Source organism: Phaeobacter sp. JH204B (genome assembly GCF_048055755.1).
GTDB lineage: Bacteria > Pseudomonadota > Alphaproteobacteria > Rhodobacterales > Rhodobacteraceae > Phaeobacter > Phaeobacter bryozoorum.
The window spans coordinates 1-112,958 of sequence record NZ_JAYMXF010000012.1 but is presented as its reverse complement, the minus strand read 5'-3'; the positions used below and the strand labels follow the sequence as shown (position 1 = coordinate 112,958).

The 112,958-nt window shown below is 61.8% G+C and carries 110 protein-coding genes, 1 tRNA gene and 2 pseudogenes; 40 read left to right on the top strand and 73 right to left on the bottom strand.

All coding sequences use genetic code 11. From position 1 onward, the window contains the following. Window positions 1-89: 89 nt before the first annotated feature. From VXL81_RS07825 to VXL81_RS07815, 3 genes are all read left to right on the top strand, one after another. Window positions 90-1,589: a CoA-acylating methylmalonate-semialdehyde dehydrogenase gene (locus tag VXL81_RS07825; protein WP_416545958.1), complete on the top strand. Its 1,500-nt coding sequence runs from the start codon at window positions 90-92 to the stop codon at window positions 1,587-1,589. A gap of 201 nt (window positions 1,590-1,790) precedes the next feature. After that, window positions 1,791-2,825 carry a fatty acid desaturase gene (locus tag VXL81_RS07820; RefSeq protein WP_416538825.1) on the top strand — a complete coding sequence of 345 codons (1,035 nt, stop codon included), beginning with the start codon at window positions 1,791-1,793 and terminating at the stop codon, window positions 2,823-2,825. Between the two features lie 169 nt (window positions 2,826-2,994). After that, window positions 2,995-3,597 (top strand): L,D-transpeptidase, encoded by a 603-nt coding sequence (locus VXL81_RS07815; protein ID WP_340545730.1) that lies wholly within the window; start codon window positions 2,995-2,997, stop codon window positions 3,595-3,597. Between the two features lie 231 nt (window positions 3,598-3,828). On the opposite strand, the gene VXL81_RS07810 is transcribed toward VXL81_RS07815, so the two are convergent. Further along, entirely contained in the window at window positions 3,829-5,586 is a 1,758-nt protein-coding gene (locus VXL81_RS07810) for a UDP-N-acetylglucosamine-peptide N-acetylglucosaminyltransferase (protein WP_416553662.1), read from the bottom strand. 307 nt (window positions 5,587-5,893) lie between these two features. Between VXL81_RS07810 and VXL81_RS07805 the strand changes: the two genes are divergently transcribed. From VXL81_RS07805 to mmsB, 3 genes are read left to right on the top strand one after another with little or no spacing between them, the layout of a single operon-like run. Further along, complete coding sequence (locus VXL81_RS07805; protein WP_416553660.1) at window positions 5,894-7,039, top strand: acyl-CoA dehydrogenase family protein; 1,146 nt, start codon at window positions 5,894-5,896, stop codon at window positions 7,037-7,039. Between the two features lie 7 nt (window positions 7,040-7,046). Then, window positions 7,047-8,087 (top strand): enoyl-CoA hydratase/isomerase family protein, encoded by a 1,041-nt coding sequence (locus tag VXL81_RS07800; protein ID WP_416538869.1) that lies wholly within the window; start codon window positions 7,047-7,049, stop codon window positions 8,085-8,087. A 3-nt stretch (window positions 8,088-8,090) separates the two neighbouring features. Then, window positions 8,091-8,966 carry a 3-hydroxyisobutyrate dehydrogenase gene (gene mmsB / locus VXL81_RS07795; RefSeq protein WP_416534844.1) on the top strand — a complete coding sequence of 292 codons (876 nt, stop codon included), beginning with the start codon at window positions 8,091-8,093 and terminating at the stop codon, window positions 8,964-8,966. Between the two features lie 855 nt (window positions 8,967-9,821). Here the strand turns inward: mmsB and uvrA are convergent. The 7 genes from uvrA to VXL81_RS07760 all read right to left on the bottom strand — a co-directional run bounded on the left by uvrA (window position 9,822) and on the right by VXL81_RS07760 (window position 22,861). Then, window positions 9,822-12,698 carry an excinuclease ABC subunit UvrA gene (gene uvrA / locus VXL81_RS07790; protein ID WP_416553658.1) on the bottom strand — a complete coding sequence of 959 codons (2,877 nt, stop codon included), beginning with the start codon at window positions 12,696-12,698 and terminating at the stop codon, window positions 9,822-9,824. A 110-nt stretch (window positions 12,699-12,808) separates the two neighbouring features. Further along, complete coding sequence (locus VXL81_RS07785) at window positions 12,809-14,059, bottom strand: MFS transporter (protein ID WP_416545970.1); 1,251 nt, start codon at window positions 14,057-14,059, stop codon at window positions 12,809-12,811. Between the two features lie 129 nt (window positions 14,060-14,188). Then, window positions 14,189-15,583, bottom strand: a complete 1,395-nt coding sequence (lpdA, locus tag VXL81_RS07780; protein WP_340545737.1) for a dihydrolipoyl dehydrogenase — start codon at window positions 15,581-15,583, stop codon at window positions 14,189-14,191. Window positions 15,584-15,774: 191 nt separating this feature from the next. Beyond that, window positions 15,775-16,353 carry a DUF924 family protein gene (locus tag VXL81_RS07775; protein ID WP_416545972.1) on the bottom strand — a complete coding sequence of 193 codons (579 nt, stop codon included), beginning with the start codon at window positions 16,351-16,353 and terminating at the stop codon, window positions 15,775-15,777. A gap of 137 nt (window positions 16,354-16,490) precedes the next feature. Next, a complete protein-coding gene (locus VXL81_RS07770; RefSeq protein WP_340545739.1) occupies window positions 16,491-17,765 on the bottom strand; it encodes an MFS transporter in 1,275 nt (424 codons plus the stop codon). Window positions 17,766-18,014: 249 nt separating this feature from the next. Then, complete coding sequence (gene queA / locus VXL81_RS07765; RefSeq protein WP_416534840.1) at window positions 18,015-19,085, bottom strand: tRNA preQ1(34) S-adenosylmethionine ribosyltransferase-isomerase QueA; 1,071 nt, start codon at window positions 19,083-19,085, stop codon at window positions 18,015-18,017. Between the two features lie 125 nt (window positions 19,086-19,210). Beyond that, entirely contained in the window at window positions 19,211-22,861 is a 3,651-nt protein-coding gene (locus VXL81_RS07760) for a DUF3971 domain-containing protein (RefSeq protein ID WP_416553656.1), read from the bottom strand. Between the two features lie 100 nt (window positions 22,862-22,961). On the opposite strand from VXL81_RS07760, the gene VXL81_RS07755 reads away from it, so the two are divergent. From VXL81_RS07755 to VXL81_RS07730, 6 genes are all read left to right on the top strand, one after another. After that, on the top strand, window positions 22,962-23,423 hold the full coding sequence (locus VXL81_RS07755; RefSeq protein ID WP_340545742.1) for a peroxiredoxin: 462 nt from the start codon (window positions 22,962-22,964) through the stop codon (window positions 23,421-23,423). 156 nt (window positions 23,424-23,579) lie between these two features. Further along, complete coding sequence (locus VXL81_RS07750; protein WP_416553654.1) at window positions 23,580-24,458, top strand: ferritin-like domain-containing protein; 879 nt, start codon at window positions 23,580-23,582, stop codon at window positions 24,456-24,458. Window positions 24,459-24,919: 461 nt separating this feature from the next. Next, window positions 24,920-26,251 (top strand): DUF5930 domain-containing protein, encoded by a 1,332-nt coding sequence (locus tag VXL81_RS07745; protein WP_340545744.1) that lies wholly within the window; start codon window positions 24,920-24,922, stop codon window positions 26,249-26,251. Continuing rightward, window positions 26,241-26,783, top strand: coding sequence for a bactofilin family protein (locus tag VXL81_RS07740; RefSeq protein WP_416534837.1), 543 nt, complete (start codon window positions 26,241-26,243; stop codon window positions 26,781-26,783). Before VXL81_RS07745 ends, VXL81_RS07740 begins: the two co-directional genes overlap by 11 nt. Window positions 26,784-27,030: 247 nt before the next feature. Then, window positions 27,031-28,275: a calcium-binding protein gene (locus VXL81_RS07735; RefSeq protein WP_416542216.1), complete on the top strand. Its 1,245-nt coding sequence runs from the start codon at window positions 27,031-27,033 to the stop codon at window positions 28,273-28,275. A 225-nt stretch (window positions 28,276-28,500) separates the two neighbouring features. Beyond that, the gene (locus VXL81_RS07730; protein ID WP_416553652.1) at window positions 28,501-29,997 is read left to right on the top strand and encodes a calcium-binding protein; all 1,497 of its coding nucleotides are present in this window, start codon (window positions 28,501-28,503) and stop codon (window positions 29,995-29,997) included. A gap of 88 nt (window positions 29,998-30,085) precedes the next feature. On the opposite strand, the gene VXL81_RS07725 is transcribed toward VXL81_RS07730, so the two are convergent. The 3 genes from VXL81_RS07725 to VXL81_RS07715 all read right to left on the bottom strand — a co-directional run bounded on the left by VXL81_RS07725 (window position 30,086) and on the right by VXL81_RS07715 (window position 32,345). Beyond that, window positions 30,086-31,093 carry a DUF3179 domain-containing protein gene (locus tag VXL81_RS07725; RefSeq protein ID WP_416553650.1) on the bottom strand — a complete coding sequence of 336 codons (1,008 nt, stop codon included), beginning with the start codon at window positions 31,091-31,093 and terminating at the stop codon, window positions 30,086-30,088. Between the two features lie 201 nt (window positions 31,094-31,294). Further along, window positions 31,295-31,846: a peptidylprolyl isomerase gene (locus VXL81_RS07720; RefSeq protein WP_340545748.1), complete on the bottom strand. Its 552-nt coding sequence runs from the start codon at window positions 31,844-31,846 to the stop codon at window positions 31,295-31,297. Continuing rightward, window positions 31,839-32,345 carry a peptidylprolyl isomerase gene (locus VXL81_RS07715; protein WP_416553648.1) on the bottom strand — a complete coding sequence of 169 codons (507 nt, stop codon included), beginning with the start codon at window positions 32,343-32,345 and terminating at the stop codon, window positions 31,839-31,841. The genes VXL81_RS07720 and VXL81_RS07715 overlap by 8 nt, the downstream gene beginning before the upstream one ends. A 193-nt stretch (window positions 32,346-32,538) precedes the next feature. Here VXL81_RS07715 and VXL81_RS07710 point away from each other — a divergent pair, with 193 nt between their 5' ends. From VXL81_RS07710 to VXL81_RS07690, 5 genes are all read left to right on the top strand, one after another. Continuing rightward, the gene (locus VXL81_RS07710) at window positions 32,539-33,729 is read left to right on the top strand and encodes a phosphoglycerate kinase (RefSeq protein WP_340545750.1); all 1,191 of its coding nucleotides are present in this window, start codon (window positions 32,539-32,541) and stop codon (window positions 33,727-33,729) included. 256 nt (window positions 33,730-33,985) lie between these two features. Beyond that, window positions 33,986-34,285, top strand: coding sequence for an FtsB family cell division protein (locus VXL81_RS07705; RefSeq protein ID WP_340545751.1), 300 nt, complete (start codon window positions 33,986-33,988; stop codon window positions 34,283-34,285). 303 nt (window positions 34,286-34,588) lie between these two features. Then, window positions 34,589-35,602, top strand: a complete 1,014-nt coding sequence (gene pdhA, locus VXL81_RS07700; RefSeq protein WP_340545752.1) for a pyruvate dehydrogenase (acetyl-transferring) E1 component subunit alpha — start codon at window positions 34,589-34,591, stop codon at window positions 35,600-35,602. 16 nt (window positions 35,603-35,618) lie between these two features. After that, complete coding sequence (locus tag VXL81_RS07695; RefSeq protein WP_416553646.1) at window positions 35,619-37,004, top strand: pyruvate dehydrogenase complex E1 component subunit beta; 1,386 nt, start codon at window positions 35,619-35,621, stop codon at window positions 37,002-37,004. Between the two features lie 12 nt (window positions 37,005-37,016). Further along, a complete protein-coding gene (locus tag VXL81_RS07690; RefSeq protein WP_416553644.1) occupies window positions 37,017-38,354 on the top strand; it encodes a pyruvate dehydrogenase complex dihydrolipoamide acetyltransferase in 1,338 nt (445 codons plus the stop codon). Between the two features lie 436 nt (window positions 38,355-38,790). On the opposite strand, the gene VXL81_RS07685 is transcribed toward VXL81_RS07690, so the two are convergent. Then, entirely contained in the window at window positions 38,791-39,654 is an 864-nt protein-coding gene (locus VXL81_RS07685; protein WP_416553642.1) for a hypothetical protein, read from the bottom strand. A gap of 238 nt (window positions 39,655-39,892) precedes the next feature. On the opposite strand from VXL81_RS07685, the gene VXL81_RS07680 reads away from it, so the two are divergent. Beyond that, complete coding sequence (locus VXL81_RS07680; protein ID WP_416553640.1) at window positions 39,893-40,255, top strand: hypothetical protein; 363 nt, start codon at window positions 39,893-39,895, stop codon at window positions 40,253-40,255. 65 nt (window positions 40,256-40,320) lie between these two features. Further along, on the top strand, window positions 40,321-41,127 hold the full coding sequence (locus VXL81_RS07675) for a hypothetical protein (protein WP_416553638.1): 807 nt from the start codon (window positions 40,321-40,323) through the stop codon (window positions 41,125-41,127). A 372-nt stretch (window positions 41,128-41,499) separates the two neighbouring features. Here the strand turns inward: VXL81_RS07675 and cysE are convergent, their stop codons facing one another. The 21 genes and pseudogenes from cysE to fabF all read right to left on the bottom strand — a co-directional run bounded on the left by cysE (window position 41,500) and on the right by fabF (window position 60,210). Further along, a complete protein-coding gene (gene cysE, locus VXL81_RS07670; RefSeq protein WP_340545780.1) occupies window positions 41,500-42,315 on the bottom strand; it encodes a serine O-acetyltransferase in 816 nt (271 codons plus the stop codon). A gap of 299 nt (window positions 42,316-42,614) precedes the next feature. Next, window positions 42,615-42,911, bottom strand: coding sequence for a hypothetical protein (locus tag VXL81_RS07665; protein WP_340545781.1), 297 nt, complete (start codon window positions 42,909-42,911; stop codon window positions 42,615-42,617). Between the two features lie 12 nt (window positions 42,912-42,923). After that, window positions 42,924-46,901, bottom strand: coding sequence for a baseplate multidomain protein megatron (locus VXL81_RS07660; protein WP_416553636.1), 3,978 nt, complete (start codon window positions 46,899-46,901; stop codon window positions 42,924-42,926). Beyond that, the gene (locus VXL81_RS07655) at window positions 46,901-47,371 is read right to left on the bottom strand and encodes an NlpC/P60 family protein (protein ID WP_416553634.1); all 471 of its coding nucleotides are present in this window, start codon (window positions 47,369-47,371) and stop codon (window positions 46,901-46,903) included. The genes VXL81_RS07660 and VXL81_RS07655 overlap by 1 nt, the downstream gene beginning before the upstream one ends. Continuing rightward, a complete protein-coding gene (locus tag VXL81_RS07650) occupies window positions 47,368-48,318 on the bottom strand; it encodes a DUF2163 domain-containing protein (RefSeq protein WP_260079400.1) in 951 nt (316 codons plus the stop codon). Before VXL81_RS07650 ends, VXL81_RS07655 begins: the two co-directional genes overlap by 4 nt. Beyond that, window positions 48,318-48,950, bottom strand: coding sequence for a DUF2460 domain-containing protein (locus VXL81_RS07645; RefSeq protein ID WP_260079401.1), 633 nt, complete (start codon window positions 48,948-48,950; stop codon window positions 48,318-48,320). The genes VXL81_RS07650 and VXL81_RS07645 overlap by 1 nt, the downstream gene beginning before the upstream one ends. A 15-nt stretch (window positions 48,951-48,965) precedes the next feature. After that, entirely contained in the window at window positions 48,966-49,622 is a 657-nt protein-coding gene (locus VXL81_RS07640; RefSeq protein ID WP_416553632.1) for a phage tail tape measure protein, read from the bottom strand. A gap of 40 nt (window positions 49,623-49,662) precedes the next feature. Continuing rightward, window positions 49,663-49,872: pseudogene (locus VXL81_RS07635) on the bottom strand (rcc01693 family protein); the annotation flags it as partial. After that, the gene (locus tag VXL81_RS07630; protein ID WP_416553630.1) at window positions 49,869-50,261 is read right to left on the bottom strand and encodes a gene transfer agent family protein; all 393 of its coding nucleotides are present in this window, start codon (window positions 50,259-50,261) and stop codon (window positions 49,869-49,871) included. The pseudogene VXL81_RS07635 and the gene VXL81_RS07630, both read right to left, overlap by 4 nt. Window positions 50,262-50,272: 11 nt before the next feature. Further along, complete coding sequence (locus VXL81_RS07625; protein ID WP_061048939.1) at window positions 50,273-50,686, bottom strand: phage major tail protein, TP901-1 family; 414 nt, start codon at window positions 50,684-50,686, stop codon at window positions 50,273-50,275. A gap of 108 nt (window positions 50,687-50,794) precedes the next feature. After that, complete coding sequence (locus tag VXL81_RS07620; RefSeq protein WP_416534155.1) at window positions 50,795-51,202, bottom strand: DUF3168 domain-containing protein; 408 nt, start codon at window positions 51,200-51,202, stop codon at window positions 50,795-50,797. Then, window positions 51,199-51,570: a head-tail adaptor protein gene (locus VXL81_RS07615; RefSeq protein WP_340545788.1), complete on the bottom strand. Its 372-nt coding sequence runs from the start codon at window positions 51,568-51,570 to the stop codon at window positions 51,199-51,201. Before VXL81_RS07615 ends, VXL81_RS07620 begins: the two co-directional genes overlap by 4 nt. Then, window positions 51,567-52,214: a head-tail connector protein gene (locus tag VXL81_RS07610; protein WP_416553628.1), complete on the bottom strand. Its 648-nt coding sequence runs from the start codon at window positions 52,212-52,214 to the stop codon at window positions 51,567-51,569. The genes VXL81_RS07615 and VXL81_RS07610 overlap by 4 nt, the downstream gene beginning before the upstream one ends. Window positions 52,215-52,395: 181 nt before the next feature. Then, a complete protein-coding gene (locus VXL81_RS07605; protein WP_416553626.1) occupies window positions 52,396-53,580 on the bottom strand; it encodes a phage major capsid protein in 1,185 nt (394 codons plus the stop codon). A 71-nt stretch (window positions 53,581-53,651) separates the two neighbouring features. After that, on the bottom strand, window positions 53,652-54,260 hold the full coding sequence (locus tag VXL81_RS07600; protein ID WP_416553624.1) for an HK97 family phage prohead protease: 609 nt from the start codon (window positions 54,258-54,260) through the stop codon (window positions 53,652-53,654). A gap of 35 nt (window positions 54,261-54,295) precedes the next feature. Then, window positions 54,296-54,514, bottom strand: coding sequence for a GTA head formation protein, RCAP_rcc01685 family (locus VXL81_RS07595; protein WP_014874871.1), 219 nt, complete (start codon window positions 54,512-54,514; stop codon window positions 54,296-54,298). After that, window positions 54,507-55,700, bottom strand: a complete 1,194-nt coding sequence (locus tag VXL81_RS07590; protein WP_416553622.1) for a phage portal protein — start codon at window positions 55,698-55,700, stop codon at window positions 54,507-54,509. Before VXL81_RS07590 ends, VXL81_RS07595 begins: the two co-directional genes overlap by 8 nt. Window positions 55,701-55,894: 194 nt before the next feature. Beyond that, window positions 55,895-57,187, bottom strand: a complete 1,293-nt coding sequence (locus tag VXL81_RS07585) for a DNA-packaging protein (protein WP_416553620.1) — start codon at window positions 57,185-57,187, stop codon at window positions 55,895-55,897. After that, window positions 57,159-57,500: a recombinase gene (locus VXL81_RS07580; RefSeq protein ID WP_340545794.1), complete on the bottom strand. Its 342-nt coding sequence runs from the start codon at window positions 57,498-57,500 to the stop codon at window positions 57,159-57,161. Before VXL81_RS07580 ends, VXL81_RS07585 begins: the two co-directional genes overlap by 29 nt. A 290-nt stretch (window positions 57,501-57,790) precedes the next feature. Continuing rightward, window positions 57,791-58,945 carry an endolytic transglycosylase MltG gene (gene mltG, locus VXL81_RS07575; protein ID WP_416540778.1) on the bottom strand — a complete coding sequence of 385 codons (1,155 nt, stop codon included), beginning with the start codon at window positions 58,943-58,945 and terminating at the stop codon, window positions 57,791-57,793. After that, entirely contained in the window at window positions 58,945-60,210 is a 1,266-nt protein-coding gene (gene fabF, locus VXL81_RS07570; protein WP_340545795.1) for a beta-ketoacyl-ACP synthase II, read from the bottom strand. Before fabF ends, mltG begins: the two co-directional genes overlap by 1 nt. Window positions 60,211-60,539: 329 nt before the next feature. Here fabF and VXL81_RS07565 point away from each other — a divergent pair, with 329 nt between their 5' ends. Next, entirely contained in the window at window positions 60,540-61,487 is a 948-nt protein-coding gene (locus VXL81_RS07565; RefSeq protein ID WP_416553618.1) for a PilZ domain-containing protein, read from the top strand. 717 nt (window positions 61,488-62,204) lie between these two features. Here the strand turns inward: VXL81_RS07565 and VXL81_RS07560 are convergent. From VXL81_RS07560 to fabD, 4 genes are all read right to left on the bottom strand, one after another. Next, window positions 62,205-62,948, bottom strand: coding sequence for a 1-(5-phosphoribosyl)-5-[(5-phosphoribosylamino)methylideneamino] imidazole-4-carboxamide isomerase (locus VXL81_RS07560; protein ID WP_340545797.1), 744 nt, complete (start codon window positions 62,946-62,948; stop codon window positions 62,205-62,207). Window positions 62,949-63,112: 164 nt separating this feature from the next. Further along, window positions 63,113-63,346, bottom strand: a complete 234-nt coding sequence (locus tag VXL81_RS07555; protein WP_005982462.1) for an acyl carrier protein — start codon at window positions 63,344-63,346, stop codon at window positions 63,113-63,115. Between the two features lie 647 nt (window positions 63,347-63,993). Beyond that, window positions 63,994-64,731: a 3-oxoacyl-[acyl-carrier-protein] reductase gene (fabG, locus tag VXL81_RS07550; protein WP_416542188.1), complete on the bottom strand. Its 738-nt coding sequence runs from the start codon at window positions 64,729-64,731 to the stop codon at window positions 63,994-63,996. An 86-nt stretch (window positions 64,732-64,817) separates the two neighbouring features. Continuing rightward, on the bottom strand, window positions 64,818-65,750 hold the full coding sequence (fabD, locus tag VXL81_RS07545) for an ACP S-malonyltransferase (RefSeq protein ID WP_416542187.1): 933 nt from the start codon (window positions 65,748-65,750) through the stop codon (window positions 64,818-64,820). Window positions 65,751-65,936: 186 nt separating this feature from the next. On the opposite strand from fabD, the gene VXL81_RS07540 reads away from it, so the two are divergent. Both VXL81_RS07540 and VXL81_RS07535 read left to right on the top strand, forming a co-directional pair. Next, window positions 65,937-67,244 carry a cytochrome b/b6 domain-containing protein gene (locus VXL81_RS07540; protein ID WP_416553616.1) on the top strand — a complete coding sequence of 436 codons (1,308 nt, stop codon included), beginning with the start codon at window positions 65,937-65,939 and terminating at the stop codon, window positions 67,242-67,244. A 123-nt stretch (window positions 67,245-67,367) separates the two neighbouring features. Further along, complete coding sequence (locus VXL81_RS07535) at window positions 67,368-68,657, top strand: MFS transporter (protein WP_416553614.1); 1,290 nt, start codon at window positions 67,368-67,370, stop codon at window positions 68,655-68,657. A 124-nt stretch (window positions 68,658-68,781) separates the two neighbouring features. Here VXL81_RS07535 and VXL81_RS07530 read toward each other — a convergent pair whose 3' ends face one another. Next, a complete protein-coding gene (locus VXL81_RS07530; RefSeq protein ID WP_416553612.1) occupies window positions 68,782-69,357 on the bottom strand; it encodes a YceI family protein in 576 nt (191 codons plus the stop codon). Between the two features lie 204 nt (window positions 69,358-69,561). After that, complete coding sequence (locus VXL81_RS07525) at window positions 69,562-70,143, bottom strand: hypothetical protein (protein ID WP_340545803.1); 582 nt, start codon at window positions 70,141-70,143, stop codon at window positions 69,562-69,564. Between the two features lie 591 nt (window positions 70,144-70,734). On the opposite strand from VXL81_RS07525, the gene rpsF reads away from it, so the two are divergent. The 7 genes from rpsF (at window position 70,735) to VXL81_RS07490 (ending at window position 76,990) form a co-directional block, all read left to right on the top strand. Further along, the gene (gene rpsF / locus VXL81_RS07520; RefSeq protein WP_340545804.1) at window positions 70,735-71,088 is read left to right on the top strand and encodes a 30S ribosomal protein S6; all 354 of its coding nucleotides are present in this window, start codon (window positions 70,735-70,737) and stop codon (window positions 71,086-71,088) included. Between the two features lie 28 nt (window positions 71,089-71,116). Further along, window positions 71,117-71,344, top strand: coding sequence for a 30S ribosomal protein S18 (gene rpsR, locus VXL81_RS07515; RefSeq protein ID WP_005982441.1), 228 nt, complete (start codon window positions 71,117-71,119; stop codon window positions 71,342-71,344). A gap of 12 nt (window positions 71,345-71,356) precedes the next feature. Continuing rightward, complete coding sequence (rplI, locus tag VXL81_RS07510) at window positions 71,357-71,968, top strand: 50S ribosomal protein L9 (RefSeq protein WP_340545805.1); 612 nt, start codon at window positions 71,357-71,359, stop codon at window positions 71,966-71,968. Between the two features lie 269 nt (window positions 71,969-72,237). Further along, on the top strand, window positions 72,238-72,420 hold the full coding sequence (locus VXL81_RS07505) for a peptidyl-tRNA hydrolase (RefSeq protein WP_340545806.1): 183 nt from the start codon (window positions 72,238-72,240) through the stop codon (window positions 72,418-72,420). Window positions 72,421-72,824: 404 nt separating this feature from the next. Further along, window positions 72,825-73,295 carry a lytic transglycosylase domain-containing protein gene (locus tag VXL81_RS07500; RefSeq protein ID WP_340545807.1) on the top strand — a complete coding sequence of 157 codons (471 nt, stop codon included), beginning with the start codon at window positions 72,825-72,827 and terminating at the stop codon, window positions 73,293-73,295. Between the two features lie 151 nt (window positions 73,296-73,446). Further along, window positions 73,447-75,405: a bifunctional 2',3'-cyclic-nucleotide 2'-phosphodiesterase/3'-nucleotidase gene (locus VXL81_RS07495; protein WP_340545808.1), complete on the top strand. Its 1,959-nt coding sequence runs from the start codon at window positions 73,447-73,449 to the stop codon at window positions 75,403-75,405. A gap of 298 nt (window positions 75,406-75,703) precedes the next feature. After that, entirely contained in the window at window positions 75,704-76,990 is a 1,287-nt protein-coding gene (locus VXL81_RS07490; protein ID WP_416553610.1) for a calcium-binding protein, read from the top strand. Between the two features lie 210 nt (window positions 76,991-77,200). Here VXL81_RS07490 and tig read toward each other — a convergent pair whose 3' ends face one another. Together tig and VXL81_RS07480 are read right to left on the bottom strand one after the other, a co-directional pair. After that, window positions 77,201-78,532 carry a trigger factor gene (tig, locus tag VXL81_RS07485; protein ID WP_416534167.1) on the bottom strand — a complete coding sequence of 444 codons (1,332 nt, stop codon included), beginning with the start codon at window positions 78,530-78,532 and terminating at the stop codon, window positions 77,201-77,203. Between the two features lie 242 nt (window positions 78,533-78,774). After that, window positions 78,775-79,905, bottom strand: coding sequence for a porin (locus VXL81_RS07480; protein ID WP_416538907.1), 1,131 nt, complete (start codon window positions 79,903-79,905; stop codon window positions 78,775-78,777). Between the two features lie 373 nt (window positions 79,906-80,278). Between VXL81_RS07480 and VXL81_RS07475 the strand changes: the two genes are divergently transcribed. From VXL81_RS07475 to VXL81_RS07465, 3 genes are all read left to right on the top strand, one after another. Continuing rightward, on the top strand, window positions 80,279-82,483 hold the full coding sequence (locus tag VXL81_RS07475; RefSeq protein ID WP_416546019.1) for a methyl-accepting chemotaxis protein: 2,205 nt from the start codon (window positions 80,279-80,281) through the stop codon (window positions 82,481-82,483). 86 nt (window positions 82,484-82,569) lie between these two features. Further along, the gene (locus tag VXL81_RS07470; RefSeq protein ID WP_416553608.1) at window positions 82,570-82,878 is read left to right on the top strand and encodes a hypothetical protein; all 309 of its coding nucleotides are present in this window, start codon (window positions 82,570-82,572) and stop codon (window positions 82,876-82,878) included. Between the two features lie 162 nt (window positions 82,879-83,040). Beyond that, window positions 83,041-84,246: a tyrosine-type recombinase/integrase gene (locus VXL81_RS07465; protein ID WP_416553606.1), complete on the top strand. Its 1,206-nt coding sequence runs from the start codon at window positions 83,041-83,043 to the stop codon at window positions 84,244-84,246. Between the two features lie 245 nt (window positions 84,247-84,491). Here the strand turns inward: VXL81_RS07465 and VXL81_RS07460 are convergent, their stop codons facing one another. Then, window positions 84,492-84,668: a hypothetical protein gene (locus tag VXL81_RS07460; RefSeq protein ID WP_416553604.1), complete on the bottom strand. Its 177-nt coding sequence runs from the start codon at window positions 84,666-84,668 to the stop codon at window positions 84,492-84,494. Between the two features lie 311 nt (window positions 84,669-84,979). On the opposite strand from VXL81_RS07460, the gene VXL81_RS07455 reads away from it, so the two are divergent. From VXL81_RS07455 to VXL81_RS07430, 6 genes are all read left to right on the top strand, one after another. Next, a tRNA-Arg gene (locus tag VXL81_RS07455) sits at window positions 84,980-85,056 on the top strand. A gap of 70 nt (window positions 85,057-85,126) precedes the next feature. Further along, window positions 85,127-85,585, top strand: a complete 459-nt coding sequence (locus VXL81_RS07450) for a class I SAM-dependent methyltransferase (protein WP_416553602.1) — start codon at window positions 85,127-85,129, stop codon at window positions 85,583-85,585. A gap of 129 nt (window positions 85,586-85,714) precedes the next feature. Continuing rightward, entirely contained in the window at window positions 85,715-85,984 is a 270-nt protein-coding gene (locus VXL81_RS07445) for a hypothetical protein (protein ID WP_416553600.1), read from the top strand. Between the two features lie 46 nt (window positions 85,985-86,030). After that, on the top strand, window positions 86,031-86,213 hold the full coding sequence (locus VXL81_RS07440) for a hypothetical protein (protein ID WP_416553598.1): 183 nt from the start codon (window positions 86,031-86,033) through the stop codon (window positions 86,211-86,213). Window positions 86,214-86,243: 30 nt separating this feature from the next. After that, window positions 86,244-86,975 (top strand): DNA cytosine methyltransferase, encoded by a 732-nt coding sequence (locus VXL81_RS07435; protein WP_416553596.1) that lies wholly within the window; start codon window positions 86,244-86,246, stop codon window positions 86,973-86,975. A 43-nt stretch (window positions 86,976-87,018) separates the two neighbouring features. After that, complete coding sequence (locus tag VXL81_RS07430) at window positions 87,019-87,342, top strand: hypothetical protein (RefSeq protein ID WP_416553594.1); 324 nt, start codon at window positions 87,019-87,021, stop codon at window positions 87,340-87,342. A gap of 353 nt (window positions 87,343-87,695) precedes the next feature. Here the strand turns inward: VXL81_RS07430 and VXL81_RS07425 are convergent, their stop codons facing one another. From VXL81_RS07425 to VXL81_RS07275, 31 genes and pseudogenes are all read right to left on the bottom strand, one after another. Continuing rightward, window positions 87,696-87,935: a hypothetical protein gene (locus tag VXL81_RS07425; protein ID WP_416553592.1), complete on the bottom strand. Its 240-nt coding sequence runs from the start codon at window positions 87,933-87,935 to the stop codon at window positions 87,696-87,698. Next, window positions 87,932-88,255 carry a DUF3307 domain-containing protein gene (locus VXL81_RS07420; RefSeq protein ID WP_416553590.1) on the bottom strand — a complete coding sequence of 108 codons (324 nt, stop codon included), beginning with the start codon at window positions 88,253-88,255 and terminating at the stop codon, window positions 87,932-87,934. Before VXL81_RS07420 ends, VXL81_RS07425 begins: the two co-directional genes overlap by 4 nt. Further along, window positions 88,255-88,467, bottom strand: a complete 213-nt coding sequence (locus tag VXL81_RS07415) for a hypothetical protein (protein WP_416553588.1) — start codon at window positions 88,465-88,467, stop codon at window positions 88,255-88,257. Before VXL81_RS07415 ends, VXL81_RS07420 begins: the two co-directional genes overlap by 1 nt. 1 nt (window position 88,468) lies before the next feature. Further along, the gene (locus VXL81_RS07410) at window positions 88,469-89,146 is read right to left on the bottom strand and encodes a TIGR02594 family protein (protein WP_416553586.1); all 678 of its coding nucleotides are present in this window, start codon (window positions 89,144-89,146) and stop codon (window positions 88,469-88,471) included. 300 nt (window positions 89,147-89,446) lie between these two features. Continuing rightward, entirely contained in the window at window positions 89,447-89,890 is a 444-nt protein-coding gene (locus VXL81_RS07405; RefSeq protein WP_416553584.1) for a hypothetical protein, read from the bottom strand. Window positions 89,891-89,914: 24 nt separating this feature from the next. Beyond that, the gene (locus tag VXL81_RS07400) at window positions 89,915-90,166 is read right to left on the bottom strand and encodes a hypothetical protein (protein ID WP_416553582.1); all 252 of its coding nucleotides are present in this window, start codon (window positions 90,164-90,166) and stop codon (window positions 89,915-89,917) included. Window positions 90,167-90,205: 39 nt separating this feature from the next. Further along, window positions 90,206-90,601, bottom strand: a complete 396-nt coding sequence (locus VXL81_RS07395) for a hypothetical protein (protein WP_416553580.1) — start codon at window positions 90,599-90,601, stop codon at window positions 90,206-90,208. After that, a complete protein-coding gene (locus tag VXL81_RS07390; protein ID WP_416553578.1) occupies window positions 90,601-93,201 on the bottom strand; it encodes a hypothetical protein in 2,601 nt (866 codons plus the stop codon). The genes VXL81_RS07395 and VXL81_RS07390 overlap by 1 nt, the downstream gene beginning before the upstream one ends. A gap of 10 nt (window positions 93,202-93,211) precedes the next feature. Beyond that, window positions 93,212-94,048, bottom strand: a complete 837-nt coding sequence (locus VXL81_RS07385) for a hypothetical protein (RefSeq protein WP_416553576.1) — start codon at window positions 94,046-94,048, stop codon at window positions 93,212-93,214. Window positions 94,049-94,326: 278 nt separating this feature from the next. After that, window positions 94,327-95,799, bottom strand: coding sequence for a hypothetical protein (locus VXL81_RS07380; protein WP_416553574.1), 1,473 nt, complete (start codon window positions 95,797-95,799; stop codon window positions 94,327-94,329). A gap of 191 nt (window positions 95,800-95,990) precedes the next feature. Further along, complete coding sequence (locus VXL81_RS07375; RefSeq protein WP_416553572.1) at window positions 95,991-97,220, bottom strand: hypothetical protein; 1,230 nt, start codon at window positions 97,218-97,220, stop codon at window positions 95,991-95,993. Between the two features lie 9 nt (window positions 97,221-97,229). After that, window positions 97,230-97,793 carry a YcbK family protein gene (locus VXL81_RS07370; protein ID WP_416553570.1) on the bottom strand — a complete coding sequence of 188 codons (564 nt, stop codon included), beginning with the start codon at window positions 97,791-97,793 and terminating at the stop codon, window positions 97,230-97,232. 3 nt (window positions 97,794-97,796) lie between these two features. Then, a complete protein-coding gene (locus tag VXL81_RS07365; RefSeq protein WP_416553568.1) occupies window positions 97,797-98,687 on the bottom strand; it encodes a hypothetical protein in 891 nt (296 codons plus the stop codon). Continuing rightward, entirely contained in the window at window positions 98,687-99,115 is a 429-nt protein-coding gene (locus VXL81_RS07360; protein ID WP_416553566.1) for a hypothetical protein, read from the bottom strand. The genes VXL81_RS07365 and VXL81_RS07360 overlap by 1 nt, the downstream gene beginning before the upstream one ends. Beyond that, window positions 99,112-99,264 (bottom strand): hypothetical protein, encoded by a 153-nt coding sequence (locus tag VXL81_RS07355; RefSeq protein WP_416551616.1) that lies wholly within the window; start codon window positions 99,262-99,264, stop codon window positions 99,112-99,114. Before VXL81_RS07355 ends, VXL81_RS07360 begins: the two co-directional genes overlap by 4 nt. Then, window positions 99,261-100,697, bottom strand: a complete 1,437-nt coding sequence (locus VXL81_RS07350; protein ID WP_416553564.1) for a hypothetical protein — start codon at window positions 100,695-100,697, stop codon at window positions 99,261-99,263. The genes VXL81_RS07355 and VXL81_RS07350 overlap by 4 nt, the downstream gene beginning before the upstream one ends. Continuing rightward, window positions 100,697-101,083, bottom strand: coding sequence for a hypothetical protein (locus VXL81_RS07345; RefSeq protein WP_416553562.1), 387 nt, complete (start codon window positions 101,081-101,083; stop codon window positions 100,697-100,699). Before VXL81_RS07345 ends, VXL81_RS07350 begins: the two co-directional genes overlap by 1 nt. Beyond that, complete coding sequence (locus VXL81_RS07340; RefSeq protein WP_416553560.1) at window positions 101,064-101,237, bottom strand: hypothetical protein; 174 nt, start codon at window positions 101,235-101,237, stop codon at window positions 101,064-101,066. The genes VXL81_RS07345 and VXL81_RS07340 overlap by 20 nt, the downstream gene beginning before the upstream one ends. Before the next feature lie 59 nt (window positions 101,238-101,296). Beyond that, entirely contained in the window at window positions 101,297-102,382 is a 1,086-nt protein-coding gene (locus VXL81_RS07335; protein WP_416553558.1) for a DUF4043 family protein, read from the bottom strand. Between the two features lie 26 nt (window positions 102,383-102,408). Then, the gene (locus VXL81_RS07330) at window positions 102,409-103,131 is read right to left on the bottom strand and encodes a hypothetical protein (RefSeq protein WP_416553556.1); all 723 of its coding nucleotides are present in this window, start codon (window positions 103,129-103,131) and stop codon (window positions 102,409-102,411) included. 105 nt (window positions 103,132-103,236) lie between these two features. Beyond that, a complete protein-coding gene (locus tag VXL81_RS07325) occupies window positions 103,237-105,012 on the bottom strand; it encodes a hypothetical protein (protein WP_416553554.1) in 1,776 nt (591 codons plus the stop codon). Further along, a complete protein-coding gene (locus VXL81_RS07320; protein ID WP_416553552.1) occupies window positions 104,997-106,301 on the bottom strand; it encodes a terminase large subunit domain-containing protein in 1,305 nt (434 codons plus the stop codon). The genes VXL81_RS07325 and VXL81_RS07320 overlap by 16 nt, the downstream gene beginning before the upstream one ends. Further along, complete coding sequence (locus VXL81_RS07315; protein ID WP_416553550.1) at window positions 106,282-106,857, bottom strand: terminase small subunit; 576 nt, start codon at window positions 106,855-106,857, stop codon at window positions 106,282-106,284. The genes VXL81_RS07320 and VXL81_RS07315 overlap by 20 nt, the downstream gene beginning before the upstream one ends. Window positions 106,858-107,479: 622 nt before the next feature. Further along, window positions 107,480-108,070 carry a transcription termination/antitermination protein NusG gene (gene nusG, locus VXL81_RS07310; protein ID WP_416553548.1) on the bottom strand — a complete coding sequence of 197 codons (591 nt, stop codon included), beginning with the start codon at window positions 108,068-108,070 and terminating at the stop codon, window positions 107,480-107,482. Then, a complete protein-coding gene (locus tag VXL81_RS07305; protein WP_416551634.1) occupies window positions 108,067-108,468 on the bottom strand; it encodes a hypothetical protein in 402 nt (133 codons plus the stop codon). The genes nusG and VXL81_RS07305 overlap by 4 nt, the downstream gene beginning before the upstream one ends. An 11-nt stretch (window positions 108,469-108,479) precedes the next feature. Continuing rightward, on the bottom strand, window positions 108,480-108,971 hold the full coding sequence (ssb, locus tag VXL81_RS07300) for a single-stranded DNA-binding protein (RefSeq protein ID WP_416553546.1): 492 nt from the start codon (window positions 108,969-108,971) through the stop codon (window positions 108,480-108,482). Then, window positions 108,971-109,339, bottom strand: coding sequence for a helix-turn-helix domain-containing protein (locus tag VXL81_RS07295; protein WP_416553544.1), 369 nt, complete (start codon window positions 109,337-109,339; stop codon window positions 108,971-108,973). The genes ssb and VXL81_RS07295 overlap by 1 nt, the downstream gene beginning before the upstream one ends. Next, a complete protein-coding gene (locus VXL81_RS07290; protein WP_416551642.1) occupies window positions 109,336-110,124 on the bottom strand; it encodes a hypothetical protein in 789 nt (262 codons plus the stop codon). Before VXL81_RS07290 ends, VXL81_RS07295 begins: the two co-directional genes overlap by 4 nt. 337 nt (window positions 110,125-110,461) lie before the next feature. Beyond that, window positions 110,462-110,635: pseudogene (locus tag VXL81_RS07285) on the bottom strand (helix-turn-helix domain-containing protein); the annotation flags it as partial. Between the two features lie 11 nt (window positions 110,636-110,646). Further along, window positions 110,647-110,955 (bottom strand): hypothetical protein, encoded by a 309-nt coding sequence (locus tag VXL81_RS07280; RefSeq protein WP_416551644.1) that lies wholly within the window; start codon window positions 110,953-110,955, stop codon window positions 110,647-110,649. A gap of 382 nt (window positions 110,956-111,337) precedes the next feature. Continuing rightward, window positions 111,338-111,592, bottom strand: coding sequence for a ClpX C4-type zinc finger protein (locus VXL81_RS07275; protein ID WP_416537037.1), 255 nt, complete (start codon window positions 111,590-111,592; stop codon window positions 111,338-111,340). Between the two features lie 323 nt (window positions 111,593-111,915). Here VXL81_RS07275 and VXL81_RS07270 point away from each other — a divergent pair, with 323 nt between their 5' ends. Beyond that, entirely contained in the window at window positions 111,916-112,242 is a 327-nt protein-coding gene (locus tag VXL81_RS07270) for a helix-turn-helix domain-containing protein (protein WP_102858277.1), read from the top strand. Between the two features lie 276 nt (window positions 112,243-112,518). Then, a partial coding sequence (locus VXL81_RS07265; protein ID WP_416553542.1) for a hypothetical protein occupies window positions 112,519-112,958 on the top strand: 440 nt, incomplete at its 3' end.

Genomic DNA, 112,958 nt, shown 5'->3' with positions numbered 1-112,958 from the left:
GTTCCTGCAAAGCCTCTTTGAGATCTTTCCTCTTTTCCAGTGTTTTTTGCAAGCCTACGATACCGGCAACTGGAATGTAGGAGGATCCGATGAAAGAACTCGGCCATTTTATCAACGGCAAGCTGGTGTCCGGCACCTCGGGCCGTTTTGACGATGTCTTCAACCCGGCAACTGGCGAAGTGCAGTACAAATGCCCGATGGCCAGCGCGTCGGAGACCACCGATGCAATCGAAAAGGCCGCCGCGGCACAGCCCGCATGGGGCGCCACCAACCCGCAGAAGCGCGCCCGCGTGATGATGGCGATGGTTGGCCTGATGAACCGCGACATGGACAAGCTGGCCGAGGCGCTCTCGCGCGAGCACGGCAAGACCATCCCGGACGCCAAGGGCGACCTGCAGCGCGGTCTGGAAGTGATCGAATACTGCATCGGCGCGCCGCAGATGCTGAAGGGGGAATTCACCGACAGCGCCGGCCCCGGCATCGACATGTACTCCATGCGCCAGCCTCTGGGCGTTGTCGGCTCCATCATGCCGTTCAACTTCCCCGCCATGATGCCGCTGTGGCACGTCGGCCCGGCTCTGGCCTGCGGCAACGCCGTGGTGCTGAAACCGTCCGAGCGCGACCCCTCCGTGCCACTGATGCTGGCTGAGCTGTTCGTCGAGGCAGGCCTGCCCGAAGGCGTGTTCCAGGTGGTGAACGGCGACCGCGAGGCGGTTGACACCATTCTGGACAGCGAAATCATTCAGGGCGTGTCCTTCGTCGGCTCCACCCCGATTGCGCAGTACATCTACTCCCGCGCCACCGCCAACGGCAAGCGCGCCCAGTGCTTCGGCGGCGCCAAGAACCACATGATCGTGATGCCCGATGCCGATCTGGATCAGGCCGCTGACGCGCTGGTTGGCGCAGGCTTCGGCGCGGCCGGCGAACGCTGCATGGCAATCTCGGTTGCGGTTCCGGTTGGTGAGGAAACCGCCGACAAGCTGATCGAAAAGCTGATCCCGCGCATCGAGAAACTGAAAGTCGGCCCCTACACCGCAGGCGACGACGTCGACCTGGGCCCTGTTGTGACCGCGGCCGCCAAGGAACGCATCCTGGGCCTGATCCAGTCCGGCGTTGACCAGGGCGCCACGCTGGTGGTCGATAACCGCGACTTCAAACTGCAAGGTTACGAGGACGGCTTCTTTGTCGGCGCCCACCTGTTCGACCATGTCACCCCCGACATGGACATCTACAAGCAGGAGATCTTCGGTCCGGTGCTTTCCACTGTGCGCGCAAGCACTTACGAGGAAGCATTGAAGCTGGCGATGGATCACGAGTACGGCAATGGCACCGCGATCTTTACCCGTGACGGCGACACCGCGCGCGACTTTGCCTCCCGCGTGAACATCGGCATGGTGGGTATCAATGTGCCGATCCCGGTGCCGCTGGCCTATCACACCTTCGGCGGCTGGAAGAAATCGATGTTCGGTGACCTGAACCAGCACGGGCCCGACAGCTTCAAATTCTACACCCGCACCAAGACCGTGACCTCCCGCTGGCCCTCGGGCATCAAGGAAGGTGGCGAATTCAACTTCAAGGCGATGGACTGAGCTGTCGCCCCAAAACGAGAAAAGGCCCCGGACATTCCGGGGCCTTTTTCCATGGCGCCGCGCGCTCCCGCCCAGATAGAGCGGCAGGCGGGCGTTATTCACGGCACAGGGCCAGAAAAATAAGGGCTTCGACCAATTTATGCTTGTTCCGCCGCGTAACTCGTCTATCCGGTCATGGATGGACAGAAAAACGGCAGGCGCATGAGCACGACAGACGAATCCAACCAGCCGCAGGCGGCTGCGAAATCCGCCCGCGACTGGGTCAAGATCCTGGCCCAATACCGCGACCCCAGCCCCCTGCGCAGCAGCTTTGAGCTGGCAGTGACGGTCGTGCCCTTCCTGCTGCTCTGGGCCCTGGCCTGGTGGTCGCTGTCGATCAGTTACTGGCTGACGCTGGCCATCTCCGTTCTGATCGCCGCCTTCCTGCTGCGGCTGTTCACCATTCAGCACGATTGCGGCCATGGCTCCTTCTTCAGCAACCGTCGGCTCAGCGACTGGACCGGTCGCATCATCGGGGTGCTGACCCTCACGCCATATGATGTCTGGCGGCGCACTCATTCGATCCATCACAGCACCCATGGCAATCTGGGCAAACGCGGCATGGGCGATATCCACACCATGACCGTGGCCGAATACCACGCCGAAAGCCGCTGGGGCCGGCTGATGTATCGGCTCTATCGCCATCCGGTGACGCTTTTTGCCATCGGCCCCGGCTATCTGTTCTTCCTGCAAAACCGTATCCCCTACGGGCTGATGGGCCAAGCCCGCTACTGGATCAGCGCCATGGGCACCAATCTGACCATTATTCTGGCGCTGGCGGTGATCTGGTATTTCGGCGGGCTGATGCCGCTGCTGCTGATTTTTGTGCCCGCCACGCTGCTGGCTGCCACCGCCGGGCTGTGGCTGTTCTACGTCCAGCATCAGTTCGAGACGACACAGTGGGAACAGGAAGAGGACTGGCACCTGCATGACGCCGCCCTGCACGGCAGCTCCCATTATGTTCTGCCGCCGGTGCTGCAATGGATCAGCGCCAATATCGGCATCCACCACGTTCATCACCTTTATAGCCGCATTCCCTTCTACCGGCTTCCCCAGGTGCTGCGCGACCATGCCGAACTGGCCGAGGGCAACCGGATGACCATCCGCGAAAGCCTTGCCAATGCGCGGCTGCACCTCTGGGACGAGAAGACCAAGCGCCTGCTGTCCTTTGCCCAGGCACGCCAGCTCTACGGCTGACCCTCACCGGCGCCCAGGCGCCGAAAGAACGGCAGACTTCCGCCACTCACGGTCTCACCGGGCTACACAACCCTGTGAGACCGGCTGAATTTCGCGACCTGCCCCTAGGAAATTCCGCAGCACTACCTAGTTTGCCAACTAATGCCCGAGCAGACTGTCGAAGGATACCATGAGCAACTTTCGTATGACCCGCCGCGCTGCCCTCACCGGGATTGGCGCCACATTGGCCACCCCGGCGCTGCTGCGCGCCCAGTCGAGCGACGCCTTTCCGGTGGAAGAGCCAAAGATCGAAACCGAAATCCCGGTGAAACGCAATATTTCCTCCTTCCAGCAGCAGGCCTGGCAGGATCACTTCGATGATCTGGGCGTGGGCTGCATGTTGGCCGATATTTCCTCGCGCGCGCTGCATTACTGGGGGCCGGATGGCGAGACCTACCGGCTGTTCCCCTCCTCGGTGCCGATGACCGAGGAGCTGACCCGACGCGGCTATACCGAAATCGTGCGCAAGGCGGAGAACCCCAGCTGGACTCCAACCGCCTCCATGCGCGAGCGTGACCCGACACTGCCGGTCCGCATCGACGGCGGCGACCCGGGCAACCCGCTGGGCACACGTGCGATGTATCTCGACTGGCCGGCCTATCTGGTGCATGGCACCCATGACACCCGCAAGATCGGACGGCAAAGCTCCTCCGGCTGCATCGGCCTTTACAATCAGCACGTCGAATCGCTCTACGAGATGGTGAAGATCGGCACAAAGGTGCGCCTGCTCTGATCCATCCGCCCGCAGGCGGCGGCCGGTCAAGTATCCGTCGGCCTGAGCGCCGGTCGGCCACCATGGCAGATCCCCGCGCCACGCGGATGTCATAACAAAAACGCGCCTCCGGCAGACCGGGGCGCGTTTTTTACTCTTTGGCGGGTCGCTTTTTCGACGGCAGGCTTTGCGCCGGAAGCATCGCCGGCTCAGCAAATGCGGATCCCGGTCAGCGACGCCACGGATGGCGGGTTAGACCTTGCCCTCCGCCAGACTTAAATGATCCGGCTTCAGCCCATCGTCATAGCGCTGGATCGCCTTTGTTAGAAGCGCCTCGAAATCGCGGACATATTGCTCGGTATCATACAGCGGCGTGGTGGCGATATTCGCCTTCAGCTTCTCGCGCAGCGCCTGTCGTTCCTCGGCGTTCCGGGCCAGCCGCAGCGCCAGCGCGCGATACTCCTCCTCCGTCTCGGCAATCAGCTCAGGACAACCCACGGCGGTGACGACGCTCGCCGCGACCCGCGCCGCAAACTGCTGCCCCGGTTTGGTCACCACCGGAACACCCGACCACAGCGTCTCACTCGCCGTGGTGTGGGCATTACAGGCAAAGGTATCAAGAAAGATATCCGCCAGCGGCAGACGCGCAATGTGATGGGGAGTAGGACAACGCCCGGCAAAGACGATCCGGTCCGGCGGCACGCCACGAGCCTCCGCCTCCTTGCGGATGTTATCACGGATCACACCAGGCACCGCAAGGAACCACAGGACACTGCCATCGACCTCCTTAAGCAGGTCCATCCAGATGTCGAACTCCGCCGGGGAAACCTTGTTATGGTTGTTGAACGAACAGAAAACCACCGCATCCTCGGGCAGCCCCATATCCGCGCGGGTCGGTCCGGTCTCGGGATGGGGACGACTGTTGTCATTTACCTGATAGCAATTCGGCATATACAGGATTTTTTCTGAGAAATGGCGCCGCCCCTCTTTTGTTACGGTGACAGCGTCAGCGACGAAATAGTCCATCGCGGGCATTCCCGTGGTGCCTGGGTAGCCGAGATAGGAGATCTGCACCGGTGCCGCGCGAAAGCCGAATATCGTTGGCCTTGCGTCTTTGGTGTAGCCTTTCAGATCGATCGCGATGTCCAGACTGTCCCCCCGGGCCAGCTCCGCGACATCCTCGTCTTTCAGGTTATGGATCGGCCGGTAGCAGTCGGCAGCGTCGAGCACGCGCTGACGCATGACATCGCTTGGTTCGCGGCTGTAGTCATAGATGTAGATTTCGTAGTTATCACGGTCATGCAATTCGAAGTGGCGCGCCATCAGGAACATGGTCGCGTGATTGAAGAAATCGCAGGAGAAATAGCCAATCCGGATCTTGCGACCAGCCACCGGAGTCCTGTTGAACTTACGGGCCACTTTCCGTTCGGAAATCGTCACCTTGTTCTTCGTCTTGCTCACCACGCGTTTCTTCTGCAACGCGGCGTCATCGACATAGAGCAGCGTGGTGAACGGATCGCCGTTGGCCGGGTCGTTATCGAGGATCCTCAGCTTGTTCTTCTGATCCTTGTAGACGGTCCAGTCGCAAAGGTTCATCTGCGACTGCACAAGCCGGGAGACATTCATCGCATTTTCCGGGTCGATCTGATAAACCGCCTCAAAGAAGCCAACGGCATCTGTCAGCTTGTCCATCAGAAACAGAATGGTCCCGATCGCGCTGAGCCATTTCGGATTGGTCGGCTCAAGTTTAAGCGCACCCATAAGATGCTTCAGCGCCAGTTCGTATTTTTTCTCCTGCATGAAGCTGGAAGCAATCTCCGCATGCAGCGTCGCGTTGTCCGGCTCAAAGGCAAGCGCGCGGGTCGCAAAGTCGCGCGCGCGTGGATAGTCAGCCTCGATAAAGGCACGCCCCGCCTCTGCTTTCAGCGCCAGCGCCGGCGATGGCGCCGGAGTTTCCAGCCTGCGACGCGCTGATTTCGGAAGATGTTTGGTGCGCAATGGCTTGTTCATCGAAAGTCTGCCCTCAGCTGATCATCCATGGCGGGCGATGCACCACGGTTTTTGACAAATTTCGGTCAGTTTGGAAGAAAATGCCTAAGAAACGGTTCACTTACAGCCAGATGGCGCCCCTTGCGTCAATGCCACGGTCAACCATCGGCAAACGCCGCCGGACCGACATTTCTGCACAGCAGCTTTGCACCGCTGCGGCTTGCCCTGCTGCCCTTGGGTCGCTAGAAAATAAACAACCGTTCAATTCATGACGACCCCGGCGGGTCAGATCCGGGCCGGGCCGCGTTCACATCAGGGAGGATATGCTGTGGATTTCGCATTGACCGAGGAACAGACCGCCATTTTCGATATGGCTTTCGCCTTTGGACAGGAGCATATCGCCCCCTTCGCCCGCCAGTGGGAGGCCGAAGGCACCATTCCGAAATCGCTCTGGCCGCAGATCGGCGAGCTGGGGTTCGGCGCGCTTTATGTCTCCGAGGAAACCGGCGGCGCGGGGCTGTCCCGGCTGGATGCCACATTGGTCTTTGAGGCGCTGTCGATGGCCTGCCCGTCTGTTGCCGCCTTCCTGTCGATCCACAATATGTGCGCCAAGATGCTCGACAGCTTTGCCAGCGACGAGATGAAGGCCCGGATCATGCCCGACATTCTGTCGATGCAGACCGTGCTCAGCTACTGTCTGACCGAACCCGGCTCCGGCTCCGATGCCGCCGCCCTCAAAACCCGCGCCACCAAGACCAACGAGGGCTACACCCTCAACGGCACCAAGGCGTTCATCTCCGGTGGCGGCTACTCTGACGCCTATGTCTGCATGGTGCGCACCGGCGAAGACGGCCCCAAGGGGATCTCCACCGTCTATGTCGAAGATGGCACGGCGGGCCTCAGCTTTGGCGGGCTTGAGGAAAAAATGGGCTGGAAGAGCCAGCCCACCGCGCAGGTCCAGTTCGACGACTGCACGATCCCGGCCAATAACCTGGTCGGCGAAGAAGGCAGCGGCTTCAAATACGCGATGAAGGGTCTCGACGGCGGGCGCCTGAATATCGCCTCCTGCTCGCTCGGGGCCGCGCAGCAGGCGCTGACCATGACCCTGAAATACATGTCCGAACGCAAGGCCTTTGGCAAAACCATCGACCAGTTCCAAGGCCTGCAATTCCGCCTCGCCGATATGGAAATCGAATTGCAGGCGGCCCGTGTGTTCCTGCGTCAGGCGGCGTGGAAGCTGGATCAGGGCGCGCCGGATGCCTCCAAACACTGCGCGATGGCAAAGAAATTTGTCACCGAAGCAGGCTCCAAAGTGGTGGATCAGTGTTTGCAGCTGCATGGCGGCTATGGCTATCTTGCCGATTACGGCATCGAAAAACTGGTGCGTGATCTGCGCGTCCACCAGATCCTGGAAGGCACCAATGAAATCATGCGGGTGATTACCGCGCGCCATATGCTGGCGGAAAACCACTGAGGCCGACATGAGCGATATTGATATCCGCATCACCGGCCGCGCCGGGCGGATCACCCTGACCCGTGGCAAGGCGCTGAATGCGCTGAGTTATGACATGTGTCTGGCGGTCGATGCCGCCCTCAGGGCCTGGGCAACGGATGACGCGGTCGATCTGGTGGTCATGGACGCCGAGGGCGAAAAAGCCTTCTGCGCCGGCGGTGACATTGCCGAACTCTACCAGACCGGCACCAGTGGCGATTACGACTATGGTCGCCGGTTTTGGCGCGATGAATACCGTATGAACGCCCGGATCTTCGAATATCCCAAACCGGTGGTCAGCTTCCTTCAGGGGTTTGTCATGGGTGGCGGCGTCGGTCTTGGCTGCCACGGCACCCATCGCATTGTCGGCGACAGCACACGTATTGCCATGCCCGAGGTCGGCATCGGCCTCATCCCCGATGTGGGCGGCAGCCTGATGCTGGCTCTGGCGCCCGGTCGGCTTGGTGAATATCTGGGCCTCACCGGTGCGCGCATGACGGCGGCGGACGCGATCTACGCAGGCTTTGCCGACCATTACATTCCCGAGGTCAGCTGGCCTGCGCTGATTTCGGAGCTTGAGCAGACCGGCCGTGCCAAGAGTCTCGAAAGCAGCGCAGAGACCGCCCCCGAAGGGCAGCTGGCCGCGCTGCGTGCCGACATTGACCGCAGCTTTGGCGGCGAGGCGCTTGGCGATATCCTGACGGCGCTCAATCATGACGCCAGCAGCTTTGCCGAGGACACGCTGAAAACCCTCCGCCGCAATTCGCCGCTATCAATGGCCTGCACCGTCGAGCTCCTGCACCGGCTGCGCCTTGGCAGCATGAGTATTCGCAAAGCGCTGGAACTGGAGTATCGCTTTACTCACCGCGCAATGGAAAAGGGCGATTTTCTGGAGGGCATCCGCGCCCAGATCATTGACAAGGACCGCCAGCCCAAATGGCAATATGCAGATCGTGAAGTGCCTGCTACCGCTGTCAGCCAGATGCTGATGCCACTGGCCCGCGACACGCTGCAGTTCGAGGAGGAGTAAGACATGAACATCGGATTTATCGGTCTCGGCAATATGGGGGGCCCAATGGCCGCCAATCTGGCAAAGGCAGGCCACACCGTCACCGGCTTTGACATGGCGGATGTCTCGATCGAGGGCGTCACCATGGCGGCCTCCGCCGCTGAGGCCGCGACCGGCGCAGAGGTGGTGATCACGATGCTGCCCAACGGCGAGATCCTGCGCTCGGTTGCCGATGACGTGATCCCCGCAATGGCGACCGGTGCTACATTGGTTGACTGCTCTACCGTCGACGTCGACAGCGCCCGCGCGGTCGCCGATCGTGCCGGGTCGGCCAATCTGATGTTTGTCGACGCCCCGGTTTCCGGCGGTATTGGTGGCGCATCGGCCGGCACGCTGACCTTCATGGCCGGTGGCAGCCAGGCCGCCTTCGACGCAGCCAAGCCGCTGTTTGACGTGATGGGACAAAAGGCTGTGCACTGCGGCGATGCCGGCGCCGGTCAGGCCGCCAAGATCTGTAACAACATGATCCTCGGCATCACCATGATCGGCACCTGCGAGGCCTTTGCCCTTGCCGACAAACTGGGTCTCGACCGTCAGAAGATGTTCGATGTGGTCTCCACCTCCTCTGGCTACAGCTGGTCGATGAACGCCTATTGCCCGGCGCCGGGGGTTGGCCCGCAGTCGCCTGCCGATAATGACTACAAACCCGGGTTTGCCGCCGAGCTGATGCTGAAAGACCTGCGTCTGGCCCAGCAGGCCGCCCATAGCGCCGATGCCGACACGCCGATGGGGGCGCTGGCGCAGGCGCTTTATTCCATGTTTGTTGAGGAAGAAGGCGGCGCAGGCAAGGATTTCAGCGCCATGCTGCCGCGCTTCGCGGCCCGCAGCCGCCACGATTGATCCGACAGCTGAGCCTTTTGTCTCCGCCAGATCCGGCCCCCCGTGACCTGACGCCTGACTCAGGGTTCGTAAAAAACATCCAGGCGCCGCACCCATTCCGGGCTGCGGCGTTTTTCTCTGATTTGGCGTTATTCACGCATTTTGATGCTGCCCCCCTCAGGCGCTTTACAAGCGGGGGAATTAAATAAAATGATCAACAGTTTGTCGGGAAACCTTCGTTAACAGGCAATTAATTAACAGATCCTCACATTAGGAAATGTAAAATTATTATTTTTACGCAGGGCGACGCGTTAACTTTTTCCTAGACGCATGAATATTCATATGTCAACCTACGAATAGATCAGCCAAATATCTGATCCCCCCTGACGATGCGGCTAAAAACGGCCACTCTCTCTGGAAGCAATCCGGGCCCTATTTCGTTAATTGGCAGTAGGCCGATGGCGTATAGACATTAATACAGCAATTATCAGGAAAGGACCGACCTATATATAAGCGACACTTTGCGAATACGTAAGAAACGACACTGAACCCCCACCGGTATCGTCTATTTCGTCGCATTTACACAGGTTCGCTTGGCTTCTGAGAAGAAGACTTCCACGCCAATTGGATTAAACGATTTTGGTTTGCGGCATCTGCTGCCTGCGCCCCTCGTCCGCAGGCTCTCCCCCACCCCCCCGAAGGGTGCCGCGCCGTCCCAATCCAGCTCTGTGGAAAGCGCCGCTGACAGAATGTCGGCGGCGCTTCGTCTTTTTAGGCTTCGTCGTTTCAGGATACCGTTTCGCAGGACACTGGCAGGATCGGCTCAGCGCGACAGGGACTATGTCCCGCCACAGACTGACGGCCGCGCCTGGCGGATCACTCCGCCGCCAGGCTGCGCGCCTTCAGGATATCCTTCAGGTAGTGGCCGGTATGGCTGCCTTCGGTGGCGGCAACCTCCTCGGGTGTGCCTGCGGCCACGATCTGACCGCCGCCGTCACCACCTTCAGGACCGATATCAATGATCCAGTCGGCGGTTTTGATCACATCGAGGTTATGCTCGATCACCACGACGGAATTGCCCTGATCGACCAGCTCATGCAGCACTTCCAGCAGCTTGCGCACATCCTCGAAATGCAGACCAGTGGTCGGCTCGTCCAGAATATAGAGCGTCCGCCCGGTTGAGCGTTTGGCCAGTTCCTTTGACAGCTTGACCCGCTGCGCCTCGCCGCCGGACAGGGTGGTCGCCTGCTGGCCCACCTTGATATAGCCAAGGCCCACCCGCATCAGCGCATCCATCTTGTCACGGATGGACGGCACCGCCTGGAAGAACTGCTGCGCATCCTCCACCGTCATATCCAGCACATCGGCAATCGACTTGCCCTTGAACTGGATCTCCAGCGTCTCACGGTTATAGCGTGCGCCCTTGCAGGTTTCGCATTCGACATAGACATCCGGCAGGAAGTGCATCTCGATCTTGATCACCCCATCACCCTGACAGGCCTCGCAGCGACCGCCCTTCACGTTGAAGGAGAACCGGCCCGGTTTGTAGCCACGGGTTTTGGATTCCGGCAGCCCGGCAAACCACTCGCGGATCGGGGTGAAGGCCCCGGTATAGGTCGCCGGATTTGAACGCGGCGTGCGCCCGATCGGGCGCTGGTCAATGTCGATCACCTTATCCAGATGCTCCAGCCCCTTGATGGTTTCACAGGGGGCCGGGGTCTGGCGTGCGCCATTCAGGCGCATGGACGCGGTCTTGAACAGGGTTTCAATGGTCAGCGTGGACTTGCCGCCACCAGACACGCCCGACACACACAGAAACTTGCCCAGCGGGAACTCTGCCGTGACGTTCTTGAGGTTGTTGCCGGTGGCCTTGACCACCTTCACCGATTTGCCATTGCCCTTGCGGCGCACCGATGGGACCGCAATCTCGCGTGTGCCGGAGAGATACTGCCCGGTGATCGACCCTTCATCAGCGGCAACCATCTCCGGCGTGCCATGGCTGACCACCTGGCCGCCATGCACCCCGGCACCCGGACCGATGTCAAAAACATAATCCGCCTCGCGGATCGCATCCTCGTCATGTTCGACAACAATCACCGTATTGCCCTGATCGCGCAGGTTCTTCAGCGTCTCCAGCAGCCGGTCATTGTCGCGCTGATGCAGCCCGATAGAAGGTTCATCCAGCACATAGAGAACGCCCGTCAGACCAGAGCCGATCTGCGACGCCAGACGGATCCGCTGGCTTTCGCCACCGGAGAGCGTGCCGGCATTGCGGCTGAGCGTCAGATATTCCAGACCGACATTGTTGAGGAACCCCAGACGTTCGCGGATCTCCTTCACGATGGCGCGGGCGATTTCCTGTTTCTGCGTCGACAGGTGGTTGGGCACATCCTCGATCCAGGCCAGCGCCTCGCGGATCGACATCTGCACCACCTGCCCCACATGCAGCCCGGCGATCTTGACCGCCAGCGCCTCTTCGCGCAGTCGGTAGCCTTCGCAGGTGCCACAGGGGCGGTTGTTCTGATAGCGTTCGAACTCCTCGCGGATCCAGCTGGAGTCGGTCTCGCGGTAGCGACGTTCCATATTGGGAATCACCCCCTCAAAAACCCGCGTCACCTCATAGACACGACCGCCCTCATCGTAGCGGAACTTGATTTCCTCATCGCCAGAACCGTGCAGAAACACCTGCTGCACCTTATTGGGCAGGTCCTTCCACTTGGTGTTCTTGTCGAACTGATAGTGCTTGGCGATGGCTTCGATGGTCTGCAGGAAATAGGGCGATTTACCCTTGCGCCAGGGCGCCAGCGCGCCGTCATAGATCTTCAGGTTCTGATCCGGCACCACCAGCCGCTCGTCAAAGAACAGCTCAACCCCCAGACCGTCACATTCCGGGCAGGCCCCAAACGGCGCGTTAAAGGAAAACAGCCGTGGTTCGATCTCGGGAATGGTGAAGCCGCTGACCGGGCAGGCAAAATTCTCGGAAAAAGTAATCCGCTCCGGCGTCGGCGCTTCTTCGCCCTCGGCCGCACGCGGGGCGGTTTCCAGAATGGCGATGCCATCAGCCAGATCCAGCGCTGTGCGCAGGCTGTCGGCCAGCCGGGTTTCCAGCCCCTCACGGACCACCAGACGATCAACCACCACATCAATGTCATGGCGGAACTTCTTGTCCAATGTCGGCGGTTCATCCAGTTCGTAGAATTCGCCATCCACCTTCACGCGCTGGAAGCCCTGTTTGCGCAGCTCGAGGAACTCCTTGCGGTACTCCCCCTTGCGGTCCCGCACGATGGGCGCCAGCAGGAAACCACGGGTGCCCTCCTCCAGCGTCATGATGCGATCGACCATATCCTGCACCTGCTGCGCCTCGATCGGCATTCCGGTGGCCGGCGAATAGGGCGTGCCAGCGCGGGCAAACAGCAGACGCAGATAATCGTAGATCTCGGTCACGGTCCCCACAGTCGAACGCGGGTTCTTCGAGGTGGTCTTCTGCTCAATGGAGATCGCAGGCGACAGGCCGCTGATGTGATCCACATCCGGCTTTTCCATCATGTCGAGGAACTGGCGCGCATAGGCCGACAGGCTCTCGACATAGCGGCGCTGGCCTTCGGCATAGATGGTATCAAACGCGAGGCTGGACTTGCCCGAGCCCGACAGGCCGGTGATCACCACCAGCTGATCGCGCGGGATATCCACGTCGATGTTTTTCAGGTTGTGCTCGCGCGCGCCGCGCACTTCGATCGATTTCAACTCAGCCATACTGCCCCCAGATTCAACGCCAGCCGCCCTTGCGACCGGTGTCCGACCCTACAGATAGGGACTGCGCGCCGAGTCTCCAATAGAAAAAAGAGAACAGAGAGCGAACGCCTTCAGATAGCTGCCCTTTGCGCCCGCCGCCGGGCCAGCATCACATGCACGGCCAAGCCGCCAAGGAACAGCAGCAGCGCCATCCCCATCATCCCGTGGTATCCGCCAAGCGCAACAGCCGCCACCATCAGCGGCGTGCCAATGGCATTGCCCATATTGCCGGCCTGGCTCATCGCGCCATTGGATTGCGCCTGCTCTGCCGCCTCAGCATTCAGCTGCGGCACCGAGGCAAAGCTGGCTCCCTGCACCAACCCAAAGGCCACCGCCAGCGCCATGCAGGCCAGCGGCAGCCCCGGCATCAGCAGCAGCCAGACGGCGCCACCAGCGGCCAGCAGGAACCCGGCCTGCACCACCCGCACCGCCGCCACCCGGCGCAGCAACCAGACCCCGAGCGTCATCGAGGTGGCAATGCTGACCAGCGGCATGGCGCTGACCACGCCGACCCGTACGTCCGCATCCAGATGCGGCGGCAGGACCGTCAGCAGCGCCACGAAACAGGTGGTATAGAACAGCCAGCCCGCCGCCGGGGCCACTTTGGCCGGAGAGCGGTAGATCTCAAGATGCAGGCCCGGCAGCTCCGCCAGCTTGGGCAGCGGCAGACGCGGCGGCACCTGCACCGATTTGAGCACCCGCCCCAGCACCAGCGCCAGCACCGCCATCACCAGCGCATGGGCGCCAAACAGCGACAACAGGCCGAACCCGGCAACCAGCGGCAGGCCGAACCAGACCAGCAGTGCAAAGGACACACCGAAGAAGGTGCTCCAGATCGACAGCGCCGTGCCACGGTGGCGCGGGCTACAGATCTGCGGGATCAGTGTTGGGGCTGCCACCACGATCCCCAGATGCGACAGACCTTCGATCAGCCGTGTTGCCAGAAACAGACCATAAGGCAGATGCAGCGCCTGAAGCGCCGACATCGCCGCCCCGATCCACAGCGCCCAGACAAGGCTGCGGCGATAGCCGAAGGAGGCGACAAACCCGCCCGCAACCACGCCCAGCAGAATGCCCAGCACCCCGACCATGGTCACCGTCAGGCTCAGCGATGACCCCGCAGCCGGATACAGCAGCCCCAGCTGATCAAAAATGATCGCGATCTTGCCGTATTGCGCCGCTGCCCCCAGACCGGCGACCCAGATGATCATCACCACGCCCCAGCGGGTCTGCGGTTCCTGGAGGTGGGGGGTGTTCATGGGGCTGCCCTCATTGCAATTGCGCCTGGCGCTTGGAATCCGCCAAAACCGGTCGAAGCGCATGGCATAGCGCGCCCCACTGCAAAGTACCAGCCGAGCGATACATCAAACACGACCCCCCGGACGCAGAAACGCCCGAAGCATGGCCTCGGGCGTTTCTGTCATCTCAATCAATCAGGCCAAAAGACCAGATTACATATGGATCACCCGATCAAAGGCATCGAGCACGCTCTCATGCATCATCTCGCTCAGCGTCGGATGCGGGAAGACGGTGTTCATCAGGTCTTCTTCGGTGGTCTCCAGCTGGCGACCCACCACATAGCCCTGGATCATCTCGGTCACCTCGGCGCCAACCATATGGGCCCCCAGCAACTCGCCAGTCTTGGCGTCAAAGATGGTCTTCACCATGCCCTCGGCCTCCCCCAGCGCAATCGCCTTGCCATTGCCGATGAAGGGGAAGCGGCCGACCTTGATATCATAGCCCAGCTCCTTGGCCTTGGCTTCGGTATAACCGACAGAGGCGACCTGCGGCTGGCAGTATGTGCAGCCGGCAATGCTTTCCGGCTTCACCGGATGCGCGTGCTTGCCCGCGATCAGCTCGGCCACCATGACGCCCTCGTGGGACGCCTTATGCGCCAGCCAGGGCGCCCCTGCGATATCGCCGATGGCATAAAGCCCATCGACACCGGTGCGGCAGTATTCATCGGTCACGACATGGGTCCGGTCGACCTTCACGCCCAGACCTTCCAGCCCCAGCCCCTCGACATTGCCAACGATGCCCACGGCGGAAATCACGGTGTCAAACTCCTGCTTCTCCACCTTGCCGCCGACCTCAATATGGGCGGTGACTTTGCCCTTGCCGCGGTCAAGCTGCTTGACCATGGCTTTCTCCATGATCTTCATGCCCTGTTTGACAAAGGCCTTCTTGGCAAAGGCGGAGATTTCCGCGTCCTCGACCGGCAGCACCCGGTCCATCACCTCAACAACCGTGGTGTCAGCGCCCAGCGTGTTGTAGAAGCTGGCAAATTCAATGCCGATGGCGCCGGAGCCGATGACCAGCAGCTTCTTCGGCATCCGCACCGGTTGCAGCGCGTGTTTGTAGGTCCAGACCAGATCGCCGTCCGCTTCCAGCCCCGGCAGCTCGCGCGCACGGGCGCCAGTCGCCAGCACGATATTCTTCGCCGCCAGTTCCTGCGTGCCCTTTTCGGTTTTCACCGACACTTTGCCCTTGGCCGGGATCGTCGCCTCGCCCATGACCACGGCAATCTTGTTCTTCTTCATCAGATGGCCAATGCCGCTGGACAGCTGCTTGGCCACCCCGCGCGAACGTTTCACCACAGCGTCCAGATCATAGCCGATGTTGTCTGCCTTCAGGCCGAAATCCTTGGCCCGCTCCATCAGGTGGAACACTTCCGACGAGCGCAGCAGCGCCTTGGTCGGGATGCAGCCCCAGTTCAGGCAGATGCCACCCATATGTTCACGTTCGACAATGCAGGTCTTCAACCCCAGCTGGGCGGCACGGATGGCGGCAACATAGCCCCCCGGCCCTGCGCCGATTACGATCACGTCATAGGTTTCTGCGGCCATGGTGGTTCCTCGCCATACTGGATCAAAAACTAGTTCACCGTTAAACTATTTCTCGCGGCACTGCAATCACACTATGCAACCGCATAGGAGCCATGCAAGAAACAGCGACGCCGCACCCCGTTCCTTGGGGCGCGGCGCAAAAACAGTGTCAGGGCAGGATGCGTTTCAGGCAAGCCCGAAAGGCAGCCGCCTCAGCCTGCTGCCTGAAGACTGCGCATGGTGCTGCCATAGCCACCGGCCATGACGTAATCCATTTCCGGCGCGGTGCTGCTGCGCGCCAGCGCCTCGTTCCGATAGGGGAAACGGCCGAACTGGCGGATCACCTCGCGGTGGGCGCGCGCATGCAGCAGATTGGATGCACCGTTCATGGGCATCCGCTCCAGCATCAGCCGCACGCAGCGTTCCTGATCGCACAGGTTCTCCGAATGCATCAGCGGCAGGTAGAAAAACTGCCGCTGCGGTTCGTCGATCTTCATGTCCCAGGACTTGCTGATCGCACATTTCGCCGCCGCCAGTGCCAATGTATCCGACGAGAAAGCCTGCGCCTGCCCCCGGAACATGTTGCGCGGAAACTGATCGGTCAGGATGATATAGGCCAGAACCCCCTGCGGGCTGCTGCGCCAATGGTCGCATTTGCCGGCACAGGCCGCCTCCCATGTTGGCTGAAACCGGCGCCGGATCTCCTCATCCAGCGCGTCATCCTGCATGTACCACCCCTTCTCTCCCGTGCTTACAAGCCAGAAGTCCAGGATCTCCTCGGGACCTGTCATAGGTCTGCCTCCACATAGATACCGTTCTGAAATTCAGACTTTTTTGCAGAGATTTTACAAGGGCAAGCCCGTCACGATTTGCGTCATACACGACAGTTTCGTGAAAAACTTGCCACAGTTCCCGTGAGTTAGCGCAATCAGCTCGCTTCGGCGGCGGCTTCTTGCTCCTCGATGTCCGCCTCGATGGCATATTCCTGGGCGAACTCAACCGCAACAGGAGAGGCCGTCGGCGACATCGCAGACATGATCCCGGTCTCTTCGGTGGGAATCGCCGGGCGCTGGGTTGTGCGATAGGCAGCATAGACCGCCAGCATCAGCAGCAGCAGCGCGGTAAATAGGAAGAACCCCGGCGCACCAAAGACCTCATCCCCCATCAGCCAGCCGGTGATCAGCGGCCCGGCGACAGCGCCCAGCCCGTTGATGAACACCAGCCCGCCCGAGGCCGCCGCCATGTCGTCATAGTCGAGATAATCGTTGGTATGGGCAATCAGCAGCGAATAAAGCGGGTTGGTCATGCCCCCGATCAGGAAGGCCGCAATCAGCAGGAAACGGAAATCAGCCCCCAGGATCATCGCCCCGATCGCAGCACCGCCGGCAACCGCCGCGCCAAACAGGATCAGGATCCGCCGGTCCATCCGGTCCGACATCCACCCCAGCGGGTATTGCATCAGCACAGCCCCCACATAGAAGGTCGCAACGAAGATCGAAATCTGCGTCAGGCTCAGCCCGGCCGCAGCGCCATAGACCGCGCTCATGCCAAATTGCGCCGAGAACACGCCCCCCAGCAGGAACATGCCCACGCAGCCCAGCGGCGAGGCATCCATCAGCTGGCGCAGGGTCATCGGCTTGGTCCGGTCAAAGGCCGGGGTTGGCGAGATCGACAGCAGAATGGGCGCAAAGGAGACCGAAACCACCACCGAGGCGATGACAAAGGTCTCATAGCCCGAGGGATCGCCGACCAGCAACAGCGCCTGCGCGCTGACGATGCCGATCATCTGCACGATCATATAGAGCGACAGCGCCTTGCCCCGGTTGGCATTGTCAGAGGCATTGTTGAGCCAGCTTTCGGCGGTGACATACACGCCGGAGAAACAGAAACCGATCAGCACCCGGCCCAGCATCCAGGCCACCGGGTTGGTGATTGCCGGATAAAGGATCATCACCGCCGAGATGAACGAGGCCAGCGCCGCAAAGACCCGCACATGGCCGACCCGCCGGATCATCTCCGGCGCCAGACGCGATCCGCCCAGAAAGCCGACAAAATAAGCCGACATGACAAAGGACATCTCGAGGGTAGAAAACCCCTCGATCTCGCCCCGAACGCCCAGCAGGGTCCCCTGAAGACCGTTGCCGACCATCAGCATACCCATACCCAAAAGCAGCGCCCATGCGCTCGACAGCACCTGCCACATTGCCCGTCTCTCCTACTTCGCTTGTCCGTACCAGAGCGCGCCGAACGGGCTCTGGGCCCGCTCCGGGGTCCTGGTGAATTGGTCACGGGCATCGCAATCGCCCGGCGCCGTTATGAACAGGGTCTTATGGCAGCTTCATGACCAAGAGACCCCAAAAACCGGGTGTGCCCATTGCAAACCCGGTGACAATTGGATCCGGCAGGACCATAGCCCAGACCAGTTAAAAATGCTTCTCGCTGAAATTATCCCTCAGGTCTGCGACATCTCCGCCACCGGCGGTATCAAAAGCGACGCATCGCCATAGGAAAAGAAGCGGTAGTTTTCTGCCAGCGCATGGTCATAAATCGCCCGGATCCGGTCCTGCCCCATCAGCGCCGAGACCAGCATCAACAGCGTCGATTTCGGCAGGTGGAAATTGGTCATCAGCGCATCCGCCACATGGAAGGTGAAACCGGGATAGATGAAGATATCGGTATCGCCTTCCCAGGGCTCTATTGCACCGCTCTGCCCGGCGCTTTCGATCAGCCGCAGCGCCGTGGTGCCAACCGGGATCACCCGGCCACCTGCGGCCTTGGTTGCGGCAATCTCGGCGGCGGCCTCGGCGCTGACGCGGCCCCATTCGGCGTGCATCCGGTGGGTGGTCACATCCTCGACCTTGACCGGCAGGAAGGTGCCTGCCCCCACATGCAGGGTCACATAGCTGATCTCGACCCCCATGGCCTTCAGCTCTGCCAGCAGCGCCTCGTCGAAATGCAACGAGGCTGTCGGCGCCGCCACCGCGCCGGAATTGCGCGCCCAGACGGTCTGGTAATCGGTCTTGTCCTGCTCATCCGCTGGCCGCTTGGCCGCGATATAAGGCGGCAGCGGCATTGCCCCCGCCTCGGCCAGAGCCGCATCGAAATCGGTGCCACTCAGATTGAACGTCAGGTAGCCCTGCCCGTCCTCGACCCGCTCCAATGTCGCGCTCAGCGCCTCGGAGAACACGATCTCCTCGCCCGGTTTGACCTTCTTCAGCGGCTTCAGCAGCGCCGCCCAGCTGCCATCGGCGCCGGGATCCAGCAGCGTGACCTCCACTTTGGCGGCCATCGGCCCCTGTGCGGTGTCGCGGTGGCGCAGCCCGCTCAGCCGCGCGGGAATCACCTTGGTGTCATTCAGCACCAGCCGGTCACCGGGGCGCAGCCACTGGCCCAGATTGGCAACACGCGCGTCGCAGATGCTATCGCCCTCGGCCACCAGCAGCCGCGCGGAACTGCGCGGCACTGCCGGACGGGTGGCAATGCGGTCATCGGGGAGGTCGAAGTCAAAATCACTGAGTTTCATAGGCTGCGATATAGGCTGTTGCGCGGCCCTTGGCCAATAGGTTTTGCACCTTTGTCCGCGATCGGCACACCGTCCATGGATCGCCTTAGAATGGCCCATGGATGGTCCGATGGCAGCGGGTCGCCCTAGCGGTCTTCGCCCGGCGAAACCGAATAGCTCGGCCTGTCGCGTTCGGCGCGCGGCACGGCGGGGGCTGGCGGCTCCTCCCCCGGCAGCCGCGGCGCCGGTCCGCGAAACAGCTCGCGGAACATCCCCGGCGCCAGCCCCGACAGCGGGTTCACCTGCACCTGAGGATCATCCGCCGTGCCCTTCAGCGTAAAGGCAAAGCCGATCAGCCCCTCACCCTTGCGGGTAAAGACGCGGCCGATGGCGTTGAGCAGATAAATCGGCGAGACCACCCCGCGCATGTTCAGCACGCTGCGCTCCAGATCGTAATTGCCGTCCATCGACAGGCCGATCGACGGCCCCACCGCGCTGCTTTCATGGACAATCAGATGGGTCGCCCCCAGCCTGAACCTCGCCTCCACCGTGGTGAACAGAATGCCCTGCCCGGCCAGCGCGTCGATCAGCCCGACAACGCTGACCGCATTCAGCAGCGCCGCCATTGCGGGGGCGTCCTTGATCCGGGTGTTCTTGACCTCGATCTGGCCGTCATATTCGCCGGGGGCGCCGGGGGCCGGCACCAGCGACATGTCGAATGTCCCGCCAGAGCCATGGCGCAGCACCCCCGCCGCGCGGAACACCCCGCCGGCATCCTGAGACTGGATCCGGGTGGCAAAGCCGCCATCCTTGGGCACCACCACGCCGCTGACCCCGGTCTGCCCGTTCAGCGCCGCGGTGAAGTTGCCGTTGACACCGCCAGTGGTGGAAAACCGCCCGGCAAAACCGGTGAGCGCGATACTGTCGGTGACCTGCATCCGGTCCAGTTGCAGGCTGATCGGCCCGGTGCCGCCAGAGGCACCACCGCTGCTGCCACTGCCGCCGGAACCATCGGGCATCTGCCGCAGATCCAGCACCCCGTTCAGCACATTGATGGCCGGCGACCGCGCGCCGCGCCCCACCAGATCGACAGCGCCCCGGAACCAGCCCTGCAGGTCAACGCGGTCAAACCGCGCCCGGCGCAGACCACCGCCCGGCTCCAGCGTGATGGCACCGGCCGCCCGCAGCCCCGCCGCCTCCAGCGACAGCGCCTGCACATCCGGCGTCTCCCCAAGGGTCGCGCTGAGTTTCAGCTGGCCGGTGCCTGCCTCGCTCAGCCGCCAACTCAGCGCCGGAATGCGCAGCCCCAGCCCCGCAAGATCGCTTTCCAGGGTCAGCCGCGGCGCTTGCCCCTTGTCGATCACCACCTCATAACGGCCTTCGCCGCGTCCGAATACCGATCCCGCAGGCAGGCCGATATCAAACGTATCAATCGTGTTCTGCGACAGTTCGATGGTGCCGCTGACCCGCACCGGCGCGGCCCCGCCCGCAGCCGCAAGCACCCGCTCCGCCGCCGGTCCCACCGCCTGCCGCCAGATCAGGCTGCCCGGCACCCCGGAAAGCGCGCCACCGCCCTCGATCTGCACATGGTCCTGATTGCCGCTCAGGCTCAGGGCCTTCGCCGCCACGCGCTGACCCGGCACCAGCACATCGCTGCTGACATCACGCAGGCGCCCTCGGTAGTGATAGGTGATCTCCTCGGGCGTGACGCCCTTGCGCAGGGGCACCGCCAGCGTGCCGCTGATCGCAACCTGCCCCGTCGCCAGATCCACCGGCAACCCGGCCTTGTCCATCACCGACAGCGGCGGACGGTTGAGCAGCGACAGCGCCGCCGTCACCGGGCCTGTGGCCTCGATCCGGGCAATCCCCGGCGCGCCGTCCTTCACCGAAGTGTCAGGAATGATGAACGACGTACCCGCCGCATCCACGCGCCCGCCCTGATCCGCCGTCACCCAGCCCTTTGTCGCCATCACCACCAGACGGTTGCCATAAAGGCTGAACTGCCCCGCCGCATCGCGCAGCGGCGGCAGCGTTTTCTGAAACCGGACCGCCGCCTCCTCGAATGCCAGATCCAGATAGACAAACGGCTTTGCCGTGCCCTGGCCACGCAGCGCGAAATTCACATCGCGCGCATAGCCTGCCAGCAGGTTCTCGCGCACCCATTCGCGCGGCTTTGGCGGGGCTGCGGCAGGCCAGACCTCTTTCAGCCGCTCGGCGGTCATCCGGTTGGCGCGTCCGTTCAGCGCGTAATCCCAGCCGGTCTGCCCCGCCGAAATCTCGCCATCCAGCAGGATCCGCGTCTCACCGTCACGCACCAGCATCTCGCCCAGACGCAGCCGAAACGGCGCCATCTCCAGCTTGAAATCCGCCGTCACCCCCGCCAGATCCAGCGGCGCCTCATAGAGTTTCGCCGGATTGAGGCTCAGGTCCTGAAACCGCAGCTGCCCCACCAGATCGGTGAGCTGGCCGTTCTCCACCCCGATCAGCCGCGCCCGCCCCTCCATCGAGCCGGAGCCCCAGCCGCTGTTCACCGACAGCTCGTTGAACTGCAGCTCCTGCCGCGCGGGCAGATAGGTGAAATAGCTCTGCGCGCCGGTGATCGGCACCGGGCGGGTGGCGGCGGTGGGCTGGATCACCCCCTCGCCAATCTGCAAGCTGGCAGAGACCGGCAACAAGGCACCCTCGCTGCTGATGGCACCGCGCAGAGAGCCCGAAATCGGCGCGTCCAGAACATCCAGCCAACCGAGCGCGGCGCTCTGGGCGGCGATATCATTGCTCGCCACCGAATTGACCAGGACACCGAAATCCGCCGCCTTGTCGCCAATGGCTGACCTGTAATTCGCCTCGACCGTGCCGACATAATCGCGCCCGCTCAGCAGCGAGAACCCGGCGGCCAGCTCAATCTCCTGTCCGCTGCGGCCCATGCGGATGCTGCCGCCATCCAGCGTCCAGACCCGACCCAGCCGCGCGTCCTCATAGCGTAGGGTCAGCGCCTCGGTCTCCACCGCAACCAGCGCCGACAGCACCGGCAGTTCCAGCTGCCGGTCCCATTGTTCGATCAGCGCAGGCAGGGTGGCGGCCTGCCGCAGCGGCGCCTCCCCCTCGGCCAAACTCAGCGCCAGACCGCCACTGTTGTCGCGCCGCAGCGTGCCGTAAAGACCGCTCAGCATGATCGTCTTGGGTCGGATCTGCCCGCGCAGCAGCGGCCGCATCGCCAGCGAGGCCTGCGCGTCCGCCAGCCGCGCTACCCGCGCGCCGGTCTCATCGCGCAGGGTCACATCGCGCAGGCTGACACGGGGCCGCCAGCCCCTGTTCACCACCAGATGAATGGCACCGAATTCAATGCTCAGACCGCCGAGGTGCTGCTCGATCCGCCGCTCTACCCGGTCGCGCAGCCAGTCCGGCGCATCTATGCGCGTGCCCAGCCCGAGAAAGACAACCCCGCTTGCCAGCAGCGCCAGCAGCACGGCGGTGATGGTCGCACTGCGCAGCATCCGCCGCAGCAGTCGCCGTTGGGGCCGCGCGCGCGCCGTCGCCGCGGGCGGCAGATCAGCCCCTGCCGCCGCAGGAATGCCCAGATCCCCGGCCGAAATCCCGTCCGACGCACGAGGCCCCGGCACCGCCTGTTCCACCGGTTCTGCCGGTGGCGCCTCATCGGGGCCCAGATAGACAACCCCCTCCGGCGGCGGCACCGCGCGCGCAACAGCCACATCCTCATCCGCCGCAGCCCCATCGGGTGCAGCCTCCTGCGTGGCCTGCGCCGACACAGAGGAAGATGGCTCCCGCTCGGGATCCACCGCTATGGGTGAGACCGGTTTAATCCTTGCTTTCCCTTTGCCCGTGATGGCCTAACTATGGCACGCAAACCCTGCGAAACCGTTTTGGAGACCTTAACTTATGCTCGCCCCCTCAGACCCAGCGCCCTCCTTTAACCTGCCCCGCGACGGCGGTGGCACCGTGACGTTGGAGGAGCTGCGCGGCAAGGCCGTTGTCCTGTTTTTCTACCCCCGCGATGATACCCCGGGCTGCACCAAGGAATCCATCGGATTTTCCGAGCACCTGCAGGCCTTTGCCGATGCCGGAACCGTGGTCTATGGCATCTCCAAGGATCCGGTTGCCAAACACGACAAATTTGTCGCCAAACACGGGCTGACCACGCCGCTTCTGTCCGACGCCGACGGCACCACCTGCGAGGATTATGGCGTCTGGAAAGAAAAGAACATGTACGGCAAGAAACACTGGGGGATCGAACGCTCGACCTTCCTCATCGATGCCGAGGGCAATATCGCCCGGATCTGGCGCAAGGTGAAGGTTGACGGCCATGTCGCCGAGGTGCTGGAGGCGGCGCAGGCGCTCTGAACGCCGCCCCATCCCGCCAGCCATTCCGCCCACCGTGCCGGCCGCCCCGCTGATCCAGATCGGCCTGACGCGGGGCCGCCTATCGGGTTGCGCGCCACAGCCGCCGGTGGCAGGGAGGGACAAGAGCAGCCCACCGCCAGTAACGGACCCGCCCAGATGACCAGCGACGCCCCGCAGACCGCAGCCGAGACCACCGCCCCGCTCACCCTTGCGCAGATGGCGCAGCAGGTGCTGACCACCGCCGACGGACGCGAGAAAACCGCGCTGTCGCGTCGCCACGCCGCGCACTGGTTTGCCTCGCGCGCCGGTGATGCGGATAAGATCGAGATCGGCACCGCCAACCCGCCGCTGCACCCGGCCCGCCCCGAGCGCCCGGAGCTGCTGAACCCCCGCGATGTGCCGCGCCGCCGCCCCGGATCAGAGGCCGGCCGCAAGGCGCTGCTACATGCGGTAGCCCATATCGAACTGAATGCGGTGGATCTGCACTGGGACATCATCGCCCGCTTTTCTCATGTGCCGATGCCGCTTGGCTTCTTTGACGACTGGGTCAAGGCGGCAGATGAAGAATCGAAACATTTCAATCTGATGTGTGATTGTCTTGAGGCACTGGGCAGCCATTACGGAGATCTTCCGGCCCATGCCGGCATGTGGCGCGCCGCCGAGGACACCGCCGAGGATCTGATGGGCCGGCTCGCCGTCGTGCCGATGGTGCTTGAGGCGCGCGGCCTGGATGTGACCCCCGGCATGATCGAGATTTTCCGCAAGGCCAAGCTCACCCAGGCGGTTGATGCGCTGGAGGTGATCTACGCCGAAGAGGTCAGCCATGTGGCCTATGGATCGAAATGGTTCCATTTCCTCTGCGGGCGCGACAATCTGGACCCGAAAGAGGTCTTTCACGATCTCGTCGGTCGATATTTCCATGGCCATCTGAAACCGCCCTTCAACGAGGAAAAACGTGCCGAGGCGGGCATCCCGCCAGATTTCTACTGGCCGCTCACCGAAGATAACCCGATGAAGCCCCGGGCCCTGCGCTAGGCCACCCACAGCCACAACAGGTGCGGGGCGCGGCGCCATCGGCTCTGCGAAGTGGCCAATAGCGCGCGCTCCCAGCGGCCTGCGCAGGACGCCGCAGACGGTCCAGCAACCTGACCTGAACACCCCTCCGATCCGGTAAGCCTGCCCCGTGTCGGCAGCCGACCGCCGCAGCCCCATTACCGGCCTCACACCCCGGATCGGGCGGTTATCGGCGATTTTTCGCTCATTCACCCGCTGATCTTCGCCCTGCCGCGCGGTTTCCGCGCCCTCCCGCCGAACACCGGGCCAACAGGCTTGCCCAAATTCCTCCGGCTGGCTATTCCCTTTCGCCATGGCGCGTATCTGCGCGTCCAGGCACTGCGACAGGGGCGCTCCGAGGGGGACCGGAACCGACCGTCACACCGGCAGGAGGAGCGCCGGTACAGGCAGTGCGACAACTGGGGCAGGACAAGGACCAAAGCGTGCGAACACGTCTGGCAATCAAAATTCACGCATTTCTTGAACGTCGTTTCCCGGAGCGACGTGTGTTCCTTAAATCCGACACGGATACCCGTTTCATCCGGCTGCGCTCCGAAACCCAGCTCATCGCCTTTGCCGGCATGGCGCTGCTGGTGGCCTGGTCCATCGTCGCCACCGCCATCGTGCTGATGGACAGCATCGGCTCCGGCAATTTCCGCGAACAGGCCAAGCGCGACCAGATGACCTATCGTGCGCGGCTCAATGCGCTGTCGAGCGAGCGCAACGACCGCGCCGCCGAGGCGCTGGCCGCCCAGGAACGGTTCAACGCCGCTCTGACGCAGATTTCTTCCATGCAATCCGAGCTGCTGGCCTCCGAGACCCGCCGCCGTGAGCTGGAAACCGGCATCGAGGTGATCCAGACCACTCTGCGCCAGACCATGAAGGATCGCGAAGCCGCCCGCGACGCCCTCGCCGCGCTGAAACAGGAAACCGCCGCCGACAGCCCGGCCCAGCTGATGGCCGTCAGCGCGCCCGTGCAGATGGAATTCATGGCCGAGGCGCTGGCCGAAACCGCCGCGGAGCGTGACCAGATCGAAGCCAATGCCCAATCCGCGCTTGAACAGCGCGACGCGCTGGAGCTGGAACTGCGGCTGATGGATGAGCGTAACGATCAGATCTTCCGCCAGCTGGAAGAGGCGATGGAAGTCTCCGTCGCCCCCCTCGACAAGATGTTCCGCAGCGCCGGAATGCCCACCGACCGTATCCTTGAACAGGTCCGGCGCGGTTACAGCGGTCAGGGCGGTCCGCTCAGCCCTTTAGCCCTGTCCACGCGCGGTGAGGAACCCACCCGCGAAGAGCGCAGAGCCAACGACCTGCTGCACCAGATGAACCAGCTGAACCTTTATCGGCTGGCCGCGCAGAAGGCGCCTTTCGCCTCGCCGGTGAACCTCAACCTGGTGCGCCGCAGCTCCGGCTTTGGTTATCGTCGCGACCCCAAAACCGGCGGCCGCCGCCTGCACAAAGGCTCCGATTTCGCCGGACAGACCGGCACCGATATCTTTGCCACCGCCGATGGCGTGGTGACTCATGCCGGCTGGCAATCCGGCTACGGAAAACTTGTGACAATTCAACATGCCTTTGGCATTGAGACGAAATATGCCCATAATTCGAAACTCCGCGTGAAGGTCGGTCAAAGGGTCTCGCGCGGGGATCACATTGCTGATATGGGTAACACCGGACGGTCCACCGGGACCCACCTCCACTACGAGGTTCGGGTCAATGGCAACCCCGTAAACCCGATGATCTATATCAAGGCTGCGAGAAATGTTTTCTAAAAGCAAAATCAACGAGCCCGGCCAGAAAGCGGCCGAAGCAACCCCTGCGGCACCTGCGCCGTCTTCCGCTCCGGTTCCGCCCGCCAGCGATTTCAAGGCCACCGCGCCCAAGGCCAAGCCACCGGCCTCCGTGCTCAGCTCGGATCTGCACATCACCGGCAACCTCAAGACCACCGGCGATATCCAGGTCGAAGGCACGGTCGAAGGCGATATTCGCGCCCATCTGCTGACCATTGGCGAAAGCGCCACCATCAAGGGCGAAGTGACCGCCGATGACGTGGTGATCAATGGCCGCATCGTCGGTCGTGTGCGCGGCCTGAAGGTGCGCCTGACCTCGACCGCCCGCGTCGAGGGCGACATCATCCACAAGACCATCGCAATCGAAAGCGGCGCCCATTTCGAAGGCTCCGTGCAGCGTCAGGACGACCCGCTGAACCCCGGCAAAGCCGCAGCGCCCCGCGCCGCAGCCCCGGCACCGGCCCCCTCCGCCGCCGTCTCCGCAGCCACCGCCGCGCATAAAGCCGAGAGCTGATCCGAGCCTTCCATCGGCCGTATCGACAAAAAATCAACGCCGCAGGTTCCGCCTGCGGCGTTTTTGCTGCGCCATGGTCATCTGCCCGTCTGACCCGACTATCCCAGCACGCGGACGCGACGTCGCCCGGTGAATGCAGCGCGATTCTTAGGCGCGGATCTTGCAGGCATAGGTTGCTGAGTGTACGAGACCGTTAAAGTTGCAGGCATTTGGTCTGCTGCATCTCTCATCAGGATCTCTTTCTGTTATGGCAATTTTTACTGTAAATGATCCCACCGGAACGCTGACCCTGGATGGCATCAACGATCTTGGGTTTGCAGGTCTAAGCCTGAGTAGCCGAACCAGCAACCGGCTGTACTTTACCTCCCCCAGCGATACCTCGGTCACCCTGACCGGAACCTTCACCTCATCCTCTCCCTACCTGTGGACCGTGAACTCCATGTCCGTGGCGACCGGCAGGACAACGGTCTATTCCTTCAGCGAATTTTCGATGAACTTCTATCGGTTCGCCTCGTCCAGCGGCAGCGCTCTCGAAGCTGCGCTGCTGACCGGTGATGATACCATCACCTCCAACATGACCGAGGGCAACCGCTGGCTGGCCTATGGCGGCGACGATGTCATCAGCCTTGGCACCGGCAATGACTATGTAAATGGCGGCACTGGCACCGATCGTTTGATCATCAACGACAATTTTGGCCGCGCTTCCGCGTCGTCCTTCTATGGAACCATCACGCTGGAGTCCGCCGATGGCCGCGACACGCTGGTGTCGATCGAACAGCTGCAATTTGCCAATCGCAGCTTCGCGCTGCGCACCGGCAGCAGTTTCGACAACACGCTGAGCGGCGATCAGGATGCCCAGCTGACCAGCGACATGATGCTTGGTGGACGTGGCGCCGATACGCTCTCTGGCCTCTCCGGGCGCGACATGCTGCTGGGCGAAGAAGGCAACGATCGCCTGCTCGGCGGCACGGGCCATGACACGCTGAAAGGCGGCGATGGGGATGATCTCCTGCTTGGCGGCACCGGGCGTGACTGGCTGGCTGGCGATCTTGGCAACGATATTATCGTCGGCGGGTCCCACGGTGACAAACTCATCGGCGGCGGCGGTAATGACCAGCTGCGCGGTCAGTCAGGTCACGACCTCCTGCGCGGCAACTCCGGCCAGGATACACTCCTGGGCGGCCAGGGAGACGACCGCCTCTATGGTGATGGCGGCAGCGACCGGCTGATCGGTCAGGAGGGTGACGATACGCTGACCGGCGGCGCTCACGCCGATACCTTTGTCTTCCATCGTGGCTATGGCAGCGATGTCATCACCGATTTCACCCTTGGCGAGGATCTTATTCAGATCGGGCGTGGCGCGGATGGGGTCGAGGATCTCACCTTCACCCAGCTGGGCGCCGATGTTCAGATTGCCTTTGCCGATGTCACCATTCTGGTCGAGAACAGCACGCTTGAGCAGATCGAGGCGGCGGACAATTTCCTCTTCTGAGCGATATCGCAGATCAGCACTGACCACGGGCGCCCCCAATCGGGGCGCCTTTTTCAATACCACAGGCGACAAGTCCGCGATGCACACGGTGCAGAGTTTTCGCAACAGAATTAACAAAGGTTAATTATTCGTTAACCCGAGACTTCCCCGATCCAGACCCGCCCCCTAGGTTCCCGACAAAAGCATCAAAAAGATGCAACGGGCATTCAGGCAGCAGGTCAGACCATGGCAGAGCTTTTTGTAGCGGCCGCGTCAAATATGGCGCCGCCGTTTGATTTCAACGACTTCGACTTTACCAAAGTGGCTGTTCTCAGCACATCCGAGACCCAGATCGCCGTGCAATACCGCGACTTTGTGCTGGTGTTTCAGGGCAGGTTCACCTTTGACGAGACCGGCAATCTGACTGCGGACAGCCCGCTCAACAGCTTTACCCTGTTCCACCACCAGACCCTGATCCTGTCGGTCAGCGGCTTCAGCCTGCCCTCGCAGATGATTGCCACCAGTGACCTTTATTCGCTGCTGGCACTGGCGCTGGCGGGGGATGACACCATCACCTCGGCCTGGAACGGTGGCGAGCGGATCCAGGGGTTTGGCGGCAACGACACCATTCAGGCAGGCGGCGGCAATGATACCATCATCGGCGGCCCCGGCGAGGATGAGCTGCGACTGGCGGAGGGGATCACCAGCTACAGCTTTGCCTTTGACGACATCGCAGGCGCGCAGCTCACGACGCGGGCCGGACCGGACCTGCTGCTCAGCGTGGAGACGGTGCGCCTCGCCACCCAGACCTTGCATATTCAGGAAGGCGGCAGCGCCGACGATATCCTGACCACCCGAAACGCGGCGGAGAGCAACAGCTCCGACATGATCCATGGCCGGGGCGGCAATGACAGCATCACCGGCGGCGCGGGTAAGGATTTCCTGCTGGGCGGCACCGGCGCCGACACCCTGTCGGGCGGGCGCAACAATGATTTCCTCGACGGCGAGCTGGGGGACGATCACCTCTCCGGTGAGGCCGGTCACGACAACCTGCGTGGCAGTCTTGGCAATGACACGCTGATCGGCGGCGCTGGCAATGACACCCTGCGTGGCGACAACGAGATTGGCCCGGCCGAAAATGCCAATGACCTGCTGATTGGCGGCAGCGGCCACGACAGCCTTGACGGCAACGCAGGCCACGACACGCTGAGGGCCGGTAGTGGCGCCGATACGCTTGATGGCGGCGACGGCAATGACCGGCTTGACGGTGGCAACGGGCGCGATCTGATCATCGGCGGAACCGGCGACGACAGCCTGACCGGTGGGCGCGGCAATGACACGATGACCGCCGGTACCGGCAGCGACCGGCTCAGCGGCGGCGGTGGCCACGACGTGATGCGCGGCGATGCCGGCGATGATCTCCTGCTGGGCGGGCGCGGGCATGACACGCTGTTTGGCAGCGACGGCGCTGACCGGCTCATCGGTCAGTCCGGCCATGACCGCCTGACCGGCGGCAGCGGTGCCGACAGTTTTGTCTTTGGCCGTGGTTCCGGTCAGGACACCATCACCGATTTCCGCCTTGGCGAGGATGTGATCGAGATCACCCGCGGTGCAACCCGCATCGACCACCTTGGATTTGCACAGCTCGGCGCGGATGTGCGCGTCACCTTCGCCAATGTCTCCCTGCTGGTCGAAGACGTGACCGTCGATCAGCTAATGGACACCGATAACTTCCTGTTCTGATTAGATACCGCTCTCAGAATATGGCTATGGGCGCGCCTTTGCCGGTGCGCCCTCTTTTTCGTGCAGAACTCGGTTGTGCACCGCCTCCTCACTCCAGCATCCAGCGCCCCTTGGGCCAGAAAGCATGATAGGCAAAGGCAAACATCACATCATGGGCCAGATCCGCACCGTTCTGTCCCCGCACCCGCACCGATCCGACGTCGCGCCCCTTGCCCAGCTGCCCGGCATCCAGCGCCGAGGCCTGCCCGGCCCGCCAGCTGAGGACCACCCCCGCCTCGCGGATTTCCCCGGCCGCCGCCAGTCGCGCCAGGGGCCAGGCCCGGTCCCCCACCCGCACCACACGCGCCAGCGGCGCGATACCATGGGGCGGCGGCGCGCCATCATAAAGAAACGGCCAGTTCGACCGGTCATAGCCCTGATAGGGATTGCGGCCATAGCTGCGGTTGTGGCGCGGCTCAGCCATCACCAGACCCTTTGGGTAGGCGGCGCGAAATGCCTGCCAGCTGTCCAGCCAGCTCGGCAGCTGACGCAGCTCCCGGCCCGTCATTTCGCCCACGATGCCGGTGCCCGTGGCCTGCTGCCACCAGCTCTCGCTCTCGCGGTCATACATCACCATATCGGACTGGCGCAGCTTGCCGGTGACGCCAAAGCTCAGGGTGCGGCCAGCCACCCGCCGGTCAAAGCTCATGGCGGAATTGCACAAGGGACAATAGGTGATCGCAACCGGCGTGCCACCGACACGGTCATTGACGATTTCATGCCAGATCAGGTAGCGCAGCGGATAGGCCCGCGCCGCCTGCCCCGGCAGATCCAGCACCACCACCGGTTCGGCGGGACTCAGCCCCGTCACCTGCGCCGCCGGGTGAAACGCCGGATCGCTCAGCGCCGGAATGCCATCCTTTGGCGGACCACCGGATTTGATCTCATCCCAGCTGGCCACGGCGGAGCGGCTGAAATCGGTCTGCGGCCACTCCCGCGCCCATTGCGCCGGATCAGCCGCCGCAACAGCGCCCAGCATCACCAGCAAAGCCGCTAGCACAGCGCCGACCGTCCCAGCGCGCAGCGGATCCCGTTTCCCTATCGCCAGCCGTGACATCTCTGCGCTCCCCCTTGACCTGCGACCAGCTTCGCAACTGATCTTGAGGCGCACAGCCTGCCGCAAAATCCCCTCACATGCACCGCACAAGCCCGTGACAGGCGCGCGTATCCCAGGCTGAAACAGCAAACGGCCCGCACCACGCAGGGTACGGGCCGTTGCAATATATATCAGGTCAATCCGGCAGGCCGGATCGCAGGATCACTCAGTCACTGTGACGGTTTTCATCACGTCGGGCTGGCCGACAACGGCGCCGTTCTGACTGCTGCTGCCGCGCTTGATCGCGTCAACCACATCCATGCCCTCGGTCACCTTGCCCACAATGGTGTACTGACCATTGAGGAAATGCCCCGGCGCAAACATGATGAAGAACTGCGAATTGGCGCTGTCGGGATCCTGCGAGCGGGCCATGCCGACCACACCGCGATCGAACTCCAGATCGGAGAATTCGGCCGGCAGGTCCGAGCGCTCGGAACCGCCCATGCCTGCGCGGCGCATATCGCCACCCAGCTTGCCGAATTCCACATCACCGGTCTGCGCCATAAAGCCTTCGATCACGCGGTGAAACACCACGCCATCATATTTGCCCTCGGCTGCCAGCGCAGTGATCTGCTCGACATGTTTGGGGGCCACATCCTCGAACAGGTCGATCTTGATGGTGCCATTGGCGCCCTCGCCCTCGACCGCGATCTCCAGACCGCTAGCCAGCGCAGGCCCCGCCATCAGCGCAAATACCGCTGCCAGCTTATACATCGGCTGCCACCTTGACGCTGATCATGCGGTCGGGGTTCGCAGGCGGCTCGCCACGGGTGATCGCATCGACATGTTCCATACCTTCGATCACGCGGCCATAGACCGTGTACTGACCGTTCAGGAAATGGTTGTCCTTGAAGTTGATGAAGAACTGCGAATTGGCCGAATCCGGGTTGGCGGAGCGCGCCGCGCCCAGCGTGCCACGGTCATGCGGCAGCTTGGAGAATTCCGCCGGCACATTCGGCAGGTCAGAGCCGCCGGTGCCTGCCATGCGCAGGTTGAACCCGTCTTCCATATCGCCGTGCTGCACGTCGCCGGTCTGCGCCATAAAGCCGTCGATCACCCGGTGAAACGCCACATTGTCATATTCACCGCCACGGGCCAGCTCTTTCATGCGTGCGCTGTGCTGGGGGGCCACATCGGGCAGCAGCTCGATCACCACCTTGCCGTCTTTCAGCTCAATGATGATGGTGTTTTCGGGATCCTTGATCTCGGCCATGTGGCCCTCCTGTGCTTTGCATTCGCCCGATAGTTAAGCCCCGCGCCGCCGATTGCCAAGGGAGCTTTGGTCACGGAGCATTGACTGGGCGGCAAAAAGCCCCGAAACATCGCGCCAACAGCGCCAGCCCGCCTCCGCGCGACTGGCCTCGCACAGCACGACCAACACACGCGACCAACAGAAGGATATGATCATGGGCTGGACCGCACTCGACAAGATGGACCTGGCAGGCAAGCGCGTTCTGGTGCGCGTCGATATCAATGTCCCGGTCGAGGATGGCCGCGTCACCGATGACACACGCATTCAGCGCGTCGCCCCAACGGTCAAGGATATCCTCGCCAAGGGCGGCACCCCGATTCTGCTGGCCCATTTCGGCCGCCCCAAGGGCAAGGTTGTCGCAGAGATGTCGCTGCGCCCGCTGGTGCCCGCCCTGGAAGCCGCCTTCGACGCGCCGGTGACCTTTGCCGCCGATTGCCGTGGCCCCGCCGCCGAGGCCGCGCTGGCGGGCCTGCCCGCAGGTGCCGTACTGCTGCTGGAAAACACCCGCTTCCACGCGGGCGAGGAGAAGAATGACGCCGCTCTTGCGGCTGAGATGGCCCAGCTGGGCGATATCTATTGCAACGATGCGTTCTCCGCCGCCCACCGCGCCCATGCCTCGACCGAGGCGCTGGCCCGTCTGCTGCCCGCCTGTGCTGGCCGCCTGATGGAGGCTGAGCTGACAGCGCTTGACGCAGCCCTCGGCCAACCCCAGCGCCCGGTCACCGCCGTGGTTGGCGGTGCCAAGGTCTCCACCAAGCTGGAACTGCTGGGCAACCTCGTCGGCAAGGTCGACAATCTGGTGATCGGTGGCGGCATGGCCAATACCTTTCTCGCCGCACAGGGCATTGATGTCGGCAAGTCGCTTTGCGAGCACGATATGGCCGACACCGCCCGCGAGATCCTGACCAAAGCCGAGGCCGCAGGCTGCAAGATCATCCTGCCCGTCGACGTCGTCGTCGCACGCGAATTCAAGGCCGGGGCCGACAATGAAACCGTCGCCGCCGACGCCTGCCCCGCCGATGCGATGATCCTCGACGCAGGCCCGCAGACTGTCGCTGCCGTCGCCGATACACTCTCCGCCTCCAAAACGCTGATCTGGAATGGCCCCATGGGCGCCTTTGAAATCGCGCCCTTCGATGCCGCCACCAATGCCGCCGCACAACAGGCCGCCGCGCTGACCAGATCCGGTGCGCTGGTCAGCGTCGCGGGGGGCGGCGATACCGTTGCGGCCCTCAATCAGGCCGGGGCCGCGGCTGATTTCACCTATATCTCCACCGCGGGCGGTGCCTTCCTGGAATGGATGGAGGGCAAGACCCTGCCCGGCGTCGCCGCACTGGAGGGCTGAGCCGAATCTGCCACCTGTTGCAGGCCGGAGGCCGGTACCGCCGCCAAAAGGTTAAGATCGCGGAGACCCGCAAGATCCGTTAACCACTTGTTAACACCTCGCACCCCTGCCATCCGGTTGGGGTGCGTTTTTGCGTCAGAATGTTCATAATTAACAATTTTCACCTTTCACAAACCATGATGCCTGTGGCAGTATTGTTGCAGACGCCGGGTAAACCGGCGCGAGACTTGAGCAGCAGATCATACAGGCCATCACCGTGACCCGAACCAATCGTCCCTCTCTGGGTGCATTCGTCTTTTCCACGATTGCATTCGCGCTGAGCGCATATTTCACCTTCGCTGCCGTGCAGGGGGATTTCGGGTTGTTCAGGCGGGTCGAGATCCAGGCCGAAGTGGAAGCGCTGCGTCAGGATCTCGACCAGCTGAAGCGTGAGACCGCGCAGATGGAGAACCTCACCCACCGGCTGTCCGATGATTACCTCGATCTGGACCTGCTGGATGAACAGGCCCGCTCCGTTCTGGGCCTGCTGCGCTCGGATGAAATCGTCATCCGCTAGACAGCCGCCCCGGCGCAGACCGCTCTGAAACATGTGATCGCCCGCAGCCTCGCTCGCGGGCGTTTTGCTGTCCGGCGGGCGCAAGGCTGCGCCGCGCAATGCCAGCCGATACCCCACGCCGCAGGCCAGCCCCCGATCAGCCCTCAGGTCAACGCCCCGGAACACCGCTGAAACACTGGTGAAACACCATCGCCTTTACCCCTTGGTGACGGCACGTCATAATAACACTCGCATGACGTAACAAAATCCATTATGAACTAGTTTAGCATTAAACTATCTAGCCTTAAGGGGGAGCCCGCCACTATGGCTGCGAGAAAAAGTGTCAAGAAACCAAACGTTTCTGCCGAAGAGCTACTCGAGTACTACCGCGAGATGCTGCTGATCCGGCGATTCGAGGAAAAGGCAGGCCAGCTCTATGGCATGGGTCTGATTGGCGGCTTCTGCCATCTCTACATCGGACAGGAAGCGGTTGTTGTCGGCCTTGAGGCCGCCGCCGAAGAGGGCGACAAACGCGTCACCTCCTACCGCGACCACGGCCATATGCTGGCCTGTGGCATGGACCCCAACGGCGTCATGGCCGAGCTGACCGGCCGCGAAGGCGGCTACTCAAAGGGCAAAGGCGGCTCGATGCACATGTTCTCGAAAGAGAAACATTTCTACGGCGGCCACGGCATCGTCGGCGCGCAGGTGCCACTGGGCGCAGGCCTCGCCTTCTCCGACAAATACAAAGGCAACGACCGCGTGACATTCGCCTATTTCGGTGATGGCGCCGCCAACCAGGGTCAGGTCTACGAGACCTACAACATGGCCCAGCTCTGGGATCTGCCGGTCGTCTTCGTGATCGAGAACAACCAATACGCCATGGGCACCTCGGTGCAGCGCTCGACCAAATCCCCCGCCCTGTGGAAACGCGGCGAAGCCTACGGCATCAAGGGCGAGGAAGTCGACGGCATGGATGTGCTGGCCGTGAAAGAGGCCGGCGAACGCGCCGTCGCCCACTGCCGCGCAGGCAAAGGCCCCTATATCCTTGAGGTCAAGACCTACCGCTACCGTGGCCACTCCATGTCCGACCCCGCCAAGTACCGCACCCGCGAAGAGGTGCAGAAAATGCGCGAGGAACGCGATCCCATCGAACAGGTCCGCGACATGCTGCTCACCGGCAAACATGCAAGCGAGGACGACCTCAAGGTGATCGACAAAGAGATCAAGGACATCGTCAACAAATCCGCAGACTTCGCCAAGGAGAGCCCGGAACCGGCGCTCGATGAACTCTGGACCGATATTTATGCGGATGAGCTGCCGCAAGAAACCGCCTGAGGGGACGTAATACGATATGGCAACTGAAATCCTGATGCCCGCCCTGTCGCCGACCATGGAGGAAGGCACCCTGGCCAAATGGCTGGTCAAAGAGGGCGATACAGTAAATTCCGGCGATATTCTGGCCGAGATCGAAACCGACAAGGCGACGATGGAATTCGAAGCCGTTGACGAAGGCGTCATCGGCAAGATCCTGATCGGTGAAGGCACCGAGAACGTAAAGGTGAACAGCCCGATCGCCGTGCTGCTGGAAGACGGCGAAAGCTACGACCCCGATGCGGCCCCTGCAGCATCCGCGCCCTCCACAAGCGAAGCGCCGGCGGCAGAGGCACCTGCGGCGCCCACAACCGCCGCCGCTGCTGCCGCAGCCCCCGCCGCACCCGAGGTGGACACCACCCCGGACTGGCCCGAGGGCACCGAAGTGGTGCAGACCACGGTCCGCGAAGCCCTGCGCGACGCCATGGCCGAGGAAATGCGCCGCGACGGCGATGTCTTCCTGATGGGCGAGGAAGTCGCCGAATATCAGGGTGCCTATAAGATCTCTCAGGGTCTGTTGGACGAATTCGGCTCCAAGCGCGTGATCGACACCCCGATCACCGAACATGGTTTTGCCGGCATCGCCACCGGTGCGGCCTTTGGCGGTCTGCGCCCGATTGTGGAGTTCATGACCTTCAACTTCGCCATGCAGGCGATTGACCACATCATCAACTCTGCCGCCAAGACGCTCTATATGTCCGGCGGTCAGATGGGTGCACCGATGGTGTTCCGTGGTCCCAACGGTGCCGCTGCCCGCGTGGGCGCGCAGCACAGCCAGGATTACGCCGCCTGGTACATGCAGATCCCCGGCCTGAAGGTGGCGATGCCCTACTCCGCCTCCGACGCCAAGGGTCTGATGAAAACCGCGATCCGCGACAACAACCCGGTGATCTTCCTCGAGAACGAGATCCTCTACGGCAAATCCTTTGAAGTGCCGAAGCTGGATGATTACACCGTTCCCTTTGGCAAGGCCCGGATCTGGCGGGAAGGCACTGACGTCACCATCGTCTCCTTTGGCATCGGCATGACCTATGCGCTGGAAGCGGCGGAGAAACTGGCCGAGGATGGCATCAGCGCCGAGGTCATCGACCTGCGCACCCTGCGCCCGATGGACACCGGCTCCATCATCAAATCGGTGATGAAGACCAACCGTCTGGTTACAGTTGAGGAAGGCTGGCCGCAGGGCTCTGTTGGCAGCTATATCTCCTCCGTGGTGATGCAGGAGGCGTTTGATTACCTAGACGCCCCCGTCATCACCTGCACCGGCAAGGACGTGCCCATGCCCTATGCCGCCAATCTCGAAAAACACGCGCTGGTCACCACCGATGAGGTGATCGAAGCGGTGAAACAAGTGACCTACCGGTAAGGAGAGACAGCGATGCCCACAGAAATCCTGATGCCCGCCCTCTCTCCCACCATGGAGGAAGGCACCCTTGCCAAATGGCTCGTGAAGGAAGGCGACACCGTCGCCTCCGGCGACCTGCTGGCAGAGATTGAAACCGACAAGGCGACGATGGAATTCGAAGCCGTCGACGAAGGGGTGATCGGCAAGATCCTGATCCCCGAAGGCAGCGAAGGCGTGAAGGTCAACAGCCCCATCGCCGTGCTGCTGGAAGAGGGCGAAAGCGCCGACGACATCGGCGCCACCCCGGCTGCCCCCACCGCCGCGGCAGACGAGGCCGCCCCGGCGGCGTCCGAGGAAGCCGCCCCGGCCTCTTCCCCGGCGCCGGCAGAGGCCGCCGCTGCGGCAACACCCGCGCCCGCAGCCCCGCAGGGCGCCGATGGCAACCGCATCTTTGCATCGCCCCTGGCGCGCCGTATCGCGGCTGACAAAGGGCTGGATCTGGCCGCCATCTCCGGCTCCGGCCCCCGTGGCCGCATCGTGAAGGCCGATGTGGAAAACGCCAAACCACAGGCCGCCGCCGCCCCGGCAGCAGCCACTCCGGCAGCCGCCGCAGCCCCTGCCGCAGCCGCCGCCCCCACAGGCCCCTCCGCCGATCAGGTCGCCCGCATGTACGAAGGCCGCAGCTATGAGGAGGTCAAACTGGACGGCATGCGCAAGACCATCGCCGCCCGCCTCACCGAGGCCAAGCAGACGGTGCCGCATTTCTACCTGCGCCGCGACATCCAGCTGGATGCGCTGCTGAAGTTCCGCGGCGAGCTGAACAAACAGCTCGAGGGCCGTGGCGTCAAACTCTCGGTCAACGACTTCATCATCAAGGCCTGCGCCCTGGCGCTGCAGGCCGTGCCGGATGCCAATGCCGTCTGGGCCGGTGACCGCGTGCTGAAGATGGAGGCCTCCGATGTGGCGGTCGCGGTCGCGATCGAGGGCGGCCTGTTCACACCCGTTCTGCAGAACAGCGAGACCAAATCACTCTCGACGCTGTCGACGGAGATGAAAGACCTCGCCAAACGCGCCCGCGACCGCAAGCTTGCGCCGCATGAATATCAGGGCGGCAGCTTTGCGATCTCCAACCTCGGCATGTTCGGCATCGACAATTTCGACGCCATCGTGAACCCGCCGCACGCAGGCATCCTTGCCGTCGGCGCAGGGGTGAAAAAACCGGTTGTCGGTGCGGATGGCGAACTGGCCGTGGCCACCGTCATGTCGGTGACCATGTCCGTCGACCACCGCGTCATCGACGGCGCACTTGGCGCCGAACTGCTGAACGCGATCAAGGACAACCTTGAAAACCCGATGATGATGCTGGCCTAAACCGCCACAGGTCAACTGGACAAGCAAAAGGAAAGGACCGGCGCAGCGCTCCGGTCCTTTTTTGTGGAGCGGGTGTCTTGTTTTGTGGAACGGGTGCCTTGCTCAAAAGGCCACTTAAGCCTCCCGCACGCGGGCGCAGCTGGACGATTGCCAGAGACAGCGACGCGCAGACAGCGACAATTGCAAAGTGGCAGGATCTGGCAACTGGGCGGCGGACGCATGCTGTATGAGCAATGAGAACAGCAGACCTTCGCCGCAAGCGCATCAACCAACCACAATCGAACGGAGGGGGTTCGGACGATGTTAGCTTTCGCTGACTGGGCAAAAACATCTATTCGCTTAAGGGGAGCAGCCTTGTGGCGCTAGGTTCAGGGGAGATGGTAGCGGACTTGCTCGTTTCCCATGATGCTCGCTTGGAGCGTAGTCGGTAAGCCTTTCAGAACCGGTTCTTCAACGATTGCGTCACGCTGAACTGCGGAAAGTTTGGTCTTCGCCGCGTGCTGTTCAGCAAGTCATAATATTGCCCCCATGCAAACTCGCACTTGATCTCGGCGGGCCGGTCATAGGTGTAGGTTTCGAGGTAATCGTCGATTATTCCTGTGACCCGATAGCGAGATCTTGCGGCGGGCTCGACATAGAGCCGAATGGCATAACGTATGTTGTTCAGGAATTCCGCTATCGTGCTCGCATGGTAGGCGAACAAGTGAGTGTGAAACCAATCCCAGCAATCCGGTAACGCCGCATAGGCTTGGCTCTCATTAATCGTAACGCCGTGCTCCCCGAGGATTCTTATCAGTTTGGCAGCTTGTCCGCCGAGACGCAGGAAATTGTGCTTCCCGATGTCTCCACCCATGCGAATGAAGTCGATGCGCTTAATAGTTAAATTGACCTCCACCTCGATGCTCGACAACCGTACTCCCGGAACAAAGGCGGAGCATTCAAGCCATTCAATAAAATGATGAACCTGTATAGAAAGGTTTTTTGTATCGCTCCCTAACAACGGGTTCTCGCAAATGCGCGCAAGATAAAAGAGTGTAGTATGATCGGTAGCCTTGCCGCCTTGGGGCGGCTTTGGCAGGCCGAAAGGCATCGGTCTTTGCCCCCTCCCAGTGACCGGCGAAAGGAAATCGCGCAGCAGGATTGCGAACTGTCGTAGGGTGTCCGACGTCTGAGGCAGGAGATTTGTGTTTTCTCTCACCTCGCCCGGCGAACAAAATATGGCGTGGTTCACCATATCGTCCACCATGCCCATTGCGGCATTTAGAACTATGGCCTCCTGCTCAAGCGTCGTGAATGTCATCTAGCCCCCCACTGGGCTGACATTATCCCAATCGAGGAGACCATCAATAGATATGATCGCGTCTAAATCGGATAGGCAGCCAAGTAGCGGCTAAGTGCTCTAAGTCGACTTGCGGCGGTGCTGAAAAACGGTCGCAGCGACGTCGCAAACTGAAGGTGTTGTCGTGGAGAGCAGGTTGCAATACTAGTGACCCAGAAAAGGGTTGAGTAAAATCCCTCCAAACGACCTGGAGTAGAAAATGTCTGATTTCGTAGCATCTGTTCAGTACAACGATTTTAAAGGGTCTGTTGCAGCAGACCGGTCTGACACCGAGAGTATGAAGGAGTACCTGGTAGAACACGGTCATGCGATGGATGACGAGCGGGTCATCGGTTACAGAATTTCCTTCAGTGGAAACCATGGTAATGAATATGAGCCAAGTGTTCTCATCTATCTACAAAAAGGTAGTTTCGGTGATCCTGCCAGCAATATTCGAGCTGTAGACATTGAGATGTCTGGCCCAAAGTTCTTTTCGTTTTTCAAACGATTCTGTCTAGTACTGATGCAAGATGGGCTTGATTTGTCTAACGTCACCGTGGATGGCCCTCATTACGAAGAGTAAAAGAATACAGTCCCGCAATTTTTCAGGAAGCACGGGGTGCCATTAAAAGGAGTGGGCTTTAGTTGATGAAAATCATAGACTTATGGAATGTGAACACCTTCGATGCTGAATTGCTTGCGGTTCTTGAAAGCAACACTGAGACTCTCTGCAACTATTTTCTCCGTGAACAGGAAATATTCAATACTTACCATCGGGCATCAATTTTCGACCGCCCACCTGTTCGTCCTGAAAATGTGTTTGCGAGGTCTTTCTTTGGTGTTGAGGGGCTCATATCTAATCTCATGAAGTCGCGGTCCATCAGGGCTTTCCATAATACGCGGCTAACGGATGACGAAGTCGAAACTCTACTCAGCGAAGGTATACATCTCTCAACACCTGAAAGTTTGCGTGCCCGCCTCGCTAAGCTTGCCAGCGCAGGTAGTTTGATAGAAGACGAAGTCGAAATTTTGCAAGACGCGAGCCCCTTTCAGACCCAGCAGGATATAAGAGAGGGAATGTTCTGGATGACCTCTCACCCACTAACCATCTGCGATGGCGGCCTAGAAGAGCTTTTGGGTATCTGGGGAGGAGAGGCGGCTTCATTCCATTTGCGGGATGACAAACTAAAAGCAAAGCTTTCTAAGATCGGTCGCCCGCGAGTACTTGAGGTTGCGGTTCCCATGTCAGTTAGCGGACACGTTCACAGTTCGGCTCAAGCGGCAATAGCAACATTCACAGCTAAATTCGGTTACCCTAGTGACCGAAAAGAATTTGATCTATACGTCACTTCACCTTTGCCCAGCAGTGCCATTCTACGAATAAATAGCGCTGGGGAGGAGAGCTTTCAACAGATGGGGCGATCTTACCCAGAGGGCTTTGAAGGCAACATCTAAGCGGAAACAGAACGTTAAAGGCATATGACGGCCAACCGACTTTGCACTTTTGACTTACTGCGCTCCACTGATCTTGGAGCGGGACGCAGTATCCGCTAGGTCCACCATGCCTTTACGAAAGTCCGCTTACGATAAGTCTGGCCGGATCTCTCGCGCATGCAGCAAACCTTGCGCTTCGCCCCGCATGAATGTCGGCTTCGGGCTGGACAGCGACTTACCCGACCGGCAACCATCCGCACCTCCCACACCCCACCAAAAAAGGGGCCGCCAGCGCTGCCGCTCTCCATCGTCATTTTTCCAAAAATACTCACAAATGCACCGATGGCGGCACGCGCACCGCCCGCCATGCCCAGACCTGCAAAGCGGCGCGGCCTACTGCGGCTTGTCGCCGCCCAGCACCTGGTTCATGCTGACCGACGGCTGGTCGCAGCCGGCCTCACCGACAATCTTGGCCGGCACGCCCGCAACGGTCTTGCAGGGCGGCACCTCGGCCAGCACCACCGATCCTGCCGCGATACGGCTGCAATGGCCCACCTTGATATTGCCCAGCACCTTGGCGCCAGCGCCGATCAGCACGCCATTGCCGATCTTCGGGTGCCGGTCTTCCTCTTCCTTGCCGGTGCCGCCCAGGGTCACCGAATGCAGCATGGAGACATTGTCGCCCACCACCGCCGTCTCGCCGATGACGATGGAATGCGCGTGGTCGATCATGATGCCCCGGCCAATTCTGGCCGCCGGATGGATATCAACGCCAAAGATCTCGGAAATCCGCATCTGGAAGAAATAGGACAGATCGTAATCGCCCTGCTGCCACAGCCAATGCGCCACCCGATAGGCCTGGACCGCCTGATACCCCTTGAAATAGAGGATCGGCTGCAACAGCCGGTGGCAGGCGGGATCGCGTTCATAGACCGCCATCAGATCGGCGCGCCCGGCGGCAATCAGATCCGGGTTTTCGTCATAGGCCCGGTCGACGATCTCGCGCAGGATCACCATCGACATCTCATTGGAGCAGAGCTTCGCCGCGATGCGATAGGACAGCGCCTTCTCAAGCGAGGTATGATGCAGGATGCAGGCATGGATCAGCCCGCCCATCAGCGGCTGGCGGCGCACGGCGTCCTGCGCCTCGGTGGTGATCTGATCCCAGACGGGATCGACGGAACTGACGGCCTGGCGCGTCTCAAGCATGGCTCTGCCTCCTGTGTTGCAACCAGAGTACCTCCCCCAGCGCAAAAAGGCCAACCGCAAATCCGTGATGAGAGCCATCGGATCTGCTGATCTTTTGCCCCGGCTGCGCAGTCATGCACCGACAGCCCGTTGTTTTTATTGGTGATCACCCGTCGCACCAGCTCCCGTGCCCCGATGCACAGGGGCTGTGCAGGCCCGATATTGACGGTGCCACAGGCTGTCAAATGGCCGCCCGGCACAGACGCTGCCAGCGTCGTTGAGGCGCCGCAACAGCCTCATCACAAGGCATCCGGCAGCCGCTAGCCCGGGTTATGCCTGATATGACGCGCCAGCTCAGCCAGCACCAGCCGGGTACAGGCCAGATAGTCCGGCGCGTCATAAAACGGCTCATCCGCCAGCGGGAATTTCCGCGCCGCAGCACTCAGGGAGCCATCGCCCCAGCGCGGGCAAAGCCGCCGGTGGCGGCGCAGATGGCGCACCGCCTGCGCCGCCCCGGCAAAGATCCGCTGGCACAGCGCGCGCCGCTGCGCCGGGGCCACCGCCAGCAGGGCGCGGGCGGTGCTGGTGATATCACCGGGCAGGATAGGCCGTCGCATCCCCGCCCCGCCTCAGACCAGCCGCAGGGCGGTCACCGCACCAGCCCCGTAGCGGGCCGAGACCTGCGCCACCTCGATACGATCTCCCGGCACCACCGCATCCGCTGTCTGGGCCGCCAGCGGATAGCTCCAGCCGGGAGCGTCCAGCAATTCTTCGCGCAGAATCTCGCCGCCGCGCAGGATCCGCAGGCGGTAGCGCTCCAGATCCTCGCCCAGCGGGATCTCCGCCAGATCCCAGCGGTCGCCGTCGATGCGGCTGCGGCGGATCCAGTCCAGCCCGACCGCGCCGCTGCCCAACACGCCTTTCTGGCGCAGATGTACCGGCGCATAGGGGCGCAGCCCTTCACCGGCAAAGGCCGCCTCCAGATGCACATAGCTCGGATCATCATAGGGGCGCCGGGCGGTGCCGATACGGTAGTGACGGCTGAGGCCACGCTGATTGGCAGCCAGTGTGATCTGCTGCGGCGTCCCGTCCAGTGCCACCACATAAGAGCCCTTCGGCCAGGCCACCGGCATCCGCGCATCGCTGCCCTGCTGCCCACGCAGCCGGTCGCGCAGCAGATAGCGCCCCGGCGCGATCAGCTCGGCCTCGCCAAATTGCATCAGCTCCCAATTGCCGGGGCTGCCATCGCCGATGGCCACCAGATTGGCGCCATTCAGCACCGCCAGCCGGTCCCGGCTCTGCAATTGGCCAGAGATCATATCAACTTCCAGATCGTCGCCCCGCTCCCAGCGACCTGGCGCGCCCGCAGGCAGCACCGTATTGGTGATGGCAATGGTTGAAGCCGCGGCCAGCACTTCCTCCAGTGCATAATCCGCATCACTCTGTGCGCCGTATAGGGCAACGCTCCCCGGCCAGGGCTGCGCCGTCACTGCCAGATGCGGCGCATGGGGCACCTCATCGCCGCCAATCAGCGGCAGGTCCATGAACAGCGGCAGCACCGGCACCGGTGCCGCAAAGGCGGTGACACCGGGCAGTTCCTCCGGCACTGGTGCCGGGTGGTAGTTCTCCGGCTCGATCCGCACCGCCTCGATCAGCTGCGCCGCGCCCTGCTCGACCCGGTCGATCCGGTAACGGGCCTGCGCACCGCTGCCGACCTCCGCACCCGTCTCTGAGCCGACCTCCGGGCCTGCCTCTGCCCCGGCAAGCGGCAGGCGGATCACATCGCCCGCGCCCAGCGCCATGGCGGAGGGCGGCAGCTCCAGCCGCAGGGTATCGCGGGCCATGCGGGCCTCGCTCAGCCAGCGCTCGACCACCTGCCGCCCCTCGGCGCGGGTCAGCGCCATCGGCAGCTCATTGTCGCTGACCGCATGGGTCGCCTCATCGGGCAGCACCGCCTCCTCGCCGCGCAGATCATGGCGCCCGCCCCATTCGACAAAGCGCAGCCGCATCCGTCCGGCCAGCTCGGCCTCCGGCGCGCGGGTCTGTTCCAGCACCCCGTCCAGCTCCTGCCCCTCAACCAGTTGCGCCAGATCCAGCGCTGCATCCTGTCGCCCATTGCGCAGGCGGAACCGCAGCAGACCATCGCGTTCGATGGCATCCACCCCGTGGCGCAGCAACAGCGGTTGCAGCGCGGCGCGGGCCTCACCGACATCGCTGATCGCATAGCCGCGCACCAGCGCAGGCAGGTCACTGACATCAATCGCCGCAACACCCGAGGCGGCACAGATCTCCTCCAGCACCGAGGCCAGCGTGCGCTGCCCCACCCGTCCGTTCAACCAATGGCCACGCAGGTAATTCTCGCCGTCGCTCCAGACCTCCACCGCATTGGGAAACACCGGAAAGGGGCGCGCGTCCCAGGCCCAGACATAGGCGTTCGACATATCCAGCATCGGGCCACCATAGACCTCGGAGACGGGGTTTTTCCCCTCCTCCTGCCAATAGCCCAGCAACGCGCGCAGATAGGCCAGCTGCATCATGTCATCGCGCTGCCCGTTGGAAAATTTCGGCAGTTTGGATTCCGAGCTTTTGGGATCCAGAAACTTGTTCGGCTGATTGGTGCCCTTGTCGATGGCGGCACAGCCCAGTTCGGTGAACCAGATCGGTTTGCTCTGCGGCTCCCATGCGGTGGGCAGCGCGGCACGTTGCCCGTTGATCCGGTCATGATGCGGTTTGGACCACCAGCTGCGCAGATCCTTGTAGCGCCAGATCCACGGCTCATCATAGGCGCCATCGGTGATCGGCGTACGGATCTGGGCCGCCTCGGCCTCGGGCGAGTGGTAATACCAGTCATAGCCCTCGCCGCCCTCGATATTGGCGCGCAGATACTCAAGATCATGGATGCCCGGCGCCCCGGCCCGGGCGTCCAGATGATCCTCCCCCTCGCGCCAGTCGGACAGCGGCATGTAATTGTCGATGCCGATGAAATCGATCTGCTCATCCGCCCAGAGCGGATCGAGGTGGAAATAGCGATCCTCCTCCGGGCTCTGGTAGCCCCAATACTCCGACCAGTCGGCGGCATAGCCGATCTTGGTATCCGGCCCGAGGATCTGGCGCACCTCCTGCGTCAGCGCCCGCAGCTCTGCCACCGCAGGAAAGCCTGCCTCATCGCGGATCTGGGTCAGCCCGCGCATCTCCGAGCTGATGCAGAACGCCTCAACCCCGCCCGCCGCCGCACAAAGCGCGGCATTATGCAGGATGAACCGCCGCAGCCCCCAATCCTCCAACGGGCCGCTATAGGTGACGCTCCCGTCAGCCAAGATGAAATCCGCCGCCGTTGCCGTGCCAAAGAACTGCTGCACCTCAGCCCGCGCCATAGCCGTGCCATCGGGGCTGCCGGGCTGGCCCGGTGCCAGCGACAGGGTGATCCGCCCGCGCCAGGGCAGATGCGCCTGACCCGGCTCACCGCTCCAGGGATCGGGCAGATCATTGCCCGCCATCTGATCCATCAGGATAAACGGATAGAACATCACCCGCTTGCCCTGCGCCTGCATTGCGCGAATGGCCTCGATCACCGAGGCATCGGTGGGGGTGCCGCCGTAGATGGGTCTGTCATCCTGCCGCGCGATCAGCTCGGCCTCCGTCCGGGTCAGCCCGGCCACCGACCAGGGCATATTCGCCCCCTCGATATGCTGGCGCTCCACCTTCGGTTTGACGCTACACACTCCGCAGCGCAGATCATTGCCAAACCACGACACAATCAGCGAGGCCGCGCCACAGGCAGGCAGCTCCTCGCCAAGGGTCGTCAGCGAGGTGACCAGATCGGTCTCACCCGAGGGGCTGTGCGAATTGGCGGGTTTGGCCTGTCCCGGCCCGTGGTCGTAATGCACCGGCGTGCTGGCCAGTGCGTATTCCCCGGTCCCCGGCATCAGGGCAACCCCCTGCACCAGCTGCGGCAGATCCAGATCATAGGTGCTGGAGGCCGGTTGCTCGGCACGCAGCACCTCGAACGAGAATTGCGGCACCCGGTTGCCAAAACGCTCCAGCGCCAGGTTCTCCATCACCACATAGGCGGTGCCACGATAGGCGGGCACCTCGCCTGTGCCCTCCACCGCCTCGATCACCGGATCGGGCAGCTGGTCCATGGTGCCGCGATAGACGGTCATGTTCAGATCCTTGGGCGCGACCTCTTCGCCATCAGCCCAGACCCGCCCGATAGAGGCCACCTCTCCGGCGCAGACCGCCACCGCCAGCGAGACATCATAGCTGTAGCTGGTGACCTTGGGCTGGCGCCGACCGCCGCCCTTGCCGCCGCCACTAGTGGTGGAGGTCTCGCGGAACTGAGACGCCCAGATCACCTGCCCGCCCACCCGCATCCGGCCATAGACCTGCGCAATCGGCTGGCCATCGCTGGCATGGGTCAGGCGAAAGCGTTCCACCCGGCCGGTCTCCACCGGCTCACTGCCCGCGCCCAGCAGGCGGCTGTCGATGGCGCGTCCGACGGTGGCGCCAAGAGCGCGGCCAATCGCTACCGAGGAGAGACCCGCCACAGCCCCCCCAACCGAGCCACCAAGGGCCGCCCCCGCCGCAGAAAGAAGAATGGTCGCCATCACGTCACCTCATCAGCATCAACATCAGGAAAGGAAAACCGCGCCACGATCCGCCGTTGCCACGGCTGGCTCAGCGCGCTCTCGACCACACCGTGGCCGCAATAGGCATGGATGAACCGCGGGACCGGTTCGATCTCGGATTGCAGCGCGATATGTTTGGCCACCGCCCCCCGGCGCATCCGAAACAGGATCACGTCACCGGCGCGCGCCTCAGGCAGCGGTCGGGGGCTGAGATGGCGCAGCGCCGCCTGCCACAACGCCTCCTCGCCCTGGGGTTCGGACCAGTCCATCGTATAGCCCGGCACCGCCTCCGGCTCCTGGCCGTAGACCTCACGCCAGACCCCCCGGATCAGGCCGAGACAATCGCAGCCAGCACCGCGCCGGGCGGCCTGATGCACATAGGGCGTGCCCAACCAGCACCGCGCCGCCGCAACCAGCTCGGCGCGCGATATCCCTCTCGCGCCGCTCATCTGCGGCTGCCGCCGGTGTTATTGCCGCTCTGGCGCGGCACGCTCATCACCCAGTCTTCGCCGGGGATATCGGGAAAGCCCTGAAAATTGACGCCATTGTTGAACTTCAGCCGGCAGGTCTTCAGCCGCTTGTCGCAGCCCGCTGCCAGATGCAGCAGATCGCCGGGTCGGATCTGCGCCCGCAGCGGTTCCCAGAGGGTCAGCTGGCGGTGCTCTGCGTTCGGATCCGGCGCGGTGGCGTCCTGTCCCAGCCGCCCGACCTGCTGGCGGTCCTGCTTGATCCAGCCCCACAGCCCCTCAGCCGCACCGCTCATCACCGTGAGACGGCCAGAGGTGAACCAGTTCGGCTCAAACCCCGGCAGGGCGGCAAATCCGAAATACTGCCCCTCGCGGATCTCTTCGGCGGCCAGCTCCAGTGTGTAACCCGGTGTCGTCATGTCAAAGCGGCAGGCGCCATCCCCCAGCACCGCCGTGCAGGGTTTCTGGTAGATCCGCCCCATCGGCTGGTTGAGCGCCTCCGTCAGGCCGCGCAGCTCCGCCTCAAAGGCACCACCAGCACGGCGGATCTGGCCAAAGCTGCCGCGAAACTGCAACCAGCGCACCGAGACATCGGCCCAGTTCACCAGCCAGCAGCGCACCTCGGCGCCGTCAAAGCGCCCGGCCTCGATCTCGTCCTCGCGGATGGCGGCATCACTCAGCGCACCCAGCGCCTCGGTATTGTCGACCGCCAGCCCGGTGGCTTGTTGCAGGCTGCGCGCGGTCAGCCCGGTGCCTGCGCGAAACAGCAGACCGGCCTCGCCCTCGGCAGCACTTTCGAACCGCAGGTCGCGGTCATGGTCGGTAAAACCGAACCGCACGCCATCGCTGCGGGTCACCAGCCAGCAACGACACAGCGTGGTCAGACCGCTGGCCACATGGGATTGAAACGCCTCGCTTACCCCCGCCATCAGACCCGGACCTCCACCACTGGGACATTGGGCACGTCGCCCGCCTGAAAGGACGCCACGCTGGTCTGAATGCGATCGGTGTCAAAGCGCACCGGCACATCGAACTCAAACCCCGCCTTCACCGACAGTCCCGCCTCTGGCGGATGCGCCAGCGTGATGGTGCCAAGGGTGCTGTCGAGCGTGTAGTCTACCGTCTCCTGCAAAGCGTCCTGCTCAATCCCGATGCGCACGCTGCCCGCTACCGGTTTCGTTATCGGACGCTGATAGGCAAAGCTGCCGGAACGATAGGTCTTGCTCAGCTGGAACACCTGCTGCACCCCGTCGCCGATACCGATCACCTGATCCCCAAACGCCACCTCCTGCGTGGCGCGGGCGGATTTGTAGTCGGACCAATCCTTCCAGCGGAAACCGTACATCTGGCCCTGCCGCGCCTCGAAAAAGGCAATCAGCGCCTCGATATCCTCAAGCCCCCTGAGGCCCAGCCCCGCATCATAGCGGCGACGCGAATGCGCCCAGGGGGTGTTGCGTTCCTCATGCCCGTTGGCAAGCGTCACCACATCGGTGCGCCGCTCCGGTCCGCCGATTGAGCCGAAGCTCAGCGATGCGGGAAATCTGACCTCGTGAAAATTCATCTGCTGTCCTCCGGCTCAGCGGTTGCGATTGCCACGCGACAGCGCGCGGCTCAGCTGGGCGGCGATCTGGCCCTGACTGCGTTGGAACCCCTGCACATCGGGGGTCTGGATATTCATCACCACCGAGGTGGCCCGCCCGCCCTGGCTGCGCACACCAAGCGCACCATCGGCGCCACGGGTCAGCGGCAGGATCGCCTCTGGGCCTGCCTCGCCCATCAGCCCGGTGCCGCCGCGCATGGGAAAGCTCACCGGGCCACTGACGATCCCCCCCTTGGCAAAGGGCATCACCCGGCCTTGCGAAAACGCCGCCCCATCGGCAAAGGGGAGAATGCCGCTCATCAGCTTGCCCACCCCATCCGACAGCAGCCCGCCAATATGGGAAGTGACCGGTTTCATGGCCGCCGAATAGGTGGTCTGGATCATCGACTGCGCCATGGTATCCAGCGCATCCGAGAGCTTCATGCCGTCAAAGACAACACCGTCAAAGGCGCGGCGCAGCCCCTTCGACATACCGCGTTCCAGGGTCTCGGCATCCTTGCCGGTGGCGGCAAAGGCGGCGCGCACCCGGCGCAGTTCGGCATCGAATGTGGCCGCCATGCCCGCCGCATCGCCAAGGCTGTCGCTCAGCGCCTCGCCCTGCTGTTCCAGCTGGTTCAATCCTGTGTAACTCATCGCTTACGGCTCCTGTTTCTGGGGATCTCGGCGCGGCGGGATCGGGAAATGCGCGCATCAGCTGGTCCAGCCCGGCCCGTCCCAGCGGCGCGACGCCGCTGTCCTGCCCCAGCATCAGCCGCAGCTCCGCCGGGGTGAGGCGCCAGAACTGATCCGGCGTGAGCCGCAGCCCCGCCAGCCCCGCCCGCATCAGCGCCGGCCAGTCAAGGCCGGTGCTCTGTCTGTCTGTGGAGTGCTGCCGGGGCGTCATGGGGCCACCGGTCCGGGCGGCGGCGCGCCCGCCTCTCCCGGCAGCGCAAAACTGCGCGCCAGGAGCTGTGCGGCGACCCGTGCGGCCTGCATCGGACCACCGTCGATATCGGCAACGGCCAGATCCGCCTCGCTGAGCCGGTGGCCGCCGCCCTGCACCCCCGCCGCCAGCAGCGCCAGCACATCCGCCGCCGAGAACCCGCCGCTTTCGAACCGGGTCACCAGATCAACAAGCGATCCCGTCCCAAGCCGCGTTTCCAGCGCCGCCAGCGCCCCGAGGGTGAGCTTTAACGCCAGCACCTCGCCGTTTACCGCCAGCAGCACCTCGCCGGCATAGGGATTGGCCGCACAGGCGTTAACTGCCGGGGCTGGCTGTTCCGAGGGGGTCATGGTCACCCCCCTCAGACGGCGGTGAAGACCAGCGCGCCGGCGCTGGCGAGCGCAAGCTCATAGGTGGCCTCGCCATTGTGGCTGCCGGCATATTCCAGGGCGGTGACCTGAAACGGGCCTTCGACGATGCCAAAATCGGGGATGATCACCTGAAACGCGGGGGTCAGCCCCTCAAAGAACAGCTGCCGCGCCCGCTCATCCGTCCCGGCATCGCGAAAGATACCGGAGCCGGAGATATTGGCCGAGCGCACCCCCGCGCCGGACAGCAGCTCGCGCCAGCCGCCCTGGCTTTCCAGACTGGTGACATCGACGCTTTCGGCGTTGAAGCTGATGCGCGTGGCGCGCAGCCCCGCAATGGTTTCGAACTGACCGTCGCCGGTCATGTCGATCTTGACCAATAGATCCTTGCCGTTTTGAACACTCATAGCGGTGATCTCCTGTTGCTGAGTGATGGGACGTCGCGCCAATTCAGATCAGCCTTGCCGCGCAACGCATTGTAATTAATGTTGGATTTTCACCAAACCGACCGGGTGTCAGCTGTCCTCCAGCCGCGCGGTGAAGCGCAGGCGGATCTCGCGGCCGCCGGAGGGTTTGCGGCTGGCGCTGGCGCGGTCGAACCACAGCCCCACCAGTCGCCCGCGCGTCAGGCTGAGCGAGGCGCTGGCGAGGCTGTCGCAGATGCTGGCGGCAATGGCCTTCGCACCGGCAAAGCCCGCAATATCGGTATGGACGGTGATCTCCACCCGGTGGCGCGCGCCGGCACCACTGCGGTCGGAGCGGTCCTGCACCTCCTCGGGGCCAAGGGTCACATAGGTCTGCGGCAGGCTGCCTGCTGGCAGCGCGTCATAGATGGCGCCGCTCAGCGCGGTGGTCAGCGCCGGGTCATTGGTCAGGTGCTGAAACAGCGCCTCCTGCAGCGGCAGGGCCAGGGCATAGGTCATGCGGTGGTCTCCTCGGTGGCAAAACAGGTCAGGTAGCGGCCGTCAGGGTCGCCTTCGGCCACCGCATCAATGCGAAAGATCCGGGCACCATCGCGCAGCCGCTGATCCGGCCGGGGCCGCGCCGGGCTACCGGTGGGATGGGCGCGCAGGGTGATGCGGTAGCGTTGCAGTGACAGGCTGGTGCCGGAGTGATCGGTGCTGCGGCCACTGAGGGCACGCATCTCGCACCAATGGTGGCCAAGCAGCTGCCATGCCTCAAGAAACCCGCCAGCCCCATCCGAGGTGCGGCGCGGATCCTCCAGCGCCAGACAGCGGTTGAGACGTGGTGTGGAGCGGGCAGCGGGGCGGGATGTGGTGCGGCGGCTCATGCGCCTGCCCCCGGCCCAAAGCTGCGGCCAAACCCGATCCCATGCCCGCCGCCGACGCCCAGGCTCACCCGTAGCGCACGATAGCGTTCGATCAGGCTGGTGACGCCAAAGGGCATACAGCCGCCCTGCAACCTCGTGTCATCGCGAAACTCATAGTAATGCGCCGCCAGCATCAGCACCGCCTGCGCCAGATCGCCGGGCAATGCCGACCAGCTGTTGGCCATGCCCGCCCGCATCAGGATCCGCGCCGCACCACCGCTGGCAATTGTGGGCAGCACCCCGCCAACCGGACGCAGCCGGGGCTGCTGGCTGTCGGGTTCCAGCCGGTAACGACCGGGTGGCAGCACGGTCTCGACCCCGGCGGCATCGCTCAGCGTGACCGAGTGGATCTGCTGCACCGGTGCAAGCGGCAGCGCCTGTAGCTGGGGATCCCGCCAGGCGGCGAGCGTCAGCAGGAAATCCCGCGCCAGAAGCACCCGGCCGGTGCGTGCCTCGATCGCCGCGATGGCAGCGCGCAGGAAGCTGATCAGCACGGCCTGCTGCACCCCCGCCTCGTCAAAGCCGGTGCCCAGACGCAGATGCGCCTTGAACGCCTCTTGCGGCAGAACCGCCTCTGGCACCGGTGTCACTTCATTCAACATCATCTCTTCACTCCAACGGCTGTTCGTTCGGGGGCTGCTCGGGCTGGCTGTTGCCGGATGGGTCGGGGCGGATGCGCGCCGGGCTGCTGCCGCTGGACGGAAGGGGAGCAGCTGGACGACAGCGGCCTTAAGGCGCGCATCCGCAGACGGAACCGGGCTGCCGGGTCCGCCATCGGTCCAAGCGTCAGCTCAGGCCGAATTTCAGCAGTTTGATGGCGGCAAAATCGCTGACATCGCCGCCGACACGTTTGGTGGCATAGAACAGCACATGCGGCTTGGCGCTGAAGGGATCGCGCAGCACCCGCAGGTCGGGGCGTTCGGCGATGGTGTAGCCGGCCGCAAAATCGCCAAAGGCCACGGCATAGCCGTTCACACCGGCGTCAGGCATGTCCTCGGCAATGACCACCGGATAGCCCATCAGCCGCGCCGGTTCCGCCGCTGCCAGCCCGTCGGACCACAGGAAGCGGCCATCGGCATCCTTCAGCTTGCGCAGGAGGCCTGCGGTTTTGGAGTTCATCACAAAGCTGGCGTTGGCCCGGTACTGCGCGCCAAGCGCATAGACCAGATCAATGATTGCATCGCCATCGCCGATATCGCCCTCCACGCCGGTGGTGACATAGCCAAGGTTGCCCCAGCTCCAGCTGTCATTGGCCACCACCGGGTGGTAGAGGATGCCGGTCGGTTTGTCGTTGCCATCGCCATTGATGAAGGAAGCCGCCTCGGCGCGGGAAAACTTGCCGGCGATCCGGCCAGCCAGCCAGCCCTCGATGTCAAAGGCGCTGTCGTCCAGCAGCCGCTGCGAGGCCTTGGGCAAGGCGCTCAGCTCATGCAGCGGGATGGTGATGCGGTCGATCACCGGGGTTGCGGTTTCGGTTACCGCCGCCGTCTCATTCGCCCAGCCGTGACCGACATCGCCATGGTCGATCAGCACATCGTAGGAGGTTGCCTCCACCGTCACCACCGAGGCGACGGCGCGGATCGAAGCGGTGCTGTTCAACACGGATTTGACCGTATCGGAGGTCTGCGGATCCACCAGGTAGCCGCCATCGCCATTGACAGTGGTGGCCATCGCCTTGGCATCAAGATCAAGGCCACGCAGCGCGGCGTCATCGCCGGACCGCAGATAGGCATCAAAGGCTTTCTGATGAGGCGCGCCGCCTGCATCGGCAGCGGCCAGAGGGGGACGATTGGCAAAGTGGGATTTGCGATCCAGCATGGTCATACGCTCTTCTGTCTGTTTCAGTTTCAGGGCAATGTCGTCTTTGAACCCGTTGAAATCATGCACGAAGTCGGCAACGGCTTGTTTGACCTCCTGCGGGGCCGCATGGGAGTGGGCCGTTGGTTCCGGGTGGGATTGGGGATGGCTCATCTGTCTGTCCTTTTGGGTCGATTGAGGAAGGCAAAGCGGGGCGCGACCGCAGCGGCGGCCGGGGCCTGCATTCAGCCGAGCGGCGTCAGGCTGGCACCGCTGCGCAGCAGGTCGATCACCTCCCGCCAGATCTGCGGGGTATCGTCCGGGGCGATGGCGCCGTGCTCTGCGGTCTGCGATTTGGCGGCGGCCCCGGCTGGGCTGACGCGGGCTGTGGACAACATCGGGAAGGTCACCAGCGAGACCTCCCAGAGGTCCAGCTCACACAGGGAGCGCCCGCCGCCTTTGCGCGCCACGGCGCGGCGGGTCCGGTAGCCGATCGACAGCCCATCCAATGCGCCGACAGCGATCAGCGCCGCAGCCTCGGCGCCCTTTTGGGTGCGGGTCAGGATACGGCCCCGGACATGCAGGCCGCGGGCATCCTCGCGGACCTCATCCCAGACGCCGATGGGCTGTGCGGGATCGTGCTGCCACAGCATCTTGACCGCGATCCCGGCCTGCGCCAGACGGTCGAGCGACGCCTGATAGGCCCCCGGCTGCACCATGTCACCGCCAGCGTCGACGCAGCCAAACAGGCTGGCATATCCGCTGATCATGACCATATCGTCGGCCTCGTCGCCAATGGTCAGATCCTCGCCGAAGCGCGCGTACTTATGCTCCAGATGCGCATGAGATGGCATCAGCTTCTCCTTTTATCTCTTTGAATTTCTGGCAATTACTGAACCACAAGAAAGGACTGGAAAGCCTGCGCCAGGATCACGGCGGCAACGCCGTAAACGGTGAGCCAGAGGCGTTTTTCCATCCGCTCCATCATCATCTCCAGCCGGTCGAGACGCCGGTTCATCGCCTCCTGCTGGATCTCGGCGATGCGCTCATGGGCGGTGAGCCGCAGACCCGGTGAGCATTCAAACGGCGGTATCGGGATTTCAGTCATCCGCCATCGCCTCCTCTTGCGGGGGCAGGCCCAGAAGGCTGCGTTTTTCGGTCACGCTGAGGAACTCCGCGGCGGCCACGCGGCGCCACTGCGCCTCGCGTTCGGAGGCCAGCGCAGGCACCTGATCAAGGTCCGGTTTCAGGGTGACCGCAGCCCCCTGATAGCGCGACAGCCAGTCCGACAGCGTGGCCGTGACACGGGTCACAAGCGGCAGCACGGTGAGCCGGAAAAAGGCGCGGTTGGCCTCCTGATAATTGGCATATGTGGCATCGCCCGGCAGGCCCAGCAGCATTGGCGGCACCCCAAGCGCGAGAGCAATTTCGCGCGCGGCGGCGTCCTTGGTCTGGTGAAATTCCATATCCGATGGAGAGAACCCCATTGGTTTCCAATCCAACCCGCCTTCCAGCACCATTGGACGGCCGGCATTGCGCGCGCCCTGAAAATTCATTTCGATTTCTTCACTTAGACGGCGAAACTGATCCTCAGCCATCAGCCCCTGACCATCGCCTCCGGTCCAGACCAGAGCGCCGGAGGGGCGGGCTGCATTGTCCAGAAGCGCCTTGGACCAGCGCGAGGCCGAGGTATGCACATCCACCGCCATGGCTGCGGCCTGCATCGGCGACAAACCGTAGTGATCGTCCTGCGGATGAAAGCTGCGCAGATGGCAGATCGGGGCGCAGGGCATGGTCACATCAAAGCGGTGTTTGCGACCCGACACGCTGTAGTCATAGGCCACCGGCCAGCCATCGCTGCCGGGCACCACGGTCATGCGGTCAGGGCGCAGCACATGCAGCTCGACCGGCAATACGTCGCGACCGTCGGGATCACAGACCGCCTCGATATAGGCGTTGCCGGACAGCAGCAGGTGGCCAAACAGCGCTTCCAGCAGCTCAGCGCGACCTTGGGCGGCATTGGGCCGGGCCAGCAGCGTCAGCAGCGGGTGGCTGTCGTAGCGCTGTGCGCCGTCCTGCAACACCAGCGGCAGGGCGGCGGCGGCCTCGGTGATCATCTTGACGGCACGGTAGCCCACGGGATTGCCGACAAAGCCGCTGCGGGTCAGTGAACTGCTGTCGCGCGGGCTCCAGCCGGTGCTGCCAGTGCCACCTTGCCAGGCCACCACACGGGCGGCGGCGCTTGCCTTGGTTTCGACGGGCTGTTGCTTGCGCCGCAGAAGGTCAAAGACCATGGGGCCACTCCTTTGCTTGAAGGGGGCGAACCATGCCCCTGTTTGCTGCGATCCTTTATGACGGCGGGGGTTGAAGAAGATTTGAGCAAGGCGCGCGCAGGGCACGCAACACCTGCGCTAAACCTTTGACGCAACTAAAAAACGCCCGCAGGACTGCGGGCGTTTTGCGTCTGATTTGATGGCCGGTGGCCCGGCTATAACATGCGCGCGCGGGGCAGCCTGTGGCGGGTCGCCGGGGTCAGGATCAGCTCCTGCACCGCCCAGACCAGGGCATCCAGCCGGTCCGGTGAGCCCTGCCCCAGATAGCCACGCGGGGTCATCTGGCAGAGCTGATCCTCCAGCGCGCCAAGCCCCGGCAGGTGGCGCACCCGGCCCTGTTCATAAAGCGCCGCGACCGGTTCGGCCCGTGCCCCCTTGCCCCGGCTGGCGTGCAGCGCGGTAAAGGGCACCAGCGGGTCGATCTGGCGCAGCAGGCTTTCGACCAGGGCACCGCCCTGATTGACCTCCGCCACCACCCGGTCGGCGCTGTAGCGGTCGCGCGCATCAATGGCGGCCTGCGCCCAGGTCAGCGGTCCGACGCCCTGCACCGTGCAATCCGCGAGCACATAGGCGCACCAGTCCTGCGGCGGGCCTGTGAGCGTGGCACCCACCACGAGGATGCCGCAGGCGTCGGAGTGTTTGCCGGCGCTCACCGCCGGGTCCACCGCCACCACCACCCGGTCCAGTGCCGGGGCCTTTGCGATCTGCGCCGCAACCAGCCCGGCATTGGTCCAGAGCGCGCCATCGACATCCTGCAACAGGATGCCGTCCAGCTCTTGTCGGCCTAGCCGTGACCCGGCATAGCGGCTGCGCACCTCCGCGATGAAGGAGGCGGCGAGATTGGCACGGTTGGCCTCGGTCGCGGCATGGGTCTGCACGGTGGAGGGGCTGGCCAGAAGGTCGCGCAGCACGCCGGTATTGCGCGGTGTGGTGGTGACGCAGACGCGCGGATCCTGCCCCAGCCGGAGCGCAAATTGCAGCATGTCCCAGCTGTCCTGCCCGCGTTTCCATTTGGCCAGCTCATCAGCCCAGGCGGCATCGAACTGCGGGCCACGCAGCGCCTCAGGGTCATGGGCCGAAAACGCCTGGGCGGTGGCGCCATTGGGCCAGATCAGCCGCCGTTCGGTGGCTTTCCACGTCGGGCGGCGGTCGCGGGGTGTGCAGGCGAGGATGCCGCTGTCGCCCTGGACCATGACGTCGCGCACCTGATCGTAGGTTTCCCCGAGGAGGGCGATGCGGCGGGCGCGACCAGCGGACAGCGGTGTTGCCCCTTCGGCCAGCGTACGCACCCATTCGGCGCCGGCGCGGGTCTTGCCTGCCCCGCGTCCGCCGAGGATGACCCAGCTGCGCCAGTCGCCCGGCGGCGGCAGCTGGTGCGGCAGCGCCCAGAGATCAAAGACATAGGGCATCGCACAGAGGTCATGGTCGCTGAGCCGGTCCAGAAACATCTTCTGCGTCGAAACTGGCGCGCAGGCGAGCCAGCCGCTCTTCGATTTCACTGCGGGCGGCGTCGATGTCGAGCCCGGCTGCGGCCTGATGCTGTTCACTTTGTTCGACAAGGGTTTTCTCCACTTTCTGGCTGTCACGGATCAGGCTTTCCAATTTGGCGATACGCGGCGCGCTGCCGGCGTCGTCTGCATCGCAGGCAAGCCGTTCGAGCATCTGCTCGGCCTCCTGCCGGAGCCGTTCGATGGAATTATGGAGGGAGAAAAGAAGATCGGCGGTCTTTGCCAGCCGATTTTCCGGGGTATAGGTGCTCATGGTTGGGGCCTCATAGTCATGGGACCTCCGTTCGGAAAATCGCAAGGCCGCCCCACAAGCGCGATCCATGATCGGGCGTCCTGCGGGCGGATCTGCCAATTTCCCAGCTGCCTGTGAACCCTGCCACAAACCAGCGCAAAAGTCAAAGTTGACAACCTGAAGTATCGGACGCAAGCTGCCGGATTTGTTAAGTAAATTTCAGATTAACCTACCATAAGGTTAACGGTGCCGCACAAAAAAGAGGACGCCGAAGCGTCCCCTTTCAGATCTGATCCATGATTGGATTGCGCCTAGTTGCTGTTGCCCTGCGCTTCAATCTCGCGCCATTTGGCGACATTGCGATTGTGCTCCTCAAGCGTGACGGCAAAGGCGTGGCCACCGGTGCCATCAGCGACGAAGAACAGGTAGTCGCCCTGATCGGGGTTCACCGCCGCCTCAAGGCTGGCCATGCCGGGGTTGGCGATTGGCGTCGGCGGCAGCCCTTCGATCACATAGGTGTTCCAGGGGGTTGCCCGGCGCAGTTCGCTCTGGCGCAGGCCACGACCGAGGACACCCTCGCCCCGAGTAACACCATAGATCACCGTCGGGTCCGTTTGCAGCCGCATCCCGCGGTTCAGCCGGTTGGTGAAGACCGAGGCGACCTGCCCACGCTCCTCTGCCACGCCGGTCTCTTTTTCGATGATCGACGCGAGGATCAGCATCTCTTCGGGGCTGGTAACCGCTGCGCGGTCCGAGCGGCCCTCCCAGGCGGCGTTGATGCGCAGCTCCTGGCGCTCCTGCATCTCGGCCAGGATCTCGGCGCGGTCATCACCGGGGGAGACCTCATAGCTGTCGGGTGCCAGCATCCCCTCCGCCGGGCGCGTGCCCGGATCGCCGTCGAGGATATCCATGGCTTTCAGCGATTCGACCACCTGCCAGCTGGTCACGCCTTCGGCCAGCGCGATGCGGTAACGGGTGTCGGCATCGGCTTTCTTCTCTTCGTAGACAGCGGGCACCTCATCGACGCCGGGCACAAATTCCGCACGCTCGACAAAGCGGTTGGTGGCCGGGTCCAGCTCGCGCACCTCGGCCAGCACGCGGGTCACGCCCACGCGGTAGACGATTTCGGTGCCACAGCTGCTGGCGCCGCCGCGGGTGATCTGATCGACGATCTCGGCCATCGAGGCCCCTGCGGGCACCAGATAGCTGCCGGCCTTCAGCGCATCGGTTTTCTCGGCGTAGCGCACACCAACCCGGAACAGCGGGCCGGAGTTGATCGCGCCCTGGCTCTCCAGATCACGGCTGACCCGAGACATCGTGCTGCCGGACGGCACCCGCAGGCAGATCGCGCTGTCCAGCGGACCTTCGGAGGTATACTGCGACTGCCCCCAGAGGATGACGCCGCCCAGAAGGAACAGCATCACCACCAGGACCGTCATCATGTTTGAGGCGAGGTTGCGCCACATCACTCAGGCTTTCCGAACAGGACCGACGCATTGGTGCCGCCAAAGCCAAAGGAATTGGACAGCGCCACCTTGATCTCGCGCTCGCGTTTCTGGTTCGGGGCCAGATCGACAGCGGTTTCAACGGCCGGGTTGTCCAGGTTGATGGTGGGCGGTGCCACCTGATCGCGGATCGCCAGGATCGAGAAGATCGCCTCAATCGCGCCAGCCGCACCCAGGAGGTGGCCGGTGGCGGATTTGGTCGAGGACATGGTGACCTTGCCCGCCGCATCCCCCATCATCCGCTCAACCGCGCCCAGTTCGATGGTATCGGCCATGGTCGAGGTGCCATGGGCATTGATATAGTCGATGTCCTTCGGCTCAAGCCCCGCATTGGCCAGCGCCGCGCGCATCGAGCGTTCGCCGCCTTCGCCGTCCTCGGAGGGAGCGGTGATGTGGTAGGCATCGCCGGAGAGACCATACCCCAGCACCTCGGCATAGATCTTGGCGCCACGGGCCTTGGCGTGGTCGTAATCTTCCAGCACCACGATGCCGGCGCCCTCACCCATCACGAAACCGTCGCGGTCGGCGTCATAGGGGCGCGAGGCGGCCTTTGGGTCATCGGCGCGTTTGGTGGACAGCGCCTTGCAGGCGTTGAAGCCGGCAATGCCGATTTCGCAGATCGCCGCCTCGGCGCCGCCTGCGATCATGACGTCGGCGTCGCCGGATTTGATCAGACGGGCCGCATCGCCGATGGCATGGGCACCGGTCGAACAGGCGGTCACAACAGAGTGGTTCGGCCCCTTGAAGCCAAAACGGATCGAGACCTGACCGGAGATCAGGTTGATCAGCGCGCCAGGGATAAAGAAGGGCGACACCCGGCGGGGGCCTTTTTCCTTGATCATCACGGCGGTGTCGGCGATCGAGCTGAGGCCACCGATGCCGGAGCCGATCATCACGCCGGTGCGCAGGCGGCTCTGCTCGTCCTCGGGCGTCCAGCCGGCGTCACGCACGGCCATATCAGCCGCGGCAATGCCATAGAGGATGAAATCATCAATCTTCTTCTGGTCTTTTTTGACAACCCAATCATCGGGGTTGAAGGTCCCATCGCTGCCGTCGCCACGCGGAACTTCGCAGGCGTAGGTGGTGGCGACACCGCTTTCTACCGCATCAAAATGCGTGATCGGACCCGCCCCGGACTGACCGTCCAGCAACCGCGACCAGGTCTCTTCGACGCCGCTTGCCAGCGGTGTGACCAGGCCCAGTCCGGTAACTACTACTCGACGCATTTCTTGCACTCCTCTGCCTCGGCAATTTGACTCCAAATAGCTTGGATTGGCGCAGAGGTGCAAGAGCCGGTGGTCTCCGGTTGTTTTGCGATAATTTAATGACAGCCTTAGATTGCGGTTAACTTGGATAATGTACCTTTTGGTTGTTCTTTGGTTTCGTAGTCGCGACAGTACCGATATGGCGCGCCTGCGAACCACTATGCGGCGCCCAACAGACGGGGCGCAGGATCCAAGGTCAGCGGCTGTGGGGCAAGATGTGAATGGTGCACATAGAGTTCTTGTTTGGACGCCCTGCGTCACCTGATCCTGATCTACGAAGGGTTCGGCGGATGGCACACCGCCGCCCTTCGCGCATGTGGGGGCTGGGCGTATTTGCGCTGCTGTTGCTGGTCAGCCTGCTGCTTGGCGCTGAACCGCTGGCCGCCCGCGAATGCCGTGTCTTCAACAAACTGATGACGCTGACGCTCGCCGGTGAAGATTTTCTCGACTACCTGCGCACCGGCAGCAATTCGCCCGCCGTGCAGGAGATGGAACGGTTGCTGGCAAAGACATCGAAGACCGAGCTGCATCTCGCGATGCAGAGAGAAAAGATGGACGATCTGCTGAAGGCGACCCATAACCTGATTGCCCAGCACCGCAGCCTGCTGCGGGTCCTGGCGCTGAAGGACCGGCGCCATGCGGAACGGGCCTCTGTCAAACTCTTTGCCAGTGAAACCCTGGCGGCCTATCGCCGGGAGCTGGCGCGTATGCCCTGCTCTCGTGCAGGCAGTAGCGGGCAGGATGGCGGCGGCCTTGGCGCCTTGCCCGCGCTGGGACAGATTTCCAGCACCACCGCGGCGGCCGGTTCACTGGGTCTGGTGGCGCTTGGAGCGCTGTGTTTTGTGCTGTTTGAACGGCGCATGACCACGCTGAGGCGGCGCCGCAAGCGCCATACCTGCAACCTGGACTGCACCCTTGTGCACAACAATGATAACGGGGTTGCGGCGACCCTGCTGGACATCAGTCAGGAGGGGGCGAAGATCAAATCCGCAGCGCGCCTCGGCGCCGGGGATATCATCGTGCTGGACCTGCCCGGCGATGCGCCGCAGATAAATCTTCACGGTCGGGTGCAATGGTGCAATGCCAACTATTTTGGCATGCAGTTCAAGGAGCGTCTCACACGCGATATGGTGAAGGCTCTGGCGGGTTTTCGCAGGGCGCCCAGAAAATCCAAACGGGAGTTCGGGCGCGACGGGACGCCTGCCGAGCTTGAACCACATGGCGCGGTGTCTGGCTGACGGATCGGCATGGCCGGAGCGACACTCTGCAGCGTGGTCCTTCGTCGTGATGATGTCACAAGGGGGTCGGCCTGTCTTGGGCTCGGCTGCTATCACGGGTCCCCGGTCGCGGCGAAACGGCAAAGATCGCGCGGCAAAGATCGCGCGCGCGGACGGGCGTCCGGCTGGCGTCTGGCTGGCGTCTGGCGGACCATGATCGCGGCCATGATCGCGAATATGCAGACAGATCCCACCTGCGATGCCTTGCGGAGCCGACCTCGCGAACCGGTGGCAGCCCTGTGGTAGTGGGATGGTGGCAGATGCGGACCATTGGGGCAGGACGTGCTTCGCTCCGCAATCAGTCGGCGAAGCAGACAGATCTTCCGCCGGTATAGACCATGCAGGAAGCGCGCGCCCCGGTTTGGTCAATTTCAGGCAGAGACCACATCTCCGGCCCGCTTATGTCGCGATCAGCTGTGCATCGGCGGCGTCGAGAGGTCGGTTCGACAATTCCGGTCCATTGGCAGCGGTCTCGACCGGATCCTGTATAGACAGCGCCGAACCAGCTCAGCCGCGCCGGTCATGCGCCCGGTGCTGCAAACCCACGTCGGCCTGCCCGCTCCCCAAGGCAGCCAAGACACGCAGGCTGCGCTGAAATCAAAAGGGCTGCGCAGTCCTGACGACACCGCAGCCCATCGGTCGATGCGGCAGCAGTGCCGCCCGAGACGTGCCGCCGACCTAGCGGAATTCGGCAACCGGCTCACGCGTGGGGCGGGCCGCCTCCAGCGCCTCCGCCACGGTCAGGGTCTTGCGGAACAGCGCCCGCCCGACCAGTGCGCCAGAGATCGAACCGATGTATTTCAGCCGCGCCACGTCATCGGCGGTGCGGACCACACCGCTGGCGATCACCGGCGTGCGCGCTTTCTCCGCCAGCCCTGCGATCAGCCCCAGCTGCGCCTCGACATCGGTCATATCGCTTTCGATATCGGTGATGATGATGCCCGCAAAGGGACAATCGGCAAAGGCGTCGATAAAGGCTTCGGGCGTGAACGAGCCGGCCTGACGCCAGCCGTCGGTCATCACCTGCCCCTGCCAGACATCCACCGCCAGCACGATCTGATCGGGGTGAAGACGGGTCAGCGTGCGCACCAGTTCGGGGTCGCGGGCGGCAAGCGTGCCGACCACCACACGGCCGGCGCCCTTGTCGATCCAATGCTCAATATGCTCGCGCGAGCGCATACCGCCGCCCAGCTGAACCGGGATACCGGCGGTGCGGATGATTTCCTCCACCAGCTCGGCATTGCGGTTGTCGCCTTCGATGGCATCAAAATCGGTCAGATGCATCCATTCGGCACCATCGGCGGCAAAGCCGCAGGCGGTGGCAACCGGGTCCACGTGCCAGATCATGGCGGTGTCGAGCCGCCCCTTGTCCAGCGTCACGCAGCGGCCGTCCTTCAGTTCCATCGTGGGGTAGATCATCATCGCAATGCCCTCCTGTCGTCGGCAGTTTCGCCAAGGCTAGCACGGAGACCGATCACCCCTAAGGAGAAAACCCGACCTCGCGGAGGTCGGAAACGTCCAGAAACGAAAAACGGCGCCTTCCTGCCCGGAAAGCGCCGTCTGTGATCGTCACCGATTGGGTGGGATCAGGAAGCTTCGCTGATGAACTTCACCGCATCGCCAAAGGTCTGGATGGTCTCGGCCGCGTCATCGGGGATCTCGATGCCGAACTCTTCTTCGAAGGCCATAACCAGCTCAACGGTGTCCAGGCTGTCTGCGCCCAGATCATCGATGAACGACGCGTTCTCGGTCACTTTGTCTTCTTCAACACCCAGGTGTTCCACAACGATCTTTTTTACGCGGTCTGCGACGTCGCTCATGTCAATTCCTCATCTTTTCAGGCATTCGCCCGGTTGTCAGGCATTCGCCCGGTTCTGCCCTTGCCCGCTCGGGGCGGCGTGGTTGTGCCCGATGCGGGCGGTCGTGTCCCGCATAGCGGAACCGCCCCTGCCGGTCCGGCATGGACCCGCAGATGGCGAATATGCGCCGCCTATAACACAGACCGACGCAGAGGCAAACGGTTTCGCAGCATCACTGCACCCGCATGCCCGGGGCCTGTCGCCTGAGGCTCAGGCAACAGGGTGAGCATTTGGCCACAGCCGCAGCCACATGCAAGGCTTGTGGTGCATATTTTTACGCAACCCCTCACCGCCGCAGGTCATTTTCCGTTATTTTGCAGCGACTTTCAGCTGGTCATCCATCCTGAGGATGGCCGTATTTCGCCCCGGATAACCGGGCCAGCTGCGGGGCGGGATCGCAAAACCCCGCGACCAATCTTGTGCGATGCCGCGTCGGCGGCACCGAAAATCCCCCACGGCCTGAGGCATAGAGGCCACATCTGACGCGGCGGCCGGAACGCAGAACCCGCCACCGGAGGACCGGCGGCGGGACCAGGTGACTCGGCGTCACCGCAAAGCCTAACCGGGGTCTCGGCGGCCCCGGTTGCAGCCCGGATCGCGCCCCGGGATCACAGCATGGCCATGCCGCCGTTCACATGCAGGGTGGTGCCGGTGACATAGCCTGCCTCGGCGCTGGCCAGATACAAAACGGCGGAGGCGATTTCCTCCGGGGTGCCCATCCGACCGCTGGGGATCTGGGTCAGGATCGTGTCTTTCTGGGCGTCGTTCAGCTTGTCTGTCATGGCGGTGGCGATAAAGCCGGGAGCCACGGCATTGACGGTAATGCCGCGGTTGGCGACCTCATAAGCCAGCGATTTGGACATGCCGACCATACCGGCCTTGGCGGCGGCGTAATTGCCCTGACCGGGGTTGCCGGTGGCCCCCACGATGGACGAGATATTGATGATCCGGCCCCAGCGCGCCTTCATCATGCCGCGCAGAACACCCCGGCACAGGCGCATGGTCGAGGTGAGGTTCACCTCCAGCACGCTGGCCCATTCCTCATCCTTCATCCGCATGAACAGATTGTCGCGGGTGATGCCGGCGTTGTTGACCAGAATATCCACCGAGCCCATCGCCGCGATCGCCTGTTTCGGCAACGCCTCGACCGCCTCTGCATCGGAGAGGTTGCAGGGCAGCACATGGGCGCGCTCGCCAAGTTCCGCCGCCAGTTCCTGCAGCGGGGCCTCGCGGGTGCCGGAGAGGCCCACGGTGGCGCCAGCGGCGTGCAGGGCGCGGGCGATATCGCCGCCAATACCACCAGATGCCCCGGTGATGAGGGCGGTTTTTCCAGTCAGATCAAACATATGATTTCCTTTGTCTCATCCCCGGCCCGCGGTCCGCCGTTTTCTTTGGAAGACAACGGGCCGGAATATTAATGAAATTTCCGCGTTCAGCCCGCGGTGATGGCTGCCACGTCCTCAGCGGTGCCGATCTGACGGCAGGCCAGATTGCGGTCGATTTTGCGGATCATGCCGGAGAGCGCCTTGCCCGCGCCGATTTCCCAGAATTCGGTCACGCCTTTGGCGGCCATGGTCTGCACGCTTTCGCGCCAGCGCACAGAGCCGGTCACCTGCTCGACCAGAAGCTGGCGGATTTCAGCCGGATCGGTGACCGCATCGGCGCGGACGTTGGCGATCAGCGGAACCGCAGGAGAGGTGATCTCGACCCCGGCCAGTGCCTCGGCCATGACATCGGCGGCAGGCTGCATCAGGGCGCAGTGGAAGGGCGCGCTGACCGGCAGCATCACGGCGCGTTTGGCGCCTTTTTCCTTGGCGATTTCAGCGGCGCGTTCAACCGCGGCCTTGGCGCCGGAGACCACGACCTGAGTGGGGTCGTTGTCATTGGCGGCCTGACAGACCTCGCCTTGTGCGGCGGCGTCTGCAACGGCGCGCACCGCCTCGAGGTCGAGCCCCAGAATGGCGGCCATCGCGCCCTCGCCGACCGGCACGGCGCTTTGCATCGCCTTGCCGCGAATGCGCAGCAGGCGCGCGGTGTCGGCGACGGAAATCGCCCCGGCTGCGGCCAATGCGGAATATTCGCCAAGGCTGTGACCGGCGACAAACGCCGCCTTGTCGATGCTGACACCCTCAGCCTCCAGCGCGCGCATGGCGGCGAGCGAGGTCGCCATCAGCGCCGGCTGGGCGTTCTGCGTGAGGGTCAGGGTTTCGATATCGCCCTCCCAGATCAGCTGGCTCAGCGCCTCTCCCAGTGCGGCGTCCACCTCGTCAAAGACCGCTTTGGCTGCCGGATAGGCCTCGGCCAGGGCTTTGCCCATACCGATCGTCTGCGCGCCCTGCCCTGGAAACACGAATGCAATTGTCATCTGAGACCTCATCTTGTCTGCATATCTGCGTTGCATCGGGTTTAGACGCAGGTGACGCTGCGTACAAGCATAGCCTTCGCGCGGGCGCACCGGTGCTGTGCATCAGCTGACAGAGATGCGTGTTGTGTCAAACCGCTGAAGGGATAGGGTATTCCTGTCGCCCCCTATGAGAAGGTCTCATCGCCCGTGTCCTCCCCTGCCCGCGCCCCCGCGCTTCGCCAGAATACCGCCCGCCACTATGGCAGCGTTGCCAAAGGTTTTCACTGGCTGACAGCCCTATTGATGCTGGCGGTGTTCCCGCTTGGTTATTTTGCCAATGATCTGGCGCACCATATTCAAAGCCCGGAGTTTGACGGCGCACAGGCCACGCTGACCCGCGCGGCGCTGCTGTTTTCACTGCACAAGACCCTGGGGCTGGCGTTGTTCCTGACCGCGCTGCTGCGTATTCTCTGGGCGCTGAGCCAGCCCAAGCCGGTGCCGCTGCACCCGGAGCGGCGGGCCGAGACGCTGCTGGCGGAGGTGGTGCACTGGCTGCTTTACGGGGCGCTGGTGGCGGCCCCCCTGACCGGCTGGATCCATCACGCCGCAACCACGGGATTTGCGCCGATCTGGTGGCCATTTGGTCAGAACCTGCCGTTTGTGGCGAAATCTGAAACCATGGCGGCCGTGTTTGGCGGGCTGCACTGGCTGTTTGTCTGGACCCTTGCGGTGGCTTTGGGGCTGCATATTGCCGGGGCGCTGAAACATGAGGTGATCGACCGCGACGCCACGCTGCGCCGGATGCTGCCAGGACGCGCGCCGGAGGTGACGGTGCCAGAGCAGACCCCCCATGGGGCGGCGCCGGTGCTGGTGGCGCTGGCGATCTGGGTCCTGGTGCTGGCCGGCGGCGGCGCCTTCGGCCTTTATGCGCCGCACAGCCATGGCGCGCCGGGCACCACCACACATGAGGCTGGATCCGAGACCACAGATGGCGGCGATCCTGCCGCAACGATGGCGTCTGACACGGCCGGCAACTGGCGGGTCGAGGATGGCACATTGGCGCTCACCATCGTGCAGATGGGCAGCGAGGTGCGCGGCCAGTTCGACCGCTGGCAGGCAGTGATTGATTTCGAGGACCCTGCCGCCCCCGGCCCCGCCGGCGCGGTCACCGTCACCGTGGCGATCCCCTCGCTGAAGCTCGGATCTGTCACCGATCAGGCGATGGGGCCGGATTACTTTGACAGTTCCACCTATCCCACCGCAGAGTTCCGCGCCGATATCGAGAAGCTGGCGGAAGGATATATCGCTGAGGGCACCCTGCGGATCCGCGATCAGGAGGTGCCGCTGCGCCTGCCCTTCACGCTGGATCTGAACGGTGACACCGCCACAATGTCCGGCAGTGCCGAAGTGAACCGGCTGGATTTCAACATCGGCCAGGGCGTGCAGGACGAAAGCTCGCTTGCCTATGCGGTGACCATCGCTGTCGACCTGACCGCCAGCCGCGCCGCCCCCTGACGGATGTGGACACAGATCCGGCGGGGGTGGCCGCCGCGTGCCCCCCTTGGGGACATATAGTCCCGCAGGTTCTGGCCCACTTAAGGTATTGTGCCGCGCGGCAGCACCGGTGATGCTGCGAAGATGGCCACCGAAATCGAGTTCTCTTTTGCGGCACTGAACCCGTCGGTACGACGGCACATTCGCGTGTTTCAGATACACCAGTTCCTTGACCGTTTTGCGATGGGGCTGACGGTTGCCGTGGTTGCTCTGGCCTTGACCGACCGGGGCATGGACCTGTTGCAGATCTCGTTTCTCTTCGGGGTCTACGCGCTCACGACGATGGCGATGGAGCTGCCGTTTGGTGGCCTTGCCGACAGCATCGGGCGCAGGCCGGTCTTCTTGACGGCGGTTGTCGCCAGCCTGATCTCGCTCGTGCTTTTTCTCTCTACGAGCGATTTTTATGTTCTGGCGCTCTCGTTTGCATTCATCGGCTTTGGCCGCGCGCTTCGGTCGGGCACGCTGGATGCCTGGTTTGTTGAAACCTTCAAAGCTGCCGCCCCCAATGTCGATGTCCAGCCCGCACTGGCCAAAGCGCAATGGGCCAATGCCGTAGGTTTGGCGATTGGCGCCATTCTGGGAGGTCTTCTGCCCGATGTCTGCGGCGAGGTCGCAAAACGCCTTGGGTTCAGCATTTATGATGTGTCCTACCTTGCGAGCGTCGTCGTGATGTCGGGCGTGTTTGTTTTCACGGTACTGGCCATTGTCGAAACACCGCGCCCGATGAGCGCCACGGCTCTCAAGCACGGCTTTGCGAATGTGCCGATGGTGATAGGGGACGCGAGCCGTCTGGCCCTCAGACATCCGGCTCTGTCGATCCTTCTGGCAGCGCTGGCGTTCTTTTTGATGGCGACCAACCCTGTTGAGGTGATCTGGCCGACCCATGCAAAGCCGATGCTGGACGAGAGCTATGCAAACACCGTCATCGGTATCGTCACTGCCAGCTATTTCTTCGCCATCGCTTTCGGCGCGTCCCTGTCCGTGCCCATCAGCCGGATTTTCAAACGGCGGCACGCCATGACGCTGGCGGCAGGTTTCGCCTGTCTGGCAGGGGTTCAGATCGCATTGGCGCTGCAAGGCAGCATCGTCGGCTTTGTGACGGTGTTTGTCCTCTATTCCGTGTTTCTGGGGGTCTGCGAAACCCCGGCCAGCAGCATCCTGCATCGCTGCGTTGGCGACGGTCAACGCTCGACCATGCTGTCTTTGCGGTCGCTGATCCAACAGTTGGGGGCCGCATCGGGCCTGATTCTGGCCGGAGCTGTCGCCGATATCTACTCGACACCGGTCGCCTGGATCGTCGGTGCGGTGTTTCTGGTGATTGCGATGATGCTGATCTTGGTGTTGGTCAGACGGCTGGCGGCAGCCGCCGAATAGCTGACGGGTGCGCGCCCACTCGTACAGGGACGCACTTACAGGGACAAAAAAACCGCCACCCGGCAAGGGGCGGCGGTTCTGGATCGGTAGGTGGCGGAGGTGATCCCTCCGCCGTGCGGTCTGGTTATTCGGCCTTCATCGCCTCGACCGAGATCTTCACCTCAACCTCGTCGCTGACGAAGGGGGCGAATTTGCCCAGCTCGTAGTCCGAGCGCAGCAGGGTTGTGGTGGCGTCGAAACCGGCCCAGGGCTTGCCCGCCATCGGGTGTTCGCCGACCTGGTTCAGCTTGGCATCCAGAACCACGGATTTGGTGACGCCGTTCAGGGTCAGGTCGCCGGTGATTTCTGCGGTATTCTCGCCGGTGACCTTGATGCCGGTGGATTTGAAGCTGATCATCTCCGCATCATCGGCGCCAAAGAAATCCTTTGACATGAAATGGTCAAAGCGCGCTTCCCAGCCAGTCAGCATGGATTGCGCGGGCATCGACACCGAGACGCTGGAGGCTTCGGGGTTTTCCTGATCAAAGGCGATTTCACCCTCAAACCCCGAGAACATGCCGTAGGTGGTCGAGAAACCAAGGTGATTGTAGCTGAACACCACCTGGCTGTGGCTCGAATCCAGCTTGTAGGCTTCAGGGGTGGCAAAGGCGGTGGTGGCCGCGGCCCCCATCAGGGCGGCGGCAAAGAGAGTGGTTTTCATAATCTTGGCTCCGTTGGACCGTGTGACTTCGTTTCCCAGTTGAAGACTTTGTCATCAGAAAGGAAAGCCCGCAAAAGCCAACACTATCTGTGTTCAGATGAACAACCCAAGCCGCATTGACGCACAGAGGCCGGTTCTCGCGCAGTTGTGATGTCGGCAGGCGGTGGCGGTGGGCCAAGGCGTTCCGCCAGAGATCTGGAGCGCCTAGCTGAAGATCGGTAGGGCGCCGCTCAGCTGATCGCGCAGCCGCAGGCGGGTTTCGGTGCTGTCGATCGGCAGCTCCATCAGCACTGCGCCGTCGATATCCAGAACCGAGATGGCATGGGCGGAGAGGCGCACGCCGCCAAGGCTGCTATAGCTGCGCCGCAGGACAATCCGCGGTGCGCCGCGCCGTGTCTTGCGCAGGATCCTCAGCTCGCGCCGGATCGGGTCGAAACAGGCCTCCGGCTGGCTGTCGGGGTGATGCGAGGTCAGCAGGATCAGGCCGACAAACAGAAAGGCCACGGAAATCCCGATCCGGATCAGCGACATCTGCGGATCGAAGCCTGCGTCAGGCAGCAGCCAGAGGCCGGTGGCGCCCATCACCATACCGCCCCCAAGAATGCGCAGCAGCAGCGAGCGGACCGGCCAGTTGGCCTGCATCTGAAGGTTCATTGGTGCCGACCGGGCCAGATGGGCCAGCCGTCTGGCGGCAGGAGACTGAGAGGACGCGCGCCGCATGACCTTGCCAAATCGACCCGGCTGCATGGGCTGAAAACCGATCTCGGATGGTTCGAGGATGCTCATCTCTGGTCCCTTTCACTCTTAACGCGGTCTGTCTGTCCTGCCTTGCCTGTGACGCCTGCTGCGCCTGTTGGTCTGTGACTGGCGGGGTGGTTAACACTTGATTAACCAAGATTGACGCCAGCATTGGGGCTGAAATGGGGCGGAGTTGCGGTAAATACGGGCCGTGCTCCGCCGTGATGGGCAGCCCTTTCGTCTACGGGCCTCAACAGGGCATATGCAGATGCAGCCGCCCTGCCCCCGGTTCCGTCTTGACCCCGCCGGGCTAGCGCGCGGGGTCTGATCGGGCCGCTGGCGAAAGAGGTTCGCCCTGTCGGATCCGTGGCCCATTCTCAGTTTTGCATAATTTTGCTAAAATTTGGTTCACAGGCTATGGATCAAACCCCAGCGACCACTGGCAACGTGGGCGCAGAGGGACATCTGGAGGAGCACAGGGGCACGCGGCGGGAAACGGGCCTTGCCCTTTTGGTCTGAGCCTGTATATGGGGGCTTCCTTCCGCGACATTTTCGATCCGCGCAGACTCTCGTGACAGGGCAGCGGAAGGGACAACCGCCCCGTCTATGAAATGCGCCTAGACAAAAACTGGAGTTCACATGCCACTCTACGAGCATGTCATGATTGCGCGTCAGGACCTGTCCAACTCGCAAGCTGAAGGCCTCATCGAACATTTCGGTGCTGTTCTGTCCGACAACGGCGGTAAGCTGGTCGACAGCGAGTACTGGGGCGTCAAGACGATGGCCTATAAGATCAACAAAAATCGTAAGGGCCACTACTCCTTCCTGAAGACCGATGCTTCGGCAGCGGCGATCCAGGAAATGGAGCGTCTGATGCGCCTGCATGATGACGTGATGCGCGTTCTGACCATCAAGGTTGACGCACATGAAGACGGCCCCTCGGTTCAGATGCAGAAGCGCGATGAGCGCGACACGCGTCGTGAGCGCCGCTGATCAACGCTTGAGAAAAGGACGCTAAACCATGGCAGCCAAACCGTTTTTCCGTCGTCGTAAAGTATGCCCGTTCTCGGGCGACAATGCGCCGAAAATCGACTACAAAGACACCCGTCTTCTGCAGCGCTACATTTCCGAACGTGGTAAGATCGTGCCGTCGCGCATCACCGCTGTTTCGGCAAAGAAGCAGCGTGAACTGGCCCGTGCTATCAAGCGCGCCCGCTTCCTCGCCCTGCTGCCCTACGCCGTGAAGTAAGGAGATAAGCACATGCAAGTTATCCTTCTGGAACGTGTGGCCAAACTGGGCCAAATGGGCGAAGTCGTGGACGTAAAGCCCGGCTATGCTCGCAACTTCCTGCTGCCGCAAGGCAAGGCGCTGACCGCGTCGCAGAACAACATCGCTCGTTTTGAGGAACAGAAAGCGCAGTTCGAAGCGCGCAATCTGGAAACCAAGAAAGAAGCGGAAGCTCTGGCAGAGAAGCTGGACGGTCAGCAGTTCATCGTGATTCGCTCCGCGTCTGACGCTGGCGCCCTCTACGGCTCCGTCACCCCCCGTGACGCCGCAGAAGCCGCCACCGCAGAAGGTTTCTCGGTCGACAAGAAGCAGGTTGCCCTGCTTTCGCCGATCAAGGAACTGGGTCTGCACAGCGTTGTTGTGAAGCTGCACCCTGAAGTCGAAGTTCAGATCAAACTGAACGTTGCGCGTTCGGTCGAAGAAGCTGAGCTGCAAGCCTCGGGCAAATCGATTCAAGAGCTGGCCGCTGAAGAAGAAGCCGCTGCTGAATTCGAAATCTCCGAACTGTTCGACGATATCGGCTCTGCCGCATCCGACGACGACGATGCAGCCCCGGCCGCAGACGACGAAGAGACCAACGCCTGATCGGCATTGGATCTATCCGAGATCGAGAGAGGCCGCCCCGGATCGGGGCGGCCTTTTTCATATCTGCGGCGGCCGCAGCTGGATTGCGCTGCTGACAGATCAAAATCGCCTCAAACTCTCCGCAGAAACTGCGGCGCGGGTAACCTCGTCTTTGCCGGTTTCTGCAAGCCTAGATCCCGCCCTGAGCGATCGCTCCGGGAGCGCGTGTTTGTGCGCACGTGTGGTTGTGACTGTCGTGCCAGGCCTGCGTCTGGCGTCTGGGGGTAAGCATGGAAGAGGATCTGATCCGGGAAGAAACGGCGCTGCGGCGACGCCTGCTGCTGCGGCTCTTGCGCAACTTCAGCTTTGAAAACCCGAAATACAGGGGCGAACCGATCAGCAATCTGGTGCCACCGGAGCTGATCACCGCCGAGCTGACCCGGCACAACCCTGACCGGGTGATCCAACCCTGAACCATGCGGGCGTTGCAGACGGGGCCACGAAGGCTCGGCCCCCGCAGCCCCTTTGCATGGGCGTCCCAATCGGGCCGCAGGCACGGGAGCCGTGTTGGGACAGGGCAAGGCCCGGTTCATGCGCGCGTGGATCATGCGGCAGTCGATCAGCGCCGACAAATTCTTAGCCGTTAAAATTTGATCCATCAGTGCCCGCCCTGGCCGGGGCACCCTGACCGGTCATGCGGATCGCCGCGCCGGGGGTCCAATCCCGGCTGATGGCCCGGGATTGCGGGCGATCATCGGACAGCCTGCCACGGTCGGGGGATATCCGCCGATGGGTTCCCGCGCCATTTGCCCAAGCCGCAGGCGCGCCCTAATCTGCCGCCGATCCGGCGTATTCGGGGTTTAGACAGGCAGTATCCATGATTGATCGCAGAACGGCTCTGGCCATTATTCTCAGCCCGCTGGCCCTTGCCGCCTGTGGCGAGGCACCCGCCGCAACCGAACGCGCCGCAACGCCGCCGCTCTATCCCAACGAGACGCCGGAGCTTCGCCGCAAGATCAATTTCTGGGCCGACCACTATGAGGTGCCGCGCCCGCTGGTCCATCGCCTTGCCATCCGCGAGAGCACCCATCGGCCCTGGGCGGTCAACCGGCCCTACTACGGGCTGTTGCAGATCCTGCCGGCCACTGCCCGCTCCATGGGGTTTCGCGGCAAGCCGAAGGATCTGCTGGATGCCGATACCAACCTGAAATATGCGGTGAAATATCTGCGCGGGGCCTGGCTCCTCTCCGATGGCAGCTACGATCAGGCGGTAAAACACTATTCGCGCGGCTACTACTATGCCGCAAAACGGCGGGGCATGCTGCGCGAAACCGGGCTGCGCCCCTGATCAGACCGCTTGAAAACCACGATATCACAAAGAGTTATGATATCTTACGCGGCAGCTTGCCACTCTGATTGTTAGCGCAAAACTGTCACGTGACCGAAGGCGTTTTTCTGCTAGCATGGATGTCTGTAATAAAAAGACGTCGGAGTGAAAAATGCCTATTCAACTAGATCGCCGGTCCTTTCTGGCCGGCAGTGCCGGTCTGATCGCGCTGCATCCGTTTTCGGTTCAGGCGGCTTCCAATCAGGTGCATCTGCGCCTGATGGAGACCACCGACCTGCATGTGCATGTGTTTCCCTATGATTATTACGCCGACAAGCCGCGCGACACTGTCGGGCTGGCGCGCACGGCCTCGCTGATCGGCGATATTCGCGCCGAGGCGACCAATTCGCTGCTTCTGGACAATGGCGACTTCCTGCAGGGCAATCCGATGGGCGATTACATCGCCTATGAGCGCGGCATGAAGGAAGGCGACACCCATCCGGTCATCCAAGCAATGAACGCCGTGGGCTTTGACGGCTCGACGCTGGGCAATCATGAGTTCAACTACGGGCTGGATTTCCTGATGAAATCCCTTGCCGGGGCCGAGTTCCCGGTGGTCTGCGCCAATGTCGCTACATCCACCGGTGCCGGCCCGCGTGACGACAAGACCCTGCTGCCGCCCTATGTGATCCTGGAGCGCGAGCTGACCGATGGCGCGGGCAATCGTCATCCCATCAAGATCGGGCTGATCGGCTTCGTGCCGCCGCAGGTGATGAACTGGGACCGTCGCCATCTGGAAGGCAATGTGCAGGCCCGCGACATTCTGCAATCCGCCCGCGCCTATGTGCCGGAGATGAAGGAAAAAGGCGCCGACATCATTATCGCCCTGTCACATTCCGGGATCGGCAGCGCCGATGAGACCGACGGGATGGAGAATGCCTCGGTGCCGCTGGCGGCCGTCGAGGGCATCGACGCCATCATGACCGGCCATTCGCATCTGGTCTTCCCCTCCTCCACCTATGCGGATTTTGCCGGGGTGGATGTCGACAAGGGCACCATCCACGGAACCCCCGCCACAATGGGCGGTTTCTGGGGCAGCCATATGGGTCTGATCGACCTGATGCTGGAGCGGGACGGAAGCGGCTGGCGCGTGGTGGGCCATGCCTCGGAGGCGCGCCCGATTTCGCGGCGCGAAGAGGACCGGTCGATCACCGCCCTGGTCGAAAGTGCCCCTGCGGTGCTGGCAGCTGCGCAGAAAGAACATGACGAGACGCTGCAATATGTGCGTCGCGCCGTGGGCAAAACCGACGCGCCGCTGCACAGCTATTTTGCACTGGTCGCCGATGATCCCTCGGTGCAGATCGTGTCGATTGCGCAGACCTGGTATATCGAACAGATGCTGAAGGGCACCGAGCATGAAGGCCTGCCGATCCTGTCAGCTGCGGCCCCGTTCAAGGCCGGCGGCCGCGGTGGTGCGGAGTATTACACCGACGTTCCAAAAGGCGATGTGGCGATCAAGAATGTCGCCGACCTCTACCTCTACCCCAACACCGCCCGTGCGGTGCGGGTGACCGGCGCGCAGGTTAAGGACTGGCTGGAACGCTCTGCCGGCATGTTCAACCAGATTACCCCCGGCGAGGCCGATCAGGTGCTGCTCAATCCCGCCTTCCCGAGCTACAACTTTGACGTGATCGACGGGGTGACCTATCAGATCGACCTGTCGCAGCCCTCGAAGTTCGGACCGAAGGGGGAGCTGGAGAATCCCGACGCCAACCGCATCGTCAATCTGGAGTTCAACGGCGCGCCAATCGATCCCGCACAGGAGTTCATTATCGCCACCAACAACTATCGTGCTGGCGGTGGCGGTGCCTTCCCCGGCGCGATGGGGGATACCATCGTGTTCGAGGGGCCGGACACCAACCGCGATGTGATCGTGCGCTATATCGTCGAGAAGGGCACCATCAGCCCGCGCGCCGATGCCAACTGGCGCTTTGCCCCGCTGGCGGACACCTCGGTGCTGTTTGACACCGGCCCCAAGGCGGCGGCCTATGTGGACAGTGTCGAGAGCATTGCAATTGAACCTGCGGGTGAAGGGCCGGATGGCTTTGCACGCTACAGAATTGCACTGTGAACAAACTGTTTCCGATTTGTGCAAAATGAAATGATTCTCGCCGCCCGGCCAAACTTGGTCGGGCGGCATATTTAGGCGCACACGCCCCGCTTGCACACAAGTTATTGAGGGGCGCCCTAAAGGTTAATTTTTACAAATTTCGAGCAAATTTGCGCTCTCCTTACTGCTTTTTAGGCATTTGTTTGCCAAATTTCCGCCCCCTTCTTGCGGCAGAGTTTTCCGACATGCGAGGTGTCGATCAGCGCTGCACAACAGCGATCCGCATCAAGACGGTTGATGAGCAAGAGGAGCAGTTCCGATGCCAAATGGCAGTTTCAACGATTTTCGAAATGCGCTTCTGGCGTTTGAATCGGGCTGGGACAGGGACCGCTACAATGCGGGGCAGATCAGCGACGCGCAGCTGACGCAATGGGTCGGCGCGCCGGTCAGCAGCTTCTATCCCGGCCTCAGCAGCTGGGGCCAGCTGAGCGACACCCAATGGCGGGACATGGCCTATCACTCCACCAATTCACTGGGCTTTGTCGGCTATCAGTTCGGCGAGGCGCTGCTGATTGACCTCGGTTATTATCAGGATGACGTTTACTACCTGGGCGGTGATATCATCAACCGCTGGGATGGCACCTGGACCGGGAAAAATGGCGTCAACAGCCTGGATGATTTCAAATCCCACGCCGCACAGGACACCGCCATCAATGAGGCGTTTGGCTATAACTTCGAGATGCTGAGCTACTATCTCGGTCGGCAGGGGCGCAGCATCAGCGATTTTGTCGGCGAGACCGTGACCTATCGCGATGTCAATGGCGCCATGGTGGATGTTACCCTCTCGCTGACCGGGCTGATGGCTGCGGCGCATCTGCGCGGTGCTTCGGGGCTGGCGACGCTCTTGCTGAGCGATACCGCCTCGACCGATGAATACGGCACCTCGATCCTGAAATACGTGAAAGATTTCGGCGGTTACGACAGCCCCACAGCCGACGCGCTGATTGCCTTCTGGCAGGATCGCAAGGCAGGCGGCACCGCACCGCTGGACATGGGCGGGCCGCAGCCAAGCGAGCCCGTCCTGGTTGGTGAGACCCTGCTGGGCACCGTCAGCCGGGACATTCTGGATGGAACCGATGCAAATGACCTGCTGTCAGGGCGCGGCGGCAACGACCGGCTTGCAGGCCGTGCGGGTGATGATGATCTACGCGGTGGCGGCGGGCGCGACCGGCTGATTGGCCAGGGCGGCGATGACAAACTCAACGGTTCGCACGGGGCTGACACGATCCGCGCCGGTGCGGGCAATGACACATTGATCGGCGGCAATGGCAACGACCTGCTGTTTGGTCAGGGTGGTAACGACCTGATGATCGGGGGCGATGGGGCCGACACATTTGCCTTCGGCAGCAACCACGGGCGCGCCCGTATCCGCGATTTTGAACTGGGCACGGACAAGATCGACATCCTCAGCGGAGCACAGAACATCAATCAGATCGATTTTACGACCAGAGGTGATCACGTCGTGATGTCCTTTGACAATGTTGTGGTCACGGTTGAAAATATCACCGTCGAGGAACTGGCCAGTTCCGATAACTTTCTGTTCTGAGCGGGCACCACCGCAAGACCATCGGGTGATCTGACAACCGAGAGGTCAGACAACCGCCCTGGAGTTCGCCTCCACGGCGGTTTTCTTATGCCTTAGACCGCTCCTACTCCGCCCCGCGCTCACCGCCAAACAAAAAGGCCGCCCCCTTAGGGGACGGCCTTGCGCGTTGGTAAACCTCGGATCCGCGCCGGGCGGGATCCGGGATCTGACTTATTCTTCTTCCAGAGCTTCGACTGCGGCCTGCAGGTCGTCCTTGGACACTTCTTTCTCGCTCACTTTGGCCTGCTCGGCGATGTGATCGATGACCTTGTCTTCGAAGATCGGCGCGCGCAGCTGCTGCTGCATCTGAGCGTTCTGCTGGATGAACTCAAAGAACTGGCGTTCCTGGCCCGGGTACTGGCGTGCCTGGCTCATGATGGCCTGGGTCATTTCCGCATCGGTCACTTCGACCTCGGCTTTCTGACCCAGCTCGGCCAGCAACAGGCCCAGACGGACGCGGCGCTCTGCCAGTTTGTTGTGCTCGTCAGTCGGCTCGATTTCACCGTGGTTGTGATCGTGAACCTCGGGGTTTTCCTCGTGCCACAGCTGATGTGCGATCTGCTTGGCTTCGGCTTCGACCAGCGAGGGCGGCAGGTCGAAGGAGACCAGATCGTCCAGCTTGTCCAAAAGGCCACGCTTCATCACCGCGCGGGCCGCACCGGCGTATTCTGCTTCCAGACGCTCGGAGATCTGACCTTTCAGCGCGGCGAGGTCCTCGGCGCCGAATTTCTTCGCCAGCTCGTCGTTGATCTCTGCTGCCTTGGCGGCTTTGACCTCTTTCACGGTGCAGGTGAATACGGCTTCCTTACCGGCCAGATGCTCGGCCTGGTACTGCTCGGGGAAAGTGACGGTGACGTCTTTTTCGTCACCTGCCTTGGTGCCGACCAGCTGGTCTTCGAAACCGGGGATGAAGGAGTTGGAGCCCAGCACCAGCGGGTAGTCTTCGCCTGCGCCGCCGTCGAAGGCTTCGCCGTCTACCTTGCCGACGAAGTCGATCACAACCTGATCGCCATCTTCAGCGGCAGCACCCTCTTCGCGGGCTTCGAATTCCTTGGCGGTCTCGGCCAGGTTGGCCAGCGCCTCGTCAACTGCGGCGTCGTCTGCTTTGACCACCAGCTTTTCCAGCTCAACGCCGGAGAGATCAACTTCGGGGATTTCAGGCAGTGCCTCATAGGACATCTCGACGTTGACGTCGTCGCCCTCTTTCCAATCTTCGTTGGTCATCTTGACGTCGGGCTGCATCGCCGGACGGTCACCGCTTTCCTCGAAGTGCTTGTTCATCGCACCGTCGATGGTTTCCTGCATGGCTTCGCCGATCAGACGCTGGCCGAACTGCTTCTTCAGCAGCGCCATGGGAACCTTGCCCTTGCGGAAGCCCTTCATCTCGACTTCGGGCTGTGCCTCGACGAGTTTTTCATTGACCTTCGCATCCAGCTCGGCGGCGGTAACGGTGATCGCGTAGCCGCGTTTCAGACCTTCGTTCAGCGTCTCGGTGACCTGCATCATATTCCCCATAGAGATTCGGGGCGCGCGCGCGGGCGCTCCCCCAGACAATTTGTGGCCTTCTATTTGCACAAGCGCGGCGGCGCAAGAGGGATTGCCCCCGCAGCCGCCCGGTCAGCGCCGGTTGCGGCGTTTTTTGGCCCCGAAAACAGAAAACACGCCCCAAAGGACGTGTTTTCCATAATCCGATTGCGCGGATGCCGTTCAGGGCGCAGCGGATCGCGCTGCCCTGGCCCTGGCGATCAGAACTTCCAGCGGGCGCCTGCCATGATGGAGGAACTGTCCTGATAGCTGGTCCCAGAGGTGTCCGCATAGGAATAGTCGCGGTAGGCCACATAGGTTTCCAGGTTCAGACCGTCGAAATTCTGCACCGCTGCGACGCCCCAGGATTCAGCGTTGTCGCCACTGGTGACCATATCCGAGCCGTCATAATAATCGATGGCAAAGGAGGTCGCGCCCACGGCCAGGAAATTCGCGGTATAGCCCAGCTTGGCAAAGGCATAATCGCCGCCGGTGTCGCGATCCCCTGCCGCAACCGCAAGCGAGACTCCGCTTGGTTCGTGCAGCGTGGCAAAGGAGGCCACGATATCGCGGGTTTTGGTGCCCGGCCCGTTTTCGTTCCAGACCGCCCCCAGCGCGCCCTGAATCGCGAAATCACCAAGATCGTCGTTATTGTACCGCAGGGCGATATCATAGGCTTCGCGGTCGGAATTTGAGCGCAGGATCTCTTCGCCATAAGAGGCCGAGACGGTAAAGCCGCTGAATTCCGGCGTATCATAGCGCACCCGGCCAAGCCGCCCGCCATCGAAGCTGCGGAAGGCCGAGCCGATGTTGACGCCTGACAGCGTACCGGTGGAGGTGCGGAACAGGAAGCCGCCAGCGGAATCCCCGATGGCAGACGTCTGAATGACACTGGTGCCGGAGAAATCGGATTCCGCCAGCCCGTCAGAGGCCATCGAACCCTGACCAAAGGAGAAGGTGCCGTAGCGCGGTGTTGCGTATTGAATATCGACCTTGCGGATCCGGGTACGGTCCCAGCTGATGTTCTGCGGACGGCCGTTCTGGTTCACCCCATCAGAGGAGCGCAGCCCAAGAGCGGTTTCGAAATTGAACCGCAGGGTGTTCTCGCCAAAGGGCTGTTCAAGCCAGAAGCCGATGCGCGAGTTGGAATTGGCGTTGTCCACCAGCGTGCTGAAATCGTCACTGCCATCGTCGAACGACTGGAACGAGGGGTTGAACTGACCATAGTAGCGGAAGCTGCCGCCGGAGCTGTTCTCGTAGGTGGGCCCGGCAAAGGCGGGAACCGCCAGCCCGGCAACAAGACCGGACATCAGGGCTGTCACCCCAAGGTGAGAGGCAATTTTGGTGTTCATGAGGAGATGCTCCAATATTGTTCAGGGCGGCTCCCTCTCCATCCCTGAGAGGCCGACCTGTCACAGGTGCTATCACGCGATTTTCTGGTGCTGCACTCTTGAAATAAGCCGCGCCGGTTCCCTTGCCAGCTGTGGGCGGAATTCTCGCTCGATTGTGATCACCCGCTGCGCGGCACCGCGCCGATCGGTCCGGAAGTTCTGCGCCGCCCAGCTGTCTCAGGCTGACCAATCGGGCCGGAACATCGCTCCCCCCAGAAAACGTCGACATTTCGGTGGAATATTCAGTGAAACACGCCGTCTAACGGCAGATTTCCACAGTTTATTAAGGGGCACTCGTTAGCTGTGGCAGATCGACAAAGCAGGTACCCAGACTATGAGATTCAAAACTTCCATCAAGACGGCCATCTTTCTGATCGTCTTTCTGGCCAGCGCGGTCATGTTCGCGCTCATCGCCCTGTCGCGATACACCGATCAGCTGCGCACGGGGATCGAGACTGAAGTGGTCGCCGTGGAGGGGTTTGCAAAGACCCTCGCCGAGGCCAGCAGCGATTTTCAGAACGCCCGCATTGTTGAGATGGGGTTTCGCCTGAAGCCGAGCCAGGAGGTGATCGCCACCCAGGCTGAGACCATGGCGCATCTGCGCAACCGGCTGGAGACTGCAAGGATGCAGATCACCGAGTTGGATAACATGAGTGAGGCTGCACAGACGCTGAGCCTGCTGGCCAGTGAAATCGCCGCCTATGAAGCCGGGTTTGCCGACGTGGTCGCCAGCCAGGAGCGGTTGGGCTTTGACGAGACCGACGGGCTTCAGGGGGCGCTGCGCAGCTCTGTGCGGAGCATCGAAAAGGCATTGGAAGACACCGCAGAGCCCGAGATGAAGGTGAAGATGCTGATGATGCGGCGCCATGAGAAAGATTTCATCATGCGCCACGACACAAAATACATCGACCGGCTGAACGCCCGCGTGGATGAATTCCGTGCGTTCCCCGGCAGCTATTACAAGAACATCTCGCAGCGGGCCCGGATCGGCAGCCTGTTGACCGCCTATCAGAACTCCTTCAACGCCTATGCCGAGGAGACCAAGGTGATCGACGGCCACTATCAGGCCCTGAATGAAATCGAAACCGCTAGCGCGCCGATCCTGGCCAAGATGAACGACCTCACCTCGGCCCGGCTGGACAGGATCCATGCCAGCGCCGCCGAGGCCATCGCCACCGCCAATGCCAATGCTATGAAGGCAGGCTTTGGCGGGCTCGGGGTCTTTGTCGTGGTGGCATTTGCCCTTGCCATCGGGATCTCGCGTCCGCTGTCGCGGGTCAATCTGGTGCTGCAAAAGATCATGGCGGGCGATTTCTCCACACCGGCGCCGCAGTCGCGCATCAAAGAGGTCTCGACCATTGCCGCCGCCGTGGAGGACCTGCGCGCCGACAATGAGATGAAGGACAAGCTGACCCGCGAAATTGCCGAGGTCATCAGCGCCTGCGCTGCCGGAGACTTTTCCAAACGGTTGCAGATCGGGGACGCCAGCGGCTCCTTTGCGGATCTGGGCCGCGGTGTGAATGCCATCGGCGACGCGGCAGAGGGCGGCCTCGGCGATATCCGGCAGGTGCTCGACACGCTGGCGGCAGGTGACCTCACGCAGCGCATGCCCGACGGTCAGAAGGGGATTTTCAAGGAAATCGCCGATGCGGTCGACAACCTCAGCGACAGCCTCACCAGCATGGTGCGGCAACTGTCGCACAGCAGCGAGGTGCTGAATTCCACCGCCGCAGAAATTGCGGCCGCCGCCGAGGACGCCTCGCGCCGCGGAGAAACCTCCGCCGCCTCCCTGGAAGAAACCGCCGCTGCGCTGCAGACATTGGACGACACCGTGCGCGGCACCGCCGAAGGGTCGGATCAGGCCAAGGATATCGTGCGCGACGCCTTTGCCCAGGCGCGCTCCACCAGCGAACTGGCCAGCCAGACCATCAGCGCCATGCAGCGGATCGAGGATTCGTCTGGCGCCATCGCCAAGATCACCGACCTGATCGAAGATCTTGCCTTTCAGACCAATCTCTTGGCGTTGAACGCCGGGGTCGAGGCCGCCCGCGCGGGAGAAGCAGGCCGCGGCTTTGCCGTCGTCGCCTCCGAGGTGCGCGGCCTCGCACAGCGTTCTGCGGACGCCGTGCAGGAGATCAACGCGCTGATTGAGGTCAGCACCCGCGAGGTTGCCCAGGGCGTGAAACTGGTCGATCAGACCGGCACCGCGCTGGCCTCGATCCAAAGCTCGGTCGAAGCGGTGGTCGGCAAGGTTGAGCAGATCGCCGCCACCACGGTCGAGCAGTCCAATGGTCTGTCAGAGGTCAACACCGCCGTCGTCTCCCTGGACCAGAATGCGCAGAAGAACTCCGCCATGCTGGAGCAGACCGCCGCCGCCGGTCAGATGCTGCGCGAGGAGGCGCAGACATTGGTCCGGGCGATCTCCGGCTTTACCATCAGCCCTGCCAGTACCGGACACCGCGATGCTGAACCCATCGCCGACAGCTGGGCGCAACCGGCCTATGACGATGAGGATATGGCCTACGCCCAATCCGCCTGATCAGACGGTCTGACCGCACTGCCCCAGCTGGCGCGGCGGTCGGACCTGAGGCTGGCCAAGGCGTCAACGACCGGTGTCGCAGTCTGATGAGCCCAGTTCTGCCCCCTGACCTGCCCCCTGAAACGCCCGCCAACCCGGGCGTTTCGTCATATCTGCCAAAGATATCCTCCAATGGCTCGATCCGCGCCAGTCAGGCACCGGCGCAGGTGCCGATCAAAGACCGGCGTGGTCAGATCGAGACGACGCAGATCAGCCAGAACCCCACGCATGGCATCCACCGCCCCGCCGATGGCGACATGGTGCTAGGCGCAGATGCCGCGAAGGGCGAAAGTCAAAGCTGGTGCCAAAGGGGGAGACCGGCCCCAATAGGCCGGGTCATCTCAGGGGATCTGTGAAAAATGGTGCGGGTGGAGCGCACCGTCATTCCGTCCGACTATATCCGTTTTCGTTTGCCCGCCCACTGATATCAGGCCATAAATTACCCAGGCTGTCGCATTCTGTACGCCCCTGTCCGATTGCAGCGGGGGCCAGTTTGGGGGCCAAAGTGGGGGCCAAGCATGGCGAGAAACAAGCTCAAGGCAGTGGAAGTGAAGAACGGCAATGGCAAGCTGTTCGACGGCGCGGGGCTGTATCTGCTGAAAAGAGAGGCCGACAAGGGCCGTTGGATCTACCGCTACAAGCACCAAGGGCGAAGCCGTGAAATGGGTCTTGGCCCCTACCCTGCCGTCAGCCTCGCGGAGGCGCGCAAGTCTCGTGATGCCTGGGAAGTTGTTTTGAGGTCTGGCGAGGATCCGATTGCAGCCCGCGACCGGCAGCGGGCGGATCAACGCGCAGAGGCCAGTCGGTCAGACCCTACATTCGCAGAGGCCGCAGAAACCACATTCGAAGCAAAGAAGGCGGGGCTGCGGAGGGATGGCGCAAGCGGGCGATGGCTAAGCCCGATCCGGCTTTACATGATGCCGGCCATCGGCGGGATGAGAATGTCCCAGATCCACCAGACGGACATTCACCGGGCACTGGCGCCGATCTGGCGGAAAAAGCACCCGACCGCAGAGAAGGCCATTCAGCGGACCAAGATCATATTTGAGCATATGCGGTTTTCAGGTGTGGAGTGCGACCCGTTCATGGTGGACATGGCGAAGCATATGCTGGGCGAGGTGCGGCACCAGATCAAAAAGACCCCTGCGTCCGCATGGCAGGACATTCCCCGGATATACGCAGCATTGAACCGTGATGATGCCTCGCACCTCTGCCTGCGCTTCAAGATCCTGACGCTTGTTCGATCCGCTGGGGTCCGAGACGCCCGGTTCTCCGAGATAGACGGCGACGTCTGGACGGTGCCAGAAGACCGGATGAAGGGCAGCGAAGGAAAGGTATCCGATTTCCGCGTCCCGCTGTCATCAGCGGCGCTTGAGGTCGTTGCAAGGGCCGAGAAGTGGAAGCGCAGCGCCTATATGTTCCCCGGCGGACGATCCGGCGGCATATCTGACGTTGCCATCGGAAAGGTGTTCAAGAAGATCGACCCGGCCGGGACACCCCATGGCCTGCGCACCAGCTTCAGAACATGGGTTCAGGATACCGACGCCGCGCACTATGACGTTGCGGAAACCGCCTTGGCCCATATCATCGGCGGGAAAGTCGAAAGGGCCTATGCCCGATCTGACATGCTGGAGCGCCGGCGCTCACTCATGGAGGCATGGGCGCAGTTTGTGACAGGGGCGAAAGAAAACGTGGTGCCTATTCGGGGTGGCGGGGCGGCGTGATATCCGCCCAATGGGTCGGCTGGAAGGTGCGAGAGAAACCAGAGGCTGCGCGACCCGAAAAATTCCACCTGCTGTCGCGATCGCACCAGTAGATAGGGACGCATCTGCACCAGCTTGGCCCCAGCCCATCCAGCGGGAACCATGCCAAGAAATCGCTCCCGTCGCGAGGCGCGTTTTCCATATCCGAGCGCCATATTATGCCGCTGGTGTCAAGATGTGACGCGACTTGCTGCACCGTCTCACTCCTATTCCGGTTTGTCGGTGCCTGACTGGGCGGCCTCTCTCCGATCAAGCTCACGATCCACAGCCTCGCGAATAAACGCGGCGCGTTGGTTCTTACCTGCGACAGCTTCGATGCGATCCAGAACGCTTTGAGTGAGGCGTACCAGCGTCGGCTTTACGTTGAGTGGAGGACGTCCCATGCGCCCGCTATTATCCGATATCGGAAATTCGGTCAAAGATTCTTCCTCGGCAGTAAGCGATATCTCTTATTGACTAAGTAAACGATATCGCTTATTCAGTCAACACGCGACGTTTGTTGCCTTTGAGAGGTAGTAAGATGCTCACATGGAGGCTGGCATGAAGTGATTGATGGTCCCGGGGCCTGATCCTCGGGCCGCCTATGCGCGGATCATTTTTGGTTAGCCGGGTGGGCGGTCAGGCTCATCCGGCATTCCCAAAATGAAGTCACCGACTGCCGCCCCGAGGCAGATAAATCCACCTAAACCTCTTTCTGCGCGTAGCCCAACAGGACAAGGCACGGAACTTCTATTTCTGAGATTGCGGGTTCGAATCCCGCCGCGCAGTCCAACCACAAACGCACCCCTTTGATGGAGAGCCTATGCCCCCGCCTGTTTTAGACGCCTGCTGTGGAAGTCGCATGTTCTGGTTCAATCGGCATGACGCGCGCGCCGTGTTCGGCGATCAGCGCCGCGAGACGCACACGCTGAAAGACAAGTCCAGCAAGGGCGGCAGCCGGGAATTGATCATCGACCCGGATGTGCTGATGGATTTCCGAGACATGCCGTTTCCGGCCGAGACGTTCAGCCTCGTTGTATTCGACCCGCCGCACCTCATTAGCTGCGGGCCTAAAAGCTGGCTTGGCAAGAAGTACGGCAAGCTGGGAGCCGACTGGCGCGACGACTTGCGCGCCGGTTTCGCCGAGTGCTTTCGCGTCCTCAGACCCGAAGGAACGCTGATCTTTAAGTGGAATGAGGATCAGATCCGGGTGTCCGAAATTCTGAATCTCACCGACGCCGAGCCGCTGTTCGGCAACCGCTGCGGCAGGACCGCGAAATCTCATTGGCTGGTTTTCATGAAAGACCGGCCGGAATCCTAATTCCACCTAACCCCAACCACACCGCCTGGAGTAGCAATGCCCGGCTTAAGCGCAAGATCACGTCGCGGAACGCGGGCCATGAGGGCCGGAACCCGCAAATACCTGAAACGGACGCCCAAGGAAAAAGCGATGAATGATAAGCTCTCCACCCTGATTGCAGAGGCCCGCGAAGAAGCAGCGCGCGCGATGAAGGCCTATCCCCAGCCGAACTATGTGATCTCAAAAGTTGCAGAGGAAGCTGGCGAGGTGGTCAAGGCGGCCATCCATTGCGCCGAGCAACGAGCCGACGCCGAGGACGTGCGCAGTGAAATTGTTCAAGCACTGGCAATGCTCATGCGCCTGTATCTCGAAGGCGATCAGGTTCACGGCCTGCCGCCGATTGCAGAGCACACCAACTGAACTCCACCCAACCCCAACCCCGAAAGCACCCGAAGGAGAAGTACCCATGTTCGGAATTTTGAAGTCAGCAGTGAAGGCGGCTAGCGCCGTGGTGGATGTGCCGGTTTCGGTGGCGGCTGATATCGTCACTCTGGGCGGCGCACTGACGGACAAGGATAAGCCCTACACCGCCGAGGCTGCAGAGCGCCTCGTCAAGAACGTCAAAGACATGTCGGACCCCGAGTCCTGAAAACGCCAACCCCGAAACCGCACCCCTTTGATGGAGAAGGCAATGGTCGCCTACTACAACGAGCACAACCCCACCTCCGCTAAGTGGCTTAGGTTACTGATTGAAAATGGCTTAATTGCACCTGGCGAGGTGGACGATAGGAGCATTGAAGATGTTACTCCATCAGAACTTTCTGGATATTCTCAGCACCATTTCTTTGCCGGTATCGGCGGCTGGTCCCTCGCACTCAGGCTTGCCGGGTGGTCCGATAGTCGCCCAGTCTGGACCGGATCCTGCCCATGCCAACCTTTCAGCGCGGCAGGCAAAAGCCTTGGGTTTGACGACGAGCGCCACCTCTGGCCATCCTTCGAATGGCTCATTCGCCAGTGCCACCCTGCAACTGTCTATGGAGAACAGGTTGCGCGAAAGGCTGGGCGAGAATGGCTCGCCGTGGTGCGGTCTGACCTGGAAACGACAGGATATGCCATGGGGGCCGCCGATATCCCGGCTTGCGCGGTCGGGGCATGGCACGAACGACCCCGGCATTACTGGGTTGCCCACTCCATCAGGGTGCAGCAACGGCGGCAAGAACCATGTCGTCGGACGGCTGGACGAATGGGGCGGCTCATCAAATCCGTTTCGTGGGACAGAGGTTGGCAAGAAGCGCTGCGGGAGCTTCGAAGCATGGATGATGGGCTATCCTACGGTGTGGGCCTCACTGATGGCTTTCGAAATGCAATCGTCCCACCGCTCGCGCAAGCGTACGTAGAATGCACGATGTAAATTCCAACAATCCCCAACCCCGAAACGCACCGGGAGGTCAGAAATGACGGAAACCTGCGATAAGAACCGCCGCCCGATCCGAGTTGGCGATGTGCTGAAAGTCTTCCACTTCACGGGTGCCCGTCGGAAAAAGCACTTCATGTACAAACAGGTTGTGCGCACCCAATGGCTCGGAGGGTATGGCGGCCGTCCAAAGGCTCTCTACTTCTTCGTGAGCCACCTGAACCTCAAGGAGCCGACCCTTCAAGATGATGGGGGTTACTGGCTCGGAATGAACGAGGGGCTGCAGGAAGATTACGAGATCGTGCAGAACCCCGAATGCGACTTCGAAGACCGCGAAAAGGTCGAAATCCCCGAAGCCGCCTAATCCAGAAAATCCCAACCCCGAAACGCGACGGAGAGCACATATGATCGGACGTCTTCTTTGCCGCATTGGCTGGCACGACTTCAAAGCGCCCGGCGGGATATTCCCCGGCGCAGTGCGCACAACGTGCCGCAGGTGCAAGGCCATCAACCCCAATACGCTGGCAGGCCGAGCCTTAAAGCGGTCCAAGTAAACCCAACCCCGAAACGCAAAAAGCCCCGCTTCACCGGCGGGGCTTACACGTTGCAGTCATGCGTGTATCCGTTTGCGTCACCCATGACAGCCAGTTGTCTGGCAGCGCCCGCGGATCATCGGGCATTGTCGCCCGCGCTTCACCGTAGGAGCCGCAGCCAGCGTCACCAACTGTCAGAGTTTCGCCGCAGCTGCTCAAAGTCATCATCGCGGCTATTACCCCGCAGATCTTCCACTGCTTCACGACCGGCCTCCTTTCGCTTTGCGCTGTCTGTCAGCGTCTCGATGTACGTTTCCTTGCGGCCCTCTGCCTTCTGTGACCGCCCATAGGCCCAGATAGCCGCGAGGAACGCCCCAGCGGCCACCAGATAGCCCCAGAAGCGGGACAGCAGGGCGGAGATCATAGGTGCCACCATATGCAAGCAATTGCCCAAATTACCTTGCAGCTAATGTGAATAGCCTGATCTGTGTTGTACGAGATTTTCCCGGCGCACTTCGCGTAATCGGTCGCGGTGTGAACGACGAACTCAGCCAGAGCCAATACTATTGAGCCTGTTATGACCCCAACAAACCCCGCGTGAATGGCGCTATGGCTGACGAGAGCCTGATACCACGGAACCCCAGGTATCGGTGCTCTGTGATTTTTTGCTTTTGATAGGAAGTCGCCCTGCAGTGGATAGTCCGCGAGAGCATGGGCAAACAGCAAAAGGAGAAGCGTTTCCATCACTTGCCCTTCTCCGGGGCAACCCATGACGCCCAGAAGCCAATCCCAGCCATCAGCAACGCGACCAGCGCAGGCCAGCCCGCGCCGCTGATGAGAGAACGCACCAGCGCAGCCGGATCATCGGATGCCAGGATCACAGCAAGCACCGGCCCGATGGCTGTCAGAAGATGGCGCAGCTGCCCTTGCACCTTGGGATTTCGTAGCTTGTTCATGTCATGCCTCATTTGTGGAAATTGGGGTGCCGCCTGGGGTCAAGAGAATGCGGCGGCCTATGATCGGGGTGCCAATCGGCCAGCGCGACGACAGCAGGCGGGACTTGGCGATCCGGGTGACGGTGACAGCGTTTGCCTGATTGCCGCCCAGAACGTGATAATGAGTGTCGTCTTCGCCGTGATAGAACCCAACGTGACCGGCCCAATGGTTCCGGCTGATCCGCCAGAAAACCAGAGTGGCGCCAAAGACCGGTTCGCACTTATCGCCCCAGGGCTGCCAGTTGCGGGCGCCCAGCGGGTTCTCGGGCAGATCAATGTCTGCATCCGCCGCCCGGTGACAGGTCGCAACAAATGCTCCGCACCAAGGGATCTCGCGCGGGTCGATCCACGACACTGAGGCGTCAAACCAGCGGCGTAGGGCTGCAGTGTCGCGCTGCTCGTGCAGGCCGCGCATCTTTGTCGCTTCGGCCATCCATGGCAGGTCTGACCGATCTGGCACCGCAGGCATCAGCGCCGCGCGTGTCAGCGGGCCAACATAGGGTCGCGCGCGCAGGCCAATCGACCGCTTGAAGGCGACAACCGCGGCGTCTGTTCGAGGGCCGCGCAGGCCATCATGTGGACCGGGATCAAAGCCCAGCTGAGAGAGCCGGGTTTGCAGCCAAAGTGTTTCCGCGTTCATGGCGTCACCTTCATGCGAAGAAAGCCCGCTGGCGGGCCGTCTGGTTCGATTTGTGGATTGGTCAGGCTCTCTTGACGCCCGTCAGGTTCCTGAAAAGAGAAACCGATAAGGTCATTACAGAGAGAACGCCCGTCAGAGCGATAATGACGTGCTGCGGCGTCATGAAATACGCCGCTCCATCAATTGTGAAGTGAATAAGCTGGGCCTCTAAAAACGGGACTGTAGACTTTACCGCCTCAGTCCCTCCTTGAGCGACAGCATTTGCCCCCGCAACCCCTGCCACTGTTTTCCCGGTGCCGCTCATACCAATGTGCCACCCTTGTTAGAACCGCGTGTATTGCGACGATGCCGACGATAGCCGTCATAGCGCTGAACATAGGCACGGCCCCCAATCACCACCAAAGCGACGTAGTGCAGAACCTCTTGTGCCAGCGTGTAAAATGGCACGGGGAGGATAAGGTGGGTCACATCCAAGGTGCAGGCGAGAATAAACACCAAGCACAACCATGCATGGACTATCCCACCTTTGCCGCGCTCTTGCAACCTGCCTGCAAGCTCGATAAACAGGCCTGCCGCGAAGATATTCAGGATGATGTTGACCGAAGCCGGGTCTTTATCCCCGGTGACGATATATGCGAGGAAGCCGCCCCAAAATGGGATTTGGGACAGCAGAGCAGCGACGGACCAAGAGTAGTTTTCATGATGCAGCAGCCACCATAAGAACGCGGCGAAGGCTGCCAGCATTGCCGTATGCTCAAAGCCCCACATTTACCGACCGCCGCCGCCGCGCGTGGAAATCTCACCAGATACTTGCTCTGGCCAGTTATCGTATAGCTCTTCCATGGCTTCCGCATGTAGCACTTGAACCTTTCCGTGGACCTTCATGGCTGCATTGGCCGCCCGGTCGCGCCCGTTCTTCGCGTTGATCTTCTGCACCTCCCTGAGGTCGCGCTTGATCTGGCCAAGTCCGTCCTGAATTGCCTTAATGTGGTCTAGCTCTGTCATCTTCTTTTCTTCCATCTTGAGTTACTGGTTTGATGATTGCTGTAAGGTCCATGGTTAGCGCAGTTCGCAAGCGTAGGTTTGGCCACTTGTGTAATCGGGGAACGTGGACGTGAAATTGGCGTAAGTGTCACCGCTTGTTGTCTGCCAGTCAGTAATCGCAAAAGGCGATCCATCAATGACCAGTTCCGAGAACTGCGAAAGCGTAGCGACATTATCACCAACAAATCTTAGCCTGAATGTGCTGTTCGCGGCGTCTGATAGCTGATTTTCCAACGTGATACCATCAATAGGTTCGTTTGAAATCGAGCCCGCACCGCTTCCAAATATTGAATAACCAACAGTACCGGTTGCAGGCACGTCCTGACCAGCCGTCATACTCCAAGTCGCACCTCCACCACCTTGGCTCGCCGCAGCGTGCGCCAACAGCGCTCTATTGAATAAAACGCCCATCAGCCGAACTCCGTGCCTACAGCTAGGATATTAGACGCCCCATATCGGGTAAAGGTGAACACCATAGCCCTTGTACCGGACGCAGGCTGCGTACCCCCCGCATTTACCCAACTGGGCGAATTGGGTAGAGTGAAGTTGATCGTTTGGGAATTGGGCTGGTTCACGATTACCGAGACTTCCTCCGTCACGATCAATGCGGACAGATCCACGGTTAGCGTACCAGTCAACGCGCCGCCCGTGAAATTCAGGCCGTTGCCATTCGCGCGGTCCCAGACTTCGGTCCCCGAGGTAGCCGAGGACACATGATACTGCGTATAGTGTCCGATATCAGCGCCTGCGTTGCTGGACGTATCGCCGGGGGTTCCATCCCGCAAGGAGCCGTTCTGCGCACGGAACAGTTCAAGCTTCGCCGCAGCACCCGCGCCCCCGCCCACTGCGCGAGGCTCCAGCACTAGCCCGCGAACCGGGTTTGCATCACTGCCCAGCGTACCGGCAGTTGTCGGCACGAGGTTGTTCCCGCTCTCCGACCAGTTGGTCAGGCCAGAGCCGCCCCCATCCAGCGCCGACAGGTCCACCGTCAGATCGCCGCCTACCGACCGGGTGAGCGTCAGAATGTTGGTGCTGCTGCTGAACGAAACGCTGGTCACAACCCCGTCGCTCGATCCGCCACCGCCGACAGCATAGCTCTGAACGCCGACATACTTACCGAGGAAGTCAACCCACAGGAATTCCGTGATCTGGAACGCCCCGCCGCCGATCCGGGTGCTGCCAACGCAAAGCGGGCTGTTCACCACGTCGATGTATGTGCCGGCATCCGAACTGAGAGAGGCCAGCCAGAAACGCTGCGCTTCCATTTTCTCGACGGTCAAGGTGCAGTCGTACCCGGCAGTATTGACGTAATACAGGCAGTCTTGTTGCGGGGTGAAGTTGTGTGCACCCGTGGGCAGGCGGATAGTGGAATCAACACCAACGGGATATTCGCCGGAATATGAGGCGGCAGCACGAAGCAGAGAGGCCATCGCCCGCGGATCAGGCTCAAGCGCGACATTCACGATATCACCGTTGCGCATCTGATGGCTGTTGTTCACATCCTGAGCCGCGCCATATGGCCCCTCAGGCCCGCCGGTGCTGATGAACTCGACAGGTACGCCGCGCAGCTCATCGTCGGCATTCCGGTTGTTGGCAGCGTGGACGCGGACTTGGAGCCTCTTTTCTCCGGTTCCAGCGTCATAGTAGACGCGCTTCACCCAAACCGACCCCTCAAGGCTATTCGATGTTCCATCCAGATCGAGGGTGGTCACATAAGACCAAGCGCCATTGATGGGGTCAGTGGCTGAGTGGATCTCGATATTGCGGTTTCTGCTGTTCTTGATGCACATATACCACGTGCCATCCTCGGCCTGCATGAGGTCAGGTTCAAGCATCGGCGTCGTGCTTGCCCCAACATTCATGGCAATCGGCGGGCCGACGACCATGGCCTGCGCGCCGGGTGTGCTGGTGAGGCTCAACACTTCGCAAATATGAGGTCGCATTGTCACCGGAGTGCCGTTTGTGGGCTCATCAGGCAGCTGCGTTTCGAGGCTGGCCGTCATCCACACCTTGTCGCCGATGTTGTGGAATCTCGGCCCCCAGATAACACCAACAGGCTGCGCGGCACCCGGGATCGTGGTTCCTCGGACGCCCCCGTACTGGTTGCTGCCCTGGATCTGACAGTTGATGATTTCAGGCTCACCAAGCCCGTTCGTGAAGTAGAACGAGAAGTCATAAGGCTCCCCGTCGCCAGCCGTCACCGGAACCATAAATTGGCCTTCCTGCCGGGACCAAAACGGCTGCGCATCGCGCCCGCCGGTCTTGGCCCCGCCAGCCCCGCGCGGGATCGGAAATTGGTTCAGGCGCCGCATGATGCTGCTGTCCCGACCAATGAAAAGCTGCTGTTCCGTCTCGTCTTGGTTCTTGAAGAATGTCCCCAAGAAAAGGTTGTCCGGGAAATCTCCGACGCGCCGCAGACCGTCCACGCCGAAGCCCCAAAACGCACTCTCAAGGTCTGTCGCCGTGGCGTCGACGGTATAACCCTGCCCATAGCAGAACACCTGCTGACCGTCGCGCAAGTCGCCGCGCTGGATCGCGCCGCGCAGCTTGTAGATATCGGAGAACTCTGGGCCAATCTCGAACGCCTTGACACCGCCGATGGTGGTCAGATCGGGATCGGCTTCGGACGCATCGGTCACAATGTACCGGGTGTTTTCCGTCTCAGCGCTGAGAATTGTCCCGACCGGGTAGCTGGCTGTCGCGTCTGCGCGCAAATCGGTCCCGTTGGCGAATGTCTTGATATCGCCTGCGCCGCCGGTTCCATCCGGAAGGGTCACAGTCGCAAGGTTGCCGGTCAGTTCCACGTCGCCGCCGATCAGGTCAATCGCGGTTGCGGTGCCCAGCGGATTGCCGTCACTGCGGATTGCAACACCCTGAACCGCCGAGGTGCTGAGAGCGCTTGCCGGGGCGCGGGAGATATCGCCATCAACCTCGACCAGCACGGTGTTTCCCGGGCCAAGAGTATCGACCTGTGGGAGTTCGTTCGCGTTTTTCTGCGGTGTTCTTGTCATGCTCTATCCCTCAGCGAAGCTCGGACCAGTTTGTGAAGCCGCCGGTCGTCCGGTAGAAATGACCCGGCGGAATGGTTGCGGCGGCAGCGGTCTCGAAAGAACCTGGCGCGCCAAGGGTCGCGATGGTTACCCATGTCGATCCGTCAGTTGAAACCTGCGCAAGCCCGCTGGTAGATCCGTGGACCATCCACTGGATCGGGCGGCCGGTAGCGTTCTGGTAGGAGGTGTTGGCGGTTCGCGACCCGGTCAGGTTCTGCCATGTCTGCCCAACCCCCAGGGCCTTGCCGTCCACCTGCGTTTCTACGAAAGCCTTGACCGACTGCTGGCTGGGCGCGGAGGTCGCGCTGTCGCTGGCCATATCGTCCTCATCGAGAAAGCCCCTCGTGGCCACAGCACCAAGGCCGAGGGTGGTGCGGGCCGCCGCCGCGTCAGACGCCGCAATGAGCGACTTCCCGTAGGCCGTTACCGCGTTCCAAAGCCCGGTAAGGTTCGCAATCGCTGCCTGCACGTTGGTCGCGCTGTTCCCGGTGATCGGGGTGAACTTCACCAGCCCCGCGCCGGTCTCGTCTGTGGTGGTGACGTGCCAGTTATCCGACGGGAACCCCGGCAAGCTGGTGTTGGTGTCAGGATCGCGGATATCCAGCTTCAAAACCTTGTCCGTGAACACAGCAGTGAAGTTGCCCGCGCTATCCGCGTCCAGAGGCGGAGGGACCACAACCGTTCCAGCCTTGTCCGAATAGACCGTCAGAGGGGAAACCGTGCCCTCCTTGTAGAAATACGCCATTGCGCCGGGTACAATGTTGCCATTGCCGTCCAGCGCACGGGGCATCAAAACCCTGTTCGCCATGGTGTTCGCCTTTATGTGGGGAATTATCCGGGCCGCTCTGGACTGGCGGCCTGTTCGTGATTAGGTTGTGAAGATGGACGATTTCGACGCCATCGCGGCCTTTGTGGCCACCATCCTCATCATCGCGTTTATTTCGGTGAGCCGGAGGATTGACTTCAATGAGGCTACGAAAGGCAAAGCGGGCTGGCGTGTAAACCTCGCCTTCTGGTCGATGATAGCCGCCGCTCTCTCCGGCCTACTTTTCGGCATGGGCCACCCCCTCTGGGGGGATGTTCTTGTCAGTATCGGAGGCGGCTTTGCTGCCCTTGCGGTAGCATTTCTAGTAGACTTCCTGCTGCGCTTTCTGCGACGGGGATAGCACCGGAAACTGCCGCCCCGGCAGGCAGTGAGAGTGGGATATTCTGCGGAACCTGACCCGCCATAGCGCTCTTGAGAGCATCGGCACCGCGCATCGCTGTCCGGTCGGCCGCAGACTTCGCCGCCGCCCCAGCAGCCATGATTGGGATCGTGGCCCCGCCAGTCTGGATGCCCCCGAAGATGTGAAGGGCCATCATCAGGCCGTTCCCATTGGGCGACAGCTTGCCGACACGGCGCAAGGCGTTTTCGGACGCCGACCCATGCACAAACTTGCGCATCATATCGACCTCATCAGCGCTAAACCAACGGGCCTTATTGGGGTTGTTGATGATCGAAGTGACCGCCTGACGGTATTTGTTCAGGATGTTACCGCCAGATCCGGTTGAGGCCGTCTGATCGGCGGCCTTGCTGAAGGCATCGTCCAGAAGTTGGAATTTTGCATACCGGGAGTTAGCAGCGCGGGCCAGACCCATCAGGTCGCTTGCCCCTGCCCGTTCGTCAATCAGATCATCAAGACTACGGATCGCATCAAGGATCTGCGGCTGATCTTTCGCCGACCCATACCGACGCCACATATTCTGCCGGATATCATCCAGCTGGGAGAGCGTTGTGGGTTTGCCCTGGCGGCGCTCCAGAACCCGGAGAACCGCGCGGGAGGCATTATCAACCTCCTCAACATAGTTGCCGCTGTCAAACACGTCTGAAACGTTCTGGTAGAGGCGCTGCATGTCATCGCCACTGAAGGTCTCGCCGGACTGATCGACCGCACGATAGGCGGCATTCTTCGCGGATTTGAGCGTCTGGATCGTGGGTTTTTCCTGTGATCGCTGAAACACCCGCGAAACGCCCTTTGGGATGCCGGTCAGACCGTCGACCACCTTGGGTGCGGCACCGCCAACAGCACCGCCAAACAATGCTGTAATGCCCCCCTGCTTTGCGCGTTGCTGGAAGCTTTCCTCACCCTCAGCGAACCCGTAGATCGCCCCCGAAAGCGCGCCAAGTGCGGCACCAGCCCCAGCCCGGCCCAACTTCGACTGCATCATTTGCAGCAGCTTTGCGCCCCCAAGACCGGGCAGGAGTGCCGGCGCAATCTCGGAGGCAAAAGAAAGAACAGGGTTTTCCTCCCGGAACTGCTCTTGGTTCTGGCGGTAAAAATCCCGGCGGTCCTCATAGCGGCCGCGACCCAGAGCCGCGTCGAATGCAGCCGCCGCCTCATCCCCGACGATGCCAAGGGTGGCGCTTTCTCCCACCGCGTTCAGCGCTGTTCCCAGCTTCTCGCCGGGGGTCATAACCCCGTTATCCAGCCCGACCACGTTGTCAATCACGGTGGTGAACAATGTCGGGTCACCTTGCACAACGTCGTTCAGATCGACGCCACCCGGCTGGCTACCCATGCCGGGATTTTGACCAGCCGGGGAAGTGCGCAAGAGGCCCATCAGATCCGTACCAAAAGGGTCCGATTGCGGTTCTGGCACTGCGGGCGCGGGCTGTGTCGCATATTTCGCCCATGGCCCAGATGAAGCCTGTGGTGCGGCAGACTGCGGTGCCTGCGGCTGTGTTCGGTATTTCTCCCAAGGACCGGCCATTATTCCACCTTCACCCAATTGTCAGGATTGCCCGGATCGCCGCCTTTGAAGCGATATCCATCCTCGGTAACGCCCGGTTGTGGCGCCTGAAGCCCGCCAGATTGTGGTTCCGGCTGTTGCGGGGCCACACCCTGCTCGCCCATCCGGTCAACATAGGCTGCGCCGGGTCCAGAACCGGCACGGATACCGGCAATGGCGTTCGCCCGGTTGCGCCGCTTTTGCTCGATTACCTGGGGGCTGTCGCCCGGAATAGGGAAATACTGGATTTCGGCGTTCTCAAATTCCTGCGGGGAGATGACCGCGCCACTTTCACGGCGCAACAGCGCATTGATGAAGTCCCGCCGCGCCTGATCGAACTGCTGAAACTCCTCGGTGCGCATATAGTTGCCAAGGCCGAGAGGAATTGCATCGGTATTCTGCTGCAGGAACTCAAGCCCCTGATTTTCCAGCTGGTCAAGTGTCCTGCCCGCGTCGTTCATGCGGATCAGGAACCCGGTGTTTTTCCCCTGATCAACGTTCATTTTCGGCATGTCACCGCCGCTCTGGCCGCCGCCGTATTGCACGGTGGTCCCGTCAGCCGTGGTAACGCTGAACCCTTGCCCTTTCTTAGCCTGCGCATACTGGATCCGGTCGAGAGGCTGGCGACCTGCGGCCCGTTCCTCTGCGGCATAGCGCCCGTATTCGTCAGCAGGCTTCGGCGGCGCGTTCAGTTCCTGAACGGATTTCAGCTTGTCCAGAACATCGCCATACATCGCGGCAACTGTCGGGAACTCGTCAAGGCTCTGCAATGGCTCCTCCCCAACGGTGCCCAGAAGCTGGTTCAGGCCGTTCAGATCCCCGCGCTGATAGAACTGCATGCCCTGCGCTATACCCTGCTCCACCCGCGCGGCCTCTGCTGCCCGCTCCTGTGCGCCAAGGGACGCGGCATAGGCTTCGGCCTCTCGGCCCATTGCAATCCGGCGCTGCTCCATCATCTGCGCGCGTGACTGCATGTTCTGCTGTGCGCTCTGCATCTGGACCGCCTGCATCGGGTCAAGCTGGGCCAGTGCATTCAGCGCCTGCGGCTGACCGGCGGCAATATCCGCGCCCTGCGTCTGGAACAGGTTGCGGAGAGCGTTCTGCCCCTGCACCTGGTTGGTCTGCTGTGCTGCTGCCGATGACCGGGCCAGCGCGTTCACGATATCCGGCTGTTGGGCCATCAGGGGCAAGCGGGTGTCGAGTTGTGCCATGTGCTGTCCTCAGGTAAATTTGAGCTTGGCGCGCGGTGTCACCTGCGTCAGGAAATTGCGCGGGTCGATCTGCTGCATTTGCGGAGGCTGTGGGGGTTGCTGCTGGGCCAGCACGTTCATCGGAGCGGATTGCGGCCCCATGGGAGCAGAGAGCGCATTCTGCGGGGGTGCCACTGGCGCAGATCCGTGGTTATGGCCGTCTCCGGGGAAATGACCGGCAGGCATTCCTGCTGCTTCGACCGCCCACGCAGGCAAAGAGCTTCGGGAATAGTCCGCGCCCCACGCCCTCGAAGGCCCAACATCGAAATGAAGAGAGTTGTCATAGACCCCGATGCCTCGAAACCCAGCGCCCCTTGCGTCTTTGATGAGCGCGATCCTGTCCTCCCGCGGCATGCCGGAAACGTCCACATCGAATGCGTTGCCGTGCGTGTGCTGGGATCGTTTTGCCCCGCCGACACGGGCGTTGTGCGCGGGATCACGGTAGGCAGAGTTTACCCCCAGATCTCCATATTTGGAGGTCAGGCGATCCCATGCCGCCAGCGCGTCGGAACTCATGTTATCGCGATAGCTCATAGCTTACCCCCAGAACCCGCCAGAGGCCCAAGGTGCGGAGAGGATGTTGGCCGGCTGAGCGCTGCCATTACCGCCGCTGGTCTGGTTCTGATAGTTCCAGATGCCAACGCCTTGATTGATGCCGTTCGAAAGCGCGTTACCCATACCGATGGCACCTGCCGCTTGTGCATTTCCGATGCCAGCCAGGGCATTCCCGGCCCCGGAGGCATAGTTTGCCCCAGCGTTCGCCATATTGGCAGCGGCGGCCTGACCTTGCGCCGCTTGGTCTGTCAGGCGGTTGAGAAAATCGCTGTAGAAGCTGCCTGCGAGAGCGTTCCCGCGCTCCTGCTGTGCCTTGATGGTCGCGCCGCTTTTGAGCATCCCCATGCTGGCCGCACTGCCGTCAATTTGATCCCGCGCGGTCTGGAGGACGTATTGCTGATAAGGGGTGGCTTCAAAGCCGCCGTATTCGGTCCCGCCAGTCGGGTTCGCCTTGGCGTAGGCGTCAGCCGCAGCCCGGTCACCGAATGTCTGTTCCCCGACGCGGTATCGGGTCACATCGCGCGGGCCGTAGTCACGCACCTGCTCGGTGTACTGGTCGGCCCACCCGGCGTTGTGCACGACGTCCTTCATGGAGCCGTCGCCATAGACCTGATCGGTGAACTCAACGACCCGCTGAGGGTCCCCGCCGATCATCGGACGATCTCCGCCCAATAGCTCGAAATCCCGAACCTTCCGGTAGTTCAGCCCGCTGTCATAGAACGGCTGAAATCGCTCTTGGGTCTCATCGTAAATGCGGCCTTCAAGCTCAAGCTGGCTGTTTGCTGCCCGCTCCTGTGCTTTCGCTGCCTTGCGCGATGAGGACGCGCCCAGAAGGGCCGACCCACCGCCGATTGCTGCTGCTGGTCCTGGCATCAGTTCATTTCCTTCCAGAGTTCTTCGGGGGTCTCGGCATACATCCGGTAGATTTCAGGGCCGATCTGAGCCGCCCAGTCATCACCGCCAACAATCCACGCGATGTTGTGAAAAACGCCGTAAATCGCTGCGCGCAGCATGTAGGCCTTTGCCACGTCGTTCCGGTCGCCGCGCTCCAGCACATTGGCCGCGCGCCATTGCAGATACATATTGAGCATGGCCGGGCGCAGAATATGTGCGTGGTCCGCAAAGAAGGGGGTGTATTCCTTGCCGAACGCCAGCCATGACAACAGCGCGTTGTGGTTCGCGCACTTGCCCTCGTCCTCCAGATCGTCCCACTCTTGGGTCGCGTGCCAGAGGTGTTCGGCGAAATCGACGGCGGCAGCATCACCCTTGAACCAGCGCGCGAAATGATCCTCAAGCGTCATGGCTGCTGCGCCTCCAGCGCCTCGACCTTCGCTTGCAGCTCTCGGATCGCCTGCGCCATCTTTTCAAGAGTGATCTGCGTTTCCATCGTGCTGTGCCCGTCCGGCTTGACCAGCGGGACGTTTGCCTGTGGTGTCTCAACGTTGATCATGCCAGCTCAATCTCCCCAATCGCCTCAAGCGTGATATCCGTGTCGTCGCTGATGGTGATTTCAAAGTTGGCGTTGCGGAACTGCCCCAGAGAGCGCCAGCGCACCACCTTGTCGTATTCGCCCGCGCGGCCCATCGACCGCACCTTGTCCCGCGACCACGTTTTGCCGCGGTCCTTTGACACCCGCAGAGAAACCTTGCTGTCAGTGCTGACTGTGACGTCATCTCCGGTTGCCAGCGCGGTGTAGCCGTCTGTCGCCATCATGTACCCACCGCCGATATGCAGCCCCGGTGAGCGCTGCGCCGTCAGTGTGGAATTGCCAACCGCCCCGATCAGCGTGAGGCGAGGCACCCGGAACCGGTTGCCGTTGTTGCGGATCGTGCGAGATACGGCCTTACCGATCAGCGGCTGCCCGTCATCGCTCGGAACTCGATCAAGGCTGAACACCCGGCCAAAGGCGGACCCGACGAAATCAGCGCCAAATGCCTGCACCGAATGCGTGGCCGACCACGGCGTCAGGCTTCCGCCCTCGGCGCGCTCATGCCATTCGTCCATGGCGAGGTCATAAACCCACGCCTCCCGGTCAGCGAAGCGGATGACACAGAACTTGTGGCCCTCGTCCTGATAGTAGAGGCAGTGCGTGGCGTCCTTCTGCTCCAGCGCTGTCTCAACGCCGCGCGTCGAAACCGGACGCATGGACCCGCCGGAAACCAGATAGGCGATCCCATCGTTGCCGACAAAGAAAGCGCCGTTCGGAAACTTGATAAACAGACCAAACCGCAGCAGGCCGGTGTCCATGTCGCCGCCGCTCATGGGGGCGAGGAAGTTCTCGCCGCCGGTCTGATACCAGCGCTCAATAGACTGCTCTTTGAAGATCCAGTAGATGCCCTGGATCACGGCCCCGCGAATGATGTTGTCGTCCGTGCTTTCTGCCGTCGCAAAGCTCAACCCGTCGAATGTCTCCGGCTCGGTCACGTCGGACCAGCCGAAGCGCCGGCCATCCAGTTCCGTGATCACAGTTCGTTGGCCAAGAAACTCAACAGAGCCAACGTCGGAGAATGCCCCTGTATCGGGCTGCGTCAGCGTCTCACCGTCCCAGACGTAGTAATCCCCACCGGCCGACACGACAGCAGACCCATTGTTGCCGGAAATCGACACATCCCCGTCAGCCGAAACCTGCCCCAGCTCTGAAACCGTGCCGTTGCCGTCAATGCAGGACAGATCCGCGCCGGATACCGCAAACACCTTGCCCGCTTCCTGCTCCATCGCCCGGAGTGGCGCCGATGCCAGATCAACAAAGGGCTCCATTCCGGGAACACGCTTGAGGATGGGCTTATCGCCCGCCTTTTCGCGGTAGATGTTGATCAGCCGCGCCGGATCCGCCTGCTGATTGTCGCCGTCCTGTCGGCTGCGCCCGATCCACTCAACGCGCATCAGAAATACTGCGCCCGCTTATCAGCTTCGATTTCGCCATCAGACACCACATTGTCGTTGTCCAAATCTCTCCGGTCGTCCCGGTCGTCAGAGATCAACGCCGCGCGAAACCGCCCCACCGCGCGGGAGCGAGGCATGGCCTGAACCCCAAAGTGCGCCGCGACCTCTGAGGCGAGCAGAAAGGCAAGCGGTAGAAACGCGGTTTCCGGCGTCTCATCTAGGCCCCAAGAAATCGTAATGTCTTGGCTGTTCTGAAGCTCAGCGAAGACGCCATCAAGAACCTGATCGGCATAGAGCTGATCGACTGCTTCCGGCTCCTCATCGGACGAAACAACTCCGATGTGATGCAGGGCCATGTTGACGACTTCACGACGCGTTTTTGCCATCTGCCTTCGCCCCTCGCTTCACTTCAACCACGTCAGGCCAAGCCAGCATTTTTGCTGCCAGACTTTCGCAGTCGATGGTCACGGGCTTATTGCGGGGGAAATCCACGCCGCGCACCGTCACGCAATCCAGTTCACCAGTGTATTTGAGTTTCATCGGCTTACCTCCTGAACTTGTAAAAGGGGCCAGCTGCCCAGCCCCTCAAAAAGTTCAGGTTATGCGTCGGCCACAGCGGCAAAGAAGCCGGTGACAACCCCGTGATCCTTGAGGTCGTCAAGGTCATCAGCGCCAGAGCCGAACAGCATTTTTTCAAAGCCGCCCATCTCCATGATCGCGCAGCCCTTTTTACGCTTGTAGTCGAAATACTCTTCTTCCGACTTCCAGCGCTGCGCCACGCCGTAACCGACCGCCTGAGCGCCGCAGAAGTATACGGGCCCAACGTCAATACCAGCGGCACCGACACCAGACAGGACTTCAATGTCCTCGATCTCCTTGAAGATCATGCCGTCCCACTCGATATCGCCACCCTTGAACAGTTTTTCATTCTGCATACGCAGGGAGACGTCGCGTTGGGCCTGGGTAATGACTGGGTCTGCCTTCAGGTCGCGGAACACCAGGGAGGGCACATAGACGGTGTAGTAGTACCGGCCAGAGCTTTCAGACATAACGGGGCGGATCTTGGGGCTTGCCGTCCGCGCCATGCGCTTCATCAGAGACGCAGCGGCAGCGGTAAGCTTGTCGTTGGTACCATCAACATTCAGCAGGGACGCGGAGTGGTCGTTGCCGGAGTTGTTGGACTTTGCAGCCCCGAACAGAACACGGTCAGCGTTGTCGGTAAGCCAAGCGTCTTTCTGGGCTTCGGATGCGGCGCTATAGGCGACACCGTTGATCGAGCCAAGAGCGGTAATGATCCGATCACGCGTGTTCTCCATCGACCACGTCTTGAGGGACATTTTTGCGGCCTTGCGGAGGTCGATAGCGCTGATCTGGTTGTCCCATGCCGAAGAACGGACGCCGTGGGCGCGCTCTCGGATGGTCAGCTTGAAAGAGCGGCTGTCCAGATCTTCCTCATTACCTTCAAGCGTTGCGCCATTCTCAACACCTGCGCCGGTCAGGCGGTTGACCAGTGCGTAGGTGATGCTTTCACCTTTTTTCTTGGTCAGATCTTCCTTGACCTGGATGATGGCATTCTCGCTAGTGCCCATTTCAGGCGCGAAGCGGTTCTGCTGGACGTGTTCAACGAAGAACTTATCGTCCCACTGCTGGACCGTGAGGCCAGTTGCTGCGGTTGTTTCAGCCATTTTTCAATTTCCTGTGATTGTGGCGGTCAGGAGCCGATCACCTTGTCCAAAGGTGTTGGCCCGCCCCATGCTGTCGCTTTGGGGCCGCCGCCTGTGCCGGTTACATTGGCCATAGAGGGGGCAGCTTGCGCCGCCTTCTCCTGGGCCTGCTTCGTCACCAATTCTGCCTCGATCTTTGCCCGGATCTCTTTCTCCAGCTTTTCACGGTAAGCGGCGGGATCATTCCCAACCTCTTGCGCGACCTGCTGTTGCTGATGCCACTTGACCATGGCGCCCCAGGGGGAGCGTTCGGCCAAAATCGCCTGATGAAGTGCCGGATTGGTACCGGCCTGCGCTTTGAACGCAGCGAGGGCGGCGTCGACCGTCTCATCGCCGTGCTGTTGGCGTGTCATCTCTTCTGAGAAATTGAGTTTGACCTCTTGGGCCATCCCCTGCACCTGCTGCTGCATGTACCCCATGCCTTCCGGGTCGATAAACTCGGGCGGCTTGGGCTGCGGCGCAGGAGGCTGTTGCTGCTGTTGAAGCTTCAGTTCACGCAATTGCGCGCGAAGGTCTGACACCACTGAAACTGGCACCATTTCAGGTGCATCAGCTTTGGCGGGTTCAGGCTCCGTCACCGGTGCTGGTTCAGGCGTGGCCGCCTCTACAGCCTCCGGGGCTTCGGGTGTAGCCTCAGGGGTAACTTCCGGGGTTTGTGGCGCATCGCCTTGCGGCTGCTCGCCATTGAGGATCTGCTCAAGGTCAGACATTGGAGTTCACCTATCGTTGTGAGTTACGAAACGCCCGTATCGTCGGCGGCACGGATCGCCCTTATCGCTGGCGGCGCGGATCGCCCGGTTCACCCCGGCGGCGGGTTAAGCAAATCGCGGCGTCTGAGCCTCAATCTGCAATCTCTGAGCGTTCGCCATGTTCTCGGCGACCTCGCTCTGCGTTTTCTCAACCTCTGCCTGCTCCTGCGGTGAGGGCTGCGCGCTCTGAAGCGCCTCCAAGAGCTTCTCTTTCTTCTTCGCGGGCAGGACGGGGTCAGCCTCGATCAGAACCGCAGGCGGCAGTGTCGGGCCGTACTTCATCAAGGCTTCGAAGATCTCACCCTCAAGGGTCACGCGGTCTGGCACTTCCTCAATGAGGATATCAACATCCAGCTCTTCAACGTTGTTCTCGATGGCGACGGGTTGCTGCAAACGCGGATCGCCGGGGTAAAGCCGCAGCTGCATAGCGATGGCCTGCGCTTCCTCCGGCGCGGCCTGTCCAAGCTGTTCCTCAAGGGTCACGGGGCGATTGAGGCCAACGAAGCGCGCGCCGTATTCCTCATCGGTGACACGGACCCACTTTTCTTCTGTCCAAAACTGCTTAATCCGCATCCAGATGTGGCGGTAAACCTCGCGGGTGAAGCGGTGCAACTTGTCGCTGAGGCTGGCCAGTTCGATCATGCCGCCTTGCTGCCGCGCCAGCACCGCCCGGCCGCTCTGGCTTTCCCCGGTCTCACCGGCAAGAGCGGCGTTCGCGCCCAAGAGGTCGATTTCGTTCTTGGCATCCTCGAACATACCCATCTGGGCCGAAATCTGGTCGTTCGTGGGCATGAGTTCGAAAGGCTTGATGCCAACACGCGCGGCCTCCTCGAAGGCCTCAACGTTCACTTCGATATGGCCATCAAAGTTGGCCAGCTCGCGCTTCATGTCGCTAACGCTGTCAACAGCCCCCTTAACGCCCATCGTCTGCCGAGAATTGATGCCATGCAGGGCCTTTGACCGGCGCTTGTTGATCTCATCTTGCGGGTCGAACATGTCACGCACGATGCCGTAGCGCTCATTGTCTCGCCCGACATAGGCCGCCTGCATGATCAGGGGGCAAACGCTCCCCCCGTCCTCATCGGTGTAAGGGCTTTCTCCGCTGTCCAGCTTCTCCCCGGAGACGAACTTGCACCAGTGCCAAACCTCCCCTTGGCGATACCACATCAAAACAACCCGGATACGCTTGCGGGTGGCGTCAACCCAAGCCCGCTTGGGGCGGTCATCGTGGGTGTCTGACGTTCCGAGACCCTGATCAGCGTAGAGGCCCTGAACAAGCTCCTTCCTGTCCGGGTACTCCGCGAGAAAATCGGCCTCGTCCATCCAAATCACCGCGCCTTTGTAGCGGGCATCGGAGAAATCAGACTTTCGGGAGTGCGGATCGTAAAACAGGCGGTCCCATGGGTATTGGTTAATGACAACCTCAACCTCGCCCTTTCGGTTTTGCTTGTGAACAACCTCGGCAGCACCGTAGCCCTCAACAAGGAAGTTGTCGTAGACCTCAGACCGCGTGTAATCCCAATCCTGATTGTCGCACACGTAACGGATTGCGTCGGTTGCCGCCTCTGCGCCCTCTTGGTGCTGCGGGCTGCGGGGGAAGGCCTTTGGGTCCGTGCGCTGCTTGACCTCCAAGCCTTTCAGCCACTCAACCTTGCGGCGGATGCGGTTGTACTTTACCGGCGGCTGGCCACGCTTCTTGAGGGCGGAAATCTCCTCCGCAGAAAGCTGGTTGCCGTCGACATAATCACGCGCACGTTCTGCCTCCGTGCGGGCTGAGCTGGTCGCGCTTTCGTATGCCTCGAACCACTGTTCTAGGGTCGAGAGTTCTACGCTGTTTTCCAATTCTCTTCCCCTTGATCGGAACCGAAGTACCGGCGGCGGCCCTGGCTCTGGGATTGATCGTCGCGGCGGGGCACTGGGCGCCGAACCGGCATCTGGTAGTGGATCAAATAACCGCCCGCGTCGTTCAGGTGGTCATGACCGGTTGTCTTGTCCGGGACGCCGTTTGCGTCATATGCCTGCTGCTCCTGAGCCTCAGCAAAGCGCGGCGCGGCAGTATCGTTCACCTTGAGGCGGCCCTTCGTGTACCCGGTGTTGACCGCGAGGATACGGTCCTTGACTGGCGGGTTTTTAGGCTTGGACCGGACCTTGAAACCGGCGGTGCGCAAAAGGGTCAGATCCGAACGGCTGGCATCAACGGTTTTGCGACTGTCTCCGCTGTTGTCAGGGTAGATCGTGATCGGGTGGTCTCCGAACTTCTCGCCCAGAACCTCGATAAGGTGCGGCGTGTCAACCAACCCCTGCAATTCCCCTACCACGTGCCAGGCATCGCCACGCGGAACGGTGATGACCGACGCCATGTTGTTGACGTTGAAGTCTTGGCCGATGTGCAGAGGCTCCTTCGGCTTGATCACCTCGGCGCTGCGGCACTCCTGCCTGTCGTAGTTTCGATAAACCGTGCCGCTGGTCAGGTTGACGAAATCGCCCATCAAATAGGCGCTGATCAGCTCCTGGGGGTAATCCTCCAAAAGCGTCGGAATGTAGTCAGGCGGGAGGTAAGCCTCGTTTTCGTAAGTGCTGGCCTGCACCATTGAATAGTTGCTCTTTGGCTCCCGCTTGAAGCTGTCGTAAACCCAGCGGAACCCCTCTGGCGTTGTAGTCACGCCGATGCCGTTTACGACCCCGGGAAGAACCAAGCGCATCCGGGCAATGATCTTGCGCCATGCCGCCTGCGCCTTGTCCTGCGCCAGAATGTCGATCTCATCCACCAGCGCGCGGGCGATCTTGAAGCCAACGATCCCCGCCGGATCGTCCATAGATCGGCAAATCACCACGCCGTAGTAAACCTTGCCTCGGTATAAATGCGCTTCCTTGTCTGCCCGCTTGACCACAACGCGGAAGCCCAGCAGCTCGGCGGCTTCTTCCAGGGTGGGCCAGAAAGTATCCCGAATGTCCCTGTACGTTGGGGCGAAGTACCCTTGCGCTGTTCCGGGGTTCTCGCCCGCAAACATCAGCAGGTCGAGACAGCCCACAAACGTTTTTCCGCTGCCAAATCCACCAACGTAAGCGCGGAACTTAGTGTTGAGGCCGCGAAGAAAAACCCCCTGTGGGTTACTCAGGTTTAGTGACACGGACCTTGCCGACCGGATCAGCCACGTTGATGTTGAAAACCATCGGCGGGGCTTCTGGGTCTTCGCCCCGCCCGGATCCTTCCAGCATCCCTAAGTGACGGGCTATCTTTTCAAGTGCGGAAAGCTTGTCGTGCATCTTGAGCTTGACCCCCTGAGCAGTCAGGGAGACCTCAGAAATGGCGGCGGCAGTCTCATTGTCAACCTCAGTGCTGGGCTTAAGCTCGACCGGGTACAGTGCCGGATTGCCCTCATCGTCAATTGAACCGTCTGGCGCGCTACCCCACGCAACCGCCTTGCGAATGTCCGCAAAGCCGATCCGCGCGAGTTCCTGCAATACGCGGTCTTGGGTGATTTCTGTCCTGTCCGAACGCTTCGATTGGGCATCTTTGAGCGCTTTCGCGATTTCAGGTTTTCTTAGGTTTTCATGACCAACCGAATGCGCGGTCTTGGCGCTGTATCCAGCACGGATGGCAGCCTGCGTAGCATTCAGGTCAACGAGGTATTCCTCAACAAAGCGCTTCTGCTTAGGTGTCAGTTTCGCGTTATCGCCGCTCATAGGGGCAACCCCGCTAATATTGTTGATTTATGGATATAGAAACGCGCCCAAGCGGGTATTCACCACCGGGCGCAATGTTCTATTTGTGATATTCTAAGCCCCGTCGCCCCACATTCAGCATCGTAATGAAAGCTCTCGCTTCCCCGCACATGCTGTTGACGCCTTTGCGCATGATGGGTTCTGGCCGGTGACGGGGAGTGCCGGAGAAAGGAGTGGTGCGGGACGTGTGTTGAGCGCGGGCCGGTCGCTACTCCGGCTGGCGAGGGGCTTCGTCCTCTTAACTCGCCGTAATCGTGTCCCTGCGTGTCTGCTTTCCACGCCGCCGCGCTCAGGTGGTGCCCCGGCCCTTTGGATTGGTTTGCAGGTGATCAATCCCGCCTTATCCCCGGTCCCCCAAAGGTGGTAGCCGTAGCCCCAGAACACCGCCAGAGAGCGGCTGTGCGGGTCTTTCCCCGCCTGTCAGCCCTGCGCTGGACCTGCGAAAGGGGCGCGACCCCAATATGCTCTGAATTGCAGTAGCACCCAAGGCCGCTGGGGCTTTGGGTTGCGCTCGCACCTACCGTCTCACCGGGTCTGGCGGTCACCGGCTGGGCCGGATGCAGAAAATATACCACCCGAAGTGTCACCCGGCAACCCTTTGCACAAGCCCTTGCGTATCTTCACCAGATACACGCCGGTCGCCAAATGTCATTTCATACCAAACCCGACCTGCCTCAACCTTTTTCACATCCACAAAGAAGCCCTTGAACGGGCCTCCGATCAGCTTGGCCGGCTCCCCCGCGCACGGCATGAATGCGCGGATGCGCTCAAGCTCTTGCCGCTCCTGTTCAGTCGGCAGGCCCATTGCTTGATCAACGTCGTCTTGCGTCAACCGTACAGGCTTGTCAGCTATCGAGAACACGCCAGACACGATTCGGCGCTGACGCATAACGTCCCAATGGGGTTCGTAACTGAAATTGGCATAGATGATGCGGGCTATCATCGGCGACACGAATTCCCGGTCTTGGCCATTCACCTTGCGGAACTTGGATACCTCCGGGTAAACGACTTGCACCCCCGCGCCATCAAAGACACGCTCTAGCACCTCCTTGGTGTGGGCCTCTTTCTGCGGGGCGGTGATTAGGGCATGCCATACGGGTTCGCAGGGCTTTCCTACGATGCCGCGTGACGACCGGAACGGCCACGGGTCGCCTTCTTTCAGGTCCAGCGTCATTGCTTTCCCCCTGCCTGCTTCTTGCGCAGAGAAATGCCCGAGCTGATGGTGGTCGCGCTCCTGCCGCCAAACACCTGCGAAATGACGCGGTGCGGGATATTGTGACCCTCGGCAAGTTCCTGCCAGCACTCGCGGCGCAGGATAGACACCCGGTTGTTGTTGCTGCCGTTGACGGGATCCCGGCCCAGGAATAGCTTCACCGGGATGCGGCGATCTTTGGCAAACTGTGAAGCGATCCGCCGGGCCTTCCTTGCGGCCTCTTGGCGTTCGCGGGGGTTGAGGAACCGCTTGTGCGTGAGCTTCTTCGGAGCCTTCTCCACCGGCGCGACCCCCTGCCAGCTCTTGTGCATGGCGATGTTTTCAGCACGGGCGAGTTCGATCATTCTCTGATAAGACATTGATTTACCTCCTAAAATGGGATTTCGTCGTCATCAATGTTGTGCGAAGAACCGCTTTGGCTGCCGTACCCGTGAGGCTCCTGATCCCTGCGCGGCTCGGAGTACCTGTTGGGTTCGCCGTAGCCGCCACCACTTCCCTGGCCGCCTTCGTTGCGGCCATCAAGCATGGTCAGCGTGCCGCCGATGCCCTGCAAGACCACCTCGGTTGAATAGCGGTCCTGTCCGCTCTGGTCCTGCCATTTGCGCGTCTGCAGCTGGCCCTCGATATAGACCTTGGAGCCTTTGCGCAGGTACTGCTCGGCCACGCGGACCAGACCTTCGGAGAAAATACAAACCGAGTGCCATTCTGTCTTTTCGCGGCGTTCGCCCGTGTTGCGGTCTTTCCACGTCTCAGAAGTGGCGATCCGCAGGTTGCAGACCTTGCCGCCGTTCTGAAGGCTGCGCACTTCGGGATCACGGCCCAAATGCCCAATCAACTGGACCTTGTTCAAACTGCCTGCCATCAGTGGGACTCCAATTTTGCTTTGTGTTTCAGGACGCCTGAAAGGATCGTGGTGTGATGCCGCCCAAAGTGCTGCCCGATCTGTTCATAGCTGTAACCTCGGTCGTGAAGCTCCGCCCAGATCTTGCGACGGGGGGCCTTGAAGTGATCGAAACGCGATGGGCCGCGAAGCTCACTCGGCAAGACCTTGTGTGCCATCGCCACTGTTTCTGTGACTTGCTCCATAAGGCTCGATGGGGTGGCAACGGAACCGGGCCTCATCCGGTCATGCAGCCCAGCGGTGTAAGCGTCCTGACGGATCTTTTCCACCAGCTCTGCGCGCTCTTTGGCGTGGCGCAGCTCCATTTCAATAAGGCTCTCGGCGGTCATTCTGCGGCCTCCCTGAATAGCGCCTGTTCAGGGTCGCCAACCATGCAATCCCCCTTCAACGCGATATCAACGGCTGCTTTCCTGTCTTCTGGCGATTGTCGGGGAAACATCTCATCGACCATTGCCTGAATGCGCGCCCGCTCATCATCGGTTGGCGGGCGCCTTACCGGCTCAGGATCTGGTTCAGGCTGGGAAAGCGCCGCGATCATATGGCGGCGCGGGCTGGACTTTGCCTTGCACAGGCGCTCAATCTCATCCCAAGACGGGAACCATTTCCAAGTTTGCTGCAGAAGCGCATAGCGCACCACATCGGCTGGGAATTGTGCCAAGCGAGACGAATACGCAGTGAGCTGAAGTTCTGCAGCGATACCGTCAGTTCCGCGCCCAGCCGTAAGAACCGAAAGCTCCGCCAACCAGCGCTCGATCTGCGGAATGGGGGCTGGTGTCTGGAACTTCTTCAGATCTTCGATTGCGGCCTCTCGCTGTGCCGTGGTTCCGTGAATGCGGCAGCCTACTGCAACCTCATAACCGGGGAGGTACTCTCCATTGGGTCCGGTTGGATAACGGCCCTCAAATTTGACCTCCAAATTGACGCCGTGCGACAGCGCCCGCGAGACCGCCGCCTTGTCCATGTCTGCCGGGGTATGCTTGGCCAGCCATACGGCGATTTCGGATGAATTTTGGGGCGACGTCGCGACATCTGTTCCGCCAAGCTTGGAACCATCCGCGTTTCGTTTTCCGGCTTTTGACGGTGTTAAGCTCTGTCCAATAGGTTCTAAAGTCATCTGCGATTTCCTCAATGTCGGCGTCGGTCAGGTTCAGCTCGCGGGCGAATTCGCGATATTCGTCGTCAGGCACCCACTCCTCCGGCAGTCGATAAGTCTTCGGCTTCTTCGGTTTTTCAGGCTGGGGAGCTACAAGGGGTAATGACGGTTCAATGATGGTTATTGACGGTTTGGGTGCATCTGGTGCGGGGGTAGAGGTGCATTTCATGCGGGGGGGTGGCGCATCTGGTGCGGGGTGCATTTCATGCGGGGGTGCATCTGGTGCGGGGGTCGGACGCACGAAATAGAGGTTCGACCCGTTGCGGCCGGCACCCGGAATTATCTCGACGTAACCCTGCAGTTGGAGCTTTCTGATGTTCGTCTGAACTGCCCGCTCTCCAAGCCCTGTGCGCTGGCACAGGCGGGCAATTGACGGATAGCAGCGGCCCTCATCGTCGGCATGATCGGCAAGAGCGAGCATGATAAGACGCTCGGTTGCACCAAGTGTTTCGCTTTCGAACACGGCGGACATGACCCGGATGCTCATGTGATCTCACCTCGGTATTCCACGCCAATCACCGCGAGAGCCTCAGCGACAGTCGATGCCACCGCCTTCTGCCCGCGCCATGTGGCGTGCCATTTCTGTTGATCAGGGGTCAGCTTGCGGGCGCTTGGCGGCTTGTTGCCGTCCTTCACCTCGATCAGGAAGCTTTGACCCCGAAAGCCGACGGCGAGGTCAGGAAAGCCCTCACCAGCCGCGTGTGTCGGCGTGACGGTTGCCCCAGCGGCGCGCAGGGCCGCGACGATCTCGCTTTGATTGGCGTCAACCTTGGCTGCGTAGCGTCTTGCCATCAGCTCTTCCTCTTGATGTAGGCCCAAACTCGGGCAGCGAGTGACTTTTTCGGGGGCTTTGACAGGACGGCGTGCGTGGCCTGATATGCGGCCTGCTGCGCGCTATGCTGGCCTCTGGTATCCCTGCGTGCCTTTGCTGCCTTGAGGGCTGTTAGAGCTGCGCTGCGCGAGTTCATCTCCACCCCGCCTCTATCTTCTCTGTTTTTGCGTTGAATGCGGGGTTGTGCAGATCTTCTGACCACTTCCCGTCGCGGCGCAGGTGGATGCGAAGTGCAAAGAGACAGGCCGATGACTTCTGACGGTCGATAGCTCTCAGGACGGGATCACTCATACCCGCCACCCCATGTGTGATCGGATACGCTCTGCGCGGATTGTGATGAGGTTAATCATTGCCGGCCTCACGCTCCTCGCGCATGGCAGCAGCAACTCTGTCCGAGAGAAGGCGAACCGAAATGGAGACGCAATTACTGCAAATGCAGGCGTCACCCGCTCCCTTGATCAGAAGCGCCCCGGTGCCATCCTGCGTGGAGCAAAAGCTGCAAGCGAGAACGCAGGCGGGGCCATGAGTTTCCGGCGGTGTTGCACCATCACTCTTACGATCATCCGCGCGAGAAGCCGCTTCCAGTGCGCGGGCCATTGCCTCTCTGGCCTTCTTGCGGAAGATCATTTAAGGGCCTGCGTGGCACAGAGGGCGTCCATGACTTTCGCCACAGTAGCCCGGCGGAGTTCACGCCCTGAGCGAAGATCACGAACAAGGTTCGGATCCTTCACGGCATCTTTGCCGAAAGCGGTTTCAGATACGCCGGCATCTCGGCAATGCGCCTCAATCTTCGCCAGCAGTTCGGGGTGCGGGATGTGGGTTTCTGTCTGCATGAGCAGAAATTAGGATATTTCCAAGGATCTTACAACTGGAAACTTCCTAATGGCGTACTTATGTGCTGTTAGGATAAACCCTTCAACATGGAGAGAGACGAACTCACAATGCTATTGGCCACGAATATACAGGCCCGCATGGCGCAGCGTGGCACGAACGCTGCACAGCTTGCGAAGGCCGCAGGCATGAACGCCACAGCAGTATACGACATACTCTCCGGGAAGAGCCGCAACCCACGCTTGGACACGATCCATAAAATCGCCCGCGAACTTGGGGTTACGGTTCAGCACTTGCTGCGAGAAAAGAGCGACGACAAGTTGCGGGATGATATATCCGCTGTCCTTGATAGCCTGCCTGATGAAGATCGTCGTCGCCTACTGGTTACGGCTCAGGCCTGGATCGCTCAGAAGTAAGCGCCAGAAGTAAAAGCTTCAGCAATTGCCCCTTATCAAGCTGGCTCAGGATTTTTTCCTGATCGCTCTGCGTGATTTCCCTGCATTTCATGTGGGTACTCTCTCTATTCTATCCCCCAGGCCAAGCTGGAACGCGCTCGGATCGCTCAACTATTTGTGAGCCTTCTATAGCTATCCCACACTCCTAGGTATCGCAGAACAGGATTTTTCCAAACTTTTCTCTTGCGATTTGGATTTTTCCTACTATGTTGGTTCTCAAGCAACGGGAGAGCCAACATGCAAGACCGCATTATCGCCTACAAAGGTTTCAACAGGGACTGGACCTGCCGAGAATTCCAATACGAGGTCGGCAAGACTTTCGAGAAAGACGGAGAGATTAAGGTTTGCGGAAACGGCTTCCACGCCTGCCTGCACCCTCTTGATGTGTTCAATTACTATCCCCCGGCATCCAGCAGATTCGCTCTTGTCGAAATGTCCGGGGATACGGACCAGAAGGAACATAGCGACACAAAGATAGCGTCCGCACGGATCGAAATCAAATCGGAGATCCAGATCAGCGAGATGATCAAGGCCGCTGTAAAGCATGTCTTTGACGCCGCTAAATGGATCAAGGGACATGCCGCAACAGGATACGGGGGCGCAGCATCCGCAACAGGCGACAGAGGCGCAGCATCCGCAACAGGCGACAGAGGCGCAGCATCCGCAACAGGATACGG

Bases quoted from the DNA above. Each gene is read 5' to 3' on its own strand.
- VXL81_RS07645 (WP_260079401.1), bottom strand. From the start codon at position 48,950: ATGAATTTTCACGAGGTCAGATTTCCCGCATCGCTGAGCTTCGGCTCA.
- VXL81_RS07605 (WP_416553626.1), bottom strand. From the start codon at position 53,580: ATGAGCCATCCCCAATCCCACCCGGAACCAACGGCCCACTCCCATGCG.
- VXL81_RS07620 (WP_416534155.1), bottom strand. From the start codon at position 51,202: ATGACCTATGCCCTGGCCCTGCCGCTGCAGGAGGCGCTGTTTCAGCAC.
- VXL81_RS07465 (WP_416553606.1), top strand. From the start codon at position 83,041: ATGGCGAGAAACAAGCTCAAGGCAGTGGAAGTGAAGAACGGCAATGGC.
- cysE (WP_340545780.1), bottom strand. From the start codon at position 42,315: ATGCTTGAGACGCGCCAGGCCGTCAGTTCCGTCGATCCCGTCTGGGAT.
- uvrA (WP_416553658.1), bottom strand. From the start codon at position 12,698: ATGGCTGAGTTGAAATCGATCGAAGTGCGCGGCGCGCGCGAGCACAAC.
- rpsF (WP_340545804.1), top strand. From the start codon at position 70,735: ATGCCACTCTACGAGCATGTCATGATTGCGCGTCAGGACCTGTCCAAC.
- tig (WP_416534167.1), bottom strand. From the start codon at position 78,532: ATGCAGGTCACCGAGACGCTGAACGAAGGTCTGAAACGCGGCTACGCG.
- VXL81_RS07565 (WP_416553618.1), top strand. From the start codon at position 60,540: ATGGCACACCGCCGCCCTTCGCGCATGTGGGGGCTGGGCGTATTTGCG.
- VXL81_RS07400 (WP_416553582.1), bottom strand. From the start codon at position 90,166: ATGGAAGAAAAGAAGATGACAGAGCTAGACCACATTAAGGCAATTCAG.
- VXL81_RS07655 (WP_416553634.1), bottom strand. From the start codon at position 47,371: ATGAGCGGCGCGAGAGGGATATCGCGCGCCGAGCTGGTTGCGGCGGCG.
- VXL81_RS07500 (WP_340545807.1), top strand. From the start codon at position 72,825: ATGATTGATCGCAGAACGGCTCTGGCCATTATTCTCAGCCCGCTGGCC.
- VXL81_RS07295 (WP_416553544.1), bottom strand. From the start codon at position 109,339: ATGACCGCCGAGAGCCTTATTGAAATGGAGCTGCGCCACGCCAAAGAG.
- VXL81_RS07800 (WP_416538869.1), top strand. From the start codon at position 7,047: ATGAGCGATATTGATATCCGCATCACCGGCCGCGCCGGGCGGATCACC.
- VXL81_RS07340 (WP_416553560.1), bottom strand. From the start codon at position 101,237: ATGAAACTCAAATACACTGGTGAACTGGATTGCGTGACGGTGCGCGGC.
- VXL81_RS07675 (WP_416553638.1), top strand. From the start codon at position 40,321: ATGAAAATCATAGACTTATGGAATGTGAACACCTTCGATGCTGAATTG.
- VXL81_RS07280 (WP_416551644.1), bottom strand. From the start codon at position 110,955: ATGGCAAGACGCTACGCAGCCAAGGTTGACGCCAATCAAAGCGAGATC.
- VXL81_RS07750 (WP_416553654.1), top strand. From the start codon at position 23,580: ATGACCAGCGACGCCCCGCAGACCGCAGCCGAGACCACCGCCCCGCTC.
- VXL81_RS07650 (WP_260079400.1), bottom strand. From the start codon at position 48,318: ATGGCGGGGGTAAGCGAGGCGTTTCAATCCCATGTGGCCAGCGGTCTG.
- VXL81_RS07770 (WP_340545739.1), bottom strand. From the start codon at position 17,765: ATGTGGCAGGTGCTGTCGAGCGCATGGGCGCTGCTTTTGGGTATGGGT.
- VXL81_RS07815 (WP_340545730.1), top strand. From the start codon at position 2,995: ATGAGCAACTTTCGTATGACCCGCCGCGCTGCCCTCACCGGGATTGGC.
- VXL81_RS07370 (WP_416553570.1), bottom strand. From the start codon at position 97,793: ATGAGCTATCGCGATAACATGAGTTCCGACGCGCTGGCGGCATGGGAT.
- VXL81_RS07360 (WP_416553566.1), bottom strand. From the start codon at position 99,115: ATGACGCTTGAGGATCATTTCGCGCGCTGGTTCAAGGGTGATGCTGCC.
- VXL81_RS07380 (WP_416553574.1), bottom strand. From the start codon at position 95,799: ATGGGTAGCCAGCCGGGTGGCGTCGATCTGAACGACGTTGTGCAAGGT.
- VXL81_RS07495 (WP_340545808.1), top strand. From the start codon at position 73,447: ATGCCTATTCAACTAGATCGCCGGTCCTTTCTGGCCGGCAGTGCCGGT.
- VXL81_RS07720 (WP_340545748.1), bottom strand. From the start codon at position 31,846: ATGTATAAGCTGGCAGCGGTATTTGCGCTGATGGCGGGGCCTGCGCTG.
- VXL81_RS07475 (WP_416546019.1), top strand. From the start codon at position 80,279: ATGAGATTCAAAACTTCCATCAAGACGGCCATCTTTCTGATCGTCTTT.
- VXL81_RS07555 (WP_005982462.1), bottom strand. From the start codon at position 63,346: ATGAGCGACGTCGCAGACCGCGTAAAAAAGATCGTTGTGGAACACCTG.
- fabF (WP_340545795.1), bottom strand. From the start codon at position 60,210: ATGCGTCGAGTAGTAGTTACCGGACTGGGCCTGGTCACACCGCTGGCA.
- VXL81_RS07335 (WP_416553558.1), bottom strand. From the start codon at position 102,382: ATGGCTGAAACAACCGCAGCAACTGGCCTCACGGTCCAGCAGTGGGAC.
- VXL81_RS07425 (WP_416553592.1), bottom strand. From the start codon at position 87,935: ATGATCTCCGCCCTGCTGTCCCGCTTCTGGGGCTATCTGGTGGCCGCT.
- VXL81_RS07375 (WP_416553572.1), bottom strand. From the start codon at position 97,220: ATGGCACAACTCGACACCCGCTTGCCCCTGATGGCCCAACAGCCGGAT.
- VXL81_RS07775 (WP_416545972.1), bottom strand. From the start codon at position 16,353: ATGACAGGTCCCGAGGAGATCCTGGACTTCTGGCTTGTAAGCACGGGA.
- VXL81_RS07585 (WP_416553620.1), bottom strand. From the start codon at position 57,187: ATGTTTCTGGACCGGCTCAGCGACCATGACCTCTGTGCGATGCCCTAT.
- VXL81_RS07690 (WP_416553644.1), top strand. From the start codon at position 37,017: ATGCCCACAGAAATCCTGATGCCCGCCCTCTCTCCCACCATGGAGGAA.
- VXL81_RS07290 (WP_416551642.1), bottom strand. From the start codon at position 110,124: ATGACTTTAGAACCTATTGGACAGAGCTTAACACCGTCAAAAGCCGGA.
- VXL81_RS07665 (WP_340545781.1), bottom strand. From the start codon at position 42,911: ATGCGACGGCCTATCCTGCCCGGTGATATCACCAGCACCGCCCGCGCC.
- VXL81_RS07480 (WP_416538907.1), bottom strand. From the start codon at position 79,905: ATGAACACCAAAATTGCCTCTCACCTTGGGGTGACAGCCCTGATGTCC.
- VXL81_RS07410 (WP_416553586.1), bottom strand. From the start codon at position 89,146: ATGAACGCGGAAACACTTTGGCTGCAAACCCGGCTCTCTCAGCTGGGC.
- VXL81_RS07275 (WP_416537037.1), bottom strand. From the start codon at position 111,592: ATGGCCCGCGCACTGGAAGCGGCTTCTCGCGCGGATGATCGTAAGAGT.
- VXL81_RS07740 (WP_416534837.1), top strand. From the start codon at position 26,241: ATGTTTTCTAAAAGCAAAATCAACGAGCCCGGCCAGAAAGCGGCCGAA.
- nusG (WP_416553548.1), bottom strand. From the start codon at position 108,070: ATGACGCTGGACCTGAAAGAAGGCGACCCGTGGCCGTTCCGGTCGTCA.
- pdhA (WP_340545752.1), top strand. From the start codon at position 34,589: ATGGCTGCGAGAAAAAGTGTCAAGAAACCAAACGTTTCTGCCGAAGAG.
- VXL81_RS07710 (WP_340545750.1), top strand. From the start codon at position 32,539: ATGGGCTGGACCGCACTCGACAAGATGGACCTGGCAGGCAAGCGCGTT.
- rplI (WP_340545805.1), top strand. From the start codon at position 71,357: ATGCAAGTTATCCTTCTGGAACGTGTGGCCAAACTGGGCCAAATGGGC.
- VXL81_RS07415 (WP_416553588.1), bottom strand. From the start codon at position 88,467: ATGAACAAGCTACGAAATCCCAAGGTGCAAGGGCAGCTGCGCCATCTT.
- VXL81_RS07420 (WP_416553590.1), bottom strand. From the start codon at position 88,255: ATGGAAACGCTTCTCCTTTTGCTGTTTGCCCATGCTCTCGCGGACTAT.
- VXL81_RS07610 (WP_416553628.1), bottom strand. From the start codon at position 52,214: ATGATGTTGAATGAAGTGACACCGGTGCCAGAGGCGGTTCTGCCGCAA.
- VXL81_RS07395 (WP_416553580.1), bottom strand. From the start codon at position 90,601: ATGGGCGTTTTATTCAATAGAGCGCTGTTGGCGCACGCTGCGGCGAGC.
- lpdA (WP_340545737.1), bottom strand. From the start codon at position 15,583: ATGGCCGCAGAAACCTATGACGTGATCGTAATCGGCGCAGGGCCGGGG.
- VXL81_RS07625 (WP_061048939.1), bottom strand. From the start codon at position 50,686: ATGAGTGTTCAAAACGGCAAGGATCTATTGGTCAAGATCGACATGACC.
- rpsR (WP_005982441.1), top strand. From the start codon at position 71,117: ATGGCAGCCAAACCGTTTTTCCGTCGTCGTAAAGTATGCCCGTTCTCG.
- VXL81_RS07590 (WP_416553622.1), bottom strand. From the start codon at position 55,700: ATGGTCTTTGACCTTCTGCGGCGCAAGCAACAGCCCGTCGAAACCAAG.
- VXL81_RS07445 (WP_416553600.1), top strand. From the start codon at position 85,715: ATGAATGATAAGCTCTCCACCCTGATTGCAGAGGCCCGCGAAGAAGCA.
- ssb (WP_416553546.1), bottom strand. From the start codon at position 108,971: ATGGCAGGCAGTTTGAACAAGGTCCAGTTGATTGGGCATTTGGGCCGT.
- VXL81_RS07315 (WP_416553550.1), bottom strand. From the start codon at position 106,857: ATGAGCGGCGATAACGCGAAACTGACACCTAAGCAGAAGCGCTTTGTT.
- VXL81_RS07730 (WP_416553652.1), top strand. From the start codon at position 28,501: ATGGCAGAGCTTTTTGTAGCGGCCGCGTCAAATATGGCGCCGCCGTTT.
- VXL81_RS07660 (WP_416553636.1), bottom strand. From the start codon at position 46,901: ATGGCGACCATTCTTCTTTCTGCGGCGGGGGCGGCCCTTGGTGGCTCG.
- VXL81_RS07685 (WP_416553642.1), bottom strand. From the start codon at position 39,654: ATGACATTCACGACGCTTGAGCAGGAGGCCATAGTTCTAAATGCCGCA.
- queA (WP_416534840.1), bottom strand. From the start codon at position 19,085: ATGAAACTCAGTGATTTTGACTTCGACCTCCCCGATGACCGCATTGCC.
- VXL81_RS07330 (WP_416553556.1), bottom strand. From the start codon at position 103,131: ATGTCTGACCTTGAGCAGATCCTCAATGGCGAGCAGCCGCAAGGCGAT.
- VXL81_RS07785 (WP_416545970.1), bottom strand. From the start codon at position 14,059: ATGCGCTTCGACCGGTTTTGGCGGATTCCAAGCGCCAGGCGCAATTGC.
- VXL81_RS07435 (WP_416553596.1), top strand. From the start codon at position 86,244: ATGGAGAAGGCAATGGTCGCCTACTACAACGAGCACAACCCCACCTCC.
- VXL81_RS07440 (WP_416553598.1), top strand. From the start codon at position 86,031: ATGTTCGGAATTTTGAAGTCAGCAGTGAAGGCGGCTAGCGCCGTGGTG.
- VXL81_RS07345 (WP_416553562.1), bottom strand. From the start codon at position 101,083: ATGGCAAAAACGCGTCGTGAAGTCGTCAACATGGCCCTGCATCACATC.
- fabG (WP_416542188.1), bottom strand. From the start codon at position 64,731: ATGTTTGATCTGACTGGAAAAACCGCCCTCATCACCGGGGCATCTGGT.
- VXL81_RS07820 (WP_416538825.1), top strand. From the start codon at position 1,791: ATGAGCACGACAGACGAATCCAACCAGCCGCAGGCGGCTGCGAAATCC.
- VXL81_RS07305 (WP_416551634.1), bottom strand. From the start codon at position 108,468: ATGTCTTATCAGAGAATGATCGAACTCGCCCGTGCTGAAAACATCGCC.
- VXL81_RS07560 (WP_340545797.1), bottom strand. From the start codon at position 62,948: ATGATGATCTACCCCACGATGGAACTGAAGGACGGCCGCTGCGTGACG.
- VXL81_RS07535 (WP_416553614.1), top strand. From the start codon at position 67,368: ATGGCCACCGAAATCGAGTTCTCTTTTGCGGCACTGAACCCGTCGGTA.
- VXL81_RS07490 (WP_416553610.1), top strand. From the start codon at position 75,704: ATGCCAAATGGCAGTTTCAACGATTTTCGAAATGCGCTTCTGGCGTTT.
- VXL81_RS07430 (WP_416553594.1), top strand. From the start codon at position 87,019: ATGACGGAAACCTGCGATAAGAACCGCCGCCCGATCCGAGTTGGCGAT.
- VXL81_RS07735 (WP_416542216.1), top strand. From the start codon at position 27,031: ATGGCAATTTTTACTGTAAATGATCCCACCGGAACGCTGACCCTGGAT.
- VXL81_RS07355 (WP_416551616.1), bottom strand. From the start codon at position 99,264: ATGATCAACGTTGAGACACCACAGGCAAACGTCCCGCTGGTCAAGCCG.
- VXL81_RS07725 (WP_416553650.1), bottom strand. From the start codon at position 31,093: ATGTCACGGCTGGCGATAGGGAAACGGGATCCGCTGCGCGCTGGGACG.
- VXL81_RS07810 (WP_416553662.1), bottom strand. From the start codon at position 5,586: ATGAACAAGCCATTGCGCACCAAACATCTTCCGAAATCAGCGCGTCGC.
- VXL81_RS07630 (WP_416553630.1), bottom strand. From the start codon at position 50,261: ATGACCCCCTCGGAACAGCCAGCCCCGGCAGTTAACGCCTGTGCGGCC.
- VXL81_RS07385 (WP_416553576.1), bottom strand. From the start codon at position 94,048: ATGGCGAACAGGGTTTTGATGCCCCGTGCGCTGGACGGCAATGGCAAC.
- VXL81_RS07270 (WP_102858277.1), top strand. From the start codon at position 111,916: ATGGAGAGAGACGAACTCACAATGCTATTGGCCACGAATATACAGGCC.
- VXL81_RS07390 (WP_416553578.1), bottom strand. From the start codon at position 93,201: ATGACAAGAACACCGCAGAAAAACGCGAACGAACTCCCACAGGTCGAT.
- VXL81_RS07525 (WP_340545803.1), bottom strand. From the start codon at position 70,143: ATGAGCATCCTCGAACCATCCGAGATCGGTTTTCAGCCCATGCAGCCG.
- VXL81_RS07615 (WP_340545788.1), bottom strand. From the start codon at position 51,570: ATGAGCCGCCGCACCACATCCCGCCCCGCTGCCCGCTCCACACCACGT.
- VXL81_RS07595 (WP_014874871.1), bottom strand. From the start codon at position 54,514: ATGACTGAAATCCCGATACCGCCGTTTGAATGCTCACCGGGTCTGCGG.
- VXL81_RS07695 (WP_416553646.1), top strand. From the start codon at position 35,619: ATGGCAACTGAAATCCTGATGCCCGCCCTGTCGCCGACCATGGAGGAA.
- mltG (WP_416540778.1), bottom strand. From the start codon at position 58,945: ATGTGGCGCAACCTCGCCTCAAACATGATGACGGTCCTGGTGGTGATG.
- VXL81_RS07580 (WP_340545794.1), bottom strand. From the start codon at position 57,500: ATGAGCACCTATACCCCGGAAAATCGGCTGGCAAAGACCGCCGATCTT.
- VXL81_RS07600 (WP_416553624.1), bottom strand. From the start codon at position 54,260: ATGCCATCTCATGCGCATCTGGAGCATAAGTACGCGCGCTTCGGCGAG.
- VXL81_RS07825 (WP_416545958.1), top strand. From the start codon at position 90: ATGAAAGAACTCGGCCATTTTATCAACGGCAAGCTGGTGTCCGGCACC.
- fabD (WP_416542187.1), bottom strand. From the start codon at position 65,750: ATGACAATTGCATTCGTGTTTCCAGGGCAGGGCGCGCAGACGATCGGT.
- VXL81_RS07680 (WP_416553640.1), top strand. From the start codon at position 39,893: ATGTCTGATTTCGTAGCATCTGTTCAGTACAACGATTTTAAAGGGTCT.
- VXL81_RS07365 (WP_416553568.1), bottom strand. From the start codon at position 98,687: ATGCCAGGACCAGCAGCAGCAATCGGCGGTGGGTCGGCCCTTCTGGGC.
- VXL81_RS07460 (WP_416553604.1), bottom strand. From the start codon at position 84,668: ATGGGACGTCCTCCACTCAACGTAAAGCCGACGCTGGTACGCCTCACT.
- mmsB (WP_416534844.1), top strand. From the start codon at position 8,091: ATGAACATCGGATTTATCGGTCTCGGCAATATGGGGGGCCCAATGGCC.
- VXL81_RS07450 (WP_416553602.1), top strand. From the start codon at position 85,127: ATGTTCTGGTTCAATCGGCATGACGCGCGCGCCGTGTTCGGCGATCAG.
- VXL81_RS07715 (WP_416553648.1), bottom strand. From the start codon at position 32,345: ATGGCCGAGATCAAGGATCCCGAAAACACCATCATCATTGAGCTGAAA.
- VXL81_RS07640 (WP_416553632.1), bottom strand. From the start codon at position 49,622: ATGAGTTACACAGGATTGAACCAGCTGGAACAGCAGGGCGAGGCGCTG.
- VXL81_RS07405 (WP_416553584.1), bottom strand. From the start codon at position 89,890: ATGCTGGCAGCCTTCGCCGCGTTCTTATGGTGGCTGCTGCATCATGAA.
- VXL81_RS07755 (WP_340545742.1), top strand. From the start codon at position 22,962: ATGCTCGCCCCCTCAGACCCAGCGCCCTCCTTTAACCTGCCCCGCGAC.
- VXL81_RS07350 (WP_416553564.1), bottom strand. From the start codon at position 100,697: ATGCGCGTTGAGTGGATCGGGCGCAGCCGACAGGACGGCGACAATCAG.
- VXL81_RS07470 (WP_416553608.1), top strand. From the start codon at position 82,570: ATGAGCCCAGTTCTGCCCCCTGACCTGCCCCCTGAAACGCCCGCCAAC.
- VXL81_RS07505 (WP_340545806.1), top strand. From the start codon at position 72,238: ATGGAAGAGGATCTGATCCGGGAAGAAACGGCGCTGCGGCGACGCCTG.
- VXL81_RS07530 (WP_416553612.1), bottom strand. From the start codon at position 69,357: ATGAAAACCACTCTCTTTGCCGCCGCCCTGATGGGGGCCGCGGCCACC.